The sequence below is a fragment of the Nonomuraea sp. NPDC001699 genome (assembly GCF_053596455.1).
In genome coordinates this window covers 112,300-225,770 of the sequence record NZ_JBSFGF010000003.1, presented here as the reverse complement: position 1 = coordinate 225,770, position 113,471 = coordinate 112,300, and the positions used below count along the sequence as shown (strand labels likewise).

Sequence of the window (113,471 nt, the reverse complement as noted above, 5' to 3'; positions counted from 1 at the left end):
GCGCTGACCGCGTGCTCGGCTGCCGCCGGCGAGCGCGCCACCTCCGACCGGCCCGCGCAGGACGGCCCCACCGGCTCCGCGCAGGCCACCACCGGCTCCCGCACCGGCCAGAACCAGAACCTCGTCTTCTACGCCGACGGCAAGCAGAGCCAGGCACTGGAGGCCGTCAAACGCGCCGGTGGCACGGTCGTCGAGGAGGACGGCAAGCTCGGCTACGTCCTCACCGAGGGCGGCGGCGACGGTTTCGCCGAGAGCGTCGGCGTGGACCCGGCGATCGTCGGCGTCTCGCCCGACCGCCGCGTCATCGGCTCCACCTCCTCCCGATCCGGACGCCCGACGGGCGGGGGCTTCCCCGACGCCGGATCCATGGCGGGCGCCGCCCGGGAGCCGCTGGCCCACCTCCAGTGGGACATGAAGATGATCGGCGCCGACCGGGCCAACGCCAAGGTCCCCGGCAGCAGGAAGGTGCTGGTCGGCGTCATCGACACCGGCATCGACGGAAGGCACCCCGACATCGCCCCCAACTTCAACCGCGAGCTGAGCCGCAACTTCGTCACCGACAAGCCCAAGGACGAGCGCGGCGAGACCCTGGACGGCCCCTGCGAGGTCCCCTCCTGCAAGGACCCCGTGGACGAGGACGACGACGGCCACGGCACCCACGTCGCCAGCACCATCGCCTCCCCGATCAACGGCATCGGCATCGCCGGCGTCGCCCCGGGCGTGCAGCTCGTCAGCATCAGGGCCGGCCAGGACTCCGGCTTCTTCTTCCTCAAGCCCAGCCTCGACGCCCTCACCTACGCCGCCGACATCGGCGTGGACGTCGTCAACATGAGCTACTACGTCGACCCCTGGCTGTTCAACTGCGCCGCCAACAAGGCCGACACCAGGAAGCAGCAGCTCGAACAGAAGGCCGTCGTCGTCGGCATGCAGCGCGCCCTCGACTACGCCCGCGGCAAGGGCGTCACGCTCGTCTCCGCCCTCGGCAACGGCTCGACCGACCTCGGACGCCCCACGGCCGACAAGCAGAGCCCCGGCTACCCGCGCGGCGAGGAGAAGACCCGCAAGATAGACAACTCATGCATCAACGTGCCCGCCGAGTCCAAGGGGGTGATCTCGGTCTCAGCCGTCGGCCCGTCCGGACGCAAGGCCATCTACAGCGACTACGGCCTGGAGCAGACCGACGTGGCCGCCCCCGGCGGCGACGCGCTGGACGGCAAGGGCGCCGAGGCCGTCCGGTCGATCCTGGCCGCCGCCCCCGAGCACGTGCTCAAGGCCGCCGGCCGGATCGACGCCTCCGGCAAGCCCAAGGGCGCCGACGTCGTGCGCGACTGCCACAAGGGAACCTGCTCCTACTACCAGTACCTCGACGGCACCTCCATGGCCGCCCCGCACGCCACCGGCGTCGCGGCGATCCTGATCAGCCGCTTCGGCAAGCCGGGCCCCGGCGGCCTGTCCATGGACCCCGCCACCGTCGAGGACCTGCTCTACCGGACCGCCACGCACGTGGCCTGCCCCACACCTCGCGCCTACGTCTACAAGATGTACGGCGAGAGCGAGACCCACGAGTGCGAGGGCGACACGGCCAAGAACGGCTTCTACGGGCACGGCGTCGTGAACGCCTGGAAGGCGGCCACCATAGAGCCATGATGTACCGCCTGCTCGCGTACGCGGTGATGGTGACGCACTTCGCCTTCCTCGCCTATGTGGCCGTGGGCGGGTTCGTGGCCTGGCGGTGGCGGCGCACGATCTACCTGCACCTCGCGGCCGTCGGCTGGGCGGTGGTGACGCTCGTCACCCGCGTGGACTGCCCGCTGACCGTCGCCGAGGACTGGGCGCGGCGCAAGGGCGGGCTGCCCGGCCTGCCGCCGAGCGGCTTCGTGGACCACTACATCCAAGGCGTGCTCTACCCTGAACAGTACGCGAACTTGGTACGGCTGGGACTCACCGTTCTCGTGTTGTTCTCCTACGTCGGGTACGTTCTCCGTCGTCAGTGACTGCCAAGTGGTCTGTACCAATTAAGGTAGGACTCGTGACTCGTCGCGCGAAAATCGTCTGCACCCTAGGCCCAGCCACTTCGTCCAAAGAACGCCTCCACGAGCTGATCTCCGCGGGCATGGACGTGGCACGGTTCAACCTCAGTCATGGCGACCATGACATGCACAGAGAGGTCTACGACCGGGTCCGGGAGGTGGCGGCCGACCTCGGCCGCGGCGTAGGCGTGCTCGCCGACCTGCAGGGCCCCAAGATCCGCGTCGGCACCTTCGAGGAAGGGCCGGTGCGCCTCGGCTTCGGCGACGTCTTCACCATCACCACCGAAGACGTCCCCGGAGACCGCGAGCAGGTCTCGACCACCTACAAGGGCCTGCCCGGCGACGTGCGTCCCGGTGACACGATCCTGGTCGACGACGGCCGCCTGGTCCTGGAGGCCACCCGCGTCGACGGCGACCGCGTCACCACCCGCGTCGTCATCGGCGGCATGATCTCCAACAACAAGGGCCTCAACCTGCCGGGCATCAACGTCAGCGCCCCCGCCCTCACCGACAAGGACGAGGCCGACCTGCGCTGGGCGCTGCGCACCGGCTTCGACATGATCGCGCTGTCCTTCGTCCGCCGTCCCTCCGACGCCGACGTCGTGCGCAACATCATGGAGCAGGAGGCCGTCCGCCTGCCGCTGCTGGCCAAGATCGAGAAGCCGCAGGCCGTCGAGCGCCTGCCCGAGATCGTCGAGGCCTTCGACGGCATCATGGTCGCCCGCGGCGACCTCGGCGTCGAGCTGCCCCTGGAGCAGGTGCCGATCGTGCAGCGGCGCATCATCGGGCTGTGCCGCGAGAAGGCCCGCCCGGTCATCGTCGCCACCCAGATGCTCGACTCCATGATGAGCGCCCCGCGCCCCACCCGCGCCGAGGCCAGCGACGTCGCCTACGCCGTCATGGACGGCGCCGACGCCGTCATGCTGTCGGGCGAGACGTCGGTCGGCAGCTACCCGATCGAGTCCGTCTCCACGATGGACCGCATCGCCTGCGCCGCCGAGGTGTCGTCCCTGCACGCCACCCACACCCTGGAGCGCATGCCGGAGACCACCGGCGGCGCCATCGCCAGGGCCGCGGCCGAGGTCGGGGCGATCGTCGGCGCCAAGGCGCTGATCGCGTTCACCATGTCGGGGGAGACGGCCCGCCGCCTGGCCCGCTACCGCTCGCCGATCCCGCTGCTGGCCTTCACCTCGGCCCCGCACGTGCGCGGGCAGCTCTCGCTGACGTGGGGGGTGGAGACGTTCCACGTGCCGTTCGTGCACCACACCGACGACATGGTGCGGCAGGTGGAGGCGTCGCTGCTGTCGCTCGGGCGGCTGGAGAAGGGCGACAAGGTGGTCATCGTGGCCGGCTCGCCTCCCGGCACGCCGGGCAGCACCAACGCGCTGCGGGTGCACACCATCGGCTCCGCGGTCTCCCACGCCAACTGACCCGCGTTCCGGCCGGGGGTCCTCCAGGAGACGCCCGCAGACCTCGCACCGGCGCGCCGCCGTGACGCGGCGCCCTGTGGGCCCCCGCCGTGGAACCGGAGGGGGCCCGCGAGCACAGCAGTGATTCAGTGGGCGTGCAGGGCGGCGTTGAGGGTGATGCCGGAGCCCGTGCGGGGGAGTGCCTCCACCGCGCCCGACTGCGAGTTGCGGCGCAGCAGGATCCCGTTCGAGCCGGACAGCTCCGCCGCCTTGACCACCTTCCCGTCGGGCAGCGTGACCCGCGTGCCCGCCGTGACGTAGAGGCCCGCCTCCACCACGCAGTCGTCGCCCAGCGAGATGCCGATGCCGGCGTTCGCGCCCAGCAGGCAGCGCTCGCCGATCGAGATGACCTGCTTGCCGCCGCCCGACAGCGTCCCCATGATCGAGGCGCCGCCGCCGACGTCGGAGCCGTCGCCGACCACCACGCCGGCCGAGATGCGCCCCTCGACCATCGACGTGCCGACCGTGCCGGCGTTGAAGTTCACGAAGCCCTCGTGCATGACCACCGTGCCCGAGGCCAGGTGGGCGCCCAGCCGCACCCGGTCGGCGTCGGCGATCCGCACGCCCTCCGGCAGCACGTAGTCGACCATGCGCGGGAACTTGTCCACGCCGTACACCGTCACCACGCCCCTGCCCCGCAGGCGCAGCCGCGTGCGCTCGAAGCCGGGCACCGGGCACGGCCCGAAGTTCGTCCACACGACGTTCGCCAGCAGGCCGAACTGGCCGTCCAGGTTCACGCCGTGCGGCCGGACCAGACGGTGGGAGAGCAGGTGCAGCCGCAGGTAGACGTCGTGGGCGTCGACCGGCGGCTCGGAGAGCTTGGCGAGGCCCGTGCGCACCGCCACCACCTCGACGCCCCGCGCCGCGTCGCGGCCGGTCAGCGCGGCCAGCTCGCCGGCCTCCTGGGCGGAGAGCCGCTCGGTGCCCGTCACGGGCGGCTCGCCCAGCTCGGGAGCCGGGAACCAGGTGTCGAGAACGGTGCCGTCGTCGGCGATGGTCGCGAGGCCGACGCCGTGGGCGCCGGTGGAGGTGGGATCGATAGCAGTCACAGGCCAAAAATACCGGGCGCCCGGTCAGCCCAAGGAGCCCAGGTCCGCCGACAGCCACCGCTCGGGACGCATCCTGAAGGTCACCAGGACGTGCAGGTCCGAGCCCTGCACGTAGCCCGACACCGCCTCCTGCGGCAGGTAGCGGGCCGCGATGCGGGTCAGCTCCTCGATCGTCGTGGGGTCGGACCGCACCACCGGGCCGTCGACCGACACGTACCGGTAGGTCGGGCTGATCCGCTGGACCAGCATCGTGAACCGGCCCGCCTTCGCCACCAGCCGCGCCTTGTGCGACTCGCTGTCGGTCAGGAACCGCAGCTCCCCGCCCGGGACGTAGTCGTACCAGACGGGCACGGCCAGCGGCGCCTGTCCCGCGCCCGTCTCCACCGCCAGGCTCGCGATGTGCGGCTCGGCCAGGAACGCCTCCCGCTCGGTCACGCTCAACGGCATCCCCCGCCACCCCCGTCTCGTGGGTCGTAACTCGTCACACAGGACTATTCCCGGCGAACCGCCTGCGAAATCCCGCCCACCACGGCCGTGACGACCTGCGCCCCCAGGAGATGCCGCCGAAAACCACTCGCACCGCCACAGAGGGGCCGACATCATCGTCAGGTTGGCCACCCTCGGGCCGGACGGGCCGACCGGTGGGTTCTTCGACGACGACGGGACAGTGCCTTGGCAGACATCATCGAGCTCAACCGGCGGTCGGTGCGGGCCACCGTCGACCTGGTGAACACGATCAAGCCCGCCGACCTCGACCGGCCGACGCCCTGCGCCGGATGGGCCGTCCGCGACCTGCTGGAACACCAGATCGTGCAGAACCACGGGTTCGCCGTGGCGGCCTCGGGCGCGCGTTCGGAGCCGGCGAGCTGGCGGCCGCGTGCCCTGGGCGAGGACCCGGTGGCCGAGTACGCCGCCTCGGCACGGGCCGTCGTCGACGCCTTCGCCGCCGACGGCGTGCTCGACCGGGCCTTCTTCCTGCCCGAGATCCGTGACGGCGGCCCGTTCCCGGCGGCCATGGCGATCGGCTTCCACTTCATCGACTGCGTCGTGCACGACTGGGACCTCGCCAAGGCGCTGGCCGTGCCGCCCAACGTCGACGACGACCTCGCCGAGGCCGCCCTCCCGCTGGCCGCGCAGGTGCCCGACACGCCGGTCTCGCGCGGTCCGGGGAAGGCGTTCCTGCCCGGCGTCGAGCCCGGCGACGCCGCCACGGCCCTCGACCGCGTGATCGCCCTCCTCGGCCGCTCACCCTCCTGGACGCCCTGACCCGGTCAGGAGTTCGGGCCCACGCGTCGATCCGGCAGTCGGGGACACGCGTGCACAGGAAGCCCGGTGCGGTCGTCATGACGGCGGTCGGGGGCGGAAAAGCGAAAACCGCCCGGCCTACGAGGGGGCCGGGCGGTCAGGCCGGTGCCCCGGGTGGGATTCGAACCCACACTGTATGGATTTTGAGGCCATCGACTCTGCCGTTGGTCTACCGGGGCGGTTTCGTCCGGTTGGTGATCTCGCAGCGTAATGCCCGAGGCCGCACCGGCGTGGATCTAATCTACCGGACGTCTGTACTCTTCTGCTCGTGAGTACGCAGCGGCGAGTAGTGATCGCGGAAGACGAGGCCCTGATCCGCCTCGACCTCAAGGAGATGCTCCAGGAGGACGGTTACGTCGTCGTGGGCGAGGCCGGTGACGGGGAGCAGGCGATCCAGCTCGCCGCCGACCTGCGGCCCGACCTCGTCATCCTCGACGTGAAGATGCCCGTGCTCGACGGCATCTCGGCGGCCGAGCGCATCGTGGCCGACCGGATCGCGCCGTGCCTCATCCTCACCGCCTTCTCTCAGCGTGACCTGGTGGAGCGCGCGCGTGACGCGGGGGCGATGGCCTACCTGGTGAAGCCGTTCACCAAGGCCGATCTGGTGCCGGCGATCGAGATGGCGGTCAGCAGGCACGAGGAGATGGTGGCGCTGAGCGCGGAGGTGTCCAGCCTTTCGGAGCGGCTGGAGACCCGCAAGCTGGTCGAGCGGGCCAAGGGCCAGCTGATGGCCCAGCACGGCTGGACCGAGCCGCAGGCGTTCCGGTGGATCCAGAAGGCGTCGATGGACCGGCGGCTGAGCATGCGGGAGGTTGCTCAGATCGTTATAGACGACGCGGCCGAGCGGGCGTGAAAAGGGCCTATATCAGGTGATTTAGCCCCGCGGGTTGTGACCCGGTCACGACTGGGCATCCAACCGGCTTCGGCTTCTTTCGGCGCAGGCGTCCCGGCGCATGCTGATGGGCGGACGGAAGGTCCGCTCATCTCGAACGGAGACGCTTTCGATGATCCGCATTTCCCGCGCGCTGGCCGTCGCCACAGCGGCGAGCCTGGCACTGGCGGCATGTTCGACCGGCGGCACGACCGCCGGGACGGGCGCCACCGGAGCCGCGTCCGTGAAGCCCTCCTCGGCCGCCGCGGCCAAAGGGGACGGCACGCTGACGATCGGCACCGTGCTGCCCCAGACGGGCAATCTCGCATATCTGGGACCACCCGAGTTCGCCGGGGTCGATCTGGCGCTCAAGGAGATCAACGACGCCGGGGGCGTGCTCGGCAAGCCGGTGGTGAAGATCGACACCGACTCGGGCGACACCACGACCAACATCGCCTCGCAGTCGGTGGACAAGCTGCTCGGCCAGAAGGCCGACGCGATCATCGGCGCGGCGTCCTCGTCGGTGTCGGAGTCGATCGTGGACAAGATCACGCGGGCGGGCGTGGTGCAGTTCTCGCCGGCCAACACCTCCGACAAGTTCACCACGATCAACGACCAGGGCCTGTACTTCCGTACGGCGCCGCCGGACAAGCTGCAGGGCCGGGTCCTGGGTGACCTGGTGGCCGCCGACGGCAACGACACCGTCGGCATCCTGGCCATGCAGGACTCCTACGGCTCGGGCCTGGCCGACCAGGTGACCAAGACCGCCGAAGAGGCCGGCGCGACCGTGGTCGAGCGCGTCGACTACGACCCGAAGGCGGCCGAGTTCTCCGCGGACGTGGCCAAGGTCAAGGCCAAGAACCCGAAGGCGATCGTGCTGATCGGCTTCGAGGAGACGGCGAAGGTCGTGCAGGAGCTGGTCAAGCAGGGTCTGACGGCCGACAAGGTCAAGTGGTACATGGTGGACGGCAACATGTCGAACTCCAACTACCTCAAGATGCCCAAGGGCACGCTCAAGGGCGTCAAGGGCACGATCCCGGGTGCGGCGGCGCCGGAGGCGTTCCAGAAGCGGCTGCTCACGGTGAACCCGAAGCTGACGAACTACACCTACGCCGCGGAGTCGTACGACGCGACGACGCTGCTCGCCCTGGCGGCCGAGGCGGCCAAGGACGACTCGGGCACCGCGCTGGCCCCCAAGCTGGTCGAGGTCAGCAAGGGCGGCGAGAAGTGCCAGGACTTCAAGTCCTGCGCCGACCTGCTCAAGGCGGGGAAGGACATCGACTACGACGGCGTGAGCGGCCCGGTGGACTTCAACGACGCCGGTGACCCGTCGATCGCGACGATCGGGGTCTACCAGTACGACAAGGACAACAAGTACGACGCGGCCAAGGCGCTCGAATATCGCAAGGGCAACATCGCCGGCTAGACGGTGACGGCAGCAAGCCGGACATCCCACCATAGAACCACCCCAGTCCTGAAATTTCGGGCTGGGGTGGTTCATTTGGAGTCAAGACCGTAACGCTGATGAAACATGCAATTACAGACCGTGATTGCGACATTACAAATTAGCATAAAAGTACCCGAAATCCCCACATCTCCCCGTCAAAGAGGCATGCTGAGCTCGTTAAACGCAGCGAGGGAGATCGTTCCCCGCTGGGAATAAGGGGAGTCTCTTTTATGATCCGCATTGCTCCAGCAGGGCGCTTCCTGGCCGTCGCGGCAGCGGCGAGCCTGGCCCTGACGGCCTGTGGCGGCGGTGGCGACACGGCCGCGCAGCAGACCACGTCCGCGGTGCCGTCCTCGTCGGCCCCGGCCACCCAGACGGACGCGGCCAAGGGTGACGGCACGCTGACGATCGGCACCGTGCTGCCGCAGACCGGCTCGCTGGCCTTCCTCGGCCCGCCCGAGTTCGCCGGCGTCGACCAGGCCGTCAAGGAGATCAACGACGCGGGCGGCGTGCTCGGCAAGCCGGTCACCAAGATCCACACGGACTCGGGTGACACCACCACCAACGTGGCCTCGCAGTCGGCGGACAAGCTGATCGCGCAGAAGGCCGACGCCATCATCGGCGCCGCCTCCTCGTCGGTGTCCGAGTCGATCATCGACAAGGTCACCGGTGCCGGCGTGGTGCAGTTCTCGCCCGCCAACACCTCTGACAAGTTCACCACCATCAGCGACCAGGGCCTGTACTTCCGTACCGCGCCGCCGGACAAGCTGCAGGGCCGCGTGCTCGGCGACCTGATCGCCGCCGACGGCAACGACACCATCGGCATCCTGGCCATGCAGGACTCCTACGGCTCGGGCCTGGCCGACCAGGTGACCAAGACCGCCGAGGCGGCCGGCGCCAGCGTCGTCGAGCGCGTCGACTACGACCCGAAGGCGGCCGAGTTCTCCGCGGACGTCGCCAAGATCAAGGCCAAGAACCCGAAGGCGATCGTGCTGATCGGCTTCGAGGAGGGCGCCAAGGTCATCCAGGAGCTGGTCAAGCAGGGCCTGACGGTCGACAAGACCAAGTGGTACATGGTGGACGGCAACATGTCGAACACCAACTACCTCAAGATGCCCAAGGGCACCCTCAAGGGCGTCAAGGGCACCATCCCCGGCGCCGAGGCCCCGGAGGACTTCCGCAAGAAGCTCCTGGAGATCGACCCCAAGCTGGAGGACTACACCTACGCGGCCGAGTCCTACGACGCCGCGATCCTCATCGCCCTGGCGGCCGAGGCCGCCAAGGACGACAGCGGCAAGTCCATCGCCGCCAAGCTGCCCGAGGTCAGCAAGGGCGGCGAGAAGTGCAAGACCTTCAAGGACTGCGCAGACCTGCTGAAGGCCGGCAAGGACATCGACTACGACGGCATCAGCGGCCCGATCGAGTTCAACGACGCCGGTGACCCCGCCGTGGCCACCATCGGCGTCTACCAGTACGGCGACGACAACAAGTACGCCCCCAAGGCCCTGGAGTACCGCACGGGCAACATCGAGGGCTGACCCTCACCCGCCGCCCAGGCCGCACACTCGCAACGAGTACTGGATCAGCCGATCCTGCAGCGGCTTGGGCGGCACCACGATCACCACCCGCTCGGGCCCCCCGTCCACGGTGGCCCGCACCGGGAACAGGAACGCCTTCTTGGCCTCGGCGAAGGCGTGCGGGTCGCAGCGGCCGGGGGTGAGCGTGACCGGCACCTCCAGCCGCTCCTGCCCGGCCTCCAGCTCGGCCACGGGCCGCCGGTCGGCGTCCGGCGTGATGATGTAGTGCGTGGTGCCGTCGAGCTCGGTCAGGGTCACCTTGCCCGCGCCGCGCCGCGTGACCACCAGGTTGCCCCGCATCGCCTTGCCCACCTGCTTCCAGTCGGGCCCGAACTCGATGCCGGCGGCCTCCTTGATGAGGAACTCCGAGCATTCGTCCCGTAACAGGCGGGTCAGCAGCGGGCTGGGGTGCGGCACCTTGAAGACCACCCGGCGCGGCTGCTCGGAGCCGGCGCGGATGTTCGCCACGACGGTCGCGGGCTCCAGGCGCGGCAGACCCGTGGGCAGGCAGTTGGCCGGGCCGTAGGTGATGCGCAGGTCGGTGCGCTCGGTCCGTTTGATCGTGGCGTCCGTCTTTTCCGGCGGCAACGTTTTGAACGACGGCGTCACGAGCTGGACGTCCGCGAAATACACGGGGATGCCGGTGGTATTACGGACGGCCACCTCCAGCGCGTGAACGGGCTCGTCGGAACGCCATTGCTCCAGCGTGACCGATACGCCGGCGGGAGGATCCGAGGAAGGCGGCGCGGGCGGCGGGGACGAGGTGCACCCGGCAACAAGGACCGCCGTGACTAGGACAGGCGTAAAACGCTTCACCCGACGCACATTAAGCCTGCTAGCGCAGGTCCGTAAGTTGAGGACTGATTACGACTCCGCATCCAAGTGCCGACAGTTCACCCCGCCATCTGGTTCGAGTACACAGCGATTTTGTACGTTTCCGTCATTCGATCGGGAGCGCTCGGCGGTGCTGAGGATCCCGGCCTGGAAATGAAGGAGACACTTCATGATCCGCATTGCTCCCGTGGGGCGGGCGCTGGCTGTCGCGGCCGCCACCAGCCTGGCCCTGACGGCCTGCGGCGGTGGCGGCAGCAACACCGCCACGCAGTCCTCGCAGCCGGCCGCGCCATCCTCGTCGGCTCCCGCGACCAAGGGCGACGGCACCCTCACGATCGGTACGCTGCTGCCCCAGACCGGTTCGCTCGCCTTCCTCGGCCCGCCCGAGTTCGCCGGCGTCGACCAGGCCATCAAGGAGATCAACGAGGCCGGGGGCGTGCTGGGCAAGCCCGTCACCAAGTACGACACCGACTCGGGCGACACCACCACGAACATCGCCTCGCAGTCGGTGGACAAGCTGCTGGCCCAGAAGGCCGACGCGATCATCGGCGCGGCGTCCTCCTCGGTGTCGGAGTCGGTGATCGACAAGATCACGGGCGCGGGTGTCATCCACTTCTCGCCGGCCAACACCTCCGACAAGTTCACCACGATCGAGGACAAGGGCCTGTACTTCCGGACGGCGCCGCCGGACAAGCTGCAGGGCCGTGTGCTCGGTGACCTGGTGGTCGCCGACGGCAACGACACGGTCGGCATCCTGGCGATGCAGGACTCCTACGGCTCCGGCCTGGCCGACCAGGTGCAGAAGACGGTCACCGACGGCGGCGGCGAGGTCGTCGAGCGCGTCGACTACGACCCCAAGGCCGCCGACTTCTCCGCCGACGTGGCGAAGATCAAGGCCAAGAACCCCAAGGGCATCGTCCTGATCGGGTTCGAGGAGACCGCCAAGGTCATCCAGGAGCTGGTCAAGCAGGGCCTGCCGGCCGACAAGCACAAGTGGTACATGGTCGACGGCAACACCTCCAACACGAACTACATCAAGATGCCCAAGGGCACGCTTGAGGGCGTCAAGGGCACCATCCCGGGCGCGGCCGCTCCGGAGGAGTTCCGCAAGAAGCTCCTCGCCCTCAACCCCAAGCTGGAGGACTACAGCTACGCCCCCGAGTCCTACGACGCGATGAACCTTCTCGCGCTGGCCGCCGAGGCCGCCAAGAGCGACGCGGGCGTCGACATCGCCGCGAAGCTGGCCGAGGTCAGCAAGGGCGGCGAGAAGTGCCAGGACTTCAAGAGCTGCGTCGACCTGCTCAAGGCCGGCAAGGACATCGACTACGACGGCGTGAGCGGCCCGGTCGAGTTCAACGACGCCGGTGACCCCGCGGTCGCCACCATCGGCATCTACCAGTACGGCAAGGACAACAAGTACGCCACCAAGGCGCTGGAGTACCGCACCGGCAACATCGCCGGCTGACGTCCGAGGTTCGGCGAAGGGCCCGGTCCGCGAGGATCGGGCCCTTTCGTCATGCGCAGCCGGCCACGATCTGGTCGGCGGCGGCCCGGTACTGCCGCAGCAGCGCCACCTGCCGCTCGTGCGGCACGTCGTTCCTGGACAGGCCCTCGGTGGCCGACTTGACGCTCTGCACGGCGGCGTGCAGCGAGGCCGGCAGCCGGTCGCCGAACTGGAGCGTGATGCCGCGCAGCTCGGCCAGCCGGCCGATGACGGCGTCCTCGAAGTACTGCTGGTCCTCCTGGCCCTTCGGCTTGAGCATCAGGCCGGCGTACCCGATGGCCGAGACCACGCGCGCGCACGGGCTGTCGGTCGGGTCGCCGCCGGTGCTGTACCTCTGCGCCGAGGAGGCGTCCTCCTGGCAGCCGACGAGCAGGACGGGCAGGACGAGCGCCACGGTCAATAATCGTTTCACAGCGCTCATTAAAAAACGGCGGAGGGGCTCCGGGGGAGCCCCTCCGCCGTTCGATTCGGTTACGCCTTGGCCAGCGTGCCGAGGTACAGCTCGATGACCTTGGGGTCGTTGGCGAGCTGCCTGCCGGTGCCGGTGTAGGCGTTGCGGCCCTGGTCGAGCACATAGCCACGGTGGCAGATCTGGAGGCAGCGGCGGGCGTTCTGCTCCACCATGATCACGGTCACGCCCGCCTTGTTGATCTGCTGGGCCTGGATGAAGACCAGGTCCTGGAGCTTGGGCGACAGGCCCGCCGACGGCTCGTCGAGCAGCAGCACCGACGGCTCGGTCATGAGCGCCCTGGCCATGGCCACCATCTGCCGCTCACCGCCGGACAGGGAGCCCGCCCGCTGCTTGCGCCGCTCCTTGAGCGCCGGGAACAGCTCGGCGACGAACTCGAAGCGCTCCTTGAACTTGCCGGGCACCTGGAAGGCGCCCATCTCCAGGTTCTCCTCGATGGTGAGGCTGGGGAAGACGTTGTTGGTCTGCGGCACGTAACCGACGCCGCGGGAGACCAGCGAGTGCGCCTTCATGTTCGTGATGTTCTCACCCTTGAGCAGCACCGTGCCGCTGCGGATGTTGACCAGCCCGAACATCGCCTTCAGCAGCGTCGACTTGCCGGCGCCGTTGGGGCCGATGATGCCGATCAGCTCGCCCTCTTTGACGTAGAGGTCGGAGCCGTTGAGGATGTTGACGCCCGGCAGGTAGCCGGCGATCAGCTCGTCGCACCGCAGCACGGCGTCGGCGGCGCCCTCCAGGTGCGCGGCGCGGTCGGTGACGGCCGCCTGCGACTCGGGTGCCGACTCGGGGGCGGTCGTCTCGGGGACGTCGCTCACTTCTGCGTCTCCTCTTCGATCTCGGCCTCCAGCGCCGCCTCGGCCTCCTGGAGCTGCGTCTCCAGTTCGGTGTCCGACAGCGGGGCGTCGTGGTGGGCGCCGAGGTAGGCGTCGATCACGCGCTCGTCCGACATGATCGTGTCGGGCGGGCCCTCGGCGATCACGGCGCCCTGCGCCATGACGATCACCCAGTCGCTGATGTCGCGGACCATGTCCATGTCGTGCTCGACGAACAGCACCGTCATGCCCTGCTCGCGCAGGTCCTTGACGTGGCCGAGCAGCGACTGGGTCAGGGCGGGGTTCACGCCCGCCATGGGCTCGTCCAGCATGACCAGCTCGGGCTGGACCATGAGGGCGCGGGCCATCTCCAGCAGCTTGCGCTGGCCGCCGGACAACGATCCGGCGAAGTCGTCCCGCTTGGCGCCGAGCTTGAAGCGTTCGAGCAGCTCCTCGGCGCGGACGGTGATCTCGTCCTCCTGGCCGCGCCACATGCCGGGGATGAGCGCCCGCCAGAAGGTCTCGCCCTTCTGCTGCTGGGCGCCCAGGCGCATGTTCTCCATGACGGTCAGGCGGGACAGCGCCTTGGTCAGCTGGAAGGTGCGCACCATGCCGGCGCGGGCGACCTTGTGGGCCGGCACCCCGTTCATGCTGCGGCCGTTGAACGTCCACGAGCCGGAGTCGGCCGTGTCGAAGCCGGTGAGCTGGTTGAAGAAGGTCGTCTTGCCGGCGCCGTTGGGGCCGATCAGCGCGGTGATGGAACCCCGCTGGATCTCGACGTGGCCGACCTCGACCGCGGTCAGGCCGCCGAAGCGGCGCACGACGTTGTCGACGGTGAGGATCGGGTCCGGCTTGGGCACGCCCGGCTCGCGGGCCAGGTCCTTGAAGACGGCCAGCGCCGCGGCCTTGCGCTCGGTGGCCGTGGTTTCAGCGTGCATTGATCGCTATCTCCCTCTTGTCGCCGAAGATGCCCTGTGGCCGGAAGATGAGCAACAGGACGAGGCCCAGGCCGACCAGGATCCAGCGGACGGCGCCCACCTGGTTCGTGTCCATGAAGGTGATGATCCCGGCGCCGACGGCCTCGGAGAGCACGCCGTAGATCAGGACGAGCAGCACCCAGAAGATGGACGCGCCCACGACGGGCCCGAGCACGCGGGCGGCGCCGCCGAGGATGACCATCGTGTACGCGTAGAACGTGGTCTCGGTGCCGAAGATGTCGGGCTGGACGGAGGCGTAGGCCAGGCCGTAGATGAAGCCGCCCAGGCAGCCCACGACGCCGCCCAGGATGAGCGACTGCATCTTGTAGGAGAAGACGTTCTTGCCGAGGCTGCGCACGGCGTCCTCGTCCTCGCGGATGGCCTTGAGCACGCGGCCCCAGGGGCTCTTCATCAGCAGGTAGACCAGGCCGCAGCACAGGGCGATGAGCACCCAGCCGACGGTCAGCACCCACAGCACCCTGTTGTTGAAGAACAGGGGGACGGAGCCCAGGTTGAAGCCGTACTGGCCCTCGGGGTAGGGGTTGAGCGCGTAGAAGCCGTCGGAGAAGCCGCGCTGGCCGTCCGAGCCGCCGAAGACGCTCTTGAACGCCACCGACCGGAACACCAGCCGGACGATCTCGGCCGCCGCGATGGTGACGATGGCCAGGTAGTCGGCACGGAGCTGGAGGGTTGGGATGCCGAGCAGGATCGCCAGGAGCACGGCGGCGAGCAGGCCGACGATGATGCCGACCCAGAACGGCAGCCCCATGACGGTGACGGTGACGGCCAGGCCGTAGCCGGCCACGCCCATGAACGCCGCCTGGCCGAAGTTGAGCAGGCCGGTGTAGCCGAATTGGATGTTGATGCCGATCGCGGCGAGCGCGTACAGCACGGTCTCGACGCCGACCGCGGACTTCAGCGTCGTGCTGATGATCGTGATCCAGTCCATTCTGATCCTCCCCCGATCAGCCGATTCGCTCGCGGCGGCCCAGGATGCCCTGGGGCCGGACGAGGAGCACGATGATGAGCACGACCAGCGCGCCGACGCTCTTGAGCTCCGGCGGCACCCACAGGGTGGAGACCTGGATGAACAGGCCCACCACCAGCGATCCGACCAGCGCGCCGAAGGCGGTGCCGAGCCCGCCGAGCGTGACGCCGGCGAAGATGAGCAGCAGGATGTCCTGGCCCATCGTGTACTTCAGGTTCTGCGAGAGCCCGAGCATGATGCCGGCCAGCGCCGCGATGGCGCCGCCCAGGGTCCAGACGGTCCGGATGACCCGGTCGACGTTGATGCCCGACGAGGCCGCGAGAGCGGGGTTGTCGGACACGGCCCTGGCCGCCTTGCCGGTGCGGGTGCGCAGCAGCGCGAAGCCGACCAGCAGCAGCACGGCCAGCTCGATGCCCATCGCCACGAAGTTCTTGGGGGCCGCGGAGATCGGCCCGACCTGGATGCCGGGCTGGGCCGTGTACTGGGCGTAGGCCTCGTTCTGGCCGCCGAAGAAGATCAGCATGACGTAGCGCATGACCAGCGCGACGCCGATGGAGATGATCATCATGGCGATGATGCCGGTGCCGCGCCTGCGGAGCTGGCCCCAGAAGAGGCGGTCCTGGGCGTAGCCGAACGCGCCGCCCAGCGCCACGGCGAGCACCGCGGCGGGGATGAGATGGAGGCCGGCGCCCACGTTGAACATGTACGCCAGCACCGCCCCGAGTGTGACCAGCTCTCCGTGGGCGAAGTTGGTCAGGCCGGTCGTGCCGTAGATCAGCGACAGGCCGAGCGCGGCCAGGGCGATGATCAGGCCGAGGTTGAGCCCCTCGAAGGTGAGCTGCGCCGCGGTGTCCCAGAACGTGCTCTCGCCGCTCTCCGCGTCTCCTTGTGGCTGGCCTGCCACGCCCTTGGCCTGCAACGCGAACAGCACGGTCGAGCAGTTGCCCTCGAAGACGGTCGGCGTGCGGACATTGCCGCCCCCGCGCACCTCGGCGTTCTTCGGCAGGCTGCCGAGGTCAAGGGTGACCTTGAACTTGCCCTTGTCGGTAGGAACTTCCCACGTGCCCTGTGCGTTTGTTGTGACCTCCTTGACGGGTTGTCCGCCCTCGGTGGTCACGGCGATTTTGACGCCGTTCACTGGCTGGCCTTGGAGTTTGAGCGTCCCCTTCAAACCCTGGCATCCAGCCGGCCCCGCCTGCGCGGGACTGGCCAGCAGGAAGATGAGTCCACCCAGGAAGGCCGTGAACGCGATCACGGCTCTGCGCAATGGTGCTCCCTCAAATAGGTCAAGGCGGGGTTGTACCCCTCCATCTCGACACGCGCGCATCGCAGGCACAACTGGGATGCAATGGCGGGAGCTTATTCCGGAGACGCCCGTTTCAGTATGGTTCGTCACCAATTAGTGACATGCGTGTGGCACACATGTGAGGAAACAACGCGGCAGGTCAGGGGCTAAATGAGGGAAGACGCCTGGCTGCGGCGGAAACGAAACGATAACGATGGGCAGAAAACGTGGACGAGCCCGCGGAGCGGCCTTTGGGGCCATGTAGGGCTTCCCCGGCCGTACACGTTATCTACCGGGCCTCCCCGCGGGCTCTGTTCGGACAACCGTAGCGATCGATGGGGCCGCTGCGCAAAGGTTCCGTCAAAGTGACGTCAGGGGCGCTGGTCGCGCAGCATGCACGTCAATCTGGAGGTGCACACGCGGCGTCCCTCGTCGTCGGTGATCTCGATCTCGTACGTCGCCAAAGTGCGTCCGCCGTGCAACCTGGTCGCGACCCCGGTCACGTGGCCGGAGGTCGCCGAGCGGTGATGGGTGGCGTTGATCTCGATGCCGACGGCGATCCGGCCGGGGCCCGCGTGGATCGCCGCGGCCACCGAGCCCAGCGTCTCGGCCAGCACCACCGACGCGCCGCCGTGCAGCAGGCCGTAGGGCTGGGTGTTGCCCTCGACCGGCATCCTGCCGACGACGCGCTCGGCGCCGGCCTCGACGAACTCGATGCCCATCCGTTCGGCCAGCGTGCCCTCGTGCACCGCGCCGTAGGCGGAGAAGTCCAAAGGATCGGTATGCGTCAAGGGGATCTCTCCACTCTTCCGAGCTCGGGTTTTCTGTCGTTGACGCAGACTAGGCTGCGTACGTGCCGAAGAGTGAAGTGACCCCCAGCCGCCCGTGTCTGTTGCTGCTCGACGGGCATTCCCTGGCCTACCGCGCCTTCTACGCGCTCAAAGACGCCAACCTCATGACCACCGACGGTCAGCACACCGAGGCGGTCTACGGGTTCACCTCGATGCTGACGAACATCCTGCGCGACGAGCAGCCGACCCACGTGGCGGTGGCCTTCGACAGGTCGGAGCCGACGTTCCGCCACGAGGAATACTCCGACTACAAGGCCAACAGGAGCGAGACCCCCGAAGACTTCCGCGGCCAGATGCAGCTCATCTACGAGCTGCTCGACACGCTGCGCGTCCCGCACCTGTCCAAGGCGGGCTTCGAGGCCGACGACCTCATCGCCACCCTGGCCACCCGCGCGGCCGAGCAGGGGATGAACGTCCTGATCGTCACCGGCGACCGCGACGCCCTGCAGCTCGTCAACGAGAACGTCACCGTCCTCATGACGCGCCGGGGCATCAGCGACATGACCAGGTTCACCCCCGAGGCGGTCGAGGAGAAGTACGGCCTGACCCCGGCCCAGTACCCCGACTTCGCCGCCCTGCGCGGCGACCCCAGCGACAACCTGCTGTCCATCCCCAGCGTCGGCGAGAAGACGGCGGCCAAGTGGGTGCGCGAGTTCGGCTCGCTGACCGCCCTGGTCGACCGCGTCGACGAGGTCAAGGGCAAGGTCGGCGACAAGCTGCGCGAGCACGTCGCCCAGGTGCTGATGAACCGCCGCCTCACCGAGCTGCTGCGCGACGTGCCGCTCGACGTCGACCTCGGCGACCTCACGCAGGGCGTGTGGGAGCGCGAGGAGATCAACAAGCTGTTCGACACCCTGCAGATCCGCGGCGAGCTGCGCGAGCGCGTCTTCAAGGTGCTCGGCACCGGCGAGGCGGAGCCCGAGCAGGGCTTCGAGGTCGAGACCGTCATCCTCGGGCCCGACCGGGTCGCCGGCTGGCTGGCGGCGCTGCCGCAGGGCCGCGCCGGGCTGGCCTTCAAGGGCTCCTACGGCAGCGGCTCGGGCCGCATCGACGGCATCGCCGTCGCCTCGCCCGACGGCACCGCCGCCCACATCGACCCCGTCAAGCTCACCGAGGCCGACGAGGCGGCGCTGCGGGCCTGGCTGGGCGACGCGAGCAGGCCCAAGGCCGTCCACGACGCCAAGGGCCCGATCCTGGCCCTGTGGGCCCAGGGCCTGGAGCTGCGCGGCCTGAGCTGCGACACCGCGCTGGCCGCCTACCTCGCCATGCCGGGCCAGCGCACGTTCGCGCTGGAAGACCTGGCCAGGCGCTACCTCCACCGCGACCTGCGGGCCGAGGAGGAGTCCGGCGGCCAGGCCGCGCTGTTCGGCGACGACGAGGACGCCCCGGCCAAAGACCTCGCGCTGCGCGCCCACGCCGTGCGCGAGCTGGCCGACTCCCTGGAGAGCTTCCTGGCCGGCCGCGGCGGCACCCAGCTCCTGGCCGACGTCGAGCTGCCGCTGCTGTCGGTGCTGGCCGAGATGGAGCGGGCCGGCATCGCCGTCGACAGCCAGTACTTCGCCGGTCTGGAGGCCGAGTTCGGCGCCGCGGTCAAGCACGCCGTGGAGGAGGCCCACCGCGCCGTCGGCGAGCAGTTCAACCTCGGCTCGCCCAAGCAGCTGCAGGAGATCCTCTTCACCCGGCTCAACCTGCCCAAGACGAAGAAGATCAAGACCGGCTACAGCACCGACGCCGACCAGCTCGCCTGGCTCGCCACCCAGACCGAGCACGAGCTGCCGACGATCATGCTGCGCCACCGCGACCAGCAGAAGCTGCGCACCACGGTCGAGGGCCTGATCAAGGAGATCGGCGACGACGGCCGCATCCACACCACGTTCAACCAGATCATCGCCGCGACCGGCCGCCTGTCGTCGGAGAAGCCCAACCTGCAGAACATCCCGATCCGCACCGCGGAGGGCCGCCGCATCCGGCAGGGCTTCGTGGTCGGCGAGGGCTTCGAGCAGCTGCTGACGGCCGACTACAGCCAGATCGAGCTGCGCATCATGGCCCACCTGTCCGGCGACGAGTCGCTGATCGAGGCCTTCGAGTCCGGCCACGACTTCCACCAGGCCACCGCGGCCCGGGTGTTCGACCTGCCGCCCGAGCAGATCGACGGCGAGCTGCGGGCGCGCATCAAGGCGATGAACTACGGCCTGGCCTACGGCCTGTCCGACTTCGGCCTGTCCGGGCAGCTCAACATCCCGGTCTCCGAGGCGCGGGCGCTGAAGGAGGAGTACTTCACCGAGTTCGGCGGCGTGCGCGACTTCCTGCAGGCCATCGTGGCCCAGGCGCGCACCGACGGCTACACCGAGACGATCATGGGCCGCCGCCGCTACCTGCCCGACCTGACCAGCGACAACCGCCAGCGCAGGGAGATGGCCGAGCGCATGGCGCTCAACGCCCCCATCCAGGGCTCGGCGGCCGACATCATCAAGGTCGCCATGCTCCACGTCCACCAGGCCATCGCCGAGGAGGGGCTGGCCTCCCGGATGTTGCTGCAGGTGCACGACGAGCTGGTGTTCGAGGTCGCGCCGGGCGAGCTGGAGACGTTGCGGCAGCTCGTGTGCGACCAGATGAACGCCGCCTACCACCTGCGCGTTCCGCTGGAGGTCTCGGTGGGCGTCGGGCGTACGTGGGAGGACGCCGGCCACTGACGATGTTTATCCCGACACGGCGGGGCAGTCCGACATATCGCGAACGGCGTAGCCCCGCCGTCTCCGGGGCTTCTCGTCTACGCTGAAGATAGTTTTGGCCGAGTTGCCGGGAGATTTGTGCGGGTACCAACGTCGTTCACGCGGATCATCGCAATCGCGAACGTGGCGGTGGTGGCCGTGGCCATCGTCGGGCTGAGTCTCTTACCTGACGGTGAGACCCCTACTACCCAGGCGTCGGCCAGAGTCGGCGTGATCGCCCCCGTCACTCCTCCGCAGGGACAACCCCAGAACGTCTCCGAGCCTCCGGGCGTGGTCGCCACCCCCGAGTTCGCCCGGCAGGTGCGCGCCAACGAGGCGGGCCTGGTGCCGATCATCATGTACCACCGGATCCTGCGCAAGCGCGTGGCCTCCATCGACCGCACCCCCGGCCAGCTCCGGCAGGAGCTGGAGAAACTGGCCAAGCAGGGCTACGTGCCCATCACGGCCGGAGAGTTCGCCACCGGCGACATCCGGGTGCCGGCCGGGCGCTTCCCCGTGGTGCTGACGTTCGACGACGGGCACCCGAGCCACTTCGCGCTGGACGCCTCCGGCAACCCCGAGCCCGACACCGCCGTCGGCGTGATCCTCGACGTGGCCGCCCGTTACCCCTCGTTCCGGCCGACCGCGACGTTCTGGATCACCCGGGAGCCCTTCGGGCTGCGCGATCAGGAGCAGCAGGCGGCCGCCGTGCGGTGGCTGGTCGAGCACGGCTTCGAGGTCGCCAACCACACCTGGTCCCATCCGGACCTGCGGCGGCTGTCGAAGAAGAAGGTACGCGAGCAGATCGTCCGGGTGGAGCGCCTGCTCAAGAAGCTGGGGGCGCCGCCCGACAGGACCCTGGCCCTGCCGTACGGGTCGATGCCGCGGCCCAAGAAGCTCGCCCGTACCGGTTCCTGGGACGGAACCCGATATGATTTCGCCGGCGTGTTCCTCGCCGGGGCCCAGCCGTCCCTTTCGCCCTACGCGAAAAATTTTGATCGTGGGGCGATCCAGCGGATCCAGAGCAACGGCAAGCGCGGGGAGTGCCGCAAGTGGTGCTCGCAGTACTGGCTGGAGTGGCTGAACAAGCACCCTGGCGAGCGCTACGTCTCGGACGGCGATCCCGAGCGGATCTCCATCCCGCGGAAACAAAGAGGTAATATCAACCCCAAGCGGGAGTCCCAGATCATTGCGTACTGATGCGCCCCCGGATTGACCTCGTGGCCAACGTCTCATATGCTGATCGCTGCGCTGTGGGCTCGCGCGCGCCTCAGACGGAGCGGGCTCGCGCTCGGTCACGTCGATGTCGTCATTCCTCGGCTTGATGCGGAAGAGGGCCTGCCGCGCATCCGCCACATCGACATCCTGTCCGCGTTCGGAGCAATTCCACACATGACGTCCAGCACTGAGGCCACCTCGAGCACCCCGCAGGTAGCGGTCAACGACATCGGGTCCGAGGAAGCCTTCCTCGCAGCGATCGACGAGACCATCAAATACTTCAACGACGGCGACATCGTCGAGGGCACCGTCGTCAAGGTCGATCGAGACGAGGTCCTTCTCGATATCGGCTACAAGACCGAGGGTGTCATCCCCTCGCGCGAGCTTTCGATCAAGCACGATGTCGACCCTGCTGACGTCGTGGAGGTCGGGGAGCACGTCGAGGCCCTGGTTCTCCAGAAGGAGGACAAAGAGGGCCGCCTGATCCTGTCCAAGAAGCGCGCGCAGTACGAGCGCGCCTGGGGCACGATCGAGAAGATCAAGGACGAGGACGGCATCGTCACCGGTACCGTCATCGAGGTCGTCAAGGGTGGTCTCATCCTCGACATCGGCCTGCGCGGCTTCCTCCCCGCCTCCCTGGTCGAGATGCGACGGGTCCGCGACCTGCAGCCGTACGTCGGCCGCGAGCTCGAGGCGAAGATCATCGAACTCGACAAGAACCGCAACAACGTGGTTCTCTCCCGCCGCGCCTGGCTGGAGCAGACGCAGTCCGAGGTGCGCCAGACGTTCCTCAACACCCTGCAGAAGGGCCAGGTCCGCAAGGGCGTCGTCTCTTCGATCGTCAACTTCGGCGCCTTCGTCGATCTCGGCGGGGTCGACGGTCTGGTCCACGTGTCCGAGCTGTCCTGGAAGCACATCGACCACCCGTCTGAGGTCGTCGAGGTGGGCCAGGAGGTCACGGTCGAGGTCCTCGACGTCGACATGGAGCGCGAGCGCGTCTCCCTGTCGCTCAAGGCCACGCAGGAAGACCCGTGGCAGCAGTTCGCCCGTACCCACCAGATCGGTCAGGTCGTGCCGGGCCGCGTCACCAAGCTGGTGCCGTTCGGTGCGTTCGTCCGGGTCGAGGAGGGCATCGAGGGCCTGGTCCACATCTCCGAGCTGGCCGAGCGCCACGTGGAGATCCCGGAGCAGGTCGTCCAGGTCGGCGACGAGATCTTCGTGAAGATCATCGACATCGACCTCGACCGTCGCCGCATCAGCCTCTCGCTGAAGCAGGCCAACGAGGGTGTGGGCACCGAGGTCGAGTTCGACCCGACCCTCTACGGCATGGCGGCCACGTACGACGACCAGGGCAACTACATCTACCCCGAGGGCTTCGACCCGGAGACCGGGGAGTGGCTCGAGGGCTTCGACAAGCAGCGTGAGGAGTGGGAGCGGCAGTACGCCGAGGCCCAGACTCGCTTCGAGGCTCACCGCAAGCAGATCGAGGAGGCCCGCAAGGCCGAGGCGGAGGCCGGCGAGGCCGCTCCCTCGTCCTACAGCGGCGAGACCGCTCCTCCGTCGGGCAGCTCGTCGTCGGCTCCGGCCAGCGGCGCGCTCGCCTCTGACGAGGCGCTCGCTGCCCTCCGCGAGAAGCTCGCGGGCGGTCAGAGCTAAGGCTCAGCCTTGAAAGGCCCCGCACGGGTTTCCCGTGCGGGGCTTTTTCATGCTCCCGTACGGGGATCGCGGAACGATCCTTGCCGCATGGGTTCCTAGTGTTCCCCCATGAAGCCCTTTCGCATCGACATTCCGCAGGCCGACCTCGACGACCTCAAGGAGCGGCTGCGGCGCACCCGCTGGGCCGGGCCGCTGCCGGGCGGGTGGGACCGGGGCGTGCCGGTCGGCTATCTACGTGAGCTGGCCGCGTACTGGGCCGACGAGTTCGACTGGCGGGCCGTCGAGGCCCGGCTCAACGCCTTCGACCAGTACACGACGGTGATCGACGGGCAGACGATCCACTTCCTGCACGTCCGCTCGCCCGAACCGCACGCGCTGCCCGTCGTCCTGACGCACAGCTGGCCGAGCTCCGTGCTGGAGTTCATCGAGGTCGTCGGGCCGCTCACCGACCCGCGGGCGTACGGGCTCGACCCGGCCGCCGCCTTCCACGTCGTGGCGCCCTCGCTGCCCGGGTTCGCCTTCTCGCCGTTCCCCGACCCGCCGGACGAGCGGCCGTGGAGCATCGTCCGCGTGGCCCGGACGTGGGCCGAGCTCATGGCCCGCCTCGGCTACGACCGGTACGGCGCCCACGGCAACGACGCGGGAGCGCTTGTGACCCCTCAGCTGGCCGCCCTGGACGGCGAGCACGTGGTGGGCTCGCTCATCACCGCCGGACTCGGCATCCCCACCGGCGAACCCGGCGAGCTCGACGGGGCGGACGAGGAGGAACTGGCCTCGCTCGCCGAGCTGACCGCGTGGACCTCGGGCGGCAGCGGATACGGGCCCTACCTGGCCAAACGGCCCCAGACGCTCTCCTACGGGTTCGTGGACTCGCCCGTGGCGCAGCTCGCGTACCTGGTGGAGCGGTTCAAGGAGTTCGACGGCTGGTCGCCGCTGAAGGAGCCGGTCGCGCGGGACCTCGTCCTGGCCAACGCCAGTCTGTACTGGCTGACCGGCACCGGCGGGTCTTCGTCGTGGCCGTACTACGAAGGGGCCGCCGGGCTGCCGATCGATCAGCGGGCGGTGCCGACGGGGGTCTCGCACGGAGGTGCGGCGATCATGCGGCGCATAGCGTCCCGCCGGAACGACCTGCGGTGGTGGGGCGACGCGGTGAGCCCCAGCCACATGGTGGGCCTGGCCGCCCCGGAAACCCTGGTCACAGCCATCCGCACCTTCTTCGGCCTGCTCTGACCCGCGGCCGTCAGGCGGCTTCCAGGACGAAGAACAGGAAGCTCAGGAACCGCGTGCCGGTGATCTCGCGGAACTCGTCGGGGAACAGCTCGCGGGCCTCCGGCGCGGCCGGTGGTTCGCTGATGACGCTGATCCGGAAGCCGGCCTCGGTGAACGCCTCGCTCATCGCGTGCAGCGGCCGGTCCCAGAACCTCATCCGGGCGGTCTGCCCTCCCATGGTCCATTCTTCGACCCGGTCGCGAGTTCCGAAGTAGACGGGCCTTTCCCCGGCCATGTGCTTGACGAGGGTGCTGACGAAGGGATGGTCGACCGAGACGAGGAGCCGGCCGCCGGGCTTCAGCACGCGTCGCAGCTCGGCCAGCGCCGGCCCCCAGTCCTCCAGGTAGTGCAGCACCAGGGACGCGATGACGTCGTCGAACTCGCCGTCGGGCAAAGGCAGTGGGCTGCCCAGGTCGGCGACCCGCAGGTCCGCGTCGGCGCCCAGCCGTCGCCGGGCCAGCTCCAGCATCCCGGCGCTCGCGTCGACGCCGGTCACGACGGCCCCTCGATCGCGCAGCTCGGCGAACAGGGGACCCGAGCCGCAGCCGGCGTCGAGGACGCGTCGGCCGGTCACGTCCCCGGCGAGCTCCAGCATCGCGGGCCGCTCGTAGTACGCGTTCACGAGGCCGGTCTCGTTCTCGGCCGTGTACCCCTCGGCGATCCTGTCGTAGTCGTTGAATCCGGACGGAGTGGAAGGCATGCGGGCCATTTTGGCCCATGGCGAGATGATCAGGTGAGAGGAGGGAGCACGGCAGGCCGTGCGGTACCGGCGCCCGCCTGTGCCGAAACAACGCGGCTCACCGCGAATCGCCGGACGACGTCGACACGTCGACCTTCGGCTCGCTGGATCACCGGTCAGGTGCTGCGGGTCGCCGGCGGGCACGCCCTCTGAGGGCTCGGCCGTGCGTGCCCACCACCTCGAAGGGTGGTGGGCACAGGGGTCAGGGACGGGCGGTTCCCACGCGAGCCAGGTCAGCGCGGTCGTGGCTCGCCCTGCTCCCGTCCGGCCGTGCCGTGAGATCTCACGGCAGGAGCCGGGCGGCCTTGACCTGGTGCAGGTGGATGACCACGTCGAAGGAGCGTCCCAGGGCGGCCTGGACGGCCTGGCCGGGCGACCAGAACCCGCCGCCGATCAGGCGGGTGTTCCGGGCCTGCGACAGCCACGCCTTGGCGGCGGCCGGCGCGGTGCGGGTGTCGAGCATGAAGTCGCGGTGGCGCACCTGGTCCAGCGTGTGCTCGTTGTAGTCGGCGGGCGCGGCGGAGACCGAGCCCTTGCACGTCATCGGCCGCTCGGCGGGCTTGACGCCGTCCGGGCAGCCGTCCTCGGAGCCGGCGAAGTTGTAGCCGCCCTGGTCGAAGCTGGTGCCGACGGTGACGAACCGGTCGCCGAGCCGCTTGCGCAGCAGGCCGCCCATCGGGGTCGGCACGAACGCGGTGTCGATCGGAGTGTAGCTCAGATGCGCGTTCAGCCCGGACACCTGGATCTTGGCCCCGGTGGTGGCGTTCCACCAGGCCACGTTGTCGGCCAGCACGCTGTCGCGGTATTCCTGGGCCTGGCGGCGGCCGTCCTCGGTGGCCTGGTCGAAGGCGAAGTCGGTGAAGGTCTGCGACAGCGCGCGGGCGTGCTGCACCGCCCACTTGTCCGCGCCCTGGCGCTCCAGCAGCCTGAGCGCCTGCGTGGCGCGCCGCGCGTGGTCCTGCCTGGTCTTCAGGGGTACGGCCATCGCCTGTGCCATGTACTCCCCGGCGTTCTTCGTGGTGGGCCGCAGCCCGTCGTACAGCCGGGTGAGCTCGGGCAGCAGGGCGGGGTGGCGCCGCTTGACGTAGGCCAGCACCTTGTCGAACAGGATGTCGCCGGGGTAGAGCAGGTCGGCGCCCATGAACTGGACCTTCTCTGCGTGGCCGGCGTTGTGGGCCCGCATCCACCGGACCAGGTCGAGGAACTCGCGGTTGTCGAACAGGTCGTAGGGGCCCTTGACCTCGTCGTGGAAGATCGCCTGCGGGTCGCCCTCGCCGTACAGGACGTAGTCGTTCAGGCGCAGGCCGGTGCTCCAGCTCAGCTCGCGGGCGAACGTGGTGAACCCCTTCTCGGCCACCAGGTAGCGGAACAGCCGCTGGTTGAGGGTGTAGAACTCGGCGGTGCTGTGCGTGGCCTCGCCCACGCCGACCACCTGCGCCCGCCCCACCATGGCGCCGAAGGCGTCGAGGTCGTGCCCGCGAGCCCCGGGAGAGGTGGAGGCCAGCGGCTTGGCCACGCTGTCGAGCGCGGCCACCACGCCGGTGTCGGCCGACGCGGGCGCGGCGACGGCGATGGTGCCGGCCATGGTCAGGCCGGCCGAGGCCAGGCCGAGGGCAAGAAGCTTCATCGTGTTTCCTGAAAGGTGAGAGGGTTGCTTGCGGTAGGTCCAAAACTGCCGGGACGCGCTGACACCCGGTTGAGCATCGGCTGACGGCGGCCCGGGGCGCTGTCAGCTCAGATCCGGGGACCGAGGAAACAGCCGCCGGAGGCGTCGACGACCTGGCCGGTCACCCACCGTCCGGCCTCCGAGGCCAGGAAGGCGACCACGTCGGCGATGTCGTCGGGCCGGCCGATGCGGGGGATGGCGTTGCCGGTGCCGACCATCTGCTGGACCTCGGGGTTGCCGAGCATCCATGGGTTCATGTCGGTGACCGTCGGCCCGGGCGCGACGGCGTTGACGGTGATGCCGCGCGGGCCCACCTGCTGGGCCAGGGAACGGCTGAGCACCTCGATGCCGACCTTGCTCATCGCGTACGGCGCCTCGGGCATGGCGATCCTGGTCGCCGCGGTGGTCACGTTCACGATCCGGCCGCCGTCGTTGAGCAGCGGGAGGGCCCGCTGGACGATGAACAGCGGCGCCTTGGTGTTGATCGCGATCAGCCGGTCGAAGGCCTCGGGGGTGACGGTGTCGATCGGCCCGCCGGTGTTGATGGCGGCGTTGTTGACCAGGATGTCCAGCCGCACCTGGCCGGTCCTCGCGGTGAGCCCCGCCTCCAGTCCGGCGAACAGGGTGTCGACGTCCCCGGGCACGCCCAGTTCGGCCCGTACCGGGAAGGCGCGGCCGCCGTCCTTCTCGATCAGCTGCACGGTCTCCAGGGCCGCGTCCTCGTTGCTGCCGTAGTGCACGGCCACCAGCGCGCCCGCGGCCGCCAGCCGCCGTGCCACGGCCCGGCCGATCCCTCGCGAGGCCCCGGTCACCAGTGCCGTCTTGCCTGTGAGCTGCGTCATCTTGTCACTCCAGAATCGTCCGACTTGTTCGGTGACCCAGGATCCAGGCGCTGAACAGCCCGAAACAATGACAAAATGCGCAAGGCAGAATTGACCCCGAGAGCAACGTGAGGGGGAGTCGTGGAGCTGCGCGACATCGAGATCTTCCTGACGCTGGCCGAAGAGCTCCACTTCGCTCGCACCGCCGAGCGGTTGCACGTCACCCCCGCCCGGATCACCAAGGCGGTCCAGAAGCAGGAGCGCCAGATCGGCGCCCTGCTCTTCGAACGAAGCTCTCGGTCGGTACGGCTGACGCCGATCGGCCGGCAGCTCCGCGACGACCTCTGGCCGATGTACAGCGGCCTCCAGGAGGGCGTGCGCCGGGCCAGGCTGGCCGCCGAGGGGATCACCGGCGTGCTCAGGGTCGGCATGATCCCGCACAACTCCTACGACCTGCGGCGCTACTGGGACGATTTCCGCGACCACCATCCCCAGTGGAGGCTGCAGATCCGGATCTCCCCGTTCGCCGATCCGTTCGCCGGGTTGCGCCGCGGTGACATCGACGTCCTGGTCGCGTGGCTGCCCGTCGAGGAACCCGACCTGACGACGGGGCCGGTCCTGTTCACCGACCCGCGCCTGCTGGCCGTGGCCGCCGATCACGAACTCACCCGGCACGCGACCGCCCTGACGGAGATGCTCGCCGACTTCCAGCACGTGGACGCCCCGTCCAGGCCGGACTACTGGGCGGAGGGCTTCCTCCCGCCCCGGACCTCCGTGAGCCGCCGCATCGAGCGCGGCCCGCTGGCGAGCAACACCGAGGAGATGCTCTCGCTGATCTCCACCGGAGAGAGCGTCGGCCTCGTCGCCCACCACATGAAGCGCTACTACCTCCGGCCCGACATCGCCTACCTGCCCCTCCGGGACGACGATCCGCTGAAGTTCGCGCTGGTGTGGTCGACCGAGGCGGAGAACGACATGATCCGCGCCCTGGCCCGGACCGTCCGCGACCTCGGCCCCCTCGACCTGCGCAACCTCTGAAGGACCGGCGACTCGGCCGCCTGAGCGTCTCGGGCCGCCGGTCGCCGACGGGTCGGCTCCGCCACTCCGACGGCGCCTGGTGAGTTCGTCGATGTCAGTCTCACCGCGCTCCCGCCCACATGCCCTCAATGCCTGATTTGTTGTCAAATAAGCAACAAACTAGGTCATTTTACCTTCGTGTGCCCGTATTTCCTGTACGAGATATTGCCGATACCTCAACAGCGTTGTACGTTCTCGGCTACATCCACGAGTCGAAGGAGAACGGTGGAGGGGGAGTCGAGCAGGATGACTGCTGAACGCGTCGCGCGGGCGGCGGCGATCGCGCGCGCCGGTGGTTTCGAGGAGGCCCTCGACGGCGGCGAGCTGCCGCGCAGGGCCGACCTGACCATGGCGGAGGCGGTCGTCCTCGGGCTGGTCAGGCAGGGGGTGACCCGGTTCGTCGTCGTGCTCGGCCACGGCTCGACCGAACTGGGCGAGGTGTTGCGCGCCTACCAGGACGCGGGCGTTCTCCAGACCTACGCCGTCCGGCACGAGACCGAGGCGTCCCACGCGGCAACGGCGTTGCGGTGGGTCACGGGGGAGAAGGCGGCGGTGGTCACCTCGATCGGGCCGGGAGCGCTCCAGGCGATGGCCGGCTCGCTCGTGGCGGCGAGCGACGGCGTCGGGGTCTGGCATCTCTACGGTGACGAGACCACCGAGGACGAAGGCCCCAACATGCAGCAGATCCCGCGCGCCGAACAGGGGCTGTTCCTGCGGCTGGCGGCCACGATGGGCCCGGCCTACTCGCTGCACACGCCACGCGCCCTGCCCACGGCGCTGCGCCGCGGCCTCAACCAGGTCGACCATCCGTACCGGCCGGGGCCCTTCTACCTGCTGCTGCCGCTGAACACGCAGCCAGAGGTGATCAAGGACTTCAACCTCGACGAGCTCCCGGTCGGCGCGCCGCCGCGGCTCGGCCCGGCAGACCCGGCCACGTCGTACGAGGAGATCGCCCGGCGGCTGCTGGCGGCCGAACGCGTGGTGATCAAGGTGGGCGGCGGCGCCACCGACTGCCGGTCGGAGCTGGAGGAGCTGGCCGACCTCGTCGACGGCGTCTTCGTGATGTCGCCGGTCAGCCTCGGCACCATCCCCTCCGGCCACCCGCGCCAGATGATGGTCGGCGGCGCCAAGGGCTCGCTGAGCGGCAACCACGCCATGGAACACGCCGACCTGCTGGTCGCCGTCGGCACCCGCTCGGTCTGCCAGGCGGACTCCTCGCGCACCGGCTACCCCAATGTCCGGCACGTCGTCAACATCAACGCCGACCTGGACGCGGCCACCCACTACGCCCGCACCAGCGCCCTGGTCGGCGACGCCCGGCTGAGCCTGGCCGCCCTGATCGAGGCCGTACGGGCCGTACGGGCCGAGGACGGGAGCCCCCGGCAGGACAGCGCGTGGCTCGCCGAGTGCCGGACGGCCCGGGCGGCCTGGGAAGAGCTCAAGGCGGCCCGCCTGGCCCGTCCCCGGCTGCACGACCCGGTCTGGGACCGCGAGGTGCTCACCCAGCCCGCCGCCGTGCACACGGTCGCGCAGTGGGCGGCCGACACGCGGGCGGTCACGTTCTTCGACGCCGGCGACGTCCAGGCCTACGGCTTCCAGATGTCGGCCCAGGACGAGCCCGAGGAGTCCTTCACCGAGGCCGGCGCCAGCTACATGGGCTTCGCCACGAGCGCGGTGCTGGCCACCGCCCTGTCCGGAGACGACTGGTACGGGGTGGCGGTGACCGGCGACGGCTCGTTCACGATGAACCCCCAGGTGCTCATCGACGGCGTGGCGCACGGCGCGACCGGCTGCGTCGTGGTGCTGGACAACCGCCGGATGGCCGCCATCTCCAGCCTCCAGATCGCCCAGTACGGCAAGGACCACGCCACCTGGGACCACGTCGCCGTCGACTACGTGGCCTGGGCGTCGTCGGTGAGCGGGGTGAAGGCCCTGTTCGGCGGCACCACGCCCGAGGAACTGCGGGCGGCGCTCGACAAGGCCCGCGCCCATCCCGGCCTGTCGCTCGTCCACGTCCCCGTCTACTTCGGGGCAGACCCGGACGGTGGCCTTCCCTCCTACGGCCGCTGGAACGTCGGCAACTGGGTGGCGCGCACCCAGGAGCTGCGTCACGAGATCGGACTGTGAACCCCATGAACCATCACCCGCTCCCGCCCGCCGCGATGTACGTGGCCGGCGCCTGGCACCGGGCGGACGAGACCTTCCCCGTGCACAACCCCGCCGACGGCGAGCTGCTGGCCGAGCTGCCGATCGCCCGCCCGCACGACCTCGACCTGGCCCTGGACGCGGCCGCCGAGGGCTTCGCGACCTGGCGGCGGACGCAGCCGTGGGAACGCTCGCGGATCCTGCGCCGCATCGCCGACGGCATCCGCGCGCAGGCCGGACGTTTCGCCATGGTCATGACGCTCGACCAGGGCAAGCCGCTGGCCCAGGCCGAGGGGGAGGTGCTGGCCGCCGCCGACCAGTTCGACTGGTACGCCGACGAGGCCCGCCGGGTCTACGGCAGGACGGTCGAGGCCCGCGACCCCGACACCCGCATCTTCGTCCGCCGCGAGCCGGTGGGACCGGTCGCGGCGTTCGCCGCCTGGAACTTCCCCGCGCTGCTGCCGGTCCGGAAGATCGCGCCGGCGCTGGCCGCCGGCTGCTCGGTGATCGTCATGGCCCCGGCGGAGGCGCCGCTGTCCGTGCTGCTCATCGCGGAGATCGCCGACGAGGCCGGCCTGCCCGCCGGGGCGCTGAACGTCGTCACCGGCGACGGCCCGGCCATCTCCCGCCACCTGATCGCCTCCGACGTGATCCGCAAGGTGAGCCTGACCGGCTCGGTCCCGGTCGGCGCCGAGCTGCTGCGGCAGGCCGCCGGCGGGATCAAGTCGGTCTCGATGGAACTGGGCGGGCACGCCCCGGTCCTGGTCTTCCCCGACGCCGACCCCGAGCGGGCGGCCCGGATGTGCGCCCGCGCCAAGTTCCGCAACAGCGGCCAGGTGTGCATCTCGCCCAGCCGGTTCCTGGTCCACGAGGACATCGCCGCCGCCTTCGCCGAGGCGTTCGCCGACGAGACCCGCGCGCTGCGGCTCGGCGACGGGCGCGACCCGGCCACCGACGTGGGCCCGCTGACCACGACCAGACGGCTGACCGCCGTCCACGAGCTGGTCGAGGACGCGGTGACCCGTGGGGCCACCGTGCTGGCCGGCGGCGGCCCCGCCGACCTGCCGGGCGGGCACTTCTACCGGCCGACCGTGCTGTCCGGCGTGTCCGACGACATGCGGGTGATGGTCGAGGAGCCGTTCGGGCCGATCGCGCCCATCAGCACCTTCGCCACCTTCGAAGAGGCGGTCTCCCGGGCGAACGCCACGCCGTTCGGCCTGGCGGGGTTCGTCTTCACCGAGGACCTGGCCACCGCCTTCCGGGCCAGCGAGGAGCTGGAGACCGGGATGGTCGGGGTCAACGAGCTCACGATCGCCACCGCGGAGGCCCCGTTCGGCGGGGTCAAGCAGTCCGGCTTCGGCCGGGAGGGCGGCACCGAGGGGCTGGCGGACTACACCGTCGCCAAGTACGTCAACCTGCGACTCCGGGGGGCCTGATGACCGTCAACGAACCACGTGACGCCGACCACGACCCGGCCTCCCACGGCGACGAACCGCGTGGTGTCGACCGTGGCCTGACCTCCTACGGCGACGAGGGCTTCAGCCGCTTCCTGCGCCGGGCCTTCCTGGCCTCCTCCGGGTACGACGAGCAGGACCTCGACCGGCCGGTCGTCGGCATCGCCGACACCAGCGGCGGGTTCACCACCTGCCACCGGGAGATGCCGCAGCTCGTGCAGGCGGTCGCCCGAGGGGTGCTGGAGGCGGGCGGCCTGCCGGTGACCTTCCCGGCCATGTCGCTGCCCGAGATCCTCATGTCGCCCACGTCGATGCTCTTCAGGAACCTGGCCGCGCTGGAGACCGAGGAGCTGGTCAAGGGCCAGCCGATGGACGCCGTGGTGCTGGCCGGCGGGTGCGACAAGACCGTGCCCGCCCAGCTCATGGCCGCGGTCTCGGCAGACGTCCCGGCCGTGCAGCTCGTGGCCGGGGCCATGCTCACCGGCACCTGGCGCGGCACCCGGCTCGGCGCGTGCACCGACTGCCGCTCGATGTGGGCCAGGCACCGGGCCGGGGAGCTGGACGAGGGCGACATCGCCGACGTGCGCGGCGCCCTGGCCACGACCGGCGGCACCTGCATGGTCATGGGGACCGCCTCCACCATGGCCTGCCTGGCCGAGGCCCTGGGCATGAGCCCGGCGGGCACGGCCACGGCTCCCGCGCCCACCGGCGACCGGCTCCGCGCCGGCGTGCGTTCCGGGCGGATCGCGGTCGAGGCCGCCCGCGCCGGGCGCAGGCCGTCCTCGATCGTCACCGCCGGGGCCCTGGCCAACGCGGTCACCGTGCTGATGGCGCTGGGCGGCTCGACCAACGCCGTGATCCACCTGCTGGCGGTCGCCAGGCGCGCGGGCGTGCCGTTCGGGCTCGACGACGTGGCGGCCATCGCCGGACGGGTGCCGCTGCTGGTCGACTGCAAGCCGTCGGGCGTCGGCTACATGGAGGACCTCCACCGGGCCGGCGGCGTGCCGGTGCTGATGAAGGCGCTGGAACCGCTCCTCGACCTGGACGTCCCGGTCGTGGAGGGCGGCACCCTGCGTGACCGGCTGGCCGGGGTCGCCCCGCCCGCCGACTGGCAGACCACCATCCGCACCCTGGAGGACCCGCTCGGGCCCACCGGCGCGCTGGCGGTGCTGCGCGGCAACCTCGCCCCCGACGGAGCGGTGATCAAGGTGTCGGCGGCCACGTCCGCGCTGCTGCGGCACGAGGGTCCCGCCGTCGTCTTCGAGTCGCCCGAGGACGTGGCCCGCCGGATCGACGACCCGGACCTGCCCGTCACGCCCGACTCGGTGCTGGTGCTGCGCAACGCGGGGCCGGTGGGCGGCGGCATGCCCGAGGCCGGGTCGCTGCCGATCCCGGCGAAGCTGGCCAGGGACGGCGTGCGCGACATGGTCCGGGTGTCCGACACGCGGATGAGCGGCACCGCGTACGGGACGGTCGTCCTGCACGTGTCGCCGGAGGCCGCGGTCGGCGGCCCGCTCGCGCTGGTGCGCGACGGCGACCGCATCCGCCTCGACGCCGCGGCGGGGGAGCTGACGCTGCTGGTCGACCCGGACGAGCTGGCCCGCCGCCGGGAGGGCTGGGCCCCGCCGGCGCCGCCCGAGCGCGGCTGGCGGCGCCTGCACCACGACCACGTGCTCCAGGCCCACGAGGGCGCCGACTTCGATGTCTGTTAGAGCATCCGGCCAGGTCACGAGAGGAGGACGATGTGACCGCACAGGGCACAACGGAGTTGACGTCCGGACAACTGGGCAGGTTGACTACGGCCATGGCTGATCCGACCACCGACTCGCTGCCCGCCTCCCGCGCGGCGGGTGCCCTGCTCACCGGGCTGGACGTCCTCGAAGGGCTGGCCCGCCGCCCCGAAGGGCTCGGCGTGACCGCGCTGGCCCGCGAGGTGAACGCGGACAAGGGCAACGTCCACCGGCTGCTGCGGGTGCTGGAGGACCGCGGCTACGTCGAGCAGGACCCGGCGACCAAGATCTTCCGGGTCTCGACGGGGATGATCTCCCTGGCCGGCCAGGTGCTGCGCGGGGTCGACCTCGTCTCCACCGCCGGACCGGTCATGCGCGAGCTGTCCGCCGCCACCGGCGAGGCCGTGCACCTGGCCCGCCGCACGCGCGGCGGCGGCGTGTACGTCGCCCAGGAACGGCAGCGCGGCGGCCGGATCACGGTCGAGACCGAGATCGGCGCCCAGCCGATCATCTACGCCTCCTCCACGGGCAAGGCCCTCTACTGCACCGCCACCCCGGAAGAGCTGGCCGAGCTGCTGCCCGCCCCGTTCACCGCCTACACGATGCGCACGCACACGGGCATCGACAGCCTCTCCGCCGACCTGGCGCAGGTCTGCCGCCGCGGCTACGCGATCGACGACGAGGAGCTCAACCTCGACGTCAGATGCGTGGCGGCCCCGATCTTCAACCTGCACGGCGTCCCGCTGGCCTCCATCGGGATTTCCGGGCCTGCCTCGCGGGTCACCCTCGCGAGGATCGGCGACCTCGGCCGCATGGTCACGGTCGCCGCGTTCCGAATCACCCAGCAAGTGGGTGGGCGTGTCCCCGCGAAGTTCGACGCCCACCCACCATCACCCACGGAGATCCACGGATGACGAACAACAGCGTTGCCGTCCAGCGGCGCGCGGTCAAGCTGGCGGCGGCGGCCTCGGCCGCGGTGCTCCTCTCCGCCGCCTGCGGGACGGACGCCGGGTCGGGGGGCTCCGGCTCCCCGGCCGCGAACGAGGTCAGCATGGTCCACTACTTCAGCGACGAGGGCGGCAGCAAGGCGATGGCCCAGGTGCTGTCGATCTGCGAGAAGCAGTCCGGTCAGAAGATCAAGAACAGCCCGGCGGAGCAGGAGGCGTTCAAGGACGCCATCCTGGTGCAGCTCGCCGGCAGCAACCCGCCCGACCTGCTGTCGTACTGGGCGGGCGCCAAGACCCAGTACCTCGTCGACCAGAAGCGCCTGGCGCCGCTCGACGACATGTGGGCCAAGTCCGGCCTCGACCAGGCCATCCCCGAGAACCTGACCAAGGCCGCGGCCACCTACGGCGGCCAGAAGTACCTGCTGCCGCTCGACTACCACTACGTCGGCATGTTCTACAACCCCAAGGTCATGGCCAAGGCCGGCATCACCGAGATGCCCAAGACCTGGGACGACCTGATGGCCGCCGCCGACAAGCTCAAGGCCGCCGGGATCACCCCGTTCGCGCTGGGCTCGAAGAACCGCTGGCCCGCCCAGTTCTGGTTCGACTACCTGCTCCTGCGCACGGCCGGCCCCGACTACCGGGCCCAGCTCATGGCCGGCAAGGCCAAGTACACCGACCCGCAGGTCACCCAGACGTTCGACCGGTGGAAGCAGCTCTTCGACAAGGGCTACTTCAACGACAACCCCAACGGCTACGACTGGCCCGACGCCAGCGACATGGTCTCCTCCGGCAAGGCCGCGATGACCCTCATGGGCACCTGGATCAGTGGCTACTGGGACGGCAACCAGGTCAAGGCGGGCGAGGGGTACGACTTCTTCCCCTTCCCCGAGATCACCCCCGGCGTGCCGCAGGCCGCGCTCGGCCCCGTGGACGGCTTCGCCATCTCGGCCGGCGCCGGCAATAAGGCCGGGGCCGAGAAGGTGCTCGCCTGCCTGGCCGCGCCCGAGGCCCAGCAGGCCGTCGCGCTCACGCAGGGCGCGCTGGCGCCCAACCCCAAGGCCGACCTGAGCAAGCAGAACGCGATCCTGCACAAGGCCGCCAAGGTGGTCGGCGAGGCCCCCGCCTTCGCCTTCAACTACGACCTGGCGACCACCCCGGAGATGTCCGACGCCGGCCTCAACGCGCTCGCGCAGTTCGTCAACAACCCCGCCGACGCCGCCTCCGCGCTGAAGGAGGCGCAGAGCACCGCCGAAGGCGTGTTCGCCGGCTCCTGACCGGCGGTGGCCCCGGGCCGTCGCCGAGCGCCCGGGGCCACCTGCCCGAGACATCTCACAACAATCGACAGAAAGGAGGTACGCGCGGATGACGATCCGGCGGACCTGGTGGGCCTGGGGATTCCTCGCCGCACCGCTCCTCGCGTACGGCATCGCCGTCGTGTGGCCGGCGCTGTACTCCTTCGCGCACGGCTTCACCGACTGGCAGGCGGTCGGTGGCGGCGACTTCGTCGGGCTGGCCCAGTTCCGCAGGATGGCCGCCGACCCGAGCTTCGCGAGAGCGCTGGTCAACACGTTGATCTGGACGGTGGTGGGCGTGCTGGTGCCCACCGTCGTCGGCCTGGCGCTGGCGCTGGCGCTCAACCGCGTCACGCGCTTCGCCAAGCTGATCAAGTCGTTCTTCTTCCTGCCGCTCGCGCTGTCCCTCGTGGTGGTCGGCCAGGTCTGGTTCTGGATCTACCGGCCCGAGGACGGCCTGCTCAACCTCCTGCTCGACGCCGTCGGGCTCGGGTCGCTGGCGCACGCCTGGCTGTCGGACCCGGACACGGCCCTGTGGGCGGTGATGGTCGCCTGGGGCTGGCAGCAGGTGACCCTGGCCATGGTCATCTTCCTGGCCGGCCTCACCTCGGTCTCGCGTGACCTGACCGAGGCGGCGCACATGGACGGCGCCGGCCGCTGGCAGCGGCTGCGCGCGGTCGTGCTGCCCGCCCTGCGGCCCTCGTCCGTGGTGGTCATCTCGCTGAGCCTGATCAACGCGCTCAAGAGCTTCGACATCGTCTACGTCATGACCGGCGGTGGACCGTTCCGACAGACCGAGACGCTGGCCGTGCTCGCCTACCGCGTGTCGTTCAAGACCTACGACTTCGGCTACGGCAGCGCCGTGTCGATCGTGCTGTTCGTGGTCTCGATCGTGATCATCGGAATGTTCTTCGCCTGGAATGCCTGGAGGGACCGGCATGCCTGAGACCGTCCTGGCCACCCGGCCCGCGATCCCGGCCACGACGGCCGCCAGGGAGAAGGGCGCGTCGAGAGTTCCGCTGGCGGCGGCGCTGCTGGGGTTCGCGGTGGTGTTCCTCGTCCCCTGCCTGGGCGTGCTGTACACCTCGCTGAAGTCCGATGCCGACATCGCCGCCAACGGGCTCTGGGCCCCGAGCGGCAGCCTCAGCCTGGACAACTACCTCCAGGCGTTCTCCGTCGGCGGCACCGGGCGCTACCTGCTCAACTCGGTCCTGGTGACGGTCCCCGCGACGGCGATCTCGGTCGCGCTCGGCACCCTCGCCGGGTACGCGATCGCCGCGCTGCGGCCCCGCTTCGGCGAGCTCATCGGGTTCTTCCTGCTGGCCGGGCTGTTCGTGCCGCCGCAGATCCTGCTGATCCCGCTGTTCCAGGGCTTCAACGCGACCGGCCTGTACGACACGCTCTGGCCGATGATCGTCGTCCACTCCGGCTACGGCATCTCCCTGTGCACGCTCGTCATGCGCAACTTCTTCCGCAGCCTCCCGATGGAACTGCGGGCGGCCGGCCTGGTCGACGGCGCGAGCGAGCCGCGCATCCTGGCCTCCATCGTGCTGCCGATGACCCGGCCCGCGCTGGCGGCCCTGGCCACGCTCCAGTTCACCTTCATCTGGAACGACTTCCTCTACCCGCTGGTCTTCACCCGCTCCGACACCATGCGGACCGTGATGGTCGGCATCCTCCAGCAGCAGGGCCAGTTCTCCATCGCCTACGGCGTGCAGGCGGCCATGGCCGTGCTCGCCAGCCTTCCCACAGTCGCCATCTTCATCGCCTTCCAGAAGCACTTCATCGCCGGCCTCACGGCCGGGGCGGTCAAGGGCTAGAAAGAGATTCAGGAGTCCCAGTGATCCGCGTTGGCATCATCGGCTGCGGCCGCATCTCCGACCTGCACGCCCAGGCGTACCTGGAGCACCCCGAGGCGGTGATCACGGCCGTCTGCGATCCCGTCCCCGGCAACCGCGACACCCGCGGGGCGGCCTGGGGCGTGGCCGAACGGGACCGGCACGCCGACTACCGCGAGCTGCTCGCCCGGGACGACGTGGACATGGTGGAGATCCTCGTCCCCCACCACCTGCACGCCCAGGTGACGCTCGACGCGATGGACGCGGGCAAGCACGTCTCGCTGCAGAAGCCGATGGCGACGAGCCTGGCCGACGCCGACGCCATGATCGCCCGTGCGGCGGAGCGCGACGTCGTGTTCAAGGTGTTCGAGAACTTCGTCTTCTACCCGCCCGTCCAGCGGGCCAAGGCGCTCGTCGAGGCCGGCGAGATCGGCGAGGTGCGGAGCATCCGGCTCAAGTCCAACCCCGGCTGGAGCCCCACCGCCTGGGAGGTGCCCGCCGCCGCCAGCGCCTGGCGGGCCGACCCCGAGCAGTCCGGCGGCGGCCCGCTGGTCTTCGACGACGGGCACCACAAGTTCGCCATCGCCTGGCACTTCCTGGGCCTGGCCGACCGCGTCCACGCCTTCGTCGGCAGCAGCTACGACGGCTTGATCGACGCGCCGTCCATGGTGAGCTGGACGCACCCCGACGGCGCGGTCGGCGCGCTGGAGGTCGTCTACTCGCCGGAGCTGAAGCTCGACACCGTGCACTACGCCCAGGACGACCGGGTGGAGATCACCGGCACCCGCGGCGTCATCTGGATCACCCGTGGCCACGGCCGCATGCTCGACGTCGCCCCGGTCGTCCTGCACCGCGACGGCGTCACCACCGGCTACGACGACATGCCGACCGGCTGGGAGACGAGCTTCGTCCGGTCGGGGCAGCACTTCGTGGACGCCCTGCTCAACGGCACCCCGCCGGCGCTCACCGGCGAGCAGGGCCGGGAGGTCCTGGCCTTCGCGCTGGCGGCGCAGGAGTCGGCCCGCACCGGCCGGGCGGCCGTCCCGTCGGTCTGACGTCCTCGGGCGTCCCCGGCGCGGACTACGGCGCCGGGGACGCCCGCCGTCGCGCGCGCAGCGCCACGGCCAGCGCCAGCAGGAACGCGGCGCCCGCGAACGGCACCCACGACAGCCCGGGCGCGGGCCCGAACGTCCCGCCCAGCCCGGTGCGGTCGAGCACCGAGGCCACGGCGACCCCCGGCAGCGCCTGCCCCGCCCCGGAGACGAACACCAGGACGGCGAGCCAGGCGACCCGCACCGCGTTGCCCCGGCGGTACGGCTCCCCCTCGAACACGGACGTCAGCAGGCCGCCGAGCAGGAAGGCGGCGACGAGCGCGCACAGACCGCCCAGCAGGACGTCCGAGCGTGAGACGACCTGCTCGGCCGCCGTCGATCCCCACACCTGAAGCGGCAGCTCGCCGTCGGCCAGGGAGACGCCCCCGGGGAGCCGCACCCCGCTCAGCCCCAGCCGATCGGTGGCCTGCGGCAGTTGGAGGACGCGTACGGTGATGGCCCCGCCGGCCTGCGTGGCGCCGTTGACGGCGTAGGCGACGCCCCACAGCCCCGCGACGGCCCCGGCGAACCTGACCAGGTAGAGAACCAGGCGCACGAACAGTCGATCCATGGACGCTCCAAGGAGACGGGCCGATGGCTGTCATTATGCGCGCCGCGGATCGCCCTGTCTCACCCGCAGGTCTTCTCCTCCGGGGCGCAGAACCTGACCTCGGGGACGTCGGCCGACGGCTTGTCCAGCAGGGGCTGGGGCCTGCCGCGCAGGTGCTGGTCGAAGAAGGCCGTGACGTAGGCGCGGGTGACCGCCAGGGCGCGGGTGCCGGGGACGCCGGCGCCGTCCTCAAGGCCGAGCTGGTCCATCAGGACGCCCAGGTCGGTGAAGGACGTGTGCGCGGCTCCCGTGAGCAGCAGCCAGCGCTTCCAGCCGTTCAGCCGCGTCCAGACGCGCTCCCACGAGGCGGCCGAGTCGCCCTTGCCCGGCGTGTACGTGGCCGGCTTGCCCAGGAACAGGAACGGCCGTGACGACCCGGCCTCCGGGAGCGTCGTCTCCACGCTGCCGTCGAGGTCGATGCCGGCGCGCAGCCGGCTGTCGGCCAGCAGGGACGCGACGGTCGCCGCGCCGCCCGCCGAGTGACCGGCCATGGCGATCCTGGACGGGTCGACGAGGCCGGCCCCCTTCCACTTCGCGTGTGCGCCGGTGAGCTGGTCGAGCACGAACGACACGTCGGCCGCCCGGCTCTTCTCCAGCTTCGCCCACCAGGCCGGGCCCTTGTCGTCGATCTCGCACGTGACGCAGGTGGTGACCCGGCCGTCGGGGAAGGAGGTGGCGACGTTCTCGTAGGTGTGGTCGACGGCGGCCACCACGTAGCCGCGGCTCGCCAGCTCTTCGGCCAGGGCCGTGAGCTCGGTCCGGGGCTTGCTGTGCCCGGGGGACAGGACGACGAGGGGCAGGCTGCGGGGGCGTCCGGCGGGGCGGGCGTCGGTGAAGGCGTTGGTCCGGGTCCTGCTCAGGATGTCGGGCGGGAGGTCGGTGATCCCGCCGTCCTTGAGCAGCAGCTCGGACGCCTTCGCCGTCATGTACGGGGCCCGGTGACGGCCCGGCGACCTGGCCGGGTACCACAGCGAGACCATGAGCTCGCGCGCCTTGACCGAGGGGACCCAGGGGTCGGGACGCGAGGTGTCCTGTAGGTACAGGGACGTGGTGCCGACCGGCCGCGACCCCGTGGGGGCCGGCAGGTACGGCGCAGGCGTCCCGGACGCCGCGGCGGGAGAGGCGTGGACGAGCCCGGCGGCCAGGACGGCGGCCAGCCCGGCGGCGACCGCCGTCCGGCCACGACGCGGACGGACTGATGTCAGGTGCTTGATCGTGTGAACCACGCCAGCAATATACCTCGGGAGTATATACGCGGTGTATAAACCGATCGCGGGCGCTCAGAGGCAGCCGGCGCGCGGCCGGACCGCGACGACGATGTCCACGCTTGACCCCGCGGGCACGGTGCCGCCCGGCTGCGGGCTCTGGCCGACGACCTCGCCCAGGTGGTTGCACAGACGGTCGTCCGGCGTCGTGCTCCCGGTGCCGAGCAGGAGGCCGACGGCGAGCAGCGGCCGGCTCGCCAGGATTCCGAGCGTCCCGGTCAGGTCGGGCACCACGACCGATCCCGGCGCCGCGACGGCCAGGACCGCGATGCCGGCGCTCGCGGTCACCACACCGCTCAGGCCGCCGACCACCGCCGGAGCGAGAACAGGATTGCCCGCGCTCGCGACGCCGTTGCCGGCCTGGCCGTAGGTGTTGTCGCCCCAGTAGCGCAGCGCGCCGGCGGAGTCGACGGCCAGGCTTTCACCCTGGCCCGCGCTGACATGGGTGACGCCGGACAGGCCGAGGCGGACCGGGGTGGCGTGGTCGTTCACCGTGCCGTCGCCGAGCTGGCCGGCCCAGTTCCTGCCCCAGGCCCAGACGGTGCCGTCGCCGCCGAGCGCCAGCGTGTGCCCGATGCCCGCGGAGATCTCGGTGATGCCGGACACGTGCCGGTCCACGCGGACGGGTGTGGAGCGGTCCGTGGTGGTGCCGTCCCCCAGCTCGCCGGAGAAGTTGTATCCCCAGGACCAGACCGAGCCGTCGTTGCGCAGCGCCATCCCGAACTCGCCCGTGGCCGACACCTGCGTGATCCCGTACGGGACCTTCACCCGGACCGGGGTCGCGCGCTGGGTGGTCGTGCCGTCGCCCAGCTGCCCGAAGCGGTTGAGCCCCCAGGCGAACGCCTCGCCGTTCGACCTCAGGGCGAGACTGAAGCCCGACCCCGCGGCCGCCTGGACGACGCCGGTGATCGGCACCCTGACCGGGGTCGGGGTGCGGGTGGTGGTGCCGTCGCCCAGTTCGCCGAAGTCGTTGGAGCCCCACGCCCAGAGCGAGCCGTCCCGTCCCACGGCCAGGGTGTGGCCGATGCCGCTGCTGACCTGCTTGATCGGCGGCAGGCCGGGCACCGGCTCGGGGATCTGCCGGGTTCCGTCGCCCCACGTCCACAGCGAGCCGTCGGCGTGCAGGCCGTAGCTCTCCAGGTAGACGCCGCTCACCTGGACCACGTCGTGGCCGCCCGCGGAGACCATCGGGATCGGCCGGGTGACGGGGGTGTCGTTCGTGCCGTTGCCGACCTGGCCGAAGAAGTTGTACCCCCACGCGTGCACGATGGGCGCCCCGGCGGCCTCCGCCGGGGACGCGGGGACGCCGGTCGCCACCAGCGCGGCCCCGACCAGAACCGATCGAAATCCTCTCGACAGCTTCAACCTCGCTCCTCTCCGGTTGTCCGTCTCTACCGGCAGGGCGTTCCATCCCGTTCCACGGCCCTGCCTTTGCGCGTCCAGGGGGTTCCGGCGGCGCCAACCTGGAGATCGTCCAGCCCGAGGGCGGGCTTCGCCGCCCGGCGACCCCGGCCTTACCGAGCGGCGCGGGCAAATGCCCGCGTTTGCACTTATAGCGCGTGTGCAACTATTGTCGGAGCTTGCAAAGTGCACCAGCAATCACATGAAGGGTCGCGCGATGCCTCTCGCACTCCTCGCCCTGGCCATCGGGGCCTTCGGGATCGGCACCACCGAGTTCGTGATCATGGGCCTGCTGCCCGAGATCGCCGGCGACTACGGTGTGTCCATCCCCACCGCGGGCCTGCTGGTCACCGGCTACGCGATCGGCGTGGTCATCGGCGCCCCGCTGATGACGGCGCTCGGCACCAGGATCAGCCGCAAGACGATGCTGCTCGTGCTGATGGGCCTGTTCGTGGCCGGCAACCTGCTGTCCGCGCTGGCGCCGGGCTTCGGCACGATGCTCGCCGGCCGCATCGTGGCCTCACTGGCCCACGGCGCCTTCTTCGGCATCGGCTCGGTGGCCGCCGCCGACATGGTCGCCCCGCACAAGAAGGCCGGCGCCATCGCCACCATGTTCACCGGCCTGACCATCGCGAACGTCGTGGGCGTGCCGCTGGGCACCTTCATCGGGCAGGCGGTGGGCTGGCGCACCACGTTCGCGATCGTCGCCGTGCTGGGACTGGTCGGCCTGCTCGGCATCGCCGTGCTCGTGCCCGCCATGCCCCGGGCCGAGGGCACCCGCCTGCGCGGCGAGCTGAGGGCGTTCCGCAACCCGCAGGTGCTGCTCGCGATGGCGATGACCGTGCTCGGCTTTGGCGGCGTCTTCGCCGCGATCACCTACGTCGCGCCGATGATGACCCAGGTGGCCGGCTACTCCGCCGACGCGGTCACGTGGCTGCTCGTGCTGTTCGGCGTCGGCATGTTCCTCGGGAACCTGCTCGGCGGCCGGTTCGCCGACCGCGCCCTGATGCCCCTGCTCTACACCACCCTCGGCGGGCTCGCCGTCGTGCTGGCGCTGTTCACCCTGACCGCGCACAACAAGGTCGCCGCCGCCGCGAGCATCCTGCTGGTGGGGGCGCTGGGCTTCGCCACCGTGCCGCCGCTGCAGAAGCGCGTGCTCGACCAGGCCCATGGCGCGCCGACGCTGGCCTCCGCCGTCAACATCGGCGCGTTCAACCTCGGCAACGCGCTCGCCGCCTGGCTGGGCGGCCTGGTCATCGCCGCGGGCCTGGGCTACACCGCTCCGAACTGGGTGGGCGCCCTCCTGGCCGCCGCCGCCCTGGTCCTGGCCGTCTTCTCGGCCGCACTGGAGCGCCGCGCGCCCGCGCGTGAGGCGGCCGGCGCGGTCCCGGTTCCCGCCCTCGTGCACGACTGACCACCTGTCCGCCTCACCACAGGAGAAGCCTCATGAACGCCATCGCCGTCACACCGCTGACCACCGCCGACGCCGAGACCCTGATCACGGCCGCCCGCTCCGCCGCCGGGACGGCCGGCGTCCCGGTCAGCGTCAGCGTCCTGGACGCGGGCGGGCACCTGCTCGCCTTCCGCCGCGACGACCGCGCCGTGCTGATCTCCGGCGAGACCAGCACCCGCAAGGCCTACACCGCCCTCCAGCTGAACGCCCCGACCGCCGACCTGGTCGACCTCGTCAAGCCCGACGGTCCCTTCCACACCCTGCAGACCGCGCTCGACCGGCCGCTGCTGTTCATCGCCGGCGGGCTGCCGATCCACCACGACGGCCACCTGATCGGCGCGATCGGCCTCGGCGGCGGCGCTCCCGAGCAGGACCACTCCTTCGCCACCGCCGCACTGGAGCACCTCAGCCGGTGACCCCGTAGGGGGGCATCGCGGCCCGCCGCGCGGTCGCAAGATTTTACCCAACGACCTTTTGCGACTTCTCTACCTGCGCAGACGCCCACTGGGAAACTGGCAGGCGGCTGGAGGCACGAACGTTCGGGGGCGATGCGGTGCGAATGGTTCAGCGCGTGATCCCGGTGGTGGCGGCGGTCACCGTCCTGGTCCCGGCGGCAGGCGGCGGAGTCGGGCAGGCGATGCGCGTCATGGAGCCGGAACGGGACACGGCTGAGCTGTCGGTGCCCGCACGGGAGGCGGCGGCGCTCACCTGGTCCGAATGCGGGAACGGGCTGCGGTGCGCCACGTTGTCCGTGCCCGCCGACTGGGCCAGGCCACGCGAGACCCGCACGACCGTCGAACTCGCCATGATGCCCGCCCAGGACCCGCTGCGACGGCTCGGGGCGCTGGTGGTCAACACCGGTTCCGCCTCCGTCGTACGTGAGGTCAGGGCCCGGCCGGACACCGTGGGCGAACTGGCCAGGTGGTTCGACGTGGTGCTGGTCGAGGCGCGCGGAGCCGGCGAACGGGGGACCACGGGGGTGTGCCCCCGCTCGCAACCCGACCCGGCCCGGCTGCGGGTGGCCGAGGGGCGCACGGCCTGGCGCGCGTTCGCCCGGGACAACGCCGCCTACGACCGTTCCTGCCGCGCCGCGCTCGGGCCCGCCTACGCCGGGCTCACGTCCTGGCAGGTCGCCCACGACCTCGACGCCGTACGTGCCGCGCTGGGCGAGTCCCGGCTGAGCTACCTCGGCAACGGCTACGGAAGCGTGTACGGGCAGGCGTACCTGGAGCTGTTCCCCGGCCGGGCCGGGCGGATGTACCTGGAGGGGCTGCCCGACCACACCGAGACCGGGCTCGAACGGCGGTTGCTCGCCCAGGCCCGTGCCCAGGAACGGCAGCTCGGCCACTTCCGCGACTGGTGCCGGACCCGTCCCGGCTGCCCGCTCGGCCACGCGGACGCCGTCCGGGTGTTCGACGCCCTGGTCAGGCGCGCGCCTCTGCGGCCGGGCGGCGGCGAACGCAGGGTGAGCCGGAACGAGGTCGCCGCCGCCGTATGGGCGGGCCTCACCCCGGCGCGCTGGCCGGCACTCGCGCACGCCCTCTCCGCAGCGAGAACGGGCGACGCCACGGGCCTGGCCGCCCTGATCCCCGCCGAGCAGCCGGAACGGACGCCGGCCGCCGGCGCGGCGGTTCCCGGCCCGCCGCAGGCGGCAACGCAGCGGCAGGCTCCGGGGACAGCGGCTGGGGAGGCCGTGCCGGGGGACGTGGAAGGGGTCAGGTGGTGCCGTGACTTCGGGTTGGCCGTGCCGGGCTATCGCCGGTTCCTGCAGGTGGAGGCGCGGTTGCGGAGGGCGGCGCCGCGGGTGGGGTGGCTGAGCGGGAGGGCGGAGGCCGCCAGGTGCCTGGGCGCGGCGCGGTCGCCCGGCTGGCCGCCGCACCCGGTGGCGGCCGGGCTCAAGGTGCCGCCGGTGCTGGTCGGCGTGGGACGGCTGGACAACGGCACGCCGTCCTCCGGGGCCGCGCGGGCAGCCGCGCAGATCCCCGGGGCGCGGCTGCTGTGGCACGGGGACGGGCAGGGCGCGTACCTGGCACAGGGGGTGAGCAGGCTGCGGGCGGCCTGCCTGCGCACGAAGGTGCACGACTACCTGGTCAACGGCGTCCTGCCGAAGCCGGGCACGTTCTGCCCGGGCGAGCTGACGGCGGGGAACGCCCCGTAGCCGAGATTTCCCAGGCCGGGTGGAGAATCAGGCCGATAGGGTGCTGACGTGATGGTCGAACGGGCGGTGGCGGCGGACGCGGGAGAGATCCTCACCCTCCAGCGGGCCGCGTACGTGAGCGAGGCCCAGCTCTACGGCGACCCCTACATCCCGCCGCTGGTGGAGTCGCTGGAACAGGTGCGCAAAGCCGTCGAGACGGCCGTCGTGCTCAAGGCCGTGGACGCGGGCCGGATCGTCGGCGTCGTGCGCGGCCAGGTGGCCGGCACCACCTGCCTGATCGGCCGGCTCGTCGTCGCGCCCGACCGGCAGGGGCAGGGGCTCGGCACGGCCCTGCTGGAGGCGCTGCACGAGCAGGTGCCGGAGGCGGAGGCGTTCGACCTGTTCACGGGCCACCTGTCGGACGGGAACCTGCGCCTGTACCGGCGGCTCGGCTACCGGGAGACCCACCGCGAGCGCATGGACGACCACCTGACCCTGATCCACCTGCGCCGCCGGCCGGCCTGAACACCGGGCTCGACGGGTGCGGCGGGATGGATAGTCTTTTCCGGTGCTGAAGATTGGGCTCACCGGCGGCATCGGCTCGGGCAAGAGCGAGGTGTCCAGGCGGCTGGCGGCCAGAGGCGCCGTCGTGGTCGACGCTGACAAGATCGCGCGTGAGGTGGTCGAGCCCGGCACGGTGGGCCTGGCCCGGGTGGTGGCGGCGTTCGGGGAGGGCGTGCTGCACCCCGACGGCTCGCTGAACAGGGAACGGCTGGGCTCGGTGGTCTTCGCCGATCCCGACCGGCTGGCCGCGCTCAACGCGATCGTGCATCCGCTGGTGGGCGAGCGGGTGGCCGAGCTCCAGGGGCAGGCGGCCGACGACGCGATCCTGGTCTACGACGTGCCGCTGCTGGTGGAGAACAAGCTCGCGCCCATGTACGACCTGGTGATCGTGGTCGACGCGGCCGACGAGGTGCGGATCAGGCGCCTGGCCGAGCATCGCGGCATGGCGGAGGCCGACGCCAAGGCCCGCATCGCCGCCCAGGTCGACCGGGAGCAACGCCTGGCCGCCGCCGACCTGGTGATCCCCAACGAAGGCTCGCTCGACGACCTGGAGGCCCGGGTCGACGAGGTCTGGCACGAGCTCGTACGCCGCGCCGCCCGCGGATAGCGGCAAGGGCGGGCGGGGACGGCCCCCGCCGGCCCTCAGAAGGGCGAGTCGAGCGGCACCTGACGCACCCCCGGCAGGTACGGGTCCAGCTCGCCCAGCTCGAACCGCGACATCCCGATGACGTGCCAGAACTGCCCGCCCGGCTCGCCGTGCACCTTGTAGCGCCCGTCCGGCGTCAGGGCGGCCCACCCCTCGGGCAGCCCCAGCAGCGTCGCCCGCCGCTCGCCGCCCTCCCAGAGGATCACCACGCCGTCGTCGCCCGCGCTGGCCAGCAGGTCGGACGTGGGGCTGTAGGCCACCGACCACACCCGGCGCGCGTGCCCGGTGAGGGAGTGCAGCAGCCGCCCCGTCGCGGTCTCCCACACCCGCACGGTCAGGTCGTCGCCGCCGGTCGCCAGGTGACGGCCCGTGGCGTCGAAGGCCAGGCTCCACAGCCGGCCGTCGTGCCGGGTCAGCGTGTGGGCCAGGCGCGGCTGCCAGGGCTGGCCGGGCCGCAGCTCCCACACCATCGCGCGGCCGTCGTTGCCGGCGCTGGCCAGGTAGCGGCCGTCGGGGGAGAAGGCCACGGAGTAGACCCGGTCGGTGTGGCCCTCCAGCGTCGCCACCCGGCCGCCGGAGGCGACGTGCCACAGGCGGACGAGCTTGTCGTCGCAGCCGGTGGCCACGTAGTCGCCGAAGGGGCTGAAGGCGATCGAGCGCACCCGTCCCCGGTGGTCGACCAGGTCGACGGCCATGCGCCCGGTCGGCCGGTACCAGATCTTGACGCTGTCGTCGTCGTTGGCCGTGGCCAGCATGTTCCCGTCGGGGCTGAAGGCCTCGGCCCACACGTGGTCGGTCTCGGCGTGCAGCTCGCGTTCGTAGTCGCCGGTCGTGGCGTTCCAGAAGTGCACGCCGCCGTCGTTGCTGGAGGTGGCCAGCACCGGGCCGGCGGGGGAGAACAGGGCGGAGATCAGCCGGTCGGCGGTGCCGGTGAACTCCCGCAGCCGCCGCCCGGTGTGCGGCTCCCACACGCGGACGACGCCGTCGTTGCCGCTGGTGGCCAGCATCGAGCCGTCGGCGCTGAACCGCACCGACGAGATCCGCCGGCCGTGGCCGCGCAGCACCCGCTGGCACTGCCCGGAGACCGGGTCCCACAGGCGGACGGTGCCGTCGTTGCTGCTGGTGGCGAGCTGCTGGCCGTCGGGACGGAACGCGAACGGCCACACCGAGCTGCGGTGGCCGGTCAGCTCCACGCGCTTGCCGCCGCCCACGGGCTGCAGCCGGACCGTGCCGCCGGAGTCGCCGCTGGCCACCGTGCGGCCGTCGGGGCTGAAGGTCACCTGGTAGACGGCCGCCGTGTGCGTGGTGTGCACGCCGAGCGGCTCGCCGGTCGCCTCCCACAGCCGTACGCTGCCGGCCGTGTCGCCGCTGGCCAGCATCGAGCCGTCGGGCGAGAACGTCAGGCAGTAGACGCTGCCGGCGTGGCCGGTCAGCTCGTGCCGGGGGGACCAGGTGGCGGTGTCCCACAGCCGGATCGTGCCCGCCTCGTCGCCGGTGGCCAGCAGGGTGCCGTCGGGGCTGTGCACGGCCCGGTAGACGCTGCCGCGGTGGCCGTCGAGGGTCACCGTCGTCTCCCCGCCGGCCAGGTCCCAGACCCGGACGACGCCCGCGGAGTCGCCGGTCACGAGCTGCGAGCGGCCGAAGGAGGCGGTGTAGACCGGCGCGCGGTGCCCCGGCAGCTCGTGGACCAGCCGCCCGGACGCGGTCTCCCACACCCGGACCACGCCGTCGCCGCCGCCGGCCGCCACCAGCTCGCCCGAGGGGCTGAGGCGTACCGGCCACACGCCGTCGGGGTGGCCGGTCAGGGTGTGCAGGCGCCGGCCGGTGAGGGTGTCCCAGAGCAGGACCGTGCCGTCGCTCGCGCCGGTGGCCAGCAGGTCGCCGGCGAAGGTGACGGCGTAGACCCGGCCGCGGTGGCCCTGGAGGGTGCGCACCGGGGAGCCGCCGGCGCACAGCAGCACGCCGCCGTCCTCGTTGCCGATCGCGACGGTCGAGCCGTCGGGGCTGTAGGCGATCGGCTCGGGCAGGCGGGAGGTCTGGAAGTGGTAGCCGTACGGGACGCCGATGCCGGCCGGCGCGAACTCCACCTCGACGGGCTGGCCCGGCACCACCGCCGCGCCCGGCAGGTGCGGCAGCGTGCCGGTCACGTTGATCAGGGAGGCCCGGTGCCAGCGGGCGCCCTCGACCGTGACGTCGCTCAGGTCGACCTGCGCCAGCCGCGCGCCCGACAGGTCGGCCCCGGTCAGGTCGGCGCCGGTCAGCCGGGCGCCGTCGAGCCGGGCGCCGGCCAGGCTGGCGTCGCGCAGGACGGCCCTGGACAGGTTCGTGCCGGCGAGGGTGGCCTCCGACAGGTCGGCGCCGGTCAGGTCGACCTCCTGGAGGTCGCGCGCCGACAGATCCTCGCCCTTGAGGTTCGCGCCGCGCAGGTCGGCCTTGGCCGGGGTGCGCAGCCGGGCCGCGATCTTGACCGCGTTCGCCCTGGCCACGTCGTCGGCGGGCGGGTCGGCCACCCAGGCGCGCAACGCCCGTACGTCGGCCAGGTCGCACAGGAACTCGACCGTCAGCGCCGACAGCGGCCTGCGGGCCAGCGGGAGAGGGTTGTCCAGGTTTGCGGCGATATGGCGGGCGATGAGCCACTCCATCACCGAGGCATGGATGAACCCGAACATGCCCTCCTCGGTACGGACGAGCAGACTGCCCGAGCCCATCGCGTGCGCGGCGTGCGCGGGCGAGAGCTGGCCCGAGGCCAGGTCGCTCAGGGTCTCGCCGATCTCGGTCAGCTCGTCCACGCCGAGCAGCGTCTCGCCGCTGTCCCACAGCCGCAGCGCCAGCGCGGTCACCACCCGCCACAGCTCGTCGATCGTCAGCGCGCCGGGCGAGCCGGGGACGCGGGCCCGCCGCTCCTCGAAGGCCAGCCAGGTGCTGAGGATCTCCTCGTACAGCAGAGCGGGGCTGAGGGTGTGCTGGGCGCCGGCGACCGTGCGCAGGCGGTCGGCGTCGAGGTCGGCGATGAAGCTGAGCATGCGCGGGTTCTGGGCCAGCGCGAGAAGGTCCTTGATCTCGGCCATGAGCGACATGCGCGCGCCGGCCTCGTCGCCGTCGTCGAACCGGTTGGCCAGGTAGGAGCGGATCTGGTCCTGGGTGAAGTCCTCCACGCTGAGCACCCGCCGCTGCGGCAGCACGCCCACCATCTCGCCCAGCGAGGTCAGCACCTGGCTGTGCGACTTGAAGTGCTGCGTACGGCTGGCCACCACGATCTTGGCCTTGTCCTCGGCCGCGGCGAGCAGGGTGGCCAGGTGGTCGGCCGCCCGGTCGTAGGTCAGCCGGGTGACCAGCTCGTCGAACCCGTCGAACAGCAGCACGATGCGCCCCTGCCGGAGCAGGTAGCGGAACGCCTTGAGGTCGATGAACTCCTCGCCGTGCCCGGCCAGGTGCGCCGCCACCAGGGCGTCGACCGAATGGGCCTTGTCGAGGGCGCGCAGCTCGATGAAGATCGGCGTCAGGTGCGGCAGCTCGACCGGGATGCGCCTGGCCAGCTCGCGCAGCGCGAACGTCTTGCCGTGGCCGAAGTCGCCGAGCATCAGCAGGAACCGGCCGTGGTCGGTGGCCAGCAGCCGCATCAGCTCGTCGGTGAGCCCCTGCCTGATCTGGCTGTTGGGGCGGTCGAGCTCGCGGTAGCGCTGGGGGACGTAGAGGCCGGGCGGGTAGCGGCGGTCGCCGGTGAGCCTGCCGGTCTGCTCGGCGACGTACCCCGACAGGTCGAGCAGGCCCTGGAACTCCACGAAGCTGCGCACCCGCACGCCCTTGCGCATGAGGTCGTCGCGGAGCGCGCGGGGGGCCGGCGGGCCCTGGTAGACCAGCTCGGCGGCCAGGTCGGCGGCATGGGCGCGGCGGGCGAACCCGACGGCGGCGGCCTCGGTCAGCTCGCCGACGTGCGCGCCGATCATGAGCTGCCGGACGAACCCGTCGTCGGGGTGGGTGACCACCAGGTGGTCGGGGAACCGGCGGATCTTGGCCCGCTCGTGCCGGGCCTCGCAGACCTCGGTGATGCGGTCGAGCAGCAGCTCGACGGGGCTCGGCTCGCGTTCCTCGGGCTTGGCGGCGGGCGGCGGCGCGTCGGGGGTCTCGCCCGTGAACGTGGCCCGCACCGCCCGCCAGCCGTGCCGGGCGCGGACGGGCTTGCCGGCGTCGGGCGTCCAGGTGCGCATGCCGTCGGGGGTGATCTCGACCACCTGGTGATGGCCGGAGCGCGGGGCCACGACCGCCGCGAAGCCCGGCCGGGGCTCGATGGTCGCGCCGGTCGCGCCGGACCCGTGGAAGAGCAGGTTGAGCCGGTGGGTGAGCAGCCGGTCGAAGGTGGGCGCGTCGCGCAGCGCGGCCGGCGGATGGCCGATCGCGCCCAGCCGCAGCCAGGCGCTCTCCTCATAGGGACGCAGCCGCTCGGCGAACCACGCGGCCTGCGCCTCGCCCAGCAGCGCGTACGCGTCGCGCTCCAGATGGCTCATCGCCATCGTCGAGTTGAGCCCCGCCACGACCACCCGCAGGTCGGGCACCTCGAACAGCGTCCAGGGCTGGCCCCCGTCGAACACCCGGTCGTCCAGGCCCTGGTACACCTCGCGGAACAGCCCGGCGAAATGCCGCCACTTGGGCCAGTAGGGGGGCTGCGGGCTCACGTCGTCGGCCTCGCAGGTCATGAAGTACGCGCTGGCCGCGGCCTTGGTGACGTCACGCGGGCCGGGCAGCAGCACCAGCCGGTGGGGCTCCAGCCCGATCAGCAGCCGCAGGTCGGTGACGAACTGCGTGGCCTGCGCGAACTGCCCCAGACTGCCGGACTCGGTCAGGTCGCCGCTCACCACCATGAGGTCGGGACGCGGCATGCCCCGGTCGTACATGGCGGTCAGGTCGGCCCAGATACGGGCCTGCATGTCCTCCGGCGTGAACGGCTCGCCCGGATCGGGCAGCGCCCGGCCGAACCTCGGCCCGCCGATGTGCAGGACGTTGACCGACTCGCGCCCCCGCTCGCCGCCGCCCGCCGGCGGGAACTTGGGGGCCGTCGCCGGGGTGCGGCGGGCCCTGGTCAGATCGGTCGTCGGGGGCAGCGTCGGGGCCGGGGGCGGCACCAGGCGGCCGGAGGGGAAGGCGGGGGCGGCCTCCGGCTTGGCCCGTCCGGCCATCGCCTCGCCGACCCGGCCCAGCAGCAGCGCCCTGGCCTGCCCCGAGTCGGTGACGCCGAGCAGGTCGACCCAGGTGATCGTGGACAGCAGGCCCTCCAGTTGCACGTCCTCCAGCCGGATCGTGACGAGCTTGTTGGAGGGGTTGTCCGGGTCGGCGCGCATGGCCGCCTGCCACTCCATGCGCCCGTAGCGCGAGGTCAGGTAGTTGCGCGAGAGCACGGCCACGACGAGCTGCGCCTCGCTGACCCCACGGTCCATGAAGTCGATGAAGTTGGTGCCGGGCACGAAGTCCCAGGCTTGGATCATGGTCCGGTAGCCGGCCGCCTCCAGCTCCCAGGCGATCCAGGTCGCCCAGGCGGTGTCGGCCGGGGAGTAGCTGACGAAGATCTCGGTCGGCCTGCCGTCACGTGCCATCTGCTCAGTATCCACCGAGGAATCGGCGTTTTGGAGTCAGTGTGCGATCATCGTCAAGTGTGGCGGCGTCTGAGCGTGCTCGATCTGATCAGGATCGGGCTGCTTGCTCTCGGTCTGGTCTTCGTGGCGACCGGTCTGCTGCCATGGCGCGACGCCGTGGAGAGCCTCGCTGACATCGGGCCGCTGCTGATCTTCCTGGTCGCCATCATCGTGCTGGCCGAGCTGACCAAGGAGGCGCAGGTCTTCGACGCCATCGCCGCTCGGATGGCGGTGCTCGGCCGCGGCAACTACACCGCACTTTTCTTTCTTTGTACGGCCTTCGCGTCATTTGTCACGATATTTCTGAACCTCGACACCACCGCCGTCCTGCTCACCCCCGTCATGCTGGCCCTGGCGCCCCGGGCCCGCATCGCCGCCCTGCCGCTGGCGATGACCACCATCTGGCTGGCCAACACCGCGAGCCTGCTGCTGCCGGTCTCCAACCTCACCAACCTGCTCAGCATGGAGAAGCTCGGCCTCGACGCCCAGGGCTTCGCCGCCCGCATGTGGGCCCCGCAGCTCGCCTCGATCGCGGTGACGATGGTGTTCCTGTGGGTGTTCTTCTGGCGCCGGGGCGAGCGCCGCGACCTGCGCTACACGCCGCCGGTGCTGGAGCCGGTGGCCGACCGCGTGCTGTTCGGCGCGGCCTCGGCCGGCTGCCTGCTGTTCATCGTCCTGCTGCTGCTCAAGGCGCACGTCGCCGTCGCCGCCACCGCCGCGGCCGTGCTGGTGGTGCTGGCCTTCCTGCTCCGCGCCCGGGGCAGGCTGACCTGGAGCCTGATCCCCTGGCAGCTCGTCGTCTTCGTGACCGGGCTGTTCCTGGTGGTGCCCACGCTCAGCGCCCACGGGCTCGACGCCCTGATGACGTGGATGATCGGTACGGAGGGCGACCCGTACCGGGCGGCGGCGGTGGGCGCGGGCCTGTCCAACGCGATCAACAACCTGCCCGCCTACAAGGCCGTCGAGGCGGTCATCCCGGCCGCCGACCAGGACCACCTCCTGGCCTTGCTGGTGGGCACGAACGTGGGCCCGGTGATCACCCCGTGGGCCTCGCTGGCCACGCTCCTGTGGTTCGAGTCGTGCCGCCGCCACGACGTCGCGGTGCCGCTGCGCCGCTTCCTGCTCACCGGCGCGGGCCTGGCCGTCACCGGGCTGCTGGCCACGGTCTGGGCCCTGGTCACGTTCGGCTGAGCGCCGCGGGCCGTCAGCCGGGCAGCAGCGACATCAGCCCGGGAAGGGCGCGCGGGTGGGCGGCCACGAAGCTGCGGTCCTCGGCCGAGCCGTCGATGCTCTCCTCGAACGGCCCGCCGTCGAGCGCCCTGATCTCGATCCCGGCCTCCTGGGCCAGCAGCGCCCCCGCCGGCAGGTCGACCGCCTCGGCGCGGTAGCCGACGATGCCGTCGATGTCGCCGCGGGCCAGCATCGCCCACGACAGCAGCGGCGCCCACAGTTGCAGCACCCGCCGCGCGCCGACCTCCAGCGCCGCCTTCAACGCCAGCACAGTGGCGTCGCCCCTGTTCACGCCGTACCCCTGGGTCCAGGCCAGCAGCGGGCCGTGCGGGCTGGCCGTGTACGGCGGCGCCAGCCGCGCCCCCGTGGACGCCACCGCCCCCCGCCCCCGGATCGCCGACCACGTCTGGGCCGTCACCGGATCGTGCACCACGCCCAGCACCGGCCGCCCGCCCTGGCACAGCGCCACCCCCACGACGTACGTGGGCAGCCCGATGGCCACGTTGTTGGTGCCGTCGAGCGGGTCGACCAGCCACGTCCACTCGCCGCCCGCCGCGCCGATCAGCCCCGACTCCTCGGCCACGATCGCGTGCGTGGGGTAGGCCGTCAGGATGCGCTCGACCAGCAGTTTCTCCGAGGCCAGGTCGAGATCGGTGACCACGTCCCCGGCGTCGCCCTTGGCCCGGATGCCGACGGCCCCGCGGGTGCCCGCCGCGAGCAGCGCCCCGGCGGCCTGTGCGGCCTCCACGGCCACAGTGCGAGCGTGATCCAGGTCCATCGGGCACCCCTCAGGTCAGGTGGGCGGTGATCAGCCGGACGGCGAGCGCCGTCTCCTCGGCGTCCAGCGGCTCGCGGGGCACGTGGTGGCCGCCCGCCCCGAGGGGGCCGAGCGACAGGTCGCGGCTGCCGGGCCGGCCGCGCCCGAGCGCGATCGTGGCCGCCTCGCCGCCCTCCGGCACCACGCTGCTGTGGAAACGGTCGGCCGACAGCGTGTAGGTGTCGCCGGGCCCGAACAGCTCCACCAGCCCGGTCGCGTGCCGCACGGTGCGGCCGGTGGGCAAGATGCGGTCGCCGTCGGCGCCGCTGACCACCTCGAACACCCGGTGCGTGGCGTCGCTGCCCGCGTCGGTGACCACCGCGTGCACGTTGCGCACCTGGCCGTAGAGCACGTGGCTGACCAGGTCCCAGCTGTGGCAGTGGATCTGCGAGGTGGTGCTCTCGGCGTGCTTGAGCGAGTCGGACCACAGGTGGAGGCATACCCCCTCGCCGCCCTCACGCTCCAGCGGCAGGCAGACGAACCCGAGCGGATGGCGTACGGCCCTGGGGCGCGCGGACCCTCTCAGCACCCCGAGCGCCCACGACCTGGCCTGTCCGTCGCAGACCCGCTGGAAGACCGACCGATAGCTCATGGAGTGGCACTCACGTTCCGTCTCGTCGGAGGGCCGCGGGATGCGCCTCGCCGTACGGGTCGACCGCGCGCAGGGCCTTGCGTGCGATGTCCACGACGTCGCGGCCGTCGTAGGCCTTGGGAAGAGGCACCCCGATGCGACCGAACAGGTCCTGGACCTCCTCGATCGTGGGCTCGTCGCTGAGCGGGGCCTTCTTGTACATGTCCATCGGCACCCGCCGTGCCTGCTCGAAGCTGAGCCGCAGCTCGGTGTCGCAGTTCTCGTAGTAGAACGTGCCGGCCAGCGCGGTCATGGCCCGGTTGGGGTCCTCGACCGTCATGATCAGCCGGGTGGCCGACAGGTCCCACCGGAACGTGGTCATCGACGCCGACAAACCGACCTCGATGTCGAGCAGGCCGTAGCGCTGGCGGTACCAGAAGGCGGCCAGGATCGTCGCGTACGACTCCTTCCTGACCCGGTCGGTCGTCCACGTCTCGCCGGTCGCGTCGGGGGAGTCGGACAGGGAACGCCGGTAGTGGGCGTACGTCTCGCACACCTCGACGTTGGACGGGTCGATCACCTCGACCCGCACCACGAGGTGCCGCTTGTCCCGGCGGGCGGCCGCCACGCACTCGGGCAGGGTGACCGCGCGCAGGTAGGTGCCGGTGCCGCCCTTGAAGCTCCAGCGGGTGGTGTCCTTGCGCGCCTCGGCGTGCATCTGGGCGATCTCCTGCTTGCTGCCCAGCACCCGGACGAGCTGCAGCGCGTCGAGGGCCTTGCGGGTGCCGTGGACGAGCGTCTCGATCTCCTCCAGCCGCGACAGCCGGACGGGGAGCTGGGCCAGCGCGCCGGAGGTGATGGTCTCCTCGACCGGGGCCTGGCGGACGCGGTCGCGCAGCAGGGCGGTGGCCACCAGCGCCATGATGACCAGCGTCGCGGCGTTGACGAGCTGGGTCTGCACGTCGGTCGGCACGATCTTGTCCGGCATGATGCCGAGCACGCCGATCACGACCGCCAGTAAGAGCGCGATAGCGCCGTCGGCGTTCTGGGCAGCCCATGGGGCAGCTCGCTTCAACGCCGCCGTGAACCGTGCCATCGTCCGCCCCACCGTTCGACGATCAGTCAATCCCTAGGTCATCGTAACGACCGTCGGCATGCGACTTCCAGCGCACGGGAAGGAGGTATCTCCTACCCGGGAATGACATGACATCTCCCCCTGGCAGCTCAGGACCGGGGCCTGACCAGGTTCGATACTGGAAGCGCACGGGGGTGGGGATGAAGGGGATCAGGATGTTCGCGGCGGCCGCGCTGGCGCTGGTGCTGGTGGCCGTGCTGGCCTGCCCGGCGCCGCCCGCCGCGGCCTGGACGGAGGCCGGCCGGCCGTCGCGGTGGGAGCGGTTCATGCAGGTCGTGGCCCATCCGGACGACGACCTGCTGTTCATGAGCCCCGACCTGTACGGCGCCGTCCAGTGGCATCTGCCGACGCTGACCGTCTACCTGACCGCCGGCGAGGGCCAGGCCGGCTGGGACGACGACCGCGACCCCGTCGCCTACGCCCGCGACCGCGCGGAGGGCCTGCGGGCCGCGTACGCCTTCCTGGCCGGGCAGCGTGACGTCTGGCGGGTGCGCACGATCATGGCGGCCGGCTTCCCCGTACGTCTGGAGGAGCTGGCCGACAGGCCGGGGGTCAGGCTCGCCTTCGTCGGGCTGCCCGACGGCGGCGACCCGCGCGCCGACGGCGGCCGCGACGCGCTGACCAGGCTGTGGGAGGACCGCTCCTGCGTGCGCCGGTTCGCCTCGGGCCCCGAGCCGCGCTGCGTGGTCAGGAGCGACGTGGTCGGCGTGCTGCGCGCGCTCTACGCCCGGTTCCGCCCGACGGTGCTGCGTACCCTCGACCCGGACCCGCCCAGGAACCGGAAGTTGTGCGACCATCCCGACCACGTGGCCTCGGCCCGCTTCGCCCTGGCCGCGGCGAGCGGCCTGGGGCTGCGGACGGTCTCCTACCGCGGCTATCCGATGACCGGCTGGGCCCCCAACGTCGTGGGGGCGCTGCGTGAGCTCAAGCGCCAGGTCTTCGGCCTCTACCTCGGCCACGACTACCGCGTCGGGCACACCTGGCGCTACCGGGCCTGGACCGAGCGCATGTACCGGGTCCCCTGAGCCGGCCCCTGAGCCGGGACGCCGCCCGGCCCGGGGGACGCCCGCTAGAACCAGCCGCGGCGGCGGGCCATCTGCTCCAGGCCGTGCTGCAACGCCTGGTCGGCCGCGCCGGGGTGGTCGTCGTAGCGCACGGTGAAGCGGTTGTAGGTGTCGTGGCTGGAGGTCAGGAAGCCGCCGCGCTTGTCGGCCTCCAGGATGACGTCCATCTGCCGCGGCCCGGCGATGAACGTCAGCTCCAGCTCGCTGAAGTGCCGCCGCCACTGGCCGCCCGCGTGGTACTCGATCTCCTGGAAGAACGGCATGGTCGAGCCGTACAGCGTGCCGCGCTCCAGGTCGGCCTTCTTGAAGTGGAAGCCCAGCCGGTCGAGGGCGGCGATGACGTGCTCCTGGGCCGGCAGCGGGCTGACGAACAGCGGGTCGAGGTCGCCCTTGTCGATCGCGCCCGCGAGCGCCAGCTCCGTCTGCACGCCGAGCCGCATGCCGTGCAGCGGGTGGCCGCCGATCGCGCTGATCGGCGTCTCCCACGGCACCATGATCTGGAACGGCTGCTGGTGCTGGGCGCCCGAGGCGAGCTGGAACGTCCCGGCCACCTGCTGGCGCAGGAAGCTGTAGGTCGTCTTGTACTCGTTGTCGCCGCTCTCGACCTCCACCACGGCGGTCAGGTCGAGGTAGATGCCCTCGACCTTGTAGTCGGCGCCGCCGCCGCGGAAGTGCACGACGCCGCGCAGCGGCTCGCCGGGGCGCACGGTCGTGTCCGTCAGCATCGTGTCGACCTCGACGCCCGCGCCGAAGGCGGCCATCAACTTGCGGAACACCATGGGTCTCTCCTATGCGGTGGGGGTCTGGCCGTTGACGGCGGCGGGGCCCGTGCCCGAGATGCGGGGGAGCAGCTGGGCCAGGATGAGGGTGGACAGCGCCGAGTCGCCCTGGCCCTGCTGGGTCCGTACGACCAGGGGCTGGGGGGCGTTCTCGGTGAGCTTGGCGCCCACGTCCAGGCGCCGGCGGGCCAGCTCGTACTGCAGCACGGCCCGGTTGTCGCGGTAGGACTCGGCCAGCCTGCGCAGGGCCTTGGCCTCGTTCTCGGCGGCGGTCAGGTCGGCCCTGCCGCGCGCCTCGATCTCCCACGTCACGCGCTGGGCCTCGGTCTCCTGCTCCTCCAGCATGCGCGCCACGTTCTTGCGCGCGGTGTTGTGGGCGGCCTTGACCTCGACCACGCGGGCGTCGCGGGTCTTCTTGGAACGCTCGATCTCCATGAGCAGCGTGTCGATGCGGCGCTTGCGGGTCAGCTCCCACTCGCGCTCGTAGGCCGACAGCTCCTTGGCGACCTTCTCCCGGGTGGCCAGGTGCTGCTGGTACTGGTCGGGGAGCTGGACGTCGGGGATGTTGGCGCCGGTGACGCGCACGCCGTACCGGCCGAGCTGGCGGTTGAGCGCCTCCTGCATGTCGCCGACGTCGGAGCCGCGCAGGTCGTAGGCGCGCTCGGTGTTGACGCGGCGGCTGCGCTGCCGGATCGCGTCCTGGACGGCGCTGGAGAGCACGAGGTCGAAGTTGCCCGCGCCGATCGTCCGGACGAACGCCACCGGGTCCACGATGCGGAACTTCAGGAAGAACTCGATCGACTTCAGCGGCACGTTCTCGGCCGTCGGGCAGGCCACGATCGGCGCCGAGTACGGGATCTCGGTGGAGGTGTCCACGACCGCGTCCACGCGGTCCCACGGCAGCCACAGGTAGTGGCGGCCCGGCGGGAGCGTGCCGGTGATCGCGCCCCAGCGGCTGCGGATGCCGGTGGTGCCCTCCTCGATCTCGATGATCGCCTTGCGCCAGATCGTGACCAGCGCCACGACCAGGAAGAACAGCGCGGCCAGCGCGGCCGGCACGGTGAGTTCGGTGAGCGCGGCCATGCCGGCGAAGTACAGCGCCAGCAGCACCAGCGCCATCCAGGCGAAGCCGCGCCGGTCCTTGGGGATCACGACCGGCACGAGCTGGCCCTGCTCGCCGCCGCGCAGGAGCTGACGGATGTCGGACCAGGAGGCCAGCGACTCCTTGATCTTGGAGAACTCGCGGGTCATCGGACCTCACCCTCGCTCAGGCGGCCGGGCAGCAGGCGCTCGACCGTGCTTTCCAGGTCGTGGTCGGGCTCAGGCGTCGCCTGCGGCTCGCTCACGTCGGCGGCGGCCTTCTTCAGCAGCGCCGCGATCTCGTCCTCGCGGTCGCTGACGCGGGCGGCGATCTCGCCGAGCCGGCCGCGGATGGCGGCCATGTCCTCGGCGGAGAACAGCGCCGCGCCCTTGCCGCCCACGAGCTGCTGGGCCAGGGCCAGGAAGTCGATGTCGGTCTGCTCGCCCACCTGCACCACCTGCGGCAGCCTGGTGGCCACCGACTCCAGCTTGTTCAGCAGGTCCTGCTGGAAGCGGTAGTCGAGGATCTCGGGGGCCTCGGCGGCCGACAGCGCCCGGATGTCCAGGGCCTGGGCCTCCAGGAGCGCGGCGTTGGCGTTGGCCGTGGACTCGGCCTCGACCAGGCGCTGCCTGGCCTGCGCGGTGGCCTGGTGGCTGGCGCGTTCGAGCGCGGTGTCCATGCGGGCCTGGTAGCCGGCGATCTCGGCCTGGATGGCGCTCAGCGTCTCCTGCAGGCCGGCCAGCTCCTTGACCAGGTCGCCCTCGTTCTGCTCCTTGCGCAGCTGGAGCTCGTACTCGTAGGTGTAGGCCTCCTTGGCCACGCGGACCATCTCGGGGGCCGCCAGGTCCATGCGGTACTCCTGGCTGGACGGCTCGGCGTGGGTGATGTTCACGTCGGTGAGCCGTACGGCCGGCAGGAACTGCTGGTTGAGGTTCTCCAGCATGCCGAGGGTGCTCTCGCCCACCAGGTCGTAGATGTCCTCGGCCCGCTGGGCGTAGATCAGGGACCGGGTGACCTCGCTGATGGCGTTCTGCAGCTTGGACTGGAAGCCGCTGACCGAGCCGAGCACGAAGATGAACTCGGCCGGGTTCTCGATCCTGAACTGCAGGAACAGGTCCACGCTGGCCTTGACGCCCTGCTGCGTCGGCGCCTCCCTGATGGGGGCGTTGAAGGGGTACTCGCGGGTGGTGTTGACGATGTAGCTGACCCGCTTCCACGGGTTGAACAGCGTCACCCGGCCCGGGTCGGCGATGTGCACCAGCTTGCCGAACTTGGTGATCAGCGCCTTGCAGCCCTCGGGCACCATCACCACGCTCCTGCGCCACCACAGGAACGCGGCGGCCAGGACCAGCACGACCCAGTAGTGGGGGCCGAAGAAGATGTCGGACCCCGGCACGATGCCGCCGAGCGCGCCGATCAGACCGAGGACCACCAGAACGGTCAGCGGGATGACCACCTTGGCCGTGCTGCCCTTGGGGATCACCACCGGCGAGATGACGTGCATGCCGTTCTCGGCGAAGCTGCGGTTGACGATCTCGCCGGCCTCGTTCAGCGAGGCGGACCTGGCCTCGATCAGCGTGCCGACGGAGACGCCGCCGTCGCGGGCGGCGGCGAAGTCGTGCGGGTTGAGCGCGAAGCCGGGGGCCTGGCCGGTGAGCTGGCCGGCCTGCTCGGTGACCTGTCCGATCGCCTGGCTCATCGCCTGCCGCACGTCACCTCCTTGAGCGACCGCTTGGGCTATGCCCTGACCTGCCTGGATCAGTGCCTCTCGGGGTCGTGACATCGAACCTTCCTTTTCCGCTACAGGCGAATACGACCGTATCGGGTATGGCTTGCTGTTCGCTTGCAATGTGTCGTCATATGCCTGTTACGCCCCATAGTGGATGTGCTATGGATGAAGCAGACCTACTACGCGGGGTGATCAATGAGCGGGACGGTCCACAACCGCATCGCGCTGCTGCGCGCCGAGCGCGGAGTGACCCGCAGGCAGCTCGCCGACGCCGTGGAGGTCCATTACCAGACCGTCGGGTACCTGGAGCGGGGCGAGTACAGCCCGAGCCTTTACCTGGCGTTGCGCATATCCGCGTACTTCGGGGTGCCGGTCGAGGTGGTCTTCTCCACCACTCCGTTCCCCCGGATCGGGGAGCCCGCGGCCTGACGGTTTCTGTCGGTGGCGCCGCCTACAGTGGCAGCATGCGTCCGGTCACAGATTTGCAGCGGAAGGTGGCGCCCTTCGAGGTCGTCACCGAGATGACTCCATCCGGCGACCAGCCGACGGCCATCGCCGAGCTGGAGCGCCGCGTCAAGGCCGGGGAGAAGGACAACGTCCTGCTCGGCGCCACCGGCACCGGCAAGACGGCCACGATCGCCTGGCTGATCGAGCGGTTGCAGCGGCCCGCGCTGGTCATGCAGCCCAACAAGACGCTCGCCGCCCAGTTCGCCAACGAGCTGCGCGAGATGCTGCCCAACAACGCGGTCGAGTATTTCGTCTCCTACTACGACTACTACCAGCCCGAGGCGTACGTGCCGCAGAGCGACACGTACATCGAGAAGGACTCCTCGATCAACGACGAGGTCGAGCGGCTGCGCCACTCGGCCACCAACTCGCTGCTCACCCGCCGCGACACCATCGTGGTCGCCTCCGTCTCGTGCATCTACGGCCTGGGCACCCCGCAGGAGTACGTCGACCGCATGGCCAGGCTCCGCGTCGGCATGGAGGTCGACCGCGACCAGCTCCTGCGCCGCCTGGTCGACATGCAGTACACGCGCAACGACCTGGCCTTCACCCGGGGCACGTTCCGGGTGCGCGGCGACACGATCGAGATCATCCCGAAGTACGAAGAGCTGGCCGTGCGCATCGAGATGTTCGGCGACGAGATCGAGAAGCTCGCCACCATGCACCCGCTGACCGGCGAGGTCATCACCGAGGACGAAGAGCTCTACATCTTCCCCGCCTCCCACTACATCGCCGGCGAGGAGCGCATGGCGGCGGCCGTGGCCGGCATCGAGTCCGAGCTGGCCGCGCGGTTGTCGGAGCTGGAGCGGCAGGGCAAGCTGCTGGAGGCCCAGCGGCTGCGCATGCGCACCACCTACGACATCGAGATGATGCGCCAGATCGGCACCTGCTCCGGCATCGAGAACTATTCCCGCCACCTCGACGGCCGCGCCGCCGGCACCGCGCCCAACACGCTGCTCGACTACTTCCCCGAAGACTTCCTCCTGGTCCTCGACGAGTCCCACCAGACCGTGCCGCAGATCGGCGCGATGTACGAGGGTGACGCCTCGCGCAAGCGCACGCTGGTCGACCACGGGTTCCGGCTGCCGTCCGCGCTGGACAACCGGCCGCTGAAGTGGGAGGAGTTCCTGGAGCGCATCGGGCAGACGGTCTACCTGTCGGCCACGCCGGGCTCGTACGAGCTGGGGCGGGTCAAGGGCGACGTCGTCGAGCAGGTCATCCGGCCCACCGGCCTGGTCGACCCCGAGATCGTCGTCAAACCCACCAAGGGGCAGATCGACGACCTGGTCCACGAGATCCGCGAGCGCGCCGACCGCGACGAGCGCGTCCTGGTCACCACGCTGACCAAGAAGATGTCCGAAGACCTGACCGACTATCTCCTTGAGCTTGGCATCCGGGTCCGCTACCTCCACAGCGAGGTCGACACGCTGCGCCGCATCGAGCTGCTGCGCGAGCTGCGCATCGGTGAGTTCGACGTGCTGGTCGGCATCAACCTGCTGCGCGAGGGCCTCGACCTGCCCGAGGTGTCGCTGGTGGCCATCCTCGACGCCGACAAGGAGGGCTTCCTGCGCTCGGAGACCTCCCTGATCCAGACGATCGGCCGCGCCGCCCGTAACGTGTCCGGCCAGGTCCACATGTACGCCGACAAGATCACGCCGTCGATGGAGCGGGCCATCGACGAGACCAACCGGCGGCGGGCCAAGCAGATGGCCTACAACGAGGCCAACGGCATCGACCCGCAGCCGCTGCGCAAGAAGATCGCCGACATCCTCGACTCCCTCCAGCGCGAGGACGCCGACACCGACAAGCTGCTGGGCGGCGGCCGTCAGCAGTCGCGCGGCAAGGCCCCGGTGCCGGGCTTCGCCGCCCGCCAGGCCGGCCAGCACGCCAAGGCCATCGCGGGCGAGATGCCGCGGGCGCAGATGGAGTCGCTGATCGAGTCGCTCACCGAGCAGATGCACCAGTCGGCCGCCGACCTCCAGTTCGAGGTGGCCGCGCGGCTGCGCGACGAGATCAAGGAGCTCAAGCGCGAGCTCCGGGACATGCGCGAAGCGGGCGTCCAGTAGGAGGCGCGGGGGCGACGGCTCGCCCTTGCCCGCCTGGCTTTGTCGGTCCGCGTCGGCCGGGAGTGTTGGCCCAGGGTTCTGACCTGCGGGAATGAAGGCGGAATCCTGGGGCAGCGATCCTGGTATGAACAAGTCGATCATCGGGGCTCTGGTCGGGGCGGCGGTGCTCGCCGCCGGCTGCGGCGCCGTACGGGAAGTCGGCCAGTTCGTCGAACCGACACCGGGTTCCACCATGGGAAGCCCGTCTCCGTCGATGGAGAGCCCGCCCGCCACGGGGACCATGTCCCCCTCGCCGGGTAGCACGTCCACGATGAAGCCGGGGGCCGGAGAGCTGAAGGAGGCCGCCAAGGTCGCCATGGCCGCGGTGCCCGGGTCCAAGGTCGTCTCCGTCGAGAGCGAGGAGAACGGCAAGATCTGGCAGGTCGAGGTCGTCGGCTCCGACGGCACCGAACACCAGGTCGACGTGGAGGCAGGCAAGGTCGTCAAGGGGCCCACGGCCAAGCAGGAGGACGAGCAGGAGAAGGCCAAGATGCGGGCCCGCATCGACGCGGCCAAGCTCGACTACGCCCAGGCCGCCGACAAGATCGCCGCCGCCGTACCGGAGGGACGCGTCACCGAGCTGAAGCTCGAAACCGAGAACGGCAAGACCGTCTGGAAGTCCGACGTGATGACCCCGGACGGGACCAAGCACGAGGTGATGGTCGACGCCGCCACCGGTGAACTCACCAAGAAGAACGAAACCAGCTGACCCACGGGGGATCAGGCCACCTCTGCCCGAACGGCGGAGGTGGCCGCCCGCGGCCCGGCACCACCCTCCGCGGCCCTGACTCCACCGCCCGCGGCCCGGCTCCACCGCCCGCGGCCCGGCATCGCCGTCCGCTGCCCGGCACCACCGCCCGCGGCCCGGCTCCACCGTCCGTCGTCCGGTCGTCGCCGTTCGCCCGGCTTCACCGCTCGCGCGCCGGGGGTGGCGGGGTGCTCTACGGGTTGTAGAGTAAATTCTTGATCGCGTTTTCGGCCGCCCTGGGCGGCGGTTCGTCGAGCAGCAGAGAGACCTCTTTCCCCCATGATCACTCCCTTCCAATGGCTCGCCGCCCGGGTCGGCTTCGAGCGCGTGGCCCTGCGACGGGCCGCGGGCGCGGCGCTGGCGACCAGCCTGATGATCATCGTGACCGGCGGAGTCGTCCGGCTGACCGGGTCCGGGCTGGGCTGTGACGGGTGGCCCCGCTGCTCGGAGGCCGGTTTCGCGGCCACGCCCGAGCTCGGCGTCCACGGCGCGATCGAGTTCGGCAACCGGGTGCTGTCCGGGGTCGTGTGCGTGGCCGTCGGCTGGCTCATCGTCGTCGCCCGGCTGCAGCGCCGTCCCGTGCCCGAGCTGACCCGGTGGGGGTGGGCGCAGTTCTGGATCGTCATGCTGAACGCGGTCGTCGGCGGGCTCACCGTGTGGGCGCGGCTGAGCCCGTACCTCGTCACCGCGCACTTCCTGGCCGCCGTGCTGTTCCTGACCACCACCACGGTCGTCTGGCACAAGGCGCGACGGCTCGACCGGCCCGCGCGGCCCCTGTCCGCGCCGATGGGCCGCCTTCCGGTGGCGCTGGTCACGTCCGTGGCGGTGCTGATCGTGGCGGGCACGATCGTCACCGGCACCGGGCCGCACGCGGGTGACTCCTCCGACGTGCCGCGCATGCCGTTCAACTGGACGGCGCTCACCTGGCTGCACGGTGCGGCCGCCGCGCTCAGCCTCGGGCTCGCCGTCGCCCTGTGGCTCAGGACGCGCCGCGAGCCGGGTTCGGCCGCTCACCGGCGAACCACACTGTTCCTCGCCGTGCTGCTCGCCCAGGGGCTCGTCGGCCTGACGCAGATCGTGACGGACCTGCCCGAGGTCGTCGTCCTCGTCCATCTGCTCGGCTCGGCGCTCGTGTGGGTGGGTGCGGTGCGCGTCCTCCTCGACACCCGGCCCGCGGCGGCGGGCGAGCGGGAATCGGCCCCGCTCGCCGACGCGCGCGCCTGATCCGCTGATTCTTCTGTCAGGACTTCCAAGAGCCGTACCCGATGAACCATCGTCCGTTCGGCCGAGGCGGCAGGCCGAAAGGCCGATGACGGAGGCCGGTGAGCGGGAGACGATCTAGATCATGAAATGGACCCCCCTCATCACAGGCTTGGCGCTGATCGCGATGGCGGTCCCGGCAACACCCGCCGCCGCGACCCAATCAGCAGGCGTGAGCAGTACAGACGCGATCGACTGGCGAGCCTGCGGGACGGAGCCGGGAGCCGAGTGCGGCACCCTTGCCGTGCCGGTGGACTGGGCGCAGCCGGACGGACCGCAGATCTCGCTGAACATGACCCGACGCAAGGCCACCGGACAACGGATCGGAGCGCTGTTCTACAACCCGGGCGGACCAGGGACGGGTGCGGCCGACCTGGTGCGGGACTGGGCCCCGTACTACTTCTCCGACGAGCTGCGCGAGCGGTTCGACATCGTCGGGATCGATCCGCGCGGGGTCGGCGGCAGCGAGCAGATCTCCTGCGGGAAGGCGGTGCACGATCCGGCCGTCACGCAGTTCCCTGAGACGCGGCGGGAGTATGACCGGCTCGTCGCGCACAACCGGGCCGTGGGCGACAGTTGCGGGCCGTTGATCCGGCACATGGACACCGGGAGCGTGGCACGGGACTTCGACGCGGTGCGGGCCGCGCTGGGCGAGGAGCAGATCAGCTACCTGGGACGGTCCTACGGGAGCATGCTGGGGACCGAGTACGCGCGGCGGTTCCCCGGCCGGGTGCGGGCGATGGCTCTGGACGGGATCGTCGATCACGGGATGAGCTCGCGCCGGATGGTGCGCGATGCCGCGGCGGCGGTGGAGGACGGGTTCGGCCGGTTCGCCGGTTGGTGCGAGCGGACGCAGGAATGCGAGCTGCACGGCCGGTCCGTACCGCAGGTGTGGGACGCGCTGGTCACCAAGGCGGAGAAGACGCCGATCCCGGTGACCGGCGGGCGGCCGCTGACGGCGGACGAACTGCGCTACGTCGCCTACGCGATGCTCACGATGGCCCCCGACTTCAACGGCGGTCTGGCCCGGGGCATCGTTCAGGCGGAGCAGGGCGATGCGGTGATCTTCGGGCAGATGCGGGCCGAGGCGCTGGACAACCCTGCGACGACCTCGGCCTACCGGGCGGTCCTGTGCCAGGACATCGACCCTGAGATCAACGCATTCGCGCAGCTCAGGACGCGGGCTCGGGACGTCGCGCGGAGGGCCCCGCACATGCGCGGGATGTCGGAGTTCTGGGACATGACGACCGGATGCGTGGGATGGCCCGTCCCGCCGTCCAACCCGCAGCGGCCGGTGCACATCACCCAGGCGCCGCCCGTTCTGCTGGTCGGGAACACGCATGATCCCGCAACGCCGCTCGCCTGGGCCAAGAGCCTGGCCAGGGGCATCAAGGGGTCACAGGTGCTGACCTACGACGGCGACGGGCACACCTCATATCTGCGCAACGCCTGCGCGACCGGGAGCATCGACCGCTACCTGGTCTCCGGGACGCTTCCCGTGCCCGGCACGGTCTGCCGCTGAACCCTGCGAGGCCTGCGGGTTCCCGGCTCGCCCCAGCTCCCTCGGGGCGGCCGTGTCCAGGCAACGTCCCCGCGTATCTGATCTTGTGACAGGATCGCGGGATGCTGCGACTCACCGACTTCATCATCGACTGCCCGGACGCGATGAAACTGGCGGCCTTCTACTCCGAGGTGACGGGTCGCCCGATCAAGGAAGGCAGCCACGCGAACTGGGCCGGTATCAAGTTCGGCGAAGTCGAGCTGGCCTTCAACCCGGTGGAGGACTACCGCGCCCCGCAGTGGCCCGACAGCGAGCACCCCAAGCAGTTCCACCTCGACTTCGAGGTCGACGACGTCGAGGCGGAACAGAGCCGCGTGCTGGCCCTCGGCGCGTCCTTGCACCACGACTCCATCGGCCCCGACGGCTACGGCTGGCGCGTCTACACCGACCCGGTCGGCCACCCCTTCTGCCTCTGCCGCAACAAGGGTGTCGTCTGGACCGACCAGGGCCTCATCTGGCCCGAGCGCGCCTAGCCGCTTCGCGGACGACGGCTCCGGCCGGTCACGTCCGGCCGGACGCCTTGCGGAGGAGGGCGGCGAGCGCGTCGGGGTCCGCGGCGGCCACGCCCTTCGACGCGAACCACGTGGCCACGTTGCGGGCGTCCCGTTCCAGGTACGACGGGCCCGCGGGGTGGGCGATCACGTCCACGATCTGCGGCAGGTCGATGATCACCAGCCGCCCTTCGTGCACCAGCAGGTTGTACGGCGACAGGTCCCCGTGCGCCAGCCCCTCCCCGGCCATCGTCACCATGGCGTCCACGAGCTGCCGCCATAGGTCGTCGAGGCCGTCGGTGACCTGGGCCAGGCGCGGGGCGGCGTACCCGTCGGGGCTGCCGACGAACTCCTGGAGGATCTCCGTCCCCAGGATCTGCACCGGGTACGGCACCGGCACCCCCAGCTCCCAGAGCCGGCAGAGCGCCCCGAACTCGGCCACCGCCCACTGCGCGGCGATCACCTGCTTGCCGAAGGCGGTGCGGTTGGCCATGGCCCGGTTCATCCGGCTCTCGCGGGCCCTGCGTCCCTCCAGGTAGCCGGAGTCGCGGTGGAACAGGCGGTGCTCGGAGGAGCGGTAGCGCTTGGCCGCCAGCAGGCAGACCCGGTCGGTGCCGGGCACGCCGCGCGAGATCAGGTGGACGTCGGCCTCCTTGCCCGTCTTGAGCAGGCCGTGCTCGGTGTCGACGGCGGCCAGCTCGGTGATCAGCCAGCCGGGGTACGGCTTCGGCCCCTTCTCGGTGGGTGTGCTCTGGTCCCAGGTGGACCAGCGGTCGCCCTCGGGCGGGCCGTCATCGGTCTCGGGGGTGGCTTCGAGCCATTCGATGTCGTCGGCGTCGAGCGCGAACTTGCCACGGCGGCGGTGTTGCGAGTGCTTGGGCACGGTGAGATCTCCAGTATCGAGGCCCACCGGCTCGCCGAACGGATCAGGTCAGCGGACGCCCGGTGGGAAGGTCTGAGGTCGCGGAAAACGGCACGCGGGCAACGGTCGTCACGGTCTCAGCCTCCCTTCGCGTCGCTCTGATCAACGCCGTCGAGTATGCCGTGTCCGGCACGGCCCTCGCAAACGAATAACCGGCGGCCCGATAATTGCGATGCGTCCTGACCTGCCTGGCTTGTACGGTGCGGGCATGCGGCAGTGCGAGATGTGTGGATACCAGGAGCCCGCCGGCGCGCCGGACTGCGAACGCTGCGCCGGCCTGGTGGACGAACTGGTCGAGGAGGGCTGGCGTGCCTTCCTGCGCGAGCAGTTCGGCACCGTCGAGCCCCGGGACGAGCGGGAGATCGCCCGCATGGTGGTCGACGAGCCCGACAAACACCCGTGGCGGGTCGTGGACGCCGCCTACGACCGTCTGACGTGCACCGAGTGCGGTAACCGGCTGAGCCGCGGTCCGGCCGGATGCTCCGCCTGCGACCTCGCGAACGGCTTCCGCTACTCGGCCGTCGAGATCGACCGGCCCGGCGTGTCGCCCGGCAACGAGCACGCGCTACGGGTCAACGTGGCCGTGACGCGCCGCCCGTACGGGATCGCGGCGTCGGAGGTGCTGGTGCGCCGGCTCTCGCTGCCACTGCTGATCGAGGGCCGCCTGCCCACGACGGCCCAGGCCCAGGCCACCAAGGCGCTGGTACGCAAGGGCGCCACGGAAGAGGAACTGGCCGCCGCGATCTACGCGGGCTGGGGCAGCTGAGCGTGCCGCGTGGCCGGGCCCGGCGGGCCCGTCACTGCTGGTCGGCGGCGGGCCGGTCGGCGGAGTCGCGGGCGAGGGCGACGATCCGCTCCAGGGCCGCCGCGTGCCGCTGGAAGGCCGACCGTCCCCGCGGGGCGAGCTGCACGTACGTCCGCCGCGCCCGCTTGTCCCGGCCCCTGCGGACGACCACGTGTCCGGCGGCGGCCAGCGCGGAGACCTGCTTGGACAGCGCCGAGTCGCCGGTGCCGACAGAGTTCCTGAGGAAGTCGAAGTCGACCCGTTCGGCCGGAGCCGGCAGCGCCACGGCCGACAGCCGCGCCGGGACGTGCAGGAACTCGTCGAAGAGCGGATCCATCAGGCGGCCCCACCTTCCTCTTGGAAAAGCCGTCGGTGCCGAACCGCCTGGCGCCGGAGGTGAGACATGTCTCTTTGATCTCCGGTGCCGGCGGAACTAGGGTCGCTGCATGGTCAAGGCCAGAGGTGACAAACCGTGATCGGCCGCGCAAAGCTCGCCCTGGGGCGGCCGCTCGGGCGTGAGGGCCAGGGGATGGTCCACGAGGAGCTCAGCGGCAGGATCAACGGCCGGCCGGGCGTCGCGTACAAGGAGATCGACTACGACGTCCGACCGGGCCTCGACGTCGCCGTCCTCACCGCGATGACCCAGCTGAACGGCCGGCTCTCCCCGTCCGACGCCGCCTGGCTGGAGGAGCGCGCGGCCTGGCCGGCCGAACTGGTGGAGGAGAACGGCGCCGTCGTCGGCTTCCTGATGCGGACCGTGCCTCAGCGGTTCTTCCGCGAGACGCCCGGTCCGTCCGGCGCCGTGCGCCGGCTCGCGACCGTCGACCGCCTGTTCGGCCGGGAGGACGTCACCGACCGCGACCGCCTGCTGATCCTGGCCGATCTCGCCGACACGCTCGCCCGCCTGCACACGATGGGCGTCGTCGTCGGCGACCTGTCCCCTGAGAACGTGCTGTTCACGACGGAACCCCGGCCGGGATGTTTCCTCATCGGCTGCGACGCGATGGGGCTGGGTGCGGCGCGGGCGCTGCCGTCGTTGGAGACGCCGCCCGACCGGCGGATTCCCGCCGGGGAGCAGCCAGGGACGCCGCAGGGTGACGCCTACCAGTTCGCGCTGCTGGCCATCCGCGTCTTCGCCCGTGACCCGTCCACCACCGACGTGTCCGCGTTGGCCGCCGTCCGTCCCGGTCTGGCGGAGTTCGCCATGGCCGCGCTCGACCAGCCCCCGTTCAGCCGTCCCATGCCCGCGCAGTGGGCCACGCGATTACGCGAGGCCGCGCAGTCCGTCTCGCCGCCTGTCCGGCAGGCCGAGGCGGCTTCGGGTTCCGGCCGGTCCAAAATGGTCGGCATCGGAGCTGCGGCGGGGGCGGTCGTGCTGGTGCTGCTCGCGGTGGTCGGGAAGAACGTGATCAAGAACAACGTGCGCGAGACCCTGACCGGTTCTTCGCGGGCCACGAGCGAGTCCGCCGAGACGTCCTCGTCGTTCCCCGCGCCCACCGACGTCCCCACCCAGGCACCCACCACCCAGGCACCATCCACTGTGGCCCCCACTGTGGCCCCCACTGCGGCCCCGAGCGAGCCGGTGGCCGACTTCAAGGTCGGCGACTGCCTGTCCGGCCTGCCGAACGCGCCGGTGACCGACAGTTGCAAGCAGGGCGCGCCCTACCGGGTGGCCGCCATCACCACTCCCTCCGGGTTATGCAACGGTACGACCAACCACCGCTACCTCATCCACAACGACGTGCTGTACTGCCTGGCGTACCAGTTCGGGCGGAACTACTGCTACAAGTGGTCAAAGAACGATGAATTCGTGGACTTCGCTCGCAAATGCCGAGCGCCGAAGACGTTCACCGTGCGGCGCGTCCTGCGGGGGAACGCCGACAAGGACGCCACCGCTTGCGATGGAGTGGCCAGACATTCCTGGACGTGGCCCGTCCCCGCGCTGACCATCTGCGTCGACAAGTACTGACCTCTCGACGCACGCGCCCGGCCGGCAGCGATGAGTTCGGGACGGTTCTGATGTCTGACCTACGTTCCGCGGCCTTCGATCCCCGCACGACCCGAGACCACGAAGACGCGCTCATGCGGAAGCTGATTGCGACAGTGTTCGACTACTCCCTCGACGGCCTGCTCGCCGACGAGGATGGGCCGCACCGCCTACGAGGGCATCGCCCCGGCTATGACGACCGCCACCGACCACCCGTTCGCCGACATCCTGACCGCCGGGCGCAAGGTCGTCTTCTCCCGGACCCTGAAGACGGCCGACTGGGCCAACACCATCATCGCCGCCGGCGACACGGCAGCCGAGATCGACAAGCTCCGGCTGGACGGCGACGGCCACATCCTGGTCTGGGGCGGTGTCGGCCTCTGGCGGTCGCTCATGCGGCTCGACCTGGTCTCCAGCTTCGCCTCCGACAGCGGGATCATGGAGTTGCAGTGCCGCCGGCACCGCTGACCCCTGCCGCGGCCCGTCCGCGCCGCCGAGGGGTCTCAGGACCGCCTGGGCCCCTCATGACCACCCTGACGGAGACGTAGGCCCCGGCGTCACGGAAGAGGAACTGGCCGCCGCGATCTACGCGAACTGGGGCCAGGCCTAGTCAGGCGGCCATCTCAGGTCGAGGTCGATGTCCACCTCGAACCCCACCGAGGCGCGCAACCGCTTGCGATGGATGCCGGTGGGGACGTAGGCCTTGACCGCCGGCTCCAGTTCGAAGGTGTAGACGACGGGCAGGCCGTCTTCCTGCTCCACCCGCCAGAAGTGCTTGATGCCGGCATCTGAGTACTTGATGGGTTTGGTGCTGCGATCGCGCTCCTGGGACTCCTCGGAGACCACCTCGGCGACGAGGTGCACATCCTCTGGACGGAAGGAAGTCGTCCTAGGCCCGATCGCCGACTTCTCCACCACCAGGATGTCCGGCTCCGGCCGCTGCCGTGGGCCCAGGGTGACGGTCATCTCACGCACGACCGCGAGATGCGCGGGCGGCTTCAGGGCATTCTCCAGCAACCTGACGGTGTACAGGTGAAAGGCGGTCCGCGGCGACGTCATGATGAGCGACCCGTCGATCAGCTCGACGTGCCGGGGCGCGCCAGGAGGAAGGTGATCGAGCATGTCGGCGGTCCAGCCGCCGGGTGGGCCGGGGTAGAACCACTCAGGAAGGGCTGTGTTCACGTGCCCCCTCCAAGGCAGCATTCGGCGAGCTCACGGTGACCGTCAGGAGTGGTCCTTGCGTTGTTCCATGGAGCGGCGGTAGAGCTCGTCGATCTGGTCCAGGGGGTCCGGGGGGCGGCGGCGGGCCTCGATCTCCAGCTCGGTACGGGAGTACAGCTCGTCGATGCCGGACGACGCGTGGTGCATCTGGTCGCCCAGGAGGTCGGCGCGGATGCGGGCGCACATGGCGGTCAGCTTGGCCTGGTGCTCGCGCAGCCGGTCGAGGGCGGCGTGGTCGATGTACGGCGAGACGCGGCGCTGCTGGGCGTACGTGGCGAGCTGGCCGTCGTGCACGTCGGCCTGGGCGGACAGGTCGGCCAGGAGCCGGGGCAGGTCGCCGAGGCCCCAGCCGCGCTGCTGGGCCTGTTCGACGGCCTGGCGGGTGAGGGCCATCTCGCGGCGCAGGTCGAGCCGGAGGCGTTCGACCTCGGCGGCGTCGCCGGTGCCCATGGCGTTGACGTGCGTGGTCAGCCGGGTGGTGGCCTGCCGGGCCTTCTTGGCGGCCTTCTTGCCCAGCTTGACCAGCAGGTAGATGCCCACGCCGGTCAGCAGCAGGAGAAACGCCAGGATGGCCAGCACGATGACAAGGAACTCGCTGATCTCCGCCACCTCCCGTGGAGTCGTTACCTAGAAGGATAGTTCGACGCCCGAGGGGTTCAACGCGTGGCGGGGATTCCGGGTTCCGGCGGCTCGGCCGAGCAAGCTCTTGATCAGGGACGTGGGCGCGTGTTTCAGTGCACATGGTCGATCGTCTCGGGTGAGGGGTGCGCGTGCTCGACGGCAAGGTAGTGATCATCACGGGCGGCGCCCGGGGCATGGGGGCGGCCACGGCGCGCCGGTGCGCGGCGAGCGGGGCACGGGTCGTGCTCACCGACGTGCTCACCGAGGAGGGGGCGGCCACCGCCGAGGACGTCGGGGGCATGTTCGTCCCGCACGACGTGCGGAATCCCGAGCAGTGGGCCGCGGTCGTGGACGCGACCGTCGAGGCGCACGGGCGGCTCGACGGGCTGGTGAACAACGCCGGGATCCCGACCGTGGGGTCGATCGAGCAGCAGTCCCTGGCCGAGTTCGAGCACGTGCTCCAGGTGAACCTGGTCGGCGTGTTCCTCGGGCTCAAGGCCGTGGCCGGGGCCATGCGGGCCTGCGGCGGCGGGGCCGTGGTGAACCTCTCGTCGGTCGCGGGGCTGACAGCGCTGCCCGGCACGGGCGGGTACGGCGCGTCGAAGTGGGGCGTACGCGGCCTGACCAAGATCGCGGCGCTGGAGTTCGGGCGCGACCGCATCCGGGTGAACTCGGTGCATCCCGGGATGATCGTCACGCCGATGACGACCTCGCTGGGCGCGATCTCGGGGGAGGGCACGTTCCCGCTGGCCGCCGCCGGGCGCTGGGGGGAGCCCGAGGAGGTCGCCGAGGCCATCGCGTTCCTGCTGTCGGACGCGGCCTCGTACGTCACGGGCGCGGAGCTGGCGATCGACGGCGGCTGGACGGCAGGGGAGACGTCGCTGCTCGGCGCCCTCCCGGGCGAGAGGCCCACTGCGGACGACAAAGCGGAGAAGGAGGCCGGGGATGGCCGTTGACGAGGCGACCCGCGCGGTCATCGACCTGATGAGCGAGTTCTTCCCCAAGGGGGAGGGCCCCTGGGACCCGGTGGCGGCGCGCCGCGTGCTGGCCTCGGTCCCGAGCCCCGACCCGCTGCCCGTGGGCCGGGTCGAGGACCGCGACGCGGCGGGCGTCCCGGTGCGGGTCTACTGGCCGCCGGAGGGCGCGGAGGGCGGGCGGCCTCTTGTCGTGTACTTCCACGGTGGCGGGTTCACGCTGGGATCGCTGGACAGCCATGACGGTGTCTGCCGCCAGATCTGCGCCGGGTCGGGGGCGGTCGTGGTCGCCGCCGACTACCGGCTCGCGCCCGAGCACCCCTATCCGGCCGCCGTCGAGGACGCCTTCGCCGTCACCCGGTGGGCCCACGAGCAGGCGGCCGGGCTCGGCGCCGACCCGGGTGCGCTGGTGGTGGCGGGCGACAGCGCGGGCGGCAACCTCGCCACCGTCACCTGCCTGCGGGCGCGCGAGGAGGACGGGCCGCCGATCGTGCTGCAGGTGCTGGTCTATCCCGCGACGGACGCCACCCGCCACTGGCGCTCGTACGACCAGAACGGCGAGGGATATTTCCTGACCACGGCGCACATGCGGTGGTTCTGGGACTGCTACCAGCCCGACCGGGAGCGGCGCGGGGAGCCGTACAGCTCGCCCCTGGGCGCGGACGTGAGCGGGCTGCCCCCGGCGCTGGTGATCACGGCCGGGCACGACCCGCTGCGCGACGAGGGCGAGGCGTACGCCCGCCACCTGCGCCACTGCGGGGTCGAGACGGAGACCGTCCGGTACGAGGGCCTGTTCCACGGCTTCTTCGGCACGGGCTCGGTCCTGCCCGCCGCCGCCGATGCCACGGACCGGGTGTGCGCCGCCATCCGCGCCCTCAAATAAGGGGATATTTCGTGCCGCACGCTGAAATTTCGCCAGCTCTCCGCCTCTTCTACACCGACGACGGCTCCGGCGACCCGCCGCTGCTGCTCGTGCACGGCTGGGGCGCCGACTCCCACCAGTGGTCCTGGCACATCGACGCCCTCGCCGCCCGTCACCGCGTCATCGCCGTGGACCTGCGCGGCCACGGCTACTCCACGGTGCCCGGGACCGGCAACACCCCGCGGGCGATGGCCGAGGACCTGAACGTGCTGCTCGACCGCCTGGACGTCCCCGTGGTGATCCCGGTCGGCCACTCGATGGGCGCCCAGGTCGTCTCGATCCTCGCGGTCGAGCACCCCGGGCGCGTACGGGCGCTGGTCACCCTCGACCCCGGCTACGGCATGGGCCAGGACCTCGCCGCGGCCTTCCCGGGCATGATCGCGGGCCTGCGCGGCGAGCGTCCGCACGCCGTCGCCGAGGAGATCGACCGCTGGTGCACCACCTCCGCGACCCCGGCCGTCATCCGGCGCTGGCACAAGCGCCGCCTGTACGGCATGCCCCCGCACGTGCTGGCCGAGGCGTTCGAGGCCATGTTCACCGCTCCGGGGGCCATCGGCGTGCGGCCGGCCAGTGACGACTACCTGGCCCGCAGGGACTGTCCGGTGTTGTCGATCTGGGCGGACCCCGAACGCGCGGCCTGGGAGGCCGGGCTGCTCAAGCACCCGGGGTCGAAGGTCGTCTGCTGGGAGGGCTCGGGCCACCGGCTGCACGAGGAGCGCCCGGCGGAGTTCGTCCGCCTGCTGGAGGGCTGGCTCAGGGCGCGGTGAAAGGCCTCCGGGCATGGTGAAGGGCCCGGCAGCGCGGACGCTGCTGCCGGGCCCTTCGTGTGAGCGCGCACACGGGGTTGGGGGCCATGGCGCTCACACGTCTATGAGGGCGGCTCCACCCGGACGATCTCGCCCTTGCCGGGGGTGAAGCCCTTGTTGGACACGTAGACCGACCCGTCGCCGGCGACGGCCATGCCCAGCGGCACGGTCAGCGTGCCCGGCTTGAGCAGCTCGGTGCGGCTGCCGTCGGCCTCGATGCGGTAGAGCGACGTACGGGGCTGCTGGTCGGAGGGCACCGGGCCGACCGAGCCGAGCACGAGCAGACGGCCCGCGCCGTCGAAGGCGACGTCGACCGCGGTGGTGAAGCCCTTGACGGCGGTCTCGGCCTTCTTGCCGGCCAGCCTGAACACCCTGGCCACGCCCTCGGGCTGCGGGAACCCGGCGTGCTCTGCGACGTAGTAGGAGCCGTCGGGGGCGGCCGCGATGCCCATCGGCACCGACTGCATCGGCACCTTGCCGCCCTTGGGCAGCTTCAGCATGGCCGGGGCCGCGACCTTGCGGGCGTGGAACACCGCCCGCAGCGTCACCTTGCCGGACGGGCTCACCTGGAGCACGTCGTTGCCGCCCACGTCCGTGACCAGCGCGCCGCCCTGAGGGGTCGGCACGACCGCGAACGGGTACGAGTCGATCGCGCTGCCCTTGTCCTTCTTGTCAGGGTTGTGCTTGACCTCGAACGCCAGCAGGTCGCCCATGACGGACGACTTCCCGTCCTTGATCTTCAGCAGCGTGCCCAGGGTCCTGCCCTTGGGGCCCAGACCGGCTCGCAGCTTGCCGTCGCCGCCCAGGCCGACGGGCACCAGCATGGAGCCGTCCTCGGCGAAGGCGACGTCGTGCGGGCCGGTGCCGAGCCCGTCGGAGCCGGCCGAGGGCAGGTCCTTGACCACGGTGGTCAGCGTGCCGCCGGCCAGCTTGGAGATCTTGCCGGTCAGGCCGAGGCAGACCTTGCTCGCCTTGCCGCCCGGCTCGGCGGGCACGGTCGCGCACCTGATCTTCCCGCCGGAGCCCGACTCGGCGACGTACAGGGCGCCGTCGGGGCCGAAGGCCAGGCCGCGCGGGCCGTCGAGCTTGGAGGCGACGACCGTGACGCTCGCCGACGCCGACGCCGGGACGGGCGCGAGCGACGCGGCCAGCCCGAGAGCAGCGACTCCCCCCGTGATGATGACTCGCTTCATGAGGGAACACCGTAGGAGCGCGGGACGGGGCAGCGGATCAGCCCGCAGGGTGAGGCGTCCTCAGCCTGGCGGTGGATTTCTCCTGATCCTGCGCCGGGCACGCAGCCGGCGTACCCGCCTGAAGGTCCACCACGCGAGCAGGGCGAGCAGCAGCAGCACGACGACCACCAGCAGGGGCAGGAACACCGCGATCAGGCTCATGCCGAGCGAGCCGGCGTCCTCGGCGGTGCTGACCACGGGCGCGCCCACCCCCGCCGTGCCCGCGTTGATCACCGGACGGGCCGTCGCCTTCAGCGTGTGGACGGCCAGCGCCATCACGATGCCCAGCAGCCAGCCGGCCCACGGGTTCTCCGCCATCCAGGTCGAGTGGTCGAGCTCGGCGGCGGCGTTGGTGGCGGAGAAGACCACGCCGCCCGCGGCCGGGCGCACCACGGTCTGGACGGCGTCGTTGACGGTGTCGACGGCCGGCACCTTGTCCAGGACCATCTCGGCGACCAGCAGCACGGCGATGATCGCCAGCACGCCCCAGTTCGACAGCCAGGCGTAGCCGTCGGGCAGCTTCACCCGGTCGGTGAGGTTGGCCAGCACGCCCACGACCAGGAGGGGGATGTAGGCGTTCAGGCCGGCGGCGGTGGACAGCCCGAGACCGGTCAGCGCGGCGAACATCCCCCTAGTCTGCCCCCGCCGCGGCCTCCATCACGCGCGCCAGCCCCGGCCGGGTGAACTCGGCCGCCGCGCGCTCGTACTTCTCCATGCCCCAGGACCAGAAGTCGAAGTCGATCGTGTCGTTGGCGCCGTCCTGGATCGAGGCCCACAGGGTCCAGCCGTACTTGGACATGAGGCCGAACAGTCGAGCGCGGGCGATCTTGTGGCGGAGGCGGCGGCCGTAGTAGGCGGTGACGAGTTCGTCCAGGTGGCCGGGCGGCAGGTCGGCCTCGCTCCAGAGGTTGCCGAGCTCGAAGCAGGGGTCGTTGTTGCCGGCGTACTCGTAGTCGATGAGGTGGAGGCGGTCGCCGCACTCGACGATGTTGCCGGGGAGAAGATCGTTGTGGCAGGGGACGATGGGCTCGGCACGTACCGCCAGACATTTCCTGATTTCTTCGGCGGCGGGCATGAAGTCGAGATATTTCGCAGGAAGTCGAAAACCTCGCTCCTGGACGATCCGCAGATACCCCCGCTGCACCTCGAACATGTCGAAGTCCCGGACGAAACGCGGCCCCGCGTGCAGCCGCCGGCACACCTCCGCCACCCGCGGCAGGTTCTCCGGCTCCCACAGGTCGGCCTCGGTGAACGTCCGGCCCGGCAGGAACCCGATCACGATCACGCCCGCGTCCGGCAGGTAGCCGTGCACGGGCGCCCCCACCCCGGCCCGCGCGGCGGCGAGCGAGTCGGCGTGCTCGGCGTCCTTGTCGATGCCCAGCAGGGAGCCGTCGCTGGCGGCCACGCGCACCACGTAGGCCCCGGCGGGGGTGGTGACCTTGTAGTTGCGGTTGGTCATCCCGCCGGGCAGCTCCTCGACGGAGCGCGGCAGGCCGGACAGCAGCGGGATGCGGTCGAGCACCTGGGCCAGAGCCATGGTCGATGCTAGCTCCGCCGTCGTAAACGGTCTAGACCTTTTACGGTACGGAGGTTAGCCTCGCGACCATGAGCGACTCGGCCCGCATCGTGATCATCGGCGGCGGGGTGGGCGGCGCGTCCGTCGCCTACCACCTCACCCGACGCGGCGAACGCGACGTCGTCCTGCTGGAGCGGGACGAGCTCACCAGCGGCTCCACCTTCCACTCGGCGGGCCTGGTCGGCCAGCTCCGCTCCGACCCCACCCTGACCCGGATGAACCAGTACTCCGTCGAGCTCTACCGCACCCTCGACGCCGGATGGACCGAGTGCGGCGGCGTCAAGCTGGCCTCCACGCCGGAGCGGATGGCCGAGATCCGCCGCCAGATCGGCTGGGCCAGGACGTTCGGGCTGCCGCTGGAGGAGATCTCGGTCGCCGAGGCGGTGGAGCTGTTCCCGCTGATGGACCCGTCCGGGGTGGTGGGGGCGGCGTACCTGCCGACCGACGGCCAGGTGGACCCCTCGATGTTGTGCTACGCCCTGGCCGCCCGCGCCCGCGAGGGCGGCGCCCGCCTGCGCACCCGTACGCGGGTGCTCGGCATCGACGTCGAGCGCGGGCGCGTCACCGGCGTGCGCACCGACCAGGGGGACATCGCCTGCGAGATCGTGGTCAACTGCGGCGGCATGTTCGCCGCCGAGATCGGCCGCATGGCCGGGGTGCGCGTCCCGATCGTGCCGATGTCCCACCAGTACGTCGTCACCGACGCCTGCCACGACCACGCCGTCCTGCCCACGCTGCGCGACCCCGACCTGCTCGTCTACTACCGGCAGGAGGTGCGCGGCCTGGTCATGGGCGGCTACGAGCGCACCTGCGCCCCCTGGACCGCCTCCGAGACCTCCTACGACGCCGTCCCGGCCGACTTCAACGGCAGGCTGCTGCCCGAGGACTGGCCGCGCCTGGAGGAGATCTCCGCCAACTCCCGGATCCGGGTGCCCGCGATGGCCGACGTCGGCATCCGCAAGCTGATCAACGGGCCCGAGGCGTTCACCCCGGACAACGAGTTCTGCCTGGGGGAGACCGAGGTGGGCGGGCTCTTCGTGGCGGCCGGGTTCTGCGCCCACGGCATCGCGGGCGCGGGCGGCATCGGCAAGGTCATGGCCGAGTGGATCGTCGAGGGCGACCCCGGCATGGACGTCCACCACATGGACGTACGCCGCTTCGGCGGCCGGTACCGGTCGCCGTCGTACACGGTCAAGCGCTCGGTCGAGAACTACGAGACGTACTACGACATCCGCTACCCGGGCCACGAGCGGGCGGCCGGCCGCCCGCTGCGGGTCTCGCCCGCCTACTCCTGGCACGCCGCCCACGGGGCCGTCTTCGGCGAGAAGGCGGGCTGGGAGCGGGTCAACCACTACTCCACCGGCCCGGCGGGCGAGGACGAACGCCCCCGCGGCTGGGCCGGACGCCTGTGGTCGCCCGCCGTCGGGGCCGAGCACCGCGCCACCCGTACCACGGCCGGGCTGTTCGACGAGAGCTCCTTCGCCAAGATCGAGGTCACCGGGCCGGACGCCGCGGGCCTGCTGGAATGGGTGTGCGACAACCGCGTCGCCCGCCAGGTGGGCGCCGTCACCTACACCCAGGCGCTGAACCGGCGCGGCGGCATCGAGTGCGACTTCACCGTCACCCGGCGCGGCGAGCAGGAGTTCCTGATCGTCACCGGCACCGCGTCCGGCTCCCACGACCTCGGCTGGCTGCGCAGGCAGGCCCGGCTCACCGGCTCGACGGCCAGGATCGCCGACGTCACCGGCCAGTACGCCTGCTTCGCCCTGTGGGGCCCCGAGGCCCGCGACATCCTGTCCGGGCTGACCCCGGACCCGCTGGACTTCCCGTTCATGTCGGCCCGCGAGCTCACCGTGGGGGACGTGCCCGCGCTGGCGCTGCGGGTGACGTTCGTCGGCGAGCCGGGCTGGGAGCTGTACTGCTCCAGCGAGTACGGGCTCGCGCTGTGGGAGACGCTGTGGCGGGCGGGCGAGCCGTACGGGCTGGCCGCGGGCGGTTACCGGGCCATCGACAGCCTGCGGCTGGAGAAGGGGTACCGGGTGTGGGGGGCCGACATCGGGCCCGAGACGACGCCGTACGAGGCCGGGCTCGGGTTCTGTGTCAAGCCGGACAAGGACTTCCTCGGCCGGGACGCCCTCGACCCCGACCCGGCCCGCCGGCTCCGCTGCCTGACCCTGTCCGACCCGCGGGCGGTCGCCCTGGGCAACGAGCCCGTACGGGTGGACGGGCGGGTCGTGGCCCGGGTCACCTCCGGCGGCTACGGGTACACGGTCGAGCAGTCGATCGCGTACGCGTACCTGCCGGCCGGGCCGGGGGCCGCGGTCGAGGCGGAGGTGGAGATCGAGGTCGAGGGGGAGTGGGTGCCGGGCGTCGTGGTCAGGGAGCCGCTGCTCGGCCCGGCGGGGTCGCGGTGACGCCGCTGCGCACCGACAGGCGTACCCGGTCGGGGCGGAACAGGTCGCGGGCGTGCTCGACCGGGGTGCCGTCGGCGGCGTAGGCCGTGCGCTCGATCCGCATGAGCGGCGCGCCCGCCGCGATGCCCAGCTCGGCCGCCTCCTCCGGCCCGGCGATCACCGGGTCGAGGTGCTCGACGGCGGTACGCGGCTCCAGGTCGTAGCGGGTGGCCAGCAGGGCGTAGAGGGAGCCGCCGAGGTCCTCGGCGAGGAATCCGGGCAGGGCGGGGAAGAAGGAACGTTCGAGAGCCACCGGCGAACGGCCCGCCGAGCGCACCCGGGCCACCTCGTGCACCGGCTCGCCCGGCTCGACGCCGAGCGCGGCGGCCACGGCGGCGGAGGCGGGCACGGTGGCGGCCGTCAGGATCCTCGCCTCGGCCCGCAGATGGGCGCGGCGCATCTGCTCGGTGAACCCGGCCAGGCCGGTCAGGTCGCACTCGATGCGCGGCTCGGCCACGAATGCCCCGCCCGACCTGCCGGGGAGCCTGATCAGCACGCCGTCGTGTTCGAGGGTGGCCAGGGCCTGGCGCAGGGTCATCCGGCTCACGCCGAGGCGGGCGGCCAGCTCCCGTTCGCCGGGCAGCCGGTCGCCCGGCGCCATCTCGCCGGAGGAGATGGCCTCCAGCAGCCACTGCTCGATCTGCGTGTGCGCGGGAACCCCGGTGCCACGCTCCAGCTCAGGCGGTGTCCCGACCACACGCGCATGCTATCGGGCCATACGGGAGGAACCAGTCAGGAGGACGAGAGGCGGGCCACGGCCTCGGTGAACTCGCTGATCATGTCGTACACCACGTCACGGGCCGGCCGGACCCGGTCGAGCTGGCCCACCACCTGCCCCACGTAGTAGGTGACGAGTTCCAGGGCGCCGGGGTCGCCGCGGTCGGCCGCCGCGCCGATGCGGGCCATCGCCCCCTCGGCCAGCAGCAGTTGCAGGGGCATGCCCAGCGGTCCGGGACTCTCCGGCCCGTCGTCCCACTCCTCGGTCCAGGCCGACCTGAGCTGCCGCGCCGGCTTGCCCGTACGCGAGCGCGACCGCACGGTGTCCAGCGAAGAGGCGGCCAGCAGCTTGCGCCGGAGCGCGGGCGAGGTCTCGGACTCCTCGGTCGTCAGCCACACCGAGCCGCACCACACGCCCTCGGCCCCGAGCGCCATGGCCGCGGCCATCTGGCGTCCGGAGGCGATGCCGCCCGCGGCCAGCACGGGCACCGGCGCGACCGCGTCCACGACCTGCGGGACGAGCACCATCGTGGAGATCTCGCCGGTGTGCCCGCCCGCCTCGGAGCCCTGGGCCACGACGATGTCCGCCCCGGCCGCCACCTGCCTGCGCGCGTGCTCCACGGTCCCGACCAGCGCGGCCACCGGCACGCCCGCCTTCCTGGCGCTCGCGAGCATCTCCGGCGGCGGCGGGCCGAGCGCGCTGGCGATGAGCCCGATCGGGTGCTTGAGCGCCACGTCGATCAGCGCGGTCGCCCCGGAGGCCGTCACCCGCCTGCCGAACTCGTCGGCGACGGCGCTCAGCGGCTGCGGCGGCGCGTTCACGCCGTACTTCGACAGCAGGTGGGTGACGAAGTCGCGGTGGCGGTCGGGCACGAAGTCCAGCAGATGGGCCCGCAGGTCGAGCGCCGAGGCGTCGATCCGGCCCGGGACGAGCACGTCCACCCCGTACGGCCGCCCGCCCACCCGCTCGTCGATCCACGTCAGCTCGGCGTCGAGCCGCTCCGGCGCGTACGCGACGGCCCCCAGCACCCCGAACCCGCCCGCGTTCGTGACCGCGGCCACCACGTCGCGGCAGTGGCTGAAGGCGAACAACGGGAACTCGACGCCCAGGCGCTCACAGATGGCGGTCCGCATGCACCGACGCTAACCTCCAGAAGCTTGTTCGGTCCATCCCCCGACCGGCAGGACGTCGCCCGGCGCGTCAGGACGGCCCGGCCTGCCCGTCGAGCGCCAGGGCGATCGCTGCGGCGGCCTCCGCCGCGCCGGGGTCGTGCCAGCCCAGCTCGGGCGTGTAGCCGCGGACGCGCCTGGCGGGCACCCCGGCGACCACGCTGTGGTCGGGGAACTCGCCGCGCACCACCGCGCCCCCCGCCACCACGCACTGCCGCCCCAGGACCGTGCCCGGCAGGATGATCGCCCCCGTGCCGAGCCACGAGCCCGCGCCGATGGAGACCGGGCTGTTGCGCGGCCACTGCCGGCCGATCGGCGTCTCGGGGTCGTCGTAGACGTGGTTCTGGTCGGTGATGTAGACGTACGGGCCGGTGAAGACGTGGTCGCCGATGTCGATCGACTGGTGGGCCACGATGTGCGAGCCCCTGCCGATCGAGCACGAGCCGCCGATCCGCAGGATCGAGCCGGGGCCGAGCTCCAGGCCGGGCCACATGCCGCAGGAGATCGACACCCGCTCGCCGATCAGCGTGTGCTCGCCGATCTCGATCCACCGCTCGCCGAAGATCGCCCCCGGCGGGAAGGCGATGCTGACACCCTCGCCGATACGGCGGAAACGGTAACCTGCCGTGGAGTCCGGGGAGATCGCCCCGGCGTGCCGGATCGCCGCGTAGGCACGGTGAATCAGCGCACCCAAGGCCCGCCGTACAAGTGACATAGGGACCAAAGTTACCGCTAGGTCATGCCGTTCGGGCATGTGAGGGGCGTTGTTTGATATCCTGAGAGCCCGTGGACACTTCGGCCACACCACGAGCCACGGGAGCCCCTTTGCGCAGCGCATCGCAAACCAAGCATCTGTTCGTCACCGGCGGTGTCGCCTCCAGTCTTGGCAAGGGGCTCACCGCCTCCAGCCTCGGCCGCCTGCTCAAGGGGCGCGGCCTCCGGGTCACCATGCAGAAGCTCGACCCTTACCTCAACGTCGACCCCGGCACGATGAACCCGTTCCAGCACGGCGAGGTGTTCGTCACCGACGACGGCGCCGAGACCGACCTCGACGTCGGCCACTACGAGCGCTTCCTCGACACCGACCTGCACGGCTCGGCCAACGTCACCACCGGGCAGATCTACTCCAACGTCATCGCCAAGGAGCGGCGGGGCGAATACCTGGGCGACACCGTCCAGGTCATCCCGCACATCACCAACGAGATCAAGGACCGCATCCGCGGCATGGCCGGTCCCGACGTCGACATCGTGATCACCGAGGTCGGCGGCACGGTCGGCGACATCGAGTCGCTGCCGTTCCTGGAGGCCGTCCGCCAGATCAGGCACGAGGTCGGTCGCGACAACGTCTTCTTCCTGCACGTGTCGCTGCTGCCCTACATCGGCCCGTCCGGCGAGCTGAAGACCAAGCCGACCCAGCACAGCGTGGCCGCGCTGCGCAGCATCGGCATCCAGCCCGACGCGATCGTGCTGCGCTCCGACCGGCCCGTCCAGACGGCGATCAAGCGCAAGATCAGCCTCATGTGCGACGTCGACGAGGACGCCGTCGTCTCCGCCGTCGACGCCGCCTCCATCTACGACATCCCCAAGGTGCTGCACGCCGAGGGCCTCGACGCCTACGTCGTGCGCCGCCTCGGCCTGCCCTTCCGCGACGTCGACTGGAAGGAGTGGGAGCAGCTCCTGCGCCGCGTGCACCGCCCGGCCAAGGAGGTCACGATTGCGCTGGTCGGCAAGTACATCGACCTGCCCGACGCGTACCTGTCGGTCACCGAGGCGCTGCGCGCCGGCGGGTTCGCCAACGACGCGCGGGTCAACATCCGCTGGGTCAAGAGCGACGACTGCGAGACCCCCGAGGGCGCCGAGCGCGAGCTCGACGGCGTCGACGGCGTGCTGATCCCCGGCGGGTTCGGCGTGCGCGGCATCGAGGGCAAGATCGGCGCCATCCGCCACGCCCGGGAGGGCAGGATCCCGCTGCTCGGCATCTGCCTCGGCATGCAGGGCATGGTCATCGAGGCCGCCCGCAACATGGCCGGCATCGAGGACGCCAACTCCGCCGAGTTCGACCCCGACACCAAGCACGCGGTCATCTCCACCATGGCCGACCAGGAGGACGTCGTCGCCGGCGAGCGCGACATGGGCGGCACCATGCGGCTCGGCAGCTACACCGCCAAGCTCGGCGAGGGCACCCTGGCCAGGCAGCTCTACGGCGGCAAGGCCAAGGCCGACGAGCGCCACCGCCACAGGTACGAGGTCAACAACGCCTACCGCGACCGCCTGGAGAACGTCGGCCTGGTCTTCTCCGGCCTGTCGCCCGACGGCCGCCTGGTGGAGTACACCGAGCTGCCCGCCGACGTGCACCCGTTCTTCATCGGCACGCAGGCGCACCCCGAGTTCCGCTCGCGTCCCACCCGCGCCAACCCGATGTTCAAGGGCCTGATCGGCGCAGCCCTGGCCTACGCCGACAGCCGCGTGAGCACGAAGGTCGGCAAGTGAACGTCACCGGAGCGGCGAGCCTCGGTCCGCAGGCGGTGGCTCCCGTGACCACGGAGGACCGGAAGCGAGTGCGAGCATGATCAGAGACACGCCCGAGGCGTGGGACGTCGTCGCGTCCAAGGAGCACTTCCAGGGCTACGTGATCAAGGTCGTCACCGACACGGTCAAGATGCCCCAGGACGAGGTCGCCGACCGCGACTACGTCGTCCACCCGGGCTCGGTCGCCGTGCTCGCGCTCGACGACCGCGACCGCGTCCTGATGATCAGGCAGTACCGCCACCCCACCCGGCAGCTCATGTGGGAGCTGCCGGCCGGCCTCCGCGACGTGGCGGGCGAACCGCTCGCCACCACAGCGGCCCGCGAGCTCGCCGAGGAGTCCGGCTACCGCGCCGACACCTGGCACACCCTGGTCGACCTGCGTTCCTCTCCCGGCATGACCGACGAGCGGATCAGGGTCTTCCTGGCCCGCGGCCTGAGCAGGATCCCCGACGAGGAGAACACCTTCGTCCACCGGCACGAGGAGATCGGCATGCCGGTCGAATGGGTGCCGCTGGCCGACGCGGTCGAGAAGGCGCTCATGGGAATGATCCACAATTCCCCGGCCGTGGCCGGTATCCTCGCCGCATATGCGGCTTCGGTTGAGGGATTCGCCCTGTTGCGCCCCGCCGACGCCCCGGAGGCGTGACGGAAGGACCATGTCGTGGAGGCGGTGCTCTCCAGCTACCTCGCCCATCTGGCGGTGGAGCGGGGCCTGGCTGCCAACACGCTCGCGTCCTACCGCCGTGACCTGCGGCGATACTTCGAACATCTTCAGGCGCGGGGGCGGCTGAAGCTCGACGAGGTGGGGGAGGCCGACGTTCAGGCCTTCCTCGCCGCGCTGCGCGAGGGCGACCGGGAGCATCCCGCCCTCGTGGCCAGCTCGGCCGCCCGGGCCGTGTCGGCCGTACGCGGGCTCCACCGGTTCGCCCTGCGTGAAGGCGTCACGGCCCACGACCCCGCCCACGAGGTACGCCCGCCGCGCCAGCTCCGCAGGCTGCCCAAGGCGATCGCCGTCGACGAGGTCGAACGCCTCATCGCCGCCTCCGGCCCCGACGGCGCCCCGCTCACCCTGCGCAACCGCGCCCTGCTGGAGGTCCTGTACGGCACCGGCGCCCGCATCTCCGAGGCCGTCGGCCTGGCCGTCGACGACCTCGAACCCGACCAGGTGCGACTGCGCGGCAAGGGCGGCCGCACGCGCGTCGTCCCGCTCGGCCGCTACGCGCGCTCGGCCCTCGACGCCTACCTCGTCCGCGCCAGGCCCGGCCTGCTCGCCCACGGACGCGGCACCCCTGCGGTCTTCCTCAACGCCCGCGGCGGCCGCTTGACCAGGCAGGGGGCCTGGGAAGTGCTCCAGGCCGCCGCCGAACGCGCCGGTCTGGCCGGCGTCAGCCCGCACGTCCTGCGCCACTCCTTCGCCACCCACCTGCTCGACGGAGGCGCGGACGTCAGGGTGGTCCAGGAGCTGCTCGGTCACGCCTCGGTCACGACCACGCAGGTCTACACCTTGGTCACGGTCGACAAACTCCGCGAGGTCTACGCCGCGGCGCACCCGCGCGCCCGGCAGTGATCTATAGTCTTTTGCGCGTGCGCGGCGCCCCGGCGTGCCGCCTTGCCGCGTTTAGTGGTGACGCCATAGTGTCCGTCCGGACGGTCCGGTTCGGGATCGTCAGGGAGGTTCGAGCTGGTGACTGTGACGACCAAGGGTTCGACCCAGGGGACCCCCGACAACCCCTGGGGTGACACCAAGACCAACGCGCCTTCCAACGGCGTCAACCTGGGCCCCACCCAGCGCCCGCGACCGGTGTTCCCTGAACCGGTCCCGCCGCAGGTGCACGGGCCGGCGCGAGTGGTCGCGATGGTCAACCAGAAGGGCGGCGTCGGCAAGACGACCACCACCATCAACCTGGGCGCGGCGCTGGTCGAGTGCGGGCTGAAGGTGCTGCTGGTCGACTTCGACCCGCAGGGCGCGCTCTCGGTCGGCCTGGGCATCAACCCGCTCCAGCTCGACCTGACCGTCTACAACCTGCTGATGGACCGCGGGGTCACCGCCGAGGACGTCCTGCTGGAGACCGGCGTCGAGGGCCTCGACCTGCTGCCCAGCAACATCGACCTGTCGGCCGCCGAAGTGCAGCTCGTCACCGAGGTCGCCCGCGAGCAGGTGCTCGGTCGGGTGATCAAGCCGCTGCTGCCGCACTACGACGTCTGCCTCATCGACTGCCAGCCGTCGCTCGGCCTGCTCACCATCAACGCGCTGACCTGCGCCCACGGCGTCATGGTGCCGCTGGAGTGCGAGTTCTTCGCCCTGCGCGGCGTCGCGCTGCTCATGGACACCATCTCCAAGGTCCAGGAGCGTCTCAACGAAGACCTCGAGATCGAGGGCCTGCTCGCCACCATGTACGACGCCCGTACGCTGCACGGCCGCGAGGTGCTGGCCCGCGTGGTGGAGGCGTTCGGCGACAAGGTGTTCCACACGGTGATCAACCGTACGGTCCGCTTCCCCGACGCCACCGTCGCGGGCGAGCCGATCACCACCTTCGACCCGTCGTCCCTCGGCGCCAACGCCTACCGCGAACTGGCCCGCGAGGTGCTCTCGCGTTGGCCGGCGCCTGCGACAATGGCCAGGTGACCGCAGAGCAGACCGAGGCCCCCCAAGGCTTCCAGGTTCACCTGGACGTCTTCGAGGGCCCCTTCGACCTGCTCCTCGGCCTGATCGCCAAGCACAAGCTCGACATCACCGAGGTCTCGCTCTCCAAGGTCACCGACGAGTTCATCGCCTACATCCGGTCCAGGGGCCCGGAGTGGGACCTCGACCAGACCAGCCACTTCCTGCTGGTCGCGGCCACGCTGCTCGACCTCAAGGCGGCCCGGCTGCTGCCCTCCGGCGAGGTGGAGGACGAAGAGGACCTCGCGCTCCTGGAGGCCAGAGACCTGCTGTTCGCCCGGCTGCTGCAGTACAAGGCGTACAAGGAGGTCGTGAAGGTCTTCGCGGGGCGGATGGCCGAGGAGGGGCTGCGCTTCCCCCGTACGGTGTCGCTGGAGCCGCAGTTCGCCGACCTCCTGCCCGAGCTCATCCTCGGGATCGGGCCCGAGCAGCTCGCCCGCATCGCGGCCAAGGCGTTCACCCCGAAACTTCCGCCCACGGTCAGCGTCGGCCACATCTACCAGCCTCTGGCCAGCGTCAAGGAGCAGGCGGCCATCCTGGTCATGCACCTGCGCCGGATGCGCCGGGCCACCTTCCGCGCGCTGACGGCCGACTGCGAGGGCACCTTCGAGGTCATCGCCCGCTTCCTGGCCGTGCTGGAGCTGTTCAGGGAGTCGGCGGTGACGTTCGAGCAGGTCGAGGCGCTGGGAGAGCTCCACGTGACCTGGACGGGCGCCGACGACGGCGACGTCGCGGTGGGCGACGACTACGAGGAATCCGCGGAGAAACCATCGAATGACTGACAACCCCAACCCCCTTCCAGGCCCCCGCAAGGCCCCCGATTCCGGGTCGCCGCTGCCCGCCTGGATGACCCTCCCTGGCTCCCTCGTCCAGCCCGCCTCCCCGGAGGAGTCGCCCGCCCTGCCCTCCGGCCCCGACCTCCCGGTCGCGCCGCCGAAGCCCTCGCCGTCGCCCGAGTCGTCCTTCCCGGAGTCGCCTTCCGCCGGCCCCGAGCGGCCCTCGGACACCGCCGCGCCTTCCGAGGCCGCGCCGGTGAGCGTCGCCGACCGGGAGGAGGACCGGCAGGACGCCCCGGAGGAGGAGGCTCAGGCGGCGGGGCCCGCTCTTGAGGCGGCCCTGGAGGCCATCCTGATGGTCGTCGACGAGCCCGTCGCCGAGATCACGCTGGCCCAGGTGCTGGAGCGCCCCACCCACGAGGTCGCGGCGGCACTCAGAGGGCTGGCGAAGGAATATACCGACGCCGGGCGGGGTTTTGATCTGCGGGAAGTCGCGGGTGGCTGGCGTTTCTACACGCGGGCCGACTGCGCGGCGCTGGTCGAGCGGTTCGTCCGCGACGGCCAGCAGACGCGGCTGACCCAGGCCGCGCTGGAGACCCTCGCGGTCGTGGCCTACCGGCAACCGGTGAGCCGCGCCCGCGTCGCCGCCGTACGCGGCGTCAACAGCGACGGCGTCATGCGGACGCTCGTCGCCAGGGGGCTGGTCGAAGAGGCCGGCACCGACCCGGAGAGCCAGGCAGTGCTCTACCGGACAAGCTCATACTTCCTGGAACGTCTGGGACTGCGGGACCTCAGCGAGCTTCCCGAGCTCGCTCCCTTCCTCCCCGACGACGTGGAGAACCTTGAGGAGACAACAAAGTGATCAACAGGCGCAGCACCCCGTCCGGTGATGGACGCGGTCGTGGACGTACCGGCGGCTCCGGCCGCGGCGGGCGTCCCGCCTTCCGCTCCGACGACAACCGCCGCGACACCTTCGGCGGCGGCTTCGGCGGGGACGACCCCCGCCGCGACTCCCTCCGCGCGGACCGCGGCGGAGCCCGCCCCCGCTACGGCGACCGCGACGACCGCGCCCGCTACGGCGACCGCGACGACCGCGCCCGCCAGGACTCCGGCCCCCGCGGCGGCGACCGCTCCGGCCGTCCCGCCTCCGGTGGCGACCGCTCCGGGCGTTCCGGCGGCGAGCGTTCCGGCCGGCCCGGCTTCGGCGGTGACCGTTCCGGTCGCCCCGCCTCCGGTGGCGACCGCTTCGGCCGTTCCGGCGGCGACCGCGACGGCTACTCGCGCGGCGACCGCGCGGACCGTCCGGCGCGTGACGACCGCGACGACCGCTACCAGCGCGCCGACCGGCCGGCCGGCGGCGACCGCTTCCGTGACGACCGCGGTGACCGCGGCCCGCGTGGCGACCGTTTCGAGCGTCCCCGTCATGAGGGTGGCGACCGTCCTCGTCGTGAGGGCGGTTTCGAGCGTCCGCGTCGTGAGGGTGGCGACCGGCCGCGTGGCGAGGGCTTCGGCGGGGCTGCCCGGTCCGGCGACCGGGGCAGGTTCGGCGACGACCGGCGCGGCGGCTACGGCGGCGACCGGCGTGGTGAGCGCAGTGGTTACGCCGGTGGCGAGCGCGGCGGGTACTCCGGCGACCGTGGCGGATACTCCGGCGAGCGCGGTGGCCCCTCGGGTGACCGGGGCGGGTTCTCCGGCGGTCGTGGCGGGTCTTCCGCCGGCCGCGGTGGTTATGCGGGCGAGCGGCGCGGTTACGCCGACTCCCGTGGCGGCGCACGTCCCGCACGTGGCGGCGACGGCGAGCGTCAGGAGCGCGGCGGCTTCCGTGCCGACCGCGGCGGGCGCAGGGACGAGGCGCCTCGCTCGGCCGGCGCGGGCAACACCCGTGCCCGGTTCGGCAGGCGCGAGGACAACCCGCGCGGGCAGCAGCCGCGTACCCCGAGGCGCGACGACGTGCAGACGCTCGGCGGCGGACGGCCTGCGGCCGGCTCCCAGAGCCCCCAGGCCAGGCGCGTCAAGGCCGCCCGCCAGCCGCTGCGCGACCGTGCCTTCTACGACGACGACTACACCGACGAGCGCGACACCACCGAGGTCCCCAACGGCGTGCGCCTGCAGAAGGTGCTCGCCCAGGCGGGCGTGGCCAGCAGGCGCGCCTGCGAGGAGATGATCGGCGACGGCCGCGTCACGGTCAACGGCCAGGTCGTCCGCCGGTTCGGCGCCAAGGTCGACCCCGCGACCCAGGTCATCCACGTCGACGGCAAGCGCATCCCGACCGCCCCCGACCTGGTCTACTACGCCCTCAACAAGCCGATCGGCGTCGTGTCCACCATGGACGACCCGCAGGGCCGCCCGTGCCTGGCCGACTACGTCGAGGAGCTGGCGCCGCGGCTGTTCCACGTCGGCCGGCTCGACACCGAGACCGAGGGCCTGCTGCTGCTCACCAACGACGGCGAGCTGGCCAACCGGCTGACGCACCCCAGCTACGGGGTGCAGAAGAAGTACTGGGCCAAGGTGCCGGGGCCGATCCCGCGCGACCTCGGCCGCAGGCTCCGTCAGGGCATCGAGCTGGAGGACGGCATCGCCAAGGCCGACAGCTTCGCCATCGTGCAGGAGCACGGCCAGCAGGCGCTGGTCGAGGTGGTGCTGCACGAGGGCCGCAAGCACGTCGTCAGGCGCATGCTGGAGGAGGCCGGTCACCGGGTGATCGACCTGGCCAGGATCGAGTTCGGCCCGGTGAAGCTGGGCCGCACCAAGGCCGGCACGGTCCGCGCGCTGACCTTGAAGGAGGTCGGCGAACTTTACGCGGCCGTGAAGCTGTAATCTGGCCGGAACGCAGGAGCCCGTGCGTATCTCGCACGGGCTCTCCCGCTATGGAGGGGGACAAGGCGCATGGTGCGGGCGATCCGCGGGGCGATCCAGCTGGACGCCGACGACCGTGACTCGATCATCCAGGGGACGACCGAGCTGGTCCAGGCGCTCATGGAGCGCAACAGCCTCACCACGGACGACGTGATCAGCGTGCTGTTCACCGCCACCCCCGACCTGACCGCCGAGTTCCCCGCCCTGGCGGCGCGCAAGCTGGGTTTCCACGACGTCCCGCTGATCTGCTGCACCGAGATCGACGTGCCGGGCGCGCTGCCCCGCGTGGTGCGCCTGATGGCCCATGTGGAGACCGACCGTCCGCGGGCAGAGATGCAGCATGTGTATCTGCGGGGCGCGGTCGCGCTGCGGCAGGACATCGCCCAGTAGGCGCGCCTGCCGCGAGCCGGATCGCCGTGCGGCGTCCGCCTGGCGGAGTCGTACGGCACCTGCCTGGCGGACACGACAGGCAACACTCTCACCAGCCCGATAAATCAGGACATCGATATGGCCTCGGAACTCCGTACCGTGCTCGTCGTCGGCACCGGTCTCATCGGCACCTCGGCGGCCCTGGCGCTGCGCAAGCACGACGTGCGCGTGCTGCTCGCCGACCGTGACGCGGCCGCCGTGCGGCTGGCCAGGGAGCTGGGCGCGGGCGAGGAGTGGGAGCCGGACCGGGCGCCCGCCGGGCAGGTGGACCTGGCGGTCATCGCGGTGCCCCCGGCCCACGTCGCCGACGAGCTGCTGAAGCTGCAGAAGCGCGGCGTGGCCCGGTTCTACACCGACGTCGCCAGCGTCAAGGCCGAGCCCATCAGTCAGGCCGCGCGGCTGGGCTGCGACCTGACGTCCTACGTCGCCTCCCACCCGCTGGCCGGGCGGGAGAAGTCCGGCCCGGGGGCGGCCAGGGCCGACCTGTTCCTCGGCCGGCCGTGGGCGTTGTGCCCGACCGGCGAGGCCGCGGCGGAGGCCAGGGCGGCGGTGCTGAGGCTGATCGAGCTGTGCGGGGCCAACCCCGTCGAGGTGGGCGCCGAGGAGCACGACCGCGCGGTCGCCGTCGTCTCGCACGCCCCCCACGTCGCCGCCTCGGCCGTGGCGGCCCGCCTGGCCGACGCCACCGAGGTCGCGCTCGGCCTGGCCGGGCAGGGGGTGCGCGACGTGACCAGGATCGCGGGCGGCGACCCCGGGCTCTGGCTCGGCATCCTGTCGGGCAACGCGACGCCGGTCGCCGAGGTGCTGGAGGCCGTCTCCCGTGACCTGGCCGAGGCCGCGACCGCGCTGCGCTCCCTGGCCGAGGGCGACGGCACCGCGAGCGGTGAACTGACCCATCTTCTGAAGCGCGGCGTCGCCGGGCACGGGCGCATCCCGGGCAAGCACGGCGGTCCCGCCCCGGCCTATGTGGTCGTCCAGGTGGTCATCGGTGACCGTCCCGGGCAGCTCGCGCGGCTGTTCCAGGTGTGCGACGAGGTCGGGGTCAACGTCGAGGACGTGCGGCTGGAGCACGCGCCGGGGCTGCCCCTGGGCATCGCTGAGCTGTGGGTCCAGCCGGACGCGGCCACGCCGCTCGCCGGAGCCCTGCGCGAACGCGGCTGGCAGGTTCCCTGATCACGGGACGCTGAGCACGACGGGCGGGCGCCGAGTCCCGTCAGTCGGCGGCCCGTTCCAGCCTGCGCCGGGCGCGTTCCACGGCGACCGGCAGGCCGCGCCGGGCGGCCAGGGCCCTGGGCAGCCGCCGTACGGCGGTGCGCAGCCCCCGGCGGCCCGCGGGACCGCCCAGCAGCGCCTGAAGGGACCGTCGGGCCACCACCGGCCACGGACGGCGCAGCACGGCGGTCAGCACGGCGTTGCGCGCCGCCAGCGCCTGCCTGCCGCGCGGGTCGCGGGAGGGTGACGGGTGGTGGTGGGCGACGACGTCTTCCACGTAGGCCAGCCCCCAGCCGCGCGCGGCCAGGTCCACGGCCAGCCGTTCCTCCTCGCCGAAGAAGAAGATCACGTCGTCGAAGCCGCCGGCGTCCAGGAACGCCTCCTTGCGCACGACGGCCCCGCAGGCCAGGAAGCCGAGCACGCTGGGTCCGGGCAGGTCGTCCTCGACGCCGAGCGGGGAGTCGCGCATCGCCTCCGAGACGGGGTCCAGCCGCTCCCGCGGCCCGACCAGCACGCGCGCGCCCAGCACCGCCAGGCGGGGATGGGCGTCCAGCACGTCGGCCGCCCGCTCCAGCGCGCCCGGCGCCCACCAGGAGTCGTCGTCGGCGAAGGCGACGTACGGGGTCCCGGCCAGTCGCACGCCGACGTTGCGCGCCGGCGCGCCGAGGTTGGCCCCCGCCTCGACCACGCGGACGTCGGGGAAGTGCTTGGCGACGAAACCGGCGGTCCCGTCGGTGGAGCCGTTGTCGACGAGGATCACCGGACTCGGGTGGCGGGGCAGCGTGCGGGCCAGCGAGCGGACCCGGTCCCTGGAGGCCACCACGACCGTGACCCGCGCTCGCTTCGTCTCCGTCACGCCGGACCTCTTACCTGGGCGGGCCCGCCTACTCCTCGCGGAAGGCATTGACGGTGGGCCGGGGGGAGGCGTACAAAGGACGGTAACAGCGTTACCGACAAGAAACGGTGTTACTCAATGGCGGTCACCGCGTACCGGCAAGCCCAGCAGGAAGGCCAGAGCGTGGTCAGGTCGGCCATCCTCGACGCCGCGAAGAGCCTGCTCGTCGCCGAGGGCCCGGCGGCGCTCACCGTACGGCGCATCTCGGGCCAGGTCGGCTGCTCCACGAAGGTGATCTACACCCTCTTCGGCGGCAAGGACGGCCTCAGCGAGGCGTTGTGGCTGGAGGGCTTCGCCCGGCTGGAGGCGCGGCTGCTGGCCGTCCCCGCCCAGGAGGACCCGCTCCCGGCGCTGCACGCGGGCCTGGCGGCCTACCGCGAGTACGCGCTGGACGAGCCCGACTACTACCGGGTCATGTTCCAGAACGCGATGCACGGCTTCCAGCCCGGTCCCGACGCGGTCACCGCCGGGCGGCGGACGTTCGACATCCTGGTCGAGGCCGTGGCCGCCTGCCTGGAGGCCGGACGGCTGCGCGGGGCCGCCGCCGGCGAGATAGCCGACGTGCTGTGGATGGCGATCCACGGCGCCGTGAGCCTGGAGATCTCCGGCTTCTTCGACAGCGCCGAGGCCGGACAGCGCTTCCTGCTGCTCTGCACCTCCGTGCTCACGCCGTTCCAGACCTGAGAGGAAGCGCACGATGACCACCACCCCCTTCCGCAACGGCTTCGCACCCGCGACGGAGGAGATCACGGCCTTCGACCTGGAGGTCACCGGCCGCATCCCCGCCGAGCTCGACGGTCGCTACCTGCGCAACGGGCCCAACCCGCTCAGCCTCGACGACCCGTCCGCCACCCACCTGTTCATGGGCGAGGGCATGGTGCACGGCGTGCGGCTGCGCGGCGGGCGGCCCGAGTGGTACCGCAACCGGTGGGTGCGCAACGCCGAGGTCGCCCGGCGGCTGGGCGGGACGCCGGCGCCGGGCCCGGTGCACGCGGGCATGGACTTCGCGGCCAACACGCACGTCATCGGCATCGCCGGGCGCACGTTCGCGACCGTGGAGGCGGGCGGGCTGCCGTACGAGCTGAGCTACGAGCTCGACACGGTCGGCGCGTGCGACTTCGTCGGCGGCCTGCCCGGCGGGTACGCCGCCCACACCCACCTCGACCCGGTCACCGGCGAGCTGCACGCCATGGCCTACTTCGCCGGCTGGGACCACCACCAGCACATCGTGATCGACCCCAAGGGCGTGGTGGCCCAGGTCAGGGACGTCCCGGTCGCCGACCGCCCGATGCTGCACGACTTCGCGCTGACCCGCCGATTCGTCGTGATCTACGACCTGCCGGTCACGCTCAGCATGGCCCACGCCGAGCGCGGCGCGCCGCTCCCGTACGCGTGGGACGACGCCCGCCCGGCCCGGCTCGGCCTGCTCTCGCGCGAGACCGGCGACGTGCGCTGGGTGGACATCGACCCGTGCTGGGTCTTCCACACGCTCAACGCCTACGACGACGGCGACGAGGTCGTGGTGGACGTCGTCCGCTACCCCAAGCGGTTCGTGGACGCCCGGCTCGACCTGGGCGGCGCGCCCACGCTCGACCGGTGGCGCGTCGACCCCGCCGCCGGCCGGGTCACCACCACCCGCCTGGACGACCGTCCGCAGGAGTTCCCGCGCATCGACGAGCGCCGCACCGGCAGCCCGTACCGCTACGGCTACACCTCGGCCGCCGCCGACCTGCACGACGTGATCTACCCGGCCGGCGCCGAGCTGGAGGACCTGCCCGACGAGGCGTTCGACAACACGCTCATCAAGCACGACCTGGAGCGCGGCACGCAGGAGTCGCGGCGGTTCGGGCGGGGCGCGTACGTGGGGGAGCCGGTGTTCGTGCCCTCCGGCGCCGCCGAGGACGACGGCTACCTGCTCACCTACGTCAACGACCCGGCCAGGGGAGCGGCCGACCTGGTGATCCTGTCGGCCCAGGACTTCACCGGCGAGCCGGTGGCCACCGTGCACCTGCCCGCCAGGGTACCGCTCGGCTTCCACGGGAGCTGGATCGCGGACTGACCGGAGGCGGTAGCCTCTTCAGGTTGGGGAAACACACGTGAAGAGGGAGAGGCCGTGTCCGGTCTGGTCGTCGCCATGGACGGTCCTTCGGGGTCGGGCAAGTCGAGCGTGTCGCGCGGGGTCGCCCGTGCGCTGGGCCTGCGTTACCTCGACACCGGGGCCATGTACCGGGCGATGACGTGGTGGATGCTCCGGCAGGGCGTCGACCTGGCCGATCCCGAGGCGATCGCGGCCCGTTGCGGCGAGCCGTCCATCGTCTCCGGCACCGACCCCGAGGGCCCCACGATCCACGTCGACGGCGTCGACGTGGGCGCGCCCATCCGGGGGTCCGACGTGACCGGCGCGGTCTCGGCCGTCGCCGCCGTCCCCGAGGTGCGCAGGCTGCTGGTCGCGCTCCAGCGGGAGATCGCCGGCGCCGGTGACATCGTGGTCGAGGGCCGCGACATCGGCAAGGTCGTCTGCCCCGACGCGCCCGTCAAGGTCTACCTGACGGCCAGCGCCGAGGCCCGTGCCCGCCGCAGGAGCGCGGAGCTGACCGGCTCCACGGTGGAGGCGCAGCAGGCCGCCATGGAACGCCGTGACACCCTGGACTCGACACGTAAGACGGACCCACTCTCGATGGCGGATGGCGCCGTCGAGCTCGACACCACCGCGCTCAACCTCGAAGAGGTCATCGCGGAGGTGCTGAGGCTGGTCAAGGAGCGCACCTGACCTCCAGGTGCGGTACTCACCTAAGGATGAACAATCATGTCAACGGGGGATTGGGTCGAGGCTGACCTCGACGAGCTGGAAGTCACCGAGCACGGCGACACCACGCCTCTGCCGGTCGTCGCCATCGTGGGCCGCCCCAACGTGGGCAAGTCCACGCTGGTCAACCGCATCATCGGCCGCCGCGAGGCGGTCGTCGAAGACGTGCCGGGCGTCACCCGCGACCGCGTCACCTACGACGCCAACTGGCGCGGCCGTCGCTTCACCGTCGTCGACACCGGCGGCTGGGACCCTGACGCCACCGGGATGAACCTGCGCATCGCCGAGCAGGCCCAGGTCGCGGTCGAGCTGGCCGACGTGATCGTGTTCGTGGTCGACGCCACCGTGGGCGCGACCGACGCCGACGAGATCGTGGGCTCGGTGCTGCGCCAGTCGGGCAAGCCGGTGATCCTGGCCGCCAACAAGGTCGACAACCAGCAGCTCGAGCTGGAGGCCGCCGGGCTGTGGGCCCTCGGGCTCGGCGAGCCCTACCCGGTCTCCGCGCTGCACGGCCGCTCCAGCGGCGACCTGCTCGACGTGGTGCTCGACGCGCTGCCCGAGACGCCGCAGCTGACCTTCGGCGTCGAGCGCGGCCCGGCCCGCGTGGCGCTGCTCGGCAAGCCCAACGTGGGCAAGTCCTCGCTGCTCAACAAGCTGGCGGGGGAAGAGCGGGTGCTGGTCGACCCGATGGCGGGCACCACCCGCGACCCGGTCGACGAGCTGATCGAGCTGGGCGGGCGCACCTGGCGTTTCGTCGACACCGCCGGCATCCGGCGGCGCGACCGCGAGCTGCAGGGGGCCGACTTCTACGCGGCCATGCGCACCCGGGCCGCCCTCGACCGCTCGGAGGTGGCGATCGTGCTGATCGACGCCAGCGAGCCGCTCACCGAGCAGGACCTGCGGATCATCGGCCTGGTGATCGAGTCCGGGCGGGCCATGGTGGTGGCGTTCAACAAGTGGGACCTCGTCGACGAGGACCGCCGCTACTACCTGGAGAAGGAGATCGACCGGCAGCTCGTGCGCACCCCGTGGGCGCTGCGGGTGAACATCTCCGCCAAGACCGGCCGCCACATGGACCGGCTGGTGCCCGCGCTGGAGAAGGCGCTCGACTCCTGGTCCACCCGGGTGCCGACGGCGCGGCTCAACGCGTTCCTGACCGAGCTGGTGCACGCGACGCCGCCGCCCGTCCGGGGGGGCAAGCAGCCGAAGATCCTGTTCGCCACGCAGGCGTCCGTCGAGCCGCCGAAGTTCGTGCTGTTCACCTCCGGCTGGCTGGAGGACACCTACCGGCGCTTCATCGAGCGGCGCATCCGCGAGGAGTTCGGGTTCGCCGGGTCGCCGATCGACGTCACGATGAAGATCCGGGAGAAGCGTCCCAAGAAGGACAAGTAACGGCGTTGCCGTATGATCTACGGCAACGCGTGGACGGAGACGAGTAGCCAGCGGGCCGCACGGGCCCAGAGAGCCGCCGGAAGCTGTGAAGGCGGTCCCGTGTTCCGCTGGCGAAGACACTCCTGAGTGCGGGGAGGAAATGCCCCGCCGGCCTGACCCCCGTCATCGGGTCGTGGAGGCCGCCCCTTCGCGGGCGGCGAAAGTGCGGTGGCACCGGGAGCTCCCTTCTCCCCCGCACTCCCAAGGGGTCATGCATTTCCTGCAGAGGAGCTGTAATGATCTCTCGTGTCCTGTCGGCGTCGCTCGCTGAGCACGCCGGCCGACGAGTGACGATCGCCGGCTGGGTCCATCGCCGCCGGCACCTGAAATCCGTCTCCTTCCTGGTCGTACGCGACCGTGCCGGGCTGGCGCAGGTCGTCAGCGCGTCCGGCGAGCTGCCGCCGGAGGAGAGCGTCGTCCGGGTCACCGGCACCGTGACCCCGGCCGGGCAGGCGCCGGGCGGGGTCGAGCTGACCGTGCCGGAGATCGAGGTCCTGTCCGAGCCCGCCCAGGCGCCGCCGTTCGACCTCTACCGGCCGGTCGTGGGCGCGACGCTGCCGACGGTCCTCGACCACGCGCCCGTCGCGCTGCGGCATCCGCTGCTGCGGGCGCCGCTGGAGATCTCGGCGGCGAGCGTGGCGGGGTTCCGCGAGGCGCTGGACGGGCTCGGGTTCACCGAGATCCACACGCCCAAGATCGTGGCCTCGGCCACCGAGTCCGGCGCGAACGTCTTCGGCATCGACTACTTCGGCCGCCGCGCCTACCTCGCGCAGTCGCCGCAGTTCTACAAGCAGACGATGGTCGGGGTGTTCGAGCGGGTCTACGAGGTCGGGCCGGTCTTCCGTGCCGAGCCGCACGACACCGTCCGCCACCTGGCCCAGTACACCAGCCTCGACGCCGAGCTGGGCTTCGTGGCCGACCACCGGGACGTGATGGCGGTGTTGCGGGAGGTCGTCGCGGGCATGGTCGAGTCGGTGCGCCGCCGGGCCGCGTCCGCCGTCGAGGTGGCCGGGGCCGTGCTGCCGGTCGTCCCGGCCGAGATCCCGTCCGTGCACTTCACCGAGGCCCAGCGGCTGACCGGCGAGGACGAGCCCGACCTGTCACCGGCCCAGGAACGGTGGTTGTCGGAGTGGGCGCTGCGCGAGCACGGGTCGGAGTTCCTGTTCGTCACCGGTTACCCGATGTCCAAGCGGCCCTTCTACACCCATCCCGACCCGGCCAGACCGGGCTACTCCAACGGCTTCGACCTGCTGTTCAGGGGCCTGGAGCTGGTGACCGGCGGCCAGCGGCTCCACCGGTACGAGGACTACGTCCAGGCCCTGGACGGGGACGTGGAGCCGTACGAGGGCTACCTCCAGGCGTTCCGGTACGGGATGCCGCCGCACGGCGGGTTCGCGCTCGGCCTGGAACGCTGGACGGCCCGGCTGACCGGCGCCGCCAACATCCGCCAGACCACCGCCTTCCCCCGCGACCTGCACCGCCTGTCACCCTGACCGGCGGCGCCACCTGATCCGCGGTCAATGTTCGGTGTCGGGGGCGGCGTCCGCGAGGGCGGGCGCCGCCTCCGGCAGGGCGCGGCGCGGCATGAGCAGCGCCACGGCCGCCCCCAGCAGGCAGACGAACGCCGTGAGCAGGAACATCTCGGTGTACTCGACGTGCAGGGCGGCGTCGATCTCGGCCAGGTAGTCGGCCAGCCGCCGCTGGTAGGTCTGCGCGTCGACGCCGAACGGCAGCGGCGTGTCCAGGTGGGCGGTCAGCGACTGGAACCGGTGGAACCCCCACGCCGACACGCCCGCCACACCGACGAGCATGCCCATCATCCTGGCCACCACGACCGCCGCCGAGGCGGCGCCGTGCTGGACGGCCGGGCTCACCCGCAGGACCGCCGACGAGACCGGCGCGATCACCAGGCCGAGGCCGAGCCCCGCCACGACCAGGTCGGCGTCCACGGCCAGGCCCGCCCCGGCCAGGTCGAGCGGCCAGCGGCTCATCAGCCAGTATCCGGCCGCCGCGACCAGCAGGCCCGGCACGGCCACCGCGCGTTCGCCCACGCGCCGGGCCAGCACGCCGCCGAGCAGCGCGCCCACGGTCAGCGCGCCGAGGAACCTGGCCAGGACCAGCGCCGCGCCGAGGGCGTCCTGATCCAGCAGCGTCTGCGCGGCGAACTGCACGAACACCATCGTCACCAGCAGCGCCGCGCCCGTCAGGAAGCTCACGGCCAGCGTCGCCAGCAGCGGCGACTTGCGGGCGGCCGACAGGTCGAGCAGCCGGACCGGGGAGCGGATCTCCCACCAGACGAAGACGCCGCCCGCCACCGCGCCGCCCGCGATCACCGGCGGCCCCCAGGGCGGCAGCACGGTCGTGGCCGGGTCGGGGTTGTACAGGCCGACGACCAGGAGGGCCAGCGCCAGGGCCAGCAGCGCGCCGCCGACGACGTCGACGCGGGCCGTGCCGGAGGGCGGCCGGGCCGGGACCGTACGCTGCACGGCGACGGCGGCCAGGGCGGCGAGGGGCACGTTGACCCAGAAGATGGCGTGCCAGCCGCCCAGCTCCACGCCCGCCACGGCGACCGGCGGGACCAGCGCCAGCACACCGCCGTACAGGGGGCCGAGGGCGCTGCCCAGCTCCTGCGCCGCGCCCACCGCGCCGAGCGCGAGCGGCCGGTCGCGCTCCTCCCACAGGTCGCCGATCAGCGCCATCGTGATCGGCAGCAGCGCACCGCCCGCCACGCCCTGCACCGTACGGCCCGACACCACCATCGCCTCACCGGCCGCCAGCGCGGTCAGCACCGAGCCGAGCGCGAACGCCGCCAGGCAGGCGTGGATCAGCGGACGCCGGCCGTAACGGTCGGAGAGCTGGCCGAGCAGCGGCATCGCGGCGACGTATCCGAGCAGGAACCCGGTGACGACCGGCGTGACGCGTTCCAGGTGGTTCTGCGGCACGCCCACGTCATGGGCGATGTCCATCAGGACCGTCACGACCACGTAGGCGTCGAGCGCGGCCAGCAGCACCACGGCGCCGCCCGCGCCGAGCGCGACCCGGCGGGCGCGGTCGAGGGAGGTCGCCCGGCTCACCGCGCTCACCCGGAGGGGGGCGGCGTGATCGTGACCGGCGCGTCGTAGTCGCTGAACGTCACCGTGACCGTGCCGTTCTGCAGCGGCAGGCTCGCCTTGGTCAGCCTGCTGGTGGCCCGGTCGATCCAGACCTTGCCGTTGACGCCCTGCGTGACGCCCGGGACGATCTGCCCCACGACCTGCCCGGAGAACGTCGTCGCCACCCGGTAGGAGCCGTCCTCCAGCGCCTCCACCTTGGGGTCGGTCGCCGAGGCGAGCAGTTGCGCGATGCCCTTGGCCGGGCTGAGGATCACCGACGGGTCGTAGAACTGGGCGAGCTGCTGCCTGGTCATCGTCTGGAAGCCGCCGGTCGGGCCCTTGAAGTGCACGGTGTCGCCGATCACCGCGAAGGTGATCTCCTGCAGCGTGCCCAGCACCTCCAGCGTGATCGTGCCGTCGGCGTCGCCGCCCGAGGTGAGCCTGCCGTCGGCCTTCTTGAGCGGCACCTGGGGCTTGCCCTCCGTGGCGATCGAGAAGCCGGCCGACTTGACGGCCTTCATGGCCTCCGAGGACTTCTTCATCAGGTCGGGCCCGGCGGGGAGCTCGTCACCCCCGCCGCCACCGGCGGAGCAGGCCGGCATGAGCGCGAGCACGACGACGATCAGCAGCTTTCGGAGCATGAGCGGATCGTAGCGACCGCCCGGGACGCCGGTGAGCCGTCGGCGATATCGGTTGGGTGTCAGCGCAGCTTCTTCAGATGGTCGACGATCGGCCCGAACGCCTGCTCCAGCCCTTCGAGCTGGTCGTCGGTGAGCCGGTCGACGAAATGCTCGCGCACGCTCGCGACGTGGTCGGGCGCCACCCGCTGGATCGTCTCCCAGCCCTCGTCGGTCAGGACGGCGAACGTGCCGCGCCGGTCGTCGCGGCAGTCCTCCCGGGTGACCAGCCCCTTGGCCTCCATGCGGGAGATCTGGTGCGACAGCCTGCTGCGCGACTGGATCGTGGCGTCGGCCAGGTCGCTCATCCGCATCCGCCGCTCGGGGCTCTCGGACAGGTTGACCAGGATCTCGTAGTCGTTCAGCGAGAGCTGATGCTCCTGGAGCTCGCGGTCGAGGCGGTGCATGAGCAGCTTGTGCAGCGCGAGATGCGTACGCCAGGCACGCTGTTCGGAGGGGGAAAGCCAGCGGGGCGCGCTCATGATCCCCAATCTAGCGCACGCCCGTGGCGATGCGGCTACCTGCGGGGGGCCGCCGCGCGAGGCCGCCGTAGAGTGACCGGATGGGGCAGAAGTCGGGGGAGAGCCTGGTGACCGTGCTGGTCGCGGGCGCCGCGAACCTGACCATCGCCCTGGCCAAGCTCGTCGCCGGACTGATCGGCGGCTCGGCCGCGATGTTGTCGGAGGCGGCCCACTCGGCCGCCGACACCGTGACCGAGCTGCTGCTGCTGGTCTCCGTCCGCCGCGCGGGCAAACCGCCCGACCGGCGCCATCCCTTCGGCTACGGCAAGGCCGGGTTCTTCTGGGCGATGATGGCGGCCGTCGCGACGCTGGTCGGCGGCGCGGGGTTCTCCGTCACCCACGGGATCCACGAGATCAGCACCGGCGAGAAGCTGGGCAACCTCACGCCGTCCTACGTCGTGCTGGCCGTCTCGTTCGTGATCGAGGGCATCTCGTTCACGAAGGCGTACTCGCAGTTGCGGGCCGAGGCCGGCAGGTACAAGGTCCATCCGGCGCGGTTGGTGCGGATCACGTCCGACACCGCGCTGAAGGCCGTGCTGTTCGAGGACGCCGCCGCGCTGGTGGGCCTGGTGATCGCGGCGCTCGGCCTGGTCGGCTCGCAGTGGTCGGGCTCGGCCCTGTGGGACGGCGCCGCCTCGGTCGCCATCGGCCTGCTCCTGCTGGTCGTGGCGCTCATTCTGATCCAGTCGAACCTGTCGCTGCTCATCGGCCAGGCCGCCCCCAGGCAGATCGAGGTCGGCATCCGCGCGGTGCTGCTGGCCCAGCCCGAGGTGGAGGACGTGGTCGAGCTGCTGACGATGATGATCGGGCCGGGCTCCATCATGGTCGCCGCCAAGATCGACTTCCGGGACGACGCCAGCGCGGCGGGCGTGGAGATCGCCTGTGACGAGGTCGACCGGCGGCTGCGCGACCGCTTCCCGGGCGTCGACCTGGTCTTCCTCGACCCCACCCCCACCCGCCGCCAGCCCTAGAGCAGCGGGACGGGCACCCGTCTGGCGGGCGCGTCGGTGATCACGGCGACCCTGATGTCCGGATCGGCGCGCCATTCGAGCAGGTGGCGGCCCGGCGGGTCGCTCTCGGTGGTACGCAGCTCGTCCAGGGTGAGCTCGCCGCGCTTGATCAGGGCTTCCTTGCGGGTCCAGTGGCGGATCAGGTCGTCGTTGCCGGTCACCAGGGCGCGTTCGGCGGGCGTGAGCGCGTGGTCGGCCAGGCCCTCGTTCAGCGGGCCCGGCGGCACGTGCTCGGCGTCCACACCGACCCGGCCGGGGCCGGCCGCCGCGGCCACGTAGCCGCGGGTGTGGCTGAAGCTCACGCCCAGCTCGGGAGCCTCGCGCAGGGACGGCCTGCCGTGGCCGGGGCCGTGCACGTCGCAGTGTTGCAGCAGGGTCAGCCCATCCGGCGGCAGGTCGAGCACGGCCGCGGCGCACAGGCGTACGAGCAGGTGGGCCGCGACGAAACAGGCGCGGTCGGCCGGGAAGACGAACCGGTCGGCGCGCTCGCGCTCCGCCTCGGTCAGCCACGTCTCGGGGGCCCGCACCTCCTCGGGGCGGCCGCCCATCGCCAGGGGGACGATCGTCAGTCCTTCTTCCTTGCCGCGGGCCCGTACCGGTCCTGCGTGGCCGCGCCGAGCACGGTCACGTCCTGGACCTTCCAGGCGCCCTTCTGCTTCACAAGCGTGATCTTAAGGTGCGAATCCCGCGCCGTGCGAATCGCCCGTGCGGTGTTCACCTGCTGGTCCACGACGACGATGGCGTGCGCGGTGTGCTCGTCCACGTCGGCCAGGTACACCTGGCGCACCCTGGCCTGGGAGACGGCCCTGAGCTCGACGATCACCTGGGACATCGCGCCGCCGAACGCCGCGTCGTAGGTGGCCTGGAAGTCGCCCGTGGCCTGGGCGGACAGGGTCGAGCGGGTGCTGGCGAGGTCTTTGTAGTCGTAGCTGAGCAGGGCCCGGCCGAAGGCGCTCGCGGCGCCGGAGACGTCCAGGCGCCGGGCGCGCTCGCCCTCCAGACGGGCCAGCGCGTCGCGGGCCCGGCCGGCGTCGATCAACGGCGGCGCCGCCGTGGCCGCGACCGCCGCCAGCGTCGCCGCCAGCGCCCCGAGCAGCCGCGCCCGCGTGACGCAGGCGGACGGGCCCACCCGCATGCGTGTACGCGCCATGGCCACCTGCTTCGCCGGGGTTTTCAGCAAGGGTACGAGACCCGGGTCACCCCTTGTCAGGCATCCACGAGAAGTGCCCGGTTCGTCACGAACGGACGACGTTCATCCAGGACTCGATCTCGTCCGGGTGGCGGGGGAGCGCCTTCGACATCAGGGTGGCGCCCTCGGCGGTGATCACGAGGTCGTCCTCGATGCGGATGCCCATGCCGCGCAGCTCGGCGGGCAGCGTCAGGTCGTCGGGCTGGAAGTACAGGCCGGGCTCGACCGTCAGGACGTTCCCCTCCTCCAGCACGCCGTCGAGGTAGACCTCGGTGCGAGACCTGGCGCAGTCGTGCACGTCGAGGCCGAGCATGTGGCCGCTGCTGCACAGCGTGTAGCGCCGGTACAGGCCGGACTCCATGAGCGCGTCGGGGGAGTCCTTCAGCAGGCCCCAGCCGTGCAGGCCCTCGCAGATGGCGCGCATGGCGGCCAGGTGGAAGTCGCGGAAGCTCGCGCCGGGCTTGAGCGCCGCGATGCCGGCGTCCTGCGCGGCCAGGACCAGCTCGTACGCCTGCCGCTGCGCCGGCGTGAACCGGCCCGACAGCGGGAACGTGCGGGTCACGTCGGCGGTGTACAGGGTGTCGGTCTCGACGCCGGCGTCCAGCAGGAGCAGGTCGCCCTCGGTCAGCGCGCCGTCGTTGCGGATCCAGTGCAGCACGCAGGCGTGGGCGCCGGAGGCCACGATGCTGTCGTAGCCGACCGCGTTGCCCTCCAGGCGCGAGCGCAGCCCGAACACGCCCTCCAGGTAACGCTCGCCGCGCGGGTGGCCGATGGCCGCGGGAAGGGCGCGGACGACGTCCTCGAAGCCGCGCACGGTGGCGTCCACGGCCGACTGGAGCTCGCCGACCTCCCACTCGTCCTTGATCAGCCGCATCTCCGACAGGAACACCTCCAGCTCGGTGTCACGCCCGCCGGCCGGCGCCAGGGCGTCCACGGAGGCGTCGACGCCGCGCAGCACGCGGGCCGGGCCCTCCAGCCGCAGGTCGCGGATGTGCGCGCACTCGATCTGGTACAGCTCGGACGCCTCGGCCAGGTCGGGCCTGCGGCCCACCCAGAACTCGCCGTAGCGGCGGTCGCGGTAGAACTCCTCGCCCTCCTCGCGCGGCGAGCGCGGGCGCACGTACAGGACAGCCTGCCCGGACGGCTCGACCACGAGCACGTCGCCGGGCTCGCCCGCGCCCGTCAGGTAGGAGTACGCGCTGTGCGGCCGGAACCGGTAGTCGCTGTCGTTGCTGCGCACCTTGAGCGTGCCCGCCGGGACGACCAGGCGCTCACCGGGGAAACGCGCGGCCAGCGCCGCCCTGCGCCGGGCCGCCCAGGGGGCGATCGGCAGCGCGGCCACGCCGGTACGCCGCGTGTCGGCCCAGCCGGTACGCATGAACGCGGCCAGCTCCGGGGTGATGGGGAGGTCGTGGCTTCCGGTGTTGAGCTGCTCGGTCATGGTGCCTTCCACGTCGTCGGAGATGCGGCAAGTCAGCCTACGTGACCGCTTGACGGGGTCCCCACTCGGTTGTTTGCCTGGAGGACCGGGCATAAGCCGGGCCCCGGCCGGGGAGATTGGGAGCAGAGGTGGTGCACATGCTCATCGGGACGATCCTGCGCAACAAGGGAAGCGCTGTGACTACGGTGGCACCGGAGGAGACGGTGCGGGAACTGCTCGGCAAGCTCGCCGACCACAACATCGGCGCGGTCGTCGTCTCCACCGACGGCACGACGATCCAGGGGATCGTCTCCGAGCGCGACGTGGTGCGGCGGCTGCACGACCGGGGCCCGGAGATCCTCGACGCGCCGGTCTCCTCGATCATGACGACCGAGGTCCGCACGGCCGGGCCCGGTGACAACGTCGATGAACTGCGCCGCAGGATGACCACCCACCGGTTCCGGCACATGCCCGTGGTCGAGAACGGCCGCCTGGTGGGCATCGTCAGCATCGGTGACGTGGTCAAGAGCGCGATCGAGGAGCTGGAGACGGAGAAGGAGTCGCTCGTCGACTACCTCCACCGTTGACAGGGGCGTTGACAGGGGTGTCGATGGAGATGGCACCCTTGGGTCCGTGACGTACGGCCCCCCCGAGCTTCCCCGGGCGACGAGCAGTCCGCCGATCATCCTGCTCGTGTCCGGGCTGGCCGCGGTGGTGGCCTTCATCCTGGGCGTCTTCGTCGGGTACGGCGCGGACGATTCGTCGGCCTCGCCCGCCCCCAGGGTCACGGTGACGGTCGAGGGCACGGGCCCGCCTTCGGGCGAGCCCTCGGCCTCCGGCCCGGCCACCCAGCCCGACACCCCGCAGACGGACCCCCTCCAGACCGGCCCTGCGCAAACCGGCCCAACCCAGACCGGCCCAGCCCAGACCGGCCCAGCCCAGACCGGCCCGCCCCGAACCGGCCCCACCCAGACGGGACCCGCTCAGACCGGGCCTGCGCAGACCGGTCCCGCTCAGACCGGGCTGACCGCCGGGATGCGGACGCTCGTCGTGGGTGTGGACATCCAGCCCGGCACCTACCGCACCACCGGTCCCGTCGCGGGCTCCACGAACTGCTTCTGGGCCCGGCTGAACAGCACGTCCCCCGACATCGGCTCGGTGATCAACGCGGGCGCCCCGACGGGCCCGGCGAGCGTCACCATCGAGCCCGGCGACAAGGCGTTCCAGACCGCCGGATGCGCGGAGTGGACGAAGGCGTGACGCCTTCCTGCCGCGAACTCTGGACATAGGTGCAAGAACGCGCAATTCTATGGGGCAGCGGAAGGGAGGCACGCTCAGCGTGCTGGCGTGATCGTCCTACGGTCCATGGGCCACGCCACTCCGGCGTCCCCGGCGAGGGCGCGGCACGGAGAGTGCGGAACAGCGCGCATCGCCACGAATCCGAACCATCGTTCGCGAGGAGTGACCATGCGTCTTCCTGTGCCGTTCGACCTGCTGGTCGTCGGCGACGCCAACCCCGACGTGGACGCCGCGGCGCGGCTGGGCGCCCTCGGGCCGGCCGTCGTCGTCAGGGACGGCGCGAACGGCGCACTGGCCTGGGAGTCGGGCCTGGTGACGCGGGCCCCGGCCGTGCCCGTCGAGCCCGTGGACACCGTCGGCGCGGGCGACAGCTTCAACGCGGGCTTCCTCGCCGCCAGGCTGCGCGGGATGAGCCCGCGCGCATGCCTGGACGTGGCCGTGGCCTGCGGATCCCTGTCCACCCGCGCGGCCGGCGGCACCGCCGCCCAACCCACCTGGAAGGAACTGTGAAGATCACCTTCCTCGGCGCGGGAAGCGTCGAGTTCACCCAGGGCCTGCTGGCCGACCTGGTCGGGTTCACCGACCTCGGCCCCTTCGAGGTGGCCCTGCACGACATCCACCCCGAGCGCCTGGAGACCGCCGAGGCCGCCGCCCGCGCCATCGTCGGCGACCGGGCGGACATCGCCGTCTCCGCCCACCCGGACCTGCGGCGCTCGCTGGAGGACGCCGACTTCGCGATCAACATGATCCAGGTCGGCATGATCGACGCCACCCGCGTCGACTTCGAGCTGCCCGCCCGGTACGGCCTGCGCCAGACGATCGCCGACACCATCGGCGTGGGCGGGATCTTCCGCGCGCTGCGCACCTTCCCCGCGCTCGACCGCATCGGCCGGGCCATGGCCGAGGTCTGCCCGGACGCCTGGCTGCTCAACTACACCAACCCGATGGCCATGAACGTCTGGTACCTGGCGGCGGCCACCCCGGTGCGCAACGTCGTCGGCCTGTGCCATTCGATCTACTGGACCGTCCACGACCTGGCCGAGCTGGTGGGGGTGCCGTACGAGGAGGTCACGTACCTGGCGGCCGGGGTGAACCACCAGTCGTGGCTGCTGCGCTTCGAGTCCGGCGGCCGGAGCCTGTACCCGCGCCTGGACGAGGTCATCGCGGCCGACCCCGGCCTGCTGCGCCGGGTCCGCGTGGACATGTACCGCAGGCTCGGCCACTACCCGACCGAGACCAGCGAGCACTCGGCCGAGTACGTGCCCTGGTACCTGCACGACGACGCCGAGATCGAGCGGCTGCGCATCCCCGTGGGCGCCTACCTCGGCATCAGCGAGGAGAACGTCCGCGCCTACGAGGCCACGCGCGACGCGCTCAGGGCGGGCCGGCCGATCACCGCCGAGGGGACCATGGAGTACGCCCCGCAGATCATCCACAGCGTCACGACGGGCGCCGGCCGCACCGTCTACGGCAACGTGCCCAACCACGGCCTGATCGGGAACCTGCCCGCCGGATGCGTGGTCGAGGTGCCCGTCGTGGCCGACGCGCTCGGCGTGCGGCCGGTCGCGGTCGGCGACCTGCCCGCCCAGTGCGCCGCGCTCAACCGGGCCTACGTCAACGTCAACGAGCTGACCGTGCGCGCCGCGGTCGAGGGCCGTCCCGAGCATGTGCGGCACGCCATGATGGCCGACCCGAACACGGCCGCCACCCTGACCCTCGACCAGATCGACGAGCTGTGCCGGGCGCTGCTCAAGGCGCACGGCGACCTGCTGCCCGAGTCGCTGCGGCCGTGAGGCGCGCGCCGGCGGGCTGCGGAACCGACCATGTTTGCACAGGTGAGCCCGACTGGAGGAGGATGCGCTCAGCCCAACGAGGAGGATGACATGTCGGTGTTGCAGAGCTTCCTGGACCACGTGCGCAGCGGGGCGATCGAGGTGATCGACCTCACCGCGCCCCTCAGCTCCGAGACGCCGATCCTCCAGCTCCCCGAGCCGTTCGGCAACACCAGCCCGTTCCGGCTGGAGGAGATCAGCCGTTACGACGACCGCGGGCCGGCCTGGTACTGGAACGACATCCACACCGGCGAGCACACCGGCACCCACTTCGACGCCCCGGTCCACTGGGTCACCGCCCGCGACGGCCAGGACGTCTCCCAGGTGCCCGTACGCAGCCTGATCGCGCCCGCGGTCGTGCTCGACTTCGCCGCCGAGGCGTCCAAGGACCCCGACTTCCTCCTCCAGATCGACCACGTCAAGGAGTGGGAACGCGCCAACGGCCCGCTGCCCGACGGCGGCTGGCTGCTCTACCGCACCGGCTGGGACGCCCGCTCCGCCGACCAGGCCGCCTACCTCAACGTCGACGAGACCGGCCCGCACACGCCGGGCATCTCGGCCGAGTGCGCGTCCTGGCTGGCGGCCGAGACGCCGATTCTCGGGCTCGGCGTGGAGACCGTCGGCACCGACGCCGGCGCCGCCCACTCCTTCGACCCGGCCTTCCCCTGCCACTCGTTCCTGCTCGGCGCGGGCAAGTACGGCCTGACCCAGCTGCGCAACCTCGACCGCCTGCCGGTGACCGGGGCCGCCGTGGTCGCGCCGCCGCTGCCCATCACGGGCGGCTCCGGCAGCCCCGTCCGCGTGCTGGCCCTGGTGGAACGTTGACCGTCCCGGAGACGGCGGCCGCGGCGGTCGGCCGGACGCTGGCCGCGAGCGGCGTCCGTACGGCGTTCGGGGTGGTCGGCAGCGGCAACTTCCACGTCACGAACGCGCTGGTCGAGCACGGCGTGCGCTTCGTCGCCGCGCGGCACGAGGGCGGCGCGGCGACCATGGCCGACGCCTACGCCCGGATGAGCGGCGAGGTCGCCGTCGTCACGGTGCACCAGGGGCCGGGGCTGACCAACGCCATGACGGGGATCGCCGAGGCGGCCAAGAGCCGTACCCCGATGATCGTCCTGGCCGGCGAGGCGACGGATGCGCGCTCCAACTTCCACGTCGACCAGGACGCCCTGGCGACGGCGGTGGGCGCGGTCCCCATGCGGGTCACGGAGGCGGCGACCGCGCGGGAACGGGCGCTCGAAGCCTTCCGCGCGGCCTCCCAGGAGCGCCGCACGGTCCTGCTGAACCTGCCGCTCGACGTGCAGTCCGCCCCGGCGTCCGGCGTAACGGCGTCGGCGGCGGGCGCCGCGGGCCCGTCAGGCCACGAGGGCCAGGTCGGGGCGGAGGAGCAGGTCGCGGAGCTGGGGCGGTTGCTGGCCGGGGCGCGACGGCCGGTGTTCGTCGCGGGCCGTGGCGCCCGGCACGCCCGCCGCGAGCTGGAGGCGCTGGCCGACCGCGCCGGCGCCCTGCTGGCCACCTCCGCCGTCGCCAAGGGCCTGTTCCGCGGCAACCCCTGGGACCTCGACGTGAGCGGCGGCTTCGCCACCCCCCTGGCCGCCGAGCTGATCCGCGGCGCGGACCTGGTCGTCGGCTGGGGCTGCGCGCTGAACATGTGGACCACCCGGCACGGTTCGCTGATCGGGCCGGAGGCGAGGGTGGCCCAGGTCGACCTCGACCCGGCGGCCGTCGGCGTCCACGTCCCGGTCCACCTCGGGGTGGTCGGCGACGTCCGCGCCATGGCGGCCGCCCTGACCGTGCCGGGCGGCGCCGCGCCGGGTTACCGGTCGGCCGAGCTGGCCCGGCGCATCCGGGACGAAGGCCGCTGGCGGACGGTCCCGTACCAGGACGAGAGCGGCGCAGGACGCATCGACCCCAGAACGCTCACCATCGCCCTGGACGACCTGCTCCCGACCGAACGCGTCGTGTCCGTCGACTCCGGCAACTTCATGGGATACCCCTCGATGTTCCTGGACGTGCCGGACGAGGGCGGGTTCTGCTTCACACAGGCGTTCCAGTCGATCGGGCTCGGCCTGGCGACCGCGATCGGCGCCGCCCTGGCCCGTCCCGACCGGCTCCCCGTGGCCGCCCTGGGCGACGGCGGCGCGCTGATGGGCATCGCCGAGCTGGAGACGGTCGTCCGGCTGGGGCTGCCCATGGTGGTGGTGGTCTACGACGACGAGGCGTACGGGGCCGAGGTGCACCACTTCGGGCCGCACGGGCATCGGCTGGACACGGTCCGGTTCCCGCCCGCCGACCTGGCGGCGATCGCCCGCGGGTACGGGTTCGCGGCGGTGACCGTCACGGACGCCGCCGGGCTGGCGGGCGTGGCCGAATGGCTCAAGGGGCCCAGGGACCGCCCGCTGCTGGTGCACGCCAAGATCACCGGCGAACGCGGCTCGTGGTGGCTGGAGGAGGCATTCAAGGGCCACTGACGGGCCGGGCCTCACTCCAGTGCGCACCGGGCGACCGGACACCGCCAGGGCCGGGGGAGGTGCGGGGCTGGTCAGAGTTTGCGGTAGGTGCGGGCCTCCTCGGCGGCGGCCAGCACCTCCGCCAGCGACCCGCCCCCGCACGCCGCCACGCACGCCGCCACCGCCCCCTCCACGAACGGCACGTCCGCGATCACCACCCGTCCCTCCTGCTCCAGCAGCCGGGCGGTCAGCACCGAGCTGCCGAGGTCGGGGATGATCAGCACGCCGTCGCCCTGGTCCACGGTCAGCACCGCCCGCTCGACGAGGTCGAGGCTGGTGCCCAGGCCGCCGTCCGCGGTGCCGCCGGCCGCCGCCACCGGCACGGGCTCCGCGGCGATCCCCAGAGCCAGCGCCGCGGTCTCGGACGCCAGCCCGGCGCTGTGCGAGACCAGCACTAGTCCGACCATCGGCCCTCCGCCTGCTCCCGGTCCGCCACCGCGGCCAGCGCCCCCATGATCAGGGCCGCCGAGGCCGCCCCCGGATCCTCGTGCCCGACGCTGCGTTCGCCCAGGTAGCTGGCCCGGCCCTTGCGGGCCTGGAGCGGGATCGTCTCCCGCGCGCCCTCGGCCGCCGCGTCCGCGGCCCGCCGGAACGCCTCCAGCGTCCCGATGCCGTCCCGTACGGCCAGGGCCAGTGACCGCGAGGCCGGGACCAGCGCGTCCACCATGGTCTTGTCGCCCAGGGCCGCCTTGCCCAGCCGTTCCAGCGCGACGACCCCCTCCTCGAACGCCGCCTCGAAGCGGGGCAACGTCACGGGCGACGCCAGCGTCCGGCCCATCTGGCGGAACATCGAGCCGTACAGCGGGCCCGAGGCGCCGCCGACGCGGCGGATGAGGGCCGTGCCCGCCTCGGTCAGCACCTGTCCTGGCGAGTCCGGCGGCCGGTCGGCCAGGGCCTTGGCGACCTCGGTGAAGCCCCGGTCGAGGTTCGTGCCGTGGTCGGCGTCGCCGATGGCCGCGTCGAGCTCCGTCAGCCGCTCCCGGTCGCGGCGGACCAGCCTGGCCGCCTCGTCGAGCCAGGCCGCGAAGAAGCGG

At 71.5% G+C, this 113,471-nt stretch carries 103 protein-coding genes and 1 tRNA gene (2 of these 104 only partly in view); 62 read left to right on the top strand and 42 right to left on the bottom strand.

Features of this window, described 5'->3' with window-relative positions; all coding sequences use genetic code 11:
- The 3 genes in view from ACWCSU_RS11200 to pyk are tightly spaced (at most 35 nt apart) and all read left to right on the top strand, a layout consistent with a single transcriptional unit that may run on beyond the window.
- Window positions 1-1,647 carry the 3' portion of a S8 family peptidase gene (locus tag ACWCSU_RS11200; protein ID WP_449934898.1) on the top strand. 45 nt of this gene lie to the left of the window's left edge, so 1,647 of the gene's 1,692 nt are visible here — the last part of the coding sequence; its start codon lies off the left edge, out of view; its stop codon occupies window positions 1,645-1,647.
- Window positions 1,644-1,994: a DUF2784 domain-containing protein gene (locus ACWCSU_RS11195; protein ID WP_357704403.1), complete on the top strand. Its 351-nt coding sequence runs from the start codon at window positions 1,644-1,646 to the stop codon at window positions 1,992-1,994. The genes ACWCSU_RS11200 and ACWCSU_RS11195 overlap by 4 nt, the downstream gene beginning before the upstream one ends.
- A 35-nt stretch (window positions 1,995-2,029) precedes the next feature.
- Complete coding sequence (gene pyk, locus ACWCSU_RS11190; RefSeq protein WP_357704405.1) at window positions 2,030-3,460, top strand: pyruvate kinase; 1,431 nt, start codon at window positions 2,030-2,032, stop codon at window positions 3,458-3,460.
- 125 nt (window positions 3,461-3,585) lie between these two features.
- Here pyk and dapD read toward each other — a convergent pair whose 3' ends face one another.
- Both dapD and ACWCSU_RS11180 read right to left on the bottom strand, forming a co-directional pair.
- Complete coding sequence (gene dapD, locus ACWCSU_RS11185; protein ID WP_449934897.1) at window positions 3,586-4,548, bottom strand: 2,3,4,5-tetrahydropyridine-2,6-dicarboxylate N-succinyltransferase; 963 nt, start codon at window positions 4,546-4,548, stop codon at window positions 3,586-3,588.
- A gap of 24 nt (window positions 4,549-4,572) precedes the next feature.
- On the bottom strand, window positions 4,573-4,995 hold the full coding sequence (locus ACWCSU_RS11180) for a pyridoxamine 5'-phosphate oxidase family protein (RefSeq protein WP_449934896.1): 423 nt from the start codon (window positions 4,993-4,995) through the stop codon (window positions 4,573-4,575).
- 225 nt (window positions 4,996-5,220) lie between these two features.
- Between ACWCSU_RS11180 and ACWCSU_RS11175 the strand changes: the two genes are divergently transcribed.
- Entirely contained in the window at window positions 5,221-5,814 is a 594-nt protein-coding gene (locus ACWCSU_RS11175; protein WP_449934895.1) for a TIGR03086 family metal-binding protein, read from the top strand.
- Window positions 5,815-5,959: 145 nt separating this feature from the next.
- Here ACWCSU_RS11175 and ACWCSU_RS11170 read toward each other — a convergent pair.
- Window positions 5,960-6,032, bottom strand: a tRNA-Leu gene (locus ACWCSU_RS11170).
- A gap of 89 nt (window positions 6,033-6,121) precedes the next feature.
- Between ACWCSU_RS11170 and ACWCSU_RS11165 the strand changes: the two genes are divergently transcribed.
- The 3 genes from ACWCSU_RS11165 (at window position 6,122) to ACWCSU_RS11155 (ending at window position 9,709) form a co-directional block, all read left to right on the top strand.
- Complete coding sequence (locus tag ACWCSU_RS11165) at window positions 6,122-6,706, top strand: ANTAR domain-containing response regulator (RefSeq protein WP_352327599.1); 585 nt, start codon at window positions 6,122-6,124, stop codon at window positions 6,704-6,706.
- Window positions 6,707-6,857: 151 nt separating this feature from the next.
- Window positions 6,858-8,150 carry an ABC transporter substrate-binding protein gene (locus tag ACWCSU_RS11160; RefSeq protein ID WP_449934894.1) on the top strand — a complete coding sequence of 431 codons (1,293 nt, stop codon included), beginning with the start codon at window positions 6,858-6,860 and terminating at the stop codon, window positions 8,148-8,150.
- A gap of 251 nt (window positions 8,151-8,401) precedes the next feature.
- A complete protein-coding gene (locus ACWCSU_RS11155; protein ID WP_357704415.1) occupies window positions 8,402-9,709 on the top strand; it encodes an ABC transporter substrate-binding protein in 1,308 nt (435 codons plus the stop codon).
- Between the two features lie 3 nt (window positions 9,710-9,712).
- On the opposite strand, the gene ACWCSU_RS11150 is transcribed toward ACWCSU_RS11155, so the two are convergent.
- Window positions 9,713-10,411, bottom strand: a complete 699-nt coding sequence (locus tag ACWCSU_RS11150) for a hypothetical protein (RefSeq protein ID WP_357704417.1) — start codon at window positions 10,409-10,411, stop codon at window positions 9,713-9,715.
- A gap of 340 nt (window positions 10,412-10,751) precedes the next feature.
- On the opposite strand from ACWCSU_RS11150, the gene ACWCSU_RS11145 reads away from it, so the two are divergent.
- Window positions 10,752-12,047, top strand: coding sequence for an ABC transporter substrate-binding protein (locus ACWCSU_RS11145; RefSeq protein ID WP_357704419.1), 1,296 nt, complete (start codon window positions 10,752-10,754; stop codon window positions 12,045-12,047).
- 49 nt (window positions 12,048-12,096) lie between these two features.
- Here the strand turns inward: ACWCSU_RS11145 and ACWCSU_RS11140 are convergent, their stop codons facing one another.
- The 6 genes from ACWCSU_RS11140 to ACWCSU_RS11115 all read right to left on the bottom strand — a co-directional run bounded on the left by ACWCSU_RS11140 (window position 12,097) and on the right by ACWCSU_RS11115 (window position 17,339).
- Window positions 12,097-12,498, bottom strand: a complete 402-nt coding sequence (locus tag ACWCSU_RS11140) for a hypothetical protein (RefSeq protein WP_364092687.1) — start codon at window positions 12,496-12,498, stop codon at window positions 12,097-12,099.
- Window positions 12,499-12,557: 59 nt separating this feature from the next.
- Window positions 12,558-13,370, bottom strand: coding sequence for an ABC transporter ATP-binding protein (locus ACWCSU_RS11135; RefSeq protein WP_449934893.1), 813 nt, complete (start codon window positions 13,368-13,370; stop codon window positions 12,558-12,560).
- Entirely contained in the window at window positions 13,367-14,305 is a 939-nt protein-coding gene (locus ACWCSU_RS11130) for an ABC transporter ATP-binding protein (protein ID WP_357704424.1), read from the bottom strand. Before ACWCSU_RS11130 ends, ACWCSU_RS11135 begins: the two co-directional genes overlap by 4 nt.
- On the bottom strand, window positions 14,295-15,293 hold the full coding sequence (locus ACWCSU_RS11125; RefSeq protein WP_357704426.1) for a branched-chain amino acid ABC transporter permease: 999 nt from the start codon (window positions 15,291-15,293) through the stop codon (window positions 14,295-14,297). Before ACWCSU_RS11125 ends, ACWCSU_RS11130 begins: the two co-directional genes overlap by 11 nt.
- Window positions 15,294-15,309: 16 nt before the next feature.
- Complete coding sequence (locus ACWCSU_RS11120) at window positions 15,310-16,470, bottom strand: branched-chain amino acid ABC transporter permease (RefSeq protein WP_449934892.1); 1,161 nt, start codon at window positions 16,468-16,470, stop codon at window positions 15,310-15,312.
- Between the two features lie 518 nt (window positions 16,471-16,988).
- Complete coding sequence (locus tag ACWCSU_RS11115; RefSeq protein ID WP_357704627.1) at window positions 16,989-17,339, bottom strand: PaaI family thioesterase; 351 nt, start codon at window positions 17,337-17,339, stop codon at window positions 16,989-16,991.
- Window positions 17,340-17,470: 131 nt separating this feature from the next.
- On the opposite strand from ACWCSU_RS11115, the gene polA reads away from it, so the two are divergent.
- The 4 genes from polA to ACWCSU_RS11095 all read left to right on the top strand — a co-directional run bounded on the left by polA (window position 17,471) and on the right by ACWCSU_RS11095 (window position 24,283).
- Window positions 17,471-20,161: a DNA polymerase I gene (gene polA, locus ACWCSU_RS11110; protein ID WP_364092680.1), complete on the top strand. Its 2,691-nt coding sequence runs from the start codon at window positions 17,471-17,473 to the stop codon at window positions 20,159-20,161.
- 162 nt (window positions 20,162-20,323) lie between these two features.
- Window positions 20,324-21,379, top strand: a complete 1,056-nt coding sequence (locus ACWCSU_RS11105; protein WP_449934891.1) for a polysaccharide deacetylase family protein — start codon at window positions 20,324-20,326, stop codon at window positions 21,377-21,379.
- Window positions 21,380-21,571: 192 nt separating this feature from the next.
- Entirely contained in the window at window positions 21,572-23,053 is a 1,482-nt protein-coding gene (gene rpsA, locus ACWCSU_RS11100; RefSeq protein ID WP_352358288.1) for a 30S ribosomal protein S1, read from the top strand.
- Between the two features lie 108 nt (window positions 23,054-23,161).
- Window positions 23,162-24,283: an epoxide hydrolase family protein gene (locus ACWCSU_RS11095; protein WP_449934890.1), complete on the top strand. Its 1,122-nt coding sequence runs from the start codon at window positions 23,162-23,164 to the stop codon at window positions 24,281-24,283.
- Window positions 24,284-24,293: 10 nt separating this feature from the next.
- Here ACWCSU_RS11095 and ACWCSU_RS11090 read toward each other — a convergent pair whose 3' ends face one another.
- The 3 genes from ACWCSU_RS11090 to ACWCSU_RS11080 all read right to left on the bottom strand — a co-directional run bounded on the left by ACWCSU_RS11090 (window position 24,294) and on the right by ACWCSU_RS11080 (window position 27,569).
- Window positions 24,294-25,031: a class I SAM-dependent methyltransferase gene (locus ACWCSU_RS11090; RefSeq protein ID WP_449934889.1), complete on the bottom strand. Its 738-nt coding sequence runs from the start codon at window positions 25,029-25,031 to the stop codon at window positions 24,294-24,296.
- A gap of 313 nt (window positions 25,032-25,344) precedes the next feature.
- Window positions 25,345-26,688: an erythromycin esterase family protein gene (locus ACWCSU_RS11085; protein ID WP_449934888.1), complete on the bottom strand. Its 1,344-nt coding sequence runs from the start codon at window positions 26,686-26,688 to the stop codon at window positions 25,345-25,347.
- 107 nt (window positions 26,689-26,795) lie between these two features.
- Window positions 26,796-27,569, bottom strand: coding sequence for an SDR family oxidoreductase (locus ACWCSU_RS11080; protein ID WP_449934887.1), 774 nt, complete (start codon window positions 27,567-27,569; stop codon window positions 26,796-26,798).
- Between the two features lie 120 nt (window positions 27,570-27,689).
- Here ACWCSU_RS11080 and ACWCSU_RS11075 point away from each other — a divergent pair, with 120 nt between their 5' ends.
- The 9 genes from ACWCSU_RS11075 (at window position 27,690) to ACWCSU_RS11035 (ending at window position 39,089) form a co-directional block, all read left to right on the top strand.
- Window positions 27,690-28,586 carry a LysR family transcriptional regulator gene (locus ACWCSU_RS11075; RefSeq protein WP_449934886.1) on the top strand — a complete coding sequence of 299 codons (897 nt, stop codon included), beginning with the start codon at window positions 27,690-27,692 and terminating at the stop codon, window positions 28,584-28,586.
- Window positions 28,587-28,871: 285 nt separating this feature from the next.
- Window positions 28,872-30,752, top strand: coding sequence for a thiamine pyrophosphate-binding protein (locus ACWCSU_RS11070; protein ID WP_449934885.1), 1,881 nt, complete (start codon window positions 28,872-28,874; stop codon window positions 30,750-30,752).
- Between the two features lie 5 nt (window positions 30,753-30,757).
- Window positions 30,758-32,206 (top strand): NAD-dependent succinate-semialdehyde dehydrogenase, encoded by a 1,449-nt coding sequence (locus tag ACWCSU_RS11065; RefSeq protein ID WP_397039100.1) that lies wholly within the window; start codon window positions 30,758-30,760, stop codon window positions 32,204-32,206.
- The gene (locus tag ACWCSU_RS11060; RefSeq protein ID WP_449934884.1) at window positions 32,206-33,936 is read left to right on the top strand and encodes a dihydroxy-acid dehydratase; all 1,731 of its coding nucleotides are present in this window, start codon (window positions 32,206-32,208) and stop codon (window positions 33,934-33,936) included. Before ACWCSU_RS11065 ends, ACWCSU_RS11060 begins: the two co-directional genes overlap by 1 nt.
- 92 nt (window positions 33,937-34,028) lie before the next feature.
- Complete coding sequence (locus tag ACWCSU_RS11055; protein WP_449934883.1) at window positions 34,029-34,868, top strand: IclR family transcriptional regulator; 840 nt, start codon at window positions 34,029-34,031, stop codon at window positions 34,866-34,868.
- A complete protein-coding gene (locus ACWCSU_RS11050; RefSeq protein ID WP_449934882.1) occupies window positions 34,865-36,178 on the top strand; it encodes an ABC transporter substrate-binding protein in 1,314 nt (437 codons plus the stop codon). Before ACWCSU_RS11055 ends, ACWCSU_RS11050 begins: the two co-directional genes overlap by 4 nt.
- Window positions 36,179-36,266: 88 nt before the next feature.
- Window positions 36,267-37,142, top strand: a complete 876-nt coding sequence (locus tag ACWCSU_RS11045) for a carbohydrate ABC transporter permease (RefSeq protein WP_449934881.1) — start codon at window positions 36,267-36,269, stop codon at window positions 37,140-37,142.
- On the top strand, window positions 37,135-38,016 hold the full coding sequence (locus ACWCSU_RS11040) for a carbohydrate ABC transporter permease (protein ID WP_449934880.1): 882 nt from the start codon (window positions 37,135-37,137) through the stop codon (window positions 38,014-38,016). The genes ACWCSU_RS11045 and ACWCSU_RS11040 overlap by 8 nt, the downstream gene beginning before the upstream one ends.
- Before the next feature lie 20 nt (window positions 38,017-38,036).
- Window positions 38,037-39,089: a Gfo/Idh/MocA family protein gene (locus ACWCSU_RS11035; protein WP_449934879.1), complete on the top strand. Its 1,053-nt coding sequence runs from the start codon at window positions 38,037-38,039 to the stop codon at window positions 39,087-39,089.
- A 25-nt stretch (window positions 39,090-39,114) separates the two neighbouring features.
- Here ACWCSU_RS11035 and ACWCSU_RS11030 read toward each other — a convergent pair whose 3' ends face one another.
- From ACWCSU_RS11030 to ACWCSU_RS11020, 3 genes are read right to left on the bottom strand one after another with little or no spacing between them, the layout of a single operon-like run.
- On the bottom strand, window positions 39,115-39,696 hold the full coding sequence (locus tag ACWCSU_RS11030; protein ID WP_449934878.1) for a hypothetical protein: 582 nt from the start codon (window positions 39,694-39,696) through the stop codon (window positions 39,115-39,117).
- A gap of 59 nt (window positions 39,697-39,755) precedes the next feature.
- Window positions 39,756-40,961: an alpha/beta hydrolase family protein gene (locus ACWCSU_RS11025; protein WP_449934877.1), complete on the bottom strand. Its 1,206-nt coding sequence runs from the start codon at window positions 40,959-40,961 to the stop codon at window positions 39,756-39,758.
- Between the two features lie 54 nt (window positions 40,962-41,015).
- A complete protein-coding gene (locus tag ACWCSU_RS11020) occupies window positions 41,016-42,365 on the bottom strand; it encodes an RCC1 domain-containing protein (RefSeq protein ID WP_449934876.1) in 1,350 nt (449 codons plus the stop codon).
- Window positions 42,366-42,618: 253 nt separating this feature from the next.
- Between ACWCSU_RS11020 and ACWCSU_RS11015 the strand changes: the two genes are divergently transcribed.
- From ACWCSU_RS11015 to coaE, 5 genes are all read left to right on the top strand, one after another.
- Window positions 42,619-43,815: an MFS transporter gene (locus tag ACWCSU_RS11015; RefSeq protein WP_357704448.1), complete on the top strand. Its 1,197-nt coding sequence runs from the start codon at window positions 42,619-42,621 to the stop codon at window positions 43,813-43,815.
- Window positions 43,816-43,847: 32 nt separating this feature from the next.
- On the top strand, window positions 43,848-44,270 hold the full coding sequence (locus ACWCSU_RS11010; RefSeq protein ID WP_449934875.1) for a GlcG/HbpS family heme-binding protein: 423 nt from the start codon (window positions 43,848-43,850) through the stop codon (window positions 44,268-44,270).
- Window positions 44,271-44,425: 155 nt separating this feature from the next.
- Entirely contained in the window at window positions 44,426-46,012 is a 1,587-nt protein-coding gene (locus ACWCSU_RS11005) for an alpha/beta hydrolase (protein WP_449934874.1), read from the top strand.
- Between the two features lie 51 nt (window positions 46,013-46,063).
- Window positions 46,064-46,516, top strand: a complete 453-nt coding sequence (locus tag ACWCSU_RS11000) for a GNAT family N-acetyltransferase (RefSeq protein ID WP_357704629.1) — start codon at window positions 46,064-46,066, stop codon at window positions 46,514-46,516.
- A 43-nt stretch (window positions 46,517-46,559) separates the two neighbouring features.
- On the top strand, window positions 46,560-47,162 hold the full coding sequence (coaE, locus tag ACWCSU_RS10995; RefSeq protein ID WP_357704454.1) for a dephospho-CoA kinase: 603 nt from the start codon (window positions 46,560-46,562) through the stop codon (window positions 47,160-47,162).
- A 35-nt stretch (window positions 47,163-47,197) separates the two neighbouring features.
- Here the strand turns inward: coaE and ACWCSU_RS10990 are convergent, their stop codons facing one another.
- Window positions 47,198-52,789 carry a TIR domain-containing protein gene (locus tag ACWCSU_RS10990; RefSeq protein ID WP_449934873.1) on the bottom strand — a complete coding sequence of 1,864 codons (5,592 nt, stop codon included), beginning with the start codon at window positions 52,787-52,789 and terminating at the stop codon, window positions 47,198-47,200.
- Window positions 52,790-52,846: 57 nt separating this feature from the next.
- Between ACWCSU_RS10990 and ACWCSU_RS10985 the strand changes: the two genes are divergently transcribed.
- Window positions 52,847-54,019 (top strand): SLC13 family permease, encoded by a 1,173-nt coding sequence (locus ACWCSU_RS10985; protein ID WP_449934872.1) that lies wholly within the window; start codon window positions 52,847-52,849, stop codon window positions 54,017-54,019.
- 13 nt (window positions 54,020-54,032) lie between these two features.
- Here ACWCSU_RS10985 and ACWCSU_RS10980 read toward each other — a convergent pair whose 3' ends face one another.
- Genes ACWCSU_RS10980 through ACWCSU_RS10970 form a run of 3 tightly spaced genes read right to left on the bottom strand, consistent with a single transcriptional unit; the run spans window position 54,033 to window position 56,455 of the window.
- Window positions 54,033-54,836, bottom strand: coding sequence for an inositol monophosphatase family protein (locus tag ACWCSU_RS10980; protein ID WP_357704460.1), 804 nt, complete (start codon window positions 54,834-54,836; stop codon window positions 54,033-54,035).
- A 10-nt stretch (window positions 54,837-54,846) separates the two neighbouring features.
- Window positions 54,847-55,467, bottom strand: a complete 621-nt coding sequence (locus ACWCSU_RS10975) for a hypothetical protein (RefSeq protein ID WP_449934871.1) — start codon at window positions 55,465-55,467, stop codon at window positions 54,847-54,849.
- A gap of 10 nt (window positions 55,468-55,477) precedes the next feature.
- A complete protein-coding gene (locus ACWCSU_RS10970; protein WP_357704464.1) occupies window positions 55,478-56,455 on the bottom strand; it encodes a hypothetical protein in 978 nt (325 codons plus the stop codon).
- 266 nt (window positions 56,456-56,721) lie between these two features.
- Between ACWCSU_RS10970 and ACWCSU_RS10965 the strand changes: the two genes are divergently transcribed.
- Complete coding sequence (locus ACWCSU_RS10965) at window positions 56,722-57,606, top strand: PIG-L family deacetylase (protein WP_449934870.1); 885 nt, start codon at window positions 56,722-56,724, stop codon at window positions 57,604-57,606.
- A 44-nt stretch (window positions 57,607-57,650) separates the two neighbouring features.
- Here the strand turns inward: ACWCSU_RS10965 and ACWCSU_RS10960 are convergent, their stop codons facing one another.
- Genes ACWCSU_RS10960 through ACWCSU_RS10950 form a run of 3 tightly spaced genes read right to left on the bottom strand, consistent with a single transcriptional unit; the run spans window position 57,651 to window position 61,288 of the window.
- A complete protein-coding gene (locus tag ACWCSU_RS10960; RefSeq protein ID WP_357704468.1) occupies window positions 57,651-58,424 on the bottom strand; it encodes a sporulation protein in 774 nt (257 codons plus the stop codon).
- 9 nt (window positions 58,425-58,433) lie between these two features.
- Entirely contained in the window at window positions 58,434-59,675 is a 1,242-nt protein-coding gene (locus ACWCSU_RS10955; RefSeq protein WP_357704470.1) for an SPFH domain-containing protein, read from the bottom strand.
- Window positions 59,672-61,288, bottom strand: a complete 1,617-nt coding sequence (locus ACWCSU_RS10950; RefSeq protein ID WP_357704472.1) for an SPFH domain-containing protein — start codon at window positions 61,286-61,288, stop codon at window positions 59,672-59,674. The genes ACWCSU_RS10955 and ACWCSU_RS10950 overlap by 4 nt, the downstream gene beginning before the upstream one ends.
- 141 nt (window positions 61,289-61,429) lie before the next feature.
- Here ACWCSU_RS10950 and ACWCSU_RS10945 point away from each other — a divergent pair, with 141 nt between their 5' ends.
- From ACWCSU_RS10945 to ACWCSU_RS10920, 6 genes are all read left to right on the top strand, one after another.
- Window positions 61,430-61,663 carry a helix-turn-helix transcriptional regulator gene (locus ACWCSU_RS10945; RefSeq protein ID WP_357704474.1) on the top strand — a complete coding sequence of 78 codons (234 nt, stop codon included), beginning with the start codon at window positions 61,430-61,432 and terminating at the stop codon, window positions 61,661-61,663.
- Window positions 61,664-61,698: 35 nt separating this feature from the next.
- A complete protein-coding gene (gene uvrB / locus ACWCSU_RS10940; protein WP_357704476.1) occupies window positions 61,699-63,807 on the top strand; it encodes an excinuclease ABC subunit UvrB in 2,109 nt (702 codons plus the stop codon).
- Between the two features lie 124 nt (window positions 63,808-63,931).
- Window positions 63,932-64,555: a PepSY domain-containing protein gene (locus ACWCSU_RS10935; RefSeq protein WP_357704478.1), complete on the top strand. Its 624-nt coding sequence runs from the start codon at window positions 63,932-63,934 to the stop codon at window positions 64,553-64,555.
- 318 nt (window positions 64,556-64,873) lie between these two features.
- Complete coding sequence (locus ACWCSU_RS10930; RefSeq protein ID WP_449934869.1) at window positions 64,874-65,818, top strand: COX15/CtaA family protein; 945 nt, start codon at window positions 64,874-64,876, stop codon at window positions 65,816-65,818.
- A 208-nt stretch (window positions 65,819-66,026) separates the two neighbouring features.
- Window positions 66,027-67,376, top strand: a complete 1,350-nt coding sequence (locus tag ACWCSU_RS10925) for an alpha/beta hydrolase (RefSeq protein WP_449934868.1) — start codon at window positions 66,027-66,029, stop codon at window positions 67,374-67,376.
- 101 nt (window positions 67,377-67,477) lie between these two features.
- Window positions 67,478-67,888 (top strand): VOC family protein, encoded by a 411-nt coding sequence (locus ACWCSU_RS10920; protein ID WP_357704484.1) that lies wholly within the window; start codon window positions 67,478-67,480, stop codon window positions 67,886-67,888.
- A gap of 28 nt (window positions 67,889-67,916) precedes the next feature.
- Here ACWCSU_RS10920 and ACWCSU_RS10915 read toward each other — a convergent pair whose 3' ends face one another.
- Window positions 67,917-68,789 carry a serine protein kinase RIO gene (locus ACWCSU_RS10915; protein WP_357704486.1) on the bottom strand — a complete coding sequence of 291 codons (873 nt, stop codon included), beginning with the start codon at window positions 68,787-68,789 and terminating at the stop codon, window positions 67,917-67,919.
- A gap of 247 nt (window positions 68,790-69,036) precedes the next feature.
- Here ACWCSU_RS10915 and ACWCSU_RS10910 point away from each other — a divergent pair, with 247 nt between their 5' ends.
- Entirely contained in the window at window positions 69,037-69,594 is a 558-nt protein-coding gene (locus tag ACWCSU_RS10910; protein ID WP_357704488.1) for a hypothetical protein, read from the top strand.
- Window positions 69,595-69,625: 31 nt separating this feature from the next.
- Here ACWCSU_RS10910 and ACWCSU_RS10905 read toward each other — a convergent pair whose 3' ends face one another.
- The gene (locus tag ACWCSU_RS10905) at window positions 69,626-69,949 is read right to left on the bottom strand and encodes a transcriptional regulator (RefSeq protein WP_449934867.1); all 324 of its coding nucleotides are present in this window, start codon (window positions 69,947-69,949) and stop codon (window positions 69,626-69,628) included.
- A gap of 135 nt (window positions 69,950-70,084) precedes the next feature.
- On the opposite strand from ACWCSU_RS10905, the gene ACWCSU_RS10900 reads away from it, so the two are divergent.
- Window positions 70,085-71,581 (top strand): hypothetical protein, encoded by a 1,497-nt coding sequence (locus ACWCSU_RS10900; protein ID WP_449934866.1) that lies wholly within the window; start codon window positions 70,085-70,087, stop codon window positions 71,579-71,581.
- Window positions 71,582-71,791: 210 nt separating this feature from the next.
- Window positions 71,792-72,067 carry a dihydrofolate reductase family protein gene (locus ACWCSU_RS10895; RefSeq protein WP_449934865.1) on the top strand — a complete coding sequence of 92 codons (276 nt, stop codon included), beginning with the start codon at window positions 71,792-71,794 and terminating at the stop codon, window positions 72,065-72,067.
- Between the two features lie 138 nt (window positions 72,068-72,205).
- Here ACWCSU_RS10895 and ACWCSU_RS10890 read toward each other — a convergent pair whose 3' ends face one another.
- The gene (locus ACWCSU_RS10890; protein WP_449934864.1) at window positions 72,206-72,781 is read right to left on the bottom strand and encodes a Uma2 family endonuclease; all 576 of its coding nucleotides are present in this window, start codon (window positions 72,779-72,781) and stop codon (window positions 72,206-72,208) included.
- Between the two features lie 42 nt (window positions 72,782-72,823).
- On the bottom strand, window positions 72,824-73,429 hold the full coding sequence (locus ACWCSU_RS10885; RefSeq protein ID WP_357704497.1) for a hypothetical protein: 606 nt from the start codon (window positions 73,427-73,429) through the stop codon (window positions 72,824-72,826).
- 161 nt (window positions 73,430-73,590) lie between these two features.
- Between ACWCSU_RS10885 and ACWCSU_RS10880 the strand changes: the two genes are divergently transcribed.
- From ACWCSU_RS10880 to ACWCSU_RS10870, 3 genes are read left to right on the top strand one after another with little or no spacing between them, the layout of a single operon-like run.
- The gene (locus ACWCSU_RS10880) at window positions 73,591-74,397 is read left to right on the top strand and encodes a glucose 1-dehydrogenase (RefSeq protein ID WP_449934863.1); all 807 of its coding nucleotides are present in this window, start codon (window positions 73,591-73,593) and stop codon (window positions 74,395-74,397) included.
- A complete protein-coding gene (locus ACWCSU_RS10875; RefSeq protein ID WP_449934862.1) occupies window positions 74,387-75,298 on the top strand; it encodes an alpha/beta hydrolase in 912 nt (303 codons plus the stop codon). The genes ACWCSU_RS10880 and ACWCSU_RS10875 overlap by 11 nt, the downstream gene beginning before the upstream one ends.
- 11 nt (window positions 75,299-75,309) lie before the next feature.
- Window positions 75,310-76,104 carry an alpha/beta fold hydrolase gene (locus ACWCSU_RS10870; RefSeq protein WP_449934861.1) on the top strand — a complete coding sequence of 265 codons (795 nt, stop codon included), beginning with the start codon at window positions 75,310-75,312 and terminating at the stop codon, window positions 76,102-76,104.
- 101 nt (window positions 76,105-76,205) lie between these two features.
- Here ACWCSU_RS10870 and ACWCSU_RS10865 read toward each other — a convergent pair whose 3' ends face one another.
- Genes ACWCSU_RS10865 through ACWCSU_RS10855 form a run of 3 tightly spaced genes read right to left on the bottom strand, consistent with a single transcriptional unit; the run spans window position 76,206 to window position 78,912 of the window.
- Window positions 76,206-77,336, bottom strand: coding sequence for a ScyD/ScyE family protein (locus tag ACWCSU_RS10865; RefSeq protein ID WP_449934860.1), 1,131 nt, complete (start codon window positions 77,334-77,336; stop codon window positions 76,206-76,208).
- Window positions 77,337-77,396: 60 nt separating this feature from the next.
- On the bottom strand, window positions 77,397-78,002 hold the full coding sequence (locus ACWCSU_RS10860; RefSeq protein WP_357704507.1) for a DUF4126 domain-containing protein: 606 nt from the start codon (window positions 78,000-78,002) through the stop codon (window positions 77,397-77,399).
- A gap of 4 nt (window positions 78,003-78,006) precedes the next feature.
- A complete protein-coding gene (locus ACWCSU_RS10855) occupies window positions 78,007-78,912 on the bottom strand; it encodes a phosphotransferase (RefSeq protein WP_449934859.1) in 906 nt (301 codons plus the stop codon).
- Window positions 78,913-78,980: 68 nt separating this feature from the next.
- Here ACWCSU_RS10855 and ACWCSU_RS10850 point away from each other — a divergent pair, with 68 nt between their 5' ends.
- Complete coding sequence (locus tag ACWCSU_RS10850; RefSeq protein WP_449934858.1) at window positions 78,981-81,365, top strand: GcvT family protein; 2,385 nt, start codon at window positions 78,981-78,983, stop codon at window positions 81,363-81,365.
- On the opposite strand, the gene ACWCSU_RS10845 is transcribed toward ACWCSU_RS10850, so the two are convergent.
- The 3 genes from ACWCSU_RS10845 to ACWCSU_RS10835 all read right to left on the bottom strand — a co-directional run bounded on the left by ACWCSU_RS10845 (window position 81,328) and on the right by ACWCSU_RS10835 (window position 84,006).
- The gene (locus ACWCSU_RS10845; RefSeq protein ID WP_357704513.1) at window positions 81,328-82,101 is read right to left on the bottom strand and encodes a GntR family transcriptional regulator; all 774 of its coding nucleotides are present in this window, start codon (window positions 82,099-82,101) and stop codon (window positions 81,328-81,330) included. The genes ACWCSU_RS10850 and ACWCSU_RS10845 overlap by 38 nt on opposite strands.
- A 35-nt stretch (window positions 82,102-82,136) precedes the next feature.
- Entirely contained in the window at window positions 82,137-83,255 is a 1,119-nt protein-coding gene (locus ACWCSU_RS10840) for an NAD(P)H-dependent flavin oxidoreductase (protein WP_449934857.1), read from the bottom strand.
- A gap of 67 nt (window positions 83,256-83,322) precedes the next feature.
- The gene (locus tag ACWCSU_RS10835) at window positions 83,323-84,006 is read right to left on the bottom strand and encodes an acyltransferase (protein ID WP_397039140.1); all 684 of its coding nucleotides are present in this window, start codon (window positions 84,004-84,006) and stop codon (window positions 83,323-83,325) included.
- 110 nt (window positions 84,007-84,116) lie between these two features.
- Between ACWCSU_RS10835 and ACWCSU_RS10830 the strand changes: the two genes are divergently transcribed.
- The 9 genes from ACWCSU_RS10830 (at window position 84,117) to ACWCSU_RS10790 (ending at window position 93,716) form a co-directional block, all read left to right on the top strand.
- The gene (locus ACWCSU_RS10830; protein ID WP_449934856.1) at window positions 84,117-85,781 is read left to right on the top strand and encodes a CTP synthase; all 1,665 of its coding nucleotides are present in this window, start codon (window positions 84,117-84,119) and stop codon (window positions 85,779-85,781) included.
- 76 nt (window positions 85,782-85,857) lie between these two features.
- A complete protein-coding gene (locus ACWCSU_RS10825) occupies window positions 85,858-86,466 on the top strand; it encodes an NUDIX hydrolase (RefSeq protein ID WP_357704521.1) in 609 nt (202 codons plus the stop codon).
- Between the two features lie 15 nt (window positions 86,467-86,481).
- Entirely contained in the window at window positions 86,482-87,387 is a 906-nt protein-coding gene (locus ACWCSU_RS10820; protein ID WP_357704523.1) for a site-specific tyrosine recombinase XerD, read from the top strand.
- A gap of 117 nt (window positions 87,388-87,504) precedes the next feature.
- Complete coding sequence (locus ACWCSU_RS10815; protein WP_125630250.1) at window positions 87,505-88,446, top strand: ParA family protein; 942 nt, start codon at window positions 87,505-87,507, stop codon at window positions 88,444-88,446.
- Window positions 88,443-89,264, top strand: a complete 822-nt coding sequence (locus ACWCSU_RS10810) for a segregation and condensation protein A (RefSeq protein ID WP_364092585.1) — start codon at window positions 88,443-88,445, stop codon at window positions 89,262-89,264. The genes ACWCSU_RS10815 and ACWCSU_RS10810 overlap by 4 nt, the downstream gene beginning before the upstream one ends.
- A gap of 250 nt (window positions 89,265-89,514) precedes the next feature.
- Window positions 89,515-90,120: an SMC-Scp complex subunit ScpB gene (scpB, locus tag ACWCSU_RS10805; RefSeq protein ID WP_449935100.1), complete on the top strand. Its 606-nt coding sequence runs from the start codon at window positions 89,515-89,517 to the stop codon at window positions 90,118-90,120.
- Complete coding sequence (locus ACWCSU_RS10800) at window positions 90,117-92,075, top strand: pseudouridine synthase (RefSeq protein WP_449934855.1); 1,959 nt, start codon at window positions 90,117-90,119, stop codon at window positions 92,073-92,075. The genes scpB and ACWCSU_RS10800 overlap by 4 nt, the downstream gene beginning before the upstream one ends.
- 69 nt (window positions 92,076-92,144) lie before the next feature.
- Window positions 92,145-92,504, top strand: a complete 360-nt coding sequence (aroH, locus tag ACWCSU_RS10795) for a chorismate mutase (RefSeq protein ID WP_357704530.1) — start codon at window positions 92,145-92,147, stop codon at window positions 92,502-92,504.
- A gap of 117 nt (window positions 92,505-92,621) precedes the next feature.
- Window positions 92,622-93,716, top strand: a complete 1,095-nt coding sequence (locus ACWCSU_RS10790; RefSeq protein WP_357704532.1) for a prephenate dehydrogenase — start codon at window positions 92,622-92,624, stop codon at window positions 93,714-93,716.
- Window positions 93,717-93,756: 40 nt separating this feature from the next.
- Here the strand turns inward: ACWCSU_RS10790 and ACWCSU_RS10785 are convergent, their stop codons facing one another.
- Window positions 93,757-94,611: a glycosyltransferase family 2 protein gene (locus ACWCSU_RS10785; protein WP_449934854.1), complete on the bottom strand. Its 855-nt coding sequence runs from the start codon at window positions 94,609-94,611 to the stop codon at window positions 93,757-93,759.
- A gap of 117 nt (window positions 94,612-94,728) precedes the next feature.
- Here ACWCSU_RS10785 and ACWCSU_RS10780 point away from each other — a divergent pair, with 117 nt between their 5' ends.
- The 5 genes from ACWCSU_RS10780 (at window position 94,729) to aspS (ending at window position 100,380) form a co-directional block, all read left to right on the top strand.
- On the top strand, window positions 94,729-95,334 hold the full coding sequence (locus ACWCSU_RS10780) for a TetR/AcrR family transcriptional regulator (RefSeq protein WP_364092580.1): 606 nt from the start codon (window positions 94,729-94,731) through the stop codon (window positions 95,332-95,334).
- 13 nt (window positions 95,335-95,347) lie between these two features.
- Window positions 95,348-96,709, top strand: a complete 1,362-nt coding sequence (locus tag ACWCSU_RS10775) for a carotenoid oxygenase family protein (RefSeq protein ID WP_449934853.1) — start codon at window positions 95,348-95,350, stop codon at window positions 96,707-96,709.
- A gap of 54 nt (window positions 96,710-96,763) precedes the next feature.
- A complete protein-coding gene (gene cmk / locus ACWCSU_RS10770) occupies window positions 96,764-97,420 on the top strand; it encodes a (d)CMP kinase (protein WP_357704540.1) in 657 nt (218 codons plus the stop codon).
- Window positions 97,421-97,456: 36 nt separating this feature from the next.
- A complete protein-coding gene (gene der, locus ACWCSU_RS10765) occupies window positions 97,457-98,848 on the top strand; it encodes a ribosome biogenesis GTPase Der (RefSeq protein ID WP_449934852.1) in 1,392 nt (463 codons plus the stop codon).
- Between the two features lie 275 nt (window positions 98,849-99,123).
- Window positions 99,124-100,380, top strand: coding sequence for an aspartate--tRNA(Asn) ligase (gene aspS / locus ACWCSU_RS10760; RefSeq protein WP_357704544.1), 1,257 nt, complete (start codon window positions 99,124-99,126; stop codon window positions 100,378-100,380).
- A gap of 24 nt (window positions 100,381-100,404) precedes the next feature.
- Here the strand turns inward: aspS and ACWCSU_RS10755 are convergent, their stop codons facing one another.
- From ACWCSU_RS10755 to ACWCSU_RS10745, 3 genes are read right to left on the bottom strand one after another with little or no spacing between them, the layout of a single operon-like run.
- Window positions 100,405-101,961 carry an MFS transporter gene (locus ACWCSU_RS10755; protein ID WP_449934851.1) on the bottom strand — a complete coding sequence of 519 codons (1,557 nt, stop codon included), beginning with the start codon at window positions 101,959-101,961 and terminating at the stop codon, window positions 100,405-100,407.
- Window positions 101,962-101,966: 5 nt separating this feature from the next.
- On the bottom strand, window positions 101,967-102,620 hold the full coding sequence (locus ACWCSU_RS10750) for an LppX_LprAFG lipoprotein (protein ID WP_357704547.1): 654 nt from the start codon (window positions 102,618-102,620) through the stop codon (window positions 101,967-101,969).
- Window positions 102,621-102,679: 59 nt separating this feature from the next.
- On the bottom strand, window positions 102,680-103,138 hold the full coding sequence (locus tag ACWCSU_RS10745) for a MarR family winged helix-turn-helix transcriptional regulator (RefSeq protein ID WP_357704549.1): 459 nt from the start codon (window positions 103,136-103,138) through the stop codon (window positions 102,680-102,682).
- An 80-nt stretch (window positions 103,139-103,218) separates the two neighbouring features.
- Here ACWCSU_RS10745 and ACWCSU_RS10740 point away from each other — a divergent pair, with 80 nt between their 5' ends.
- On the top strand, window positions 103,219-104,148 hold the full coding sequence (locus ACWCSU_RS10740) for a cation diffusion facilitator family transporter (RefSeq protein WP_357704551.1): 930 nt from the start codon (window positions 103,219-103,221) through the stop codon (window positions 104,146-104,148).
- Here the strand turns inward: ACWCSU_RS10740 and ACWCSU_RS10735 are convergent.
- The 3 genes from ACWCSU_RS10735 to ACWCSU_RS10725 all read right to left on the bottom strand — a co-directional run bounded on the left by ACWCSU_RS10735 (window position 104,145) and on the right by ACWCSU_RS10725 (window position 106,817).
- The gene (locus ACWCSU_RS10735) at window positions 104,145-104,735 is read right to left on the bottom strand and encodes a 4'-phosphopantetheinyl transferase family protein (protein WP_449934850.1); all 591 of its coding nucleotides are present in this window, start codon (window positions 104,733-104,735) and stop codon (window positions 104,145-104,147) included. The genes ACWCSU_RS10740 and ACWCSU_RS10735 overlap by 4 nt on opposite strands.
- A gap of 17 nt (window positions 104,736-104,752) precedes the next feature.
- Window positions 104,753-105,337: a hypothetical protein gene (locus tag ACWCSU_RS10730; RefSeq protein ID WP_357704555.1), complete on the bottom strand. Its 585-nt coding sequence runs from the start codon at window positions 105,335-105,337 to the stop codon at window positions 104,753-104,755.
- A gap of 85 nt (window positions 105,338-105,422) precedes the next feature.
- Window positions 105,423-106,817 (bottom strand): aminopeptidase P family protein, encoded by a 1,395-nt coding sequence (locus ACWCSU_RS10725; RefSeq protein WP_357704557.1) that lies wholly within the window; start codon window positions 106,815-106,817, stop codon window positions 105,423-105,425.
- A 137-nt stretch (window positions 106,818-106,954) separates the two neighbouring features.
- On the opposite strand from ACWCSU_RS10725, the gene ACWCSU_RS10720 reads away from it, so the two are divergent.
- The 6 genes from ACWCSU_RS10720 to ACWCSU_RS10695 all read left to right on the top strand — a co-directional run bounded on the left by ACWCSU_RS10720 (window position 106,955) and on the right by ACWCSU_RS10695 (window position 112,398).
- On the top strand, window positions 106,955-107,383 hold the full coding sequence (locus tag ACWCSU_RS10720) for a CBS domain-containing protein (RefSeq protein WP_357704559.1): 429 nt from the start codon (window positions 106,955-106,957) through the stop codon (window positions 107,381-107,383).
- Window positions 107,384-107,429: 46 nt separating this feature from the next.
- A complete protein-coding gene (locus tag ACWCSU_RS10715) occupies window positions 107,430-108,056 on the top strand; it encodes a hypothetical protein (protein ID WP_449934849.1) in 627 nt (208 codons plus the stop codon).
- Between the two features lie 207 nt (window positions 108,057-108,263).
- Complete coding sequence (locus ACWCSU_RS10710; protein WP_449934848.1) at window positions 108,264-108,605, top strand: carbohydrate kinase family protein; 342 nt, start codon at window positions 108,264-108,266, stop codon at window positions 108,603-108,605.
- Window positions 108,602-109,888, top strand: a complete 1,287-nt coding sequence (melA, locus tag ACWCSU_RS10705) for an alpha-galactosidase (protein ID WP_449934847.1) — start codon at window positions 108,602-108,604, stop codon at window positions 109,886-109,888. The genes ACWCSU_RS10710 and melA overlap by 4 nt, the downstream gene beginning before the upstream one ends.
- A gap of 90 nt (window positions 109,889-109,978) precedes the next feature.
- A complete protein-coding gene (locus tag ACWCSU_RS10700) occupies window positions 109,979-110,752 on the top strand; it encodes a cyclase family protein (RefSeq protein ID WP_357704567.1) in 774 nt (257 codons plus the stop codon).
- A complete protein-coding gene (locus ACWCSU_RS10695; RefSeq protein ID WP_449934846.1) occupies window positions 110,749-112,398 on the top strand; it encodes a thiamine pyrophosphate-binding protein in 1,650 nt (549 codons plus the stop codon). Before ACWCSU_RS10700 ends, ACWCSU_RS10695 begins: the two co-directional genes overlap by 4 nt.
- 71 nt (window positions 112,399-112,469) lie before the next feature.
- On the opposite strand, the gene ACWCSU_RS10690 is transcribed toward ACWCSU_RS10695, so the two are convergent.
- A complete protein-coding gene (locus tag ACWCSU_RS10690; RefSeq protein WP_357704571.1) occupies window positions 112,470-112,844 on the bottom strand; it encodes a PTS-dependent dihydroxyacetone kinase phosphotransferase subunit DhaM in 375 nt (124 codons plus the stop codon).
- On the bottom strand, window positions 112,832-113,471 hold the 3' portion of the coding sequence (dhaL, locus tag ACWCSU_RS10685; RefSeq protein WP_357704573.1) for a dihydroxyacetone kinase subunit DhaL. 8 nt of this gene lie beyond the right edge of the window; the window shows 640 of its 648 coding nt (coding positions 9-648); its start codon lies off the right edge, out of view; the stop codon is at window positions 112,832-112,834. Before dhaL ends, ACWCSU_RS10690 begins: the two co-directional genes overlap by 13 nt.

Coding starts and splice junctions, on each gene's coding strand:
- ACWCSU_RS10945 (WP_357704474.1), top strand. CDS start 61,430: ATGAGCGGGACGGTCCACAACCGCATCGCGCTGCTGCGCGCCGAGCGC.
- ACWCSU_RS10950 (WP_357704472.1), bottom strand. CDS start 61,288: ATGTCACGACCCCGAGAGGCACTGATCCAGGCAGGTCAGGGCATAGCC.
- ACWCSU_RS11145 (WP_357704419.1), top strand. CDS start 10,752: ATGATCCGCATTGCTCCCGTGGGGCGGGCGCTGGCTGTCGCGGCCGCC.
- ACWCSU_RS10780 (WP_364092580.1), top strand. CDS start 94,729: ATGGCGGTCACCGCGTACCGGCAAGCCCAGCAGGAAGGCCAGAGCGTG.
- ACWCSU_RS10910 (WP_357704488.1), top strand. CDS start 69,037: ATGCGGCAGTGCGAGATGTGTGGATACCAGGAGCCCGCCGGCGCGCCG.
- ACWCSU_RS11070 (WP_449934885.1), top strand. CDS start 28,872: ATGACTGCTGAACGCGTCGCGCGGGCGGCGGCGATCGCGCGCGCCGGT.
- ACWCSU_RS10975 (WP_449934871.1), bottom strand. CDS start 55,467: ATGAGCTATCGGTCGGTCTTCCAGCGGGTCTGCGACGGACAGGCCAGG.
- ACWCSU_RS11060 (WP_449934884.1), top strand. CDS start 32,206: ATGACCGTCAACGAACCACGTGACGCCGACCACGACCCGGCCTCCCAC.
- ACWCSU_RS11015 (WP_357704448.1), top strand. CDS start 42,619: ATGCCTCTCGCACTCCTCGCCCTGGCCATCGGGGCCTTCGGGATCGGC.
- ACWCSU_RS11090 (WP_449934889.1), bottom strand. CDS start 25,031: ATGGCCCGCATGCCTTCCACTCCGTCCGGATTCAACGACTACGACAGG.
- ACWCSU_RS10980 (WP_357704460.1), bottom strand. CDS start 54,836: ATGGACCTGGATCACGCTCGCACTGTGGCCGTGGAGGCCGCACAGGCC.
- ACWCSU_RS11080 (WP_449934887.1), bottom strand. CDS start 27,569: ATGACGCAGCTCACAGGCAAGACGGCACTGGTGACCGGGGCCTCGCGA.
- ACWCSU_RS10740 (WP_357704551.1), top strand. CDS start 103,219: ATGGGGCAGAAGTCGGGGGAGAGCCTGGTGACCGTGCTGGTCGCGGGC.
- ACWCSU_RS10905 (WP_449934867.1), bottom strand. CDS start 69,949: ATGGATCCGCTCTTCGACGAGTTCCTGCACGTCCCGGCGCGGCTGTCG.
- ACWCSU_RS11000 (WP_357704629.1), top strand. CDS start 46,064: ATGGTCGAACGGGCGGTGGCGGCGGACGCGGGAGAGATCCTCACCCTC.
- ACWCSU_RS10990 (WP_449934873.1), bottom strand. CDS start 52,789: ATGGCACGTGACGGCAGGCCGACCGAGATCTTCGTCAGCTACTCCCCG.
- uvrB (WP_357704476.1), top strand. CDS start 61,699: ATGCGTCCGGTCACAGATTTGCAGCGGAAGGTGGCGCCCTTCGAGGTC.
- ACWCSU_RS10955 (WP_357704470.1), bottom strand. CDS start 59,675: ATGACCCGCGAGTTCTCCAAGATCAAGGAGTCGCTGGCCTCCTGGTCC.
- ACWCSU_RS11055 (WP_449934883.1), top strand. CDS start 34,029: ATGGCTGATCCGACCACCGACTCGCTGCCCGCCTCCCGCGCGGCGGGT.
- ACWCSU_RS11195 (WP_357704403.1), top strand. CDS start 1,644: ATGATGTACCGCCTGCTCGCGTACGCGGTGATGGTGACGCACTTCGCC.
- rpsA (WP_352358288.1), top strand. CDS start 21,572: ATGACGTCCAGCACTGAGGCCACCTCGAGCACCCCGCAGGTAGCGGTC.
- ACWCSU_RS10725 (WP_357704557.1), bottom strand. CDS start 106,817: ATGACCGAGCAGCTCAACACCGGAAGCCACGACCTCCCCATCACCCCG.
- ACWCSU_RS11125 (WP_357704426.1), bottom strand. CDS start 15,293: ATGGACTGGATCACGATCATCAGCACGACGCTGAAGTCCGCGGTCGGC.
- ACWCSU_RS10745 (WP_357704549.1), bottom strand. CDS start 103,138: ATGAGCGCGCCCCGCTGGCTTTCCCCCTCCGAACAGCGTGCCTGGCGT.
- ACWCSU_RS10935 (WP_357704478.1), top strand. CDS start 63,932: ATGAACAAGTCGATCATCGGGGCTCTGGTCGGGGCGGCGGTGCTCGCC.
- der (WP_449934852.1), top strand. CDS start 97,457: ATGTCAACGGGGGATTGGGTCGAGGCTGACCTCGACGAGCTGGAAGTC.
- ACWCSU_RS11115 (WP_357704627.1), bottom strand. CDS start 17,339: ATGGGCATCGAGTTCGTCGAGGCCGGCGCCGAGCGCGTCGTCGGCAGG.
- ACWCSU_RS10875 (WP_449934862.1), top strand. CDS start 74,387: ATGGCCGTTGACGAGGCGACCCGCGCGGTCATCGACCTGATGAGCGAG.
- ACWCSU_RS10730 (WP_357704555.1), bottom strand. CDS start 105,337: ATGGCGCGTACACGCATGCGGGTGGGCCCGTCCGCCTGCGTCACGCGG.
- ACWCSU_RS10710 (WP_449934848.1), top strand. CDS start 108,264: ATGCGTCTTCCTGTGCCGTTCGACCTGCTGGTCGTCGGCGACGCCAAC.
- ACWCSU_RS10720 (WP_357704559.1), top strand. CDS start 106,955: ATGCTCATCGGGACGATCCTGCGCAACAAGGGAAGCGCTGTGACTACG.
- ACWCSU_RS10790 (WP_357704532.1), top strand. CDS start 92,622: ATGGCCTCGGAACTCCGTACCGTGCTCGTCGTCGGCACCGGTCTCATC.
- ACWCSU_RS11130 (WP_357704424.1), bottom strand. CDS start 14,305: ATGCACGCTGAAACCACGGCCACCGAGCGCAAGGCCGCGGCGCTGGCC.
- ACWCSU_RS10930 (WP_449934869.1), top strand. CDS start 64,874: ATGATCACTCCCTTCCAATGGCTCGCCGCCCGGGTCGGCTTCGAGCGC.
- aroH (WP_357704530.1), top strand. CDS start 92,145: ATGGTGCGGGCGATCCGCGGGGCGATCCAGCTGGACGCCGACGACCGT.
- ACWCSU_RS10700 (WP_357704567.1), top strand. CDS start 109,979: ATGTCGGTGTTGCAGAGCTTCCTGGACCACGTGCGCAGCGGGGCGATC.
- ACWCSU_RS10960 (WP_357704468.1), bottom strand. CDS start 58,424: ATGGTGTTCCGCAAGTTGATGGCCGCCTTCGGCGCGGGCGTCGAGGTC.
- ACWCSU_RS10865 (WP_449934860.1), bottom strand. CDS start 77,336: ATGAAGCGAGTCATCATCACGGGGGGAGTCGCTGCTCTCGGGCTGGCC.
- ACWCSU_RS11045 (WP_449934881.1), top strand. CDS start 36,267: ATGACGATCCGGCGGACCTGGTGGGCCTGGGGATTCCTCGCCGCACCG.
- ACWCSU_RS11030 (WP_449934878.1), bottom strand. CDS start 39,696: ATGGATCGACTGTTCGTGCGCCTGGTTCTCTACCTGGTCAGGTTCGCC.
- ACWCSU_RS11050 (WP_449934882.1), top strand. CDS start 34,865: ATGACGAACAACAGCGTTGCCGTCCAGCGGCGCGCGGTCAAGCTGGCG.
- ACWCSU_RS11155 (WP_357704415.1), top strand. CDS start 8,402: ATGATCCGCATTGCTCCAGCAGGGCGCTTCCTGGCCGTCGCGGCAGCG.
- aspS (WP_357704544.1), top strand. CDS start 99,124: ATGATCTCTCGTGTCCTGTCGGCGTCGCTCGCTGAGCACGCCGGCCGA.
- ACWCSU_RS10965 (WP_449934870.1), top strand. CDS start 56,722: ATGAAGGGGATCAGGATGTTCGCGGCGGCCGCGCTGGCGCTGGTGCTG.
- ACWCSU_RS10860 (WP_357704507.1), bottom strand. CDS start 78,002: ATGTTCGCCGCGCTGACCGGTCTCGGGCTGTCCACCGCCGCCGGCCTG.
- ACWCSU_RS10690 (WP_357704571.1), bottom strand. CDS start 112,844: ATGGTCGGACTAGTGCTGGTCTCGCACAGCGCCGGGCTGGCGTCCGAG.
- ACWCSU_RS11095 (WP_449934890.1), top strand. CDS start 23,162: ATGAAGCCCTTTCGCATCGACATTCCGCAGGCCGACCTCGACGACCTC.
- ACWCSU_RS11065 (WP_397039100.1), top strand. CDS start 30,758: ATGAACCATCACCCGCTCCCGCCCGCCGCGATGTACGTGGCCGGCGCC.
- ACWCSU_RS11160 (WP_449934894.1), top strand. CDS start 6,858: ATGATCCGCATTTCCCGCGCGCTGGCCGTCGCCACAGCGGCGAGCCTG.
- ACWCSU_RS11040 (WP_449934880.1), top strand. CDS start 37,135: ATGCCTGAGACCGTCCTGGCCACCCGGCCCGCGATCCCGGCCACGACG.
- ACWCSU_RS10895 (WP_449934865.1), top strand. CDS start 71,792: ATGACGACCGCCACCGACCACCCGTTCGCCGACATCCTGACCGCCGGG.
- ACWCSU_RS10855 (WP_449934859.1), bottom strand. CDS start 78,912: ATGGCTCTGGCCCAGGTGCTCGACCGCATCCCGCTGCTGTCCGGCCTG.
- ACWCSU_RS11085 (WP_449934888.1), bottom strand. CDS start 26,688: ATGAAGCTTCTTGCCCTCGGCCTGGCCTCGGCCGGCCTGACCATGGCC.
- ACWCSU_RS10835 (WP_397039140.1), bottom strand. CDS start 84,006: ATGTCACTTGTACGGCGGGCCTTGGGTGCGCTGATTCACCGTGCCTAC.
- ACWCSU_RS11180 (WP_449934896.1), bottom strand. CDS start 4,995: ATGCCGTTGAGCGTGACCGAGCGGGAGGCGTTCCTGGCCGAGCCGCAC.
- ACWCSU_RS10840 (WP_449934857.1), bottom strand. CDS start 83,255: ATGCGGACCGCCATCTGTGAGCGCCTGGGCGTCGAGTTCCCGTTGTTC.
- ACWCSU_RS10850 (WP_449934858.1), top strand. CDS start 78,981: ATGAGCGACTCGGCCCGCATCGTGATCATCGGCGGCGGGGTGGGCGGC.
- ACWCSU_RS10735 (WP_449934850.1), bottom strand. CDS start 104,735: ATGGGCGGCCGCCCCGAGGAGGTGCGGGCCCCCGAGACGTGGCTGACC.
- ACWCSU_RS10750 (WP_357704547.1), bottom strand. CDS start 102,620: ATGCTCCGAAAGCTGCTGATCGTCGTCGTGCTCGCGCTCATGCCGGCC.
- ACWCSU_RS10825 (WP_357704521.1), top strand. CDS start 85,858: ATGATCAGAGACACGCCCGAGGCGTGGGACGTCGTCGCGTCCAAGGAG.
- ACWCSU_RS10775 (WP_449934853.1), top strand. CDS start 95,348: ATGACCACCACCCCCTTCCGCAACGGCTTCGCACCCGCGACGGAGGAG.
- ACWCSU_RS11010 (WP_449934875.1), top strand. CDS start 43,848: ATGAACGCCATCGCCGTCACACCGCTGACCACCGCCGACGCCGAGACC.
- ACWCSU_RS10920 (WP_357704484.1), top strand. CDS start 67,478: ATGCTGCGACTCACCGACTTCATCATCGACTGCCCGGACGCGATGAAA.